This window comes from Streptomyces nogalater (genome assembly GCF_039532885.1).
Lineage (GTDB): Bacteria > Actinomycetota > Actinomycetes > Streptomycetales > Streptomycetaceae > Streptomyces > Streptomyces nogalater.
Window position 1 is genome coordinate 1 of sequence record NZ_BAAASM010000050.1, and the last position, 99735, is coordinate 99735.

Below are 99735 nucleotides of genomic sequence, written 5' to 3' on the forward strand. Positions count from 1 at the left end.
GGGTGATGCCGTTGATCTCCATCGGCCCGGAGATGATCTTCCCGACCGTCTGCCGCGGATTCAGCGAGGCGTAGGGGTCCTGGAAGATCATCTGGATCTCGGAGCGGATCGGCGCCAGCGCCTTGCGGCCCGCGTGCGTGATGTCCTGGCCGCGGTAGGTGATCGTGCCGCCGGTCGGCTCCAGCAGGCGGGTGATCAGCCGGCCGGTGGTCGACTTGCCGCAGCCGGACTCGCCGACCAGGCCCAGGCTCTCGCCCTCGGCGACCTGGAAGTCCAGTCCGTCGACGGCCTGCACGGCACCGACGGTCCGCTTGATGGGGAAGCCGCCCTTGATGGGGAAGTGCTTGGTCAGACCGCTGACGTCCAGGAGCGGTTGTGCGTTGCTCATGATGGTGAATCCCGTCTCGTGTACGTCAGTGCCGGGAGGCGGTGAAGTCGGCGAAGAGGTCCCCCCGCTGCTCGGCGGGGAGATGGCAGGCTGATCCCCTGCCGTCCACCACCTCCAGCGGCGGTCGTTGCGTGGAGCACAGCCCGCCCGGGACCTTCTCCGCGAAGGTGCATCGCGGGTGGAAGCGGCAGCCGGACGGCGGGTTGAGCAGGGAGGGCGGCGAGCCGGGGATCGGCGTCAGCGGTACGTCGACCGACCCTTCGAGGCTCGGCATGGAACCGAGCAGGCCGAGGGTGTAGGGGTGCTGAGGGCTGCTCAGCACCTCCTTCTTGGTGCCCCGTTCCACGCACCGGCCGCCGTACATCACGAGTACGTCGTCCGCGATGTCGGCGATGACACCGAGGTCGTGGGTGATGAAGATGATGGCCGTGCCGAACTCCTGCTGGAGCTCCTTGAGCAGGTCCAGGATCTGGGCCTGGACCGTCACGTCGAGGGCCGTGGTCGGCTCGTCGGCGATCAGGAGCTCGGGGTCGCACACCAGCGCCATGGCGATCATCGCGCGCTGGCGCATACCACCGGAGAACTGGTGCGGGTAGTCGTCCACGCGCACGTCCGGCTGGGGGATGCCGACCCGCTTCAGCATCTCGATCGCCCGCGCCCTGGCCTCCTTCTTGGAGGCGCCGGTGTGCTTGCGGTACGTCTCACCGATCTGCGTGCCGATCGTGTGGAACGGCGACAGCGAGGCCAGCGCGTCCTGGAAGATCATGGCCATCTTGTTGCCGCGCAGCCGCTCCAGCTCCTTCTCGGTGGCGGTGAGCAGCTCCTTGCCGTCCAGCAGGATCTGGCCGTCGATCGCGGTGCGGTGGCGGTCGTGGAGGCCCAGGATCGTCAGGTTGGTGACGGACTTGCCGGAGCCCGACTCGCCCACGATGCCGAGCGTCTGCCCCTTGGCGAGGTCGAAGCTGAGCCCGTCGACGGCCTTGACGATGCCGTCCTCGGTGGAGAAGTGGACCTGCAGGTCCTTGACGGAGAGGAACGGCTGCTGATCGGTGCTCGTCACGGGGACGCTCCTGAGGGGGTGATGCGAGAGAGATCGCCGGGTGGGGCGGGGTCGGAACGGGGCGGGGCGGGTCAGGCGAGCCGGATCCGCGGGTCGATCAAGGCATAGACGGCATCCACGACGATGTTGAAGAACACGATCGCACCGGCCGCCAGCAGAGTCACACCGAGCAGCATCGGCAGATCGCTCTGGTCGACGGACTTCACCGCGAGCCGGCCGATGCCCTGGAGGCTGAAGGTCGACTCGGTGATGATGGCGCCTCCGATCAGCGTGCCCAGATCGATGCCGAAGACCGTGACGATCGGGCCCATCGCACCACGCCAGGCGAACCGGAAGAACACGTTCGCCCGGGACAGGCCCTTGGCCCGCGCCGTGCGGACGTAGTCCTCGCTGAGTTGCTCGACCAGCTGGGAGCGGGTCATGCGGGTGTAGTTGGCGGTGAAGATGATCGCGAGCACCAGCCAGGGCAGCAGGAGTCCGGAGAACCAGGCGGCCGGGTTCTCGGTCAGCGGGGTGTACTGCGGCTGGTCCAGCCATCCGAGCTGCGCGACGAAGAAGAACATCGCGATGTACCCGACGAAGTAGACCTGGAGGGAGGAGCCGAGCAGCGAGGCGGAGCTGGCGAACTTGTCCAGGAACTTGCCCTGCTTCAGGGCCGCGAGCATGCCCGCGCCGATGCCGAGGATCAGGAAGACGACAGCCGCGCCGAAGGCGAGCGAGAGGGTGGTGGGCAGCCGGTCCATGATCGTGTCGAAGACGGGCTCGCGGTTGGCGAAGGAGTACCCGAGGCAGGGTGCGTCGCAGTAGTCGAAGCCGGGGTAGTCGCGGCCGGCGAAGATGCCCACGAGCCAATGCCAGTACTGCACCGGGATCGGCTTGTCGATGCCCAGGTTCTTCCTGATCTGCTCAAGGTTCTCAGGCGTGCAGTTCTTGCCGCAGGACATCATGGCGGGGTCACGCGGCACGGCGTAGAAGAGCCAGAAGGTGATGGCGCTGATGATCAGCAGAATGACCAGCGCGCCGATGACTCGGCGGACAAGGAAGCGGAGCATGAGGCGTGACTTTCCGGACGGGGCGCCGTCGCCGGGAGGGAAGTAGAGGGGGTGGGCCGCTGGGGGCGGCCATGCGGGATGGCCGCCCCCAGCAGATCGCGCGGGCTTACTTCTTGGCGTAGAGCTTGCAGAGCGCGACGCAGGTGTTGGCGCCGTCCCACATGACGTTGCCGACCTTGGAGCCGTACAGGTAGTTACGGATCTTGTGGTAGTCCGGGACGGCCGCGGCCAGTTCCATGATCATCTTGTCGATGTTGCCCCAGGCCTTGTTGGCCTCTTCGACGTCCGGGATCTTGGAAGCCGCCTCGATCGCCTTGTTGACGCTCGGGTCGTTCAGCTGCGCGTAGTTGTTGCGGCCGTCGCCGATGTTCTTGCCGCTCCAGCACGGGTAGAAGACCGAGTAGCCGTTCGGCCAGTCGGGGCTCCAGCCGGCGCCGAACAGGTCGAAGTCGTTGTCGATCTTGCCGATCTGGGTGTAGAAGGTCGACTTGTCGACCTGCTTGTTGACGACCTCGAAGCCGGCCGCCTCCAGGGCGTTCTTGACGGCGACGGCGACCTTCACCTGGGTGTCGGACTGCTGGTAGGCGATGACCAGCTTCTGGCCGAGCTTGCCGGCCTCCTTCAGCAGGGCCTTGGCCTTCTCGGGGTTGCCGCCCGGCGTCTTCTGCGCGTCGTACAGGTCGAACTTGCTGTAGCCGGGGGTCACCGGGGCGAGGATGGTGCTGGCGACCTCGGTGGTCGCCTTGCCGCCGTTGATGGTCTGGATCTGCTGGTGCGGCCAGGCCCAGTTGATGGCCTGACGGACCTTCACGTCCTTGATGCGGGTGGTGTTGATCGGCCAGTAGTAGGTGACCGTGTCGACCGCGGTGAGGACGCGCTGCTTCAGCTCCGGCTTGGTGAGGACCTGGGCGATGCGCTCGGGGGCGATCTCGTTGAAGATCGGCACCGCGTACTGGTCGTTGCCCTGGTCCGCGATCCAGCGGTCGGTCGACGCGACCAGCTCGTAGCCCATCTGGAAGACGTACCGGTCCGGGTAGGCGTTGCGGATCGAGTCGGTCTTCGGGTCCCAGTGCTCGTTGCGCACGAAGGTGATCGACTTGCCGATCTTGCGGTCGCCGATCTTGTACGGGCCGCAGGAGAACGGACGCTTGTCGTACTTCTCCTTGGTGTCGTGCTTCTTCGGCACCAGGGAGTAACCACGCATCGCGAGCGTGTAGTTGAAGTCGGCGCGGGCCTCGGACAGACGGAAGGTGATGGTCTTGCCGTCGACCTCGATGGAGGAGAGGCTCTTGCCCTCGTACGGGCCCTTGTACTTGTCGCCGCCCTCAAGCCACGTCTGCACGTAGCGGGGGCCCTCGGTGATGAACGGGGCGAAGAGGCGCTCGAAGGTGTGGCGGACGTCCTCCATGGTGACGTCGGAGCCGTCCTCCCACTTCAGGCCGTCCTTGAGCGTGAAGGACCAGGTCTTGCCGCCGTCCTTCATGGTGCCGGCGTCGGTCGCGGCGTCGCCGACCAGGACGGCGCCGCCCTTGTCGTCCAGCTTGTAGCCGGTCAGGGCGCGCATGATCGGCACGGTGATGGCGGCCTCGGTCGAGTTGTAGATCTGACCGGGGTCCATGTGGTCCATGTCGAACTGCTGGAGCGAGTAGATCGTCCCGCCCGTGACCGCACCCTTGACCTCGGGAGCCGGACCGGTCGAGTCGGCCTTGGAGCCGACCGGGATGGACGTCGTCTTCGAGCCGCTGACCTTGGGGGCGTCGTTCTGCCCGGAGCCGCCCTCGTTGCCGCTGCTGCAGGCGCTCAGCACCGAGGTCGTCGCCGCGGCGACGCCGGTGGCGATGAGGAAGTTTCTACGGGAGAAGGACATGACTTCCTGCCTTGGAAAGTGGGAGAGATGAGAGGTATTCCGGCACCCTGGCGCCGTTGCCGTGCTTGTGAACTACCGGAGTCAGCGCTTGGACTTGGGGTCGAGTGCGTCACGCACCGAGTCACCGAGGAGGTTGAACGCGAGCACGAAGAGCACCATGGACAGGCCCGGGAAGAGCATGAAGGTGATGTCCTCGGTGTAGAACATGGCGCCGCGCTGGATCATGACGCCCCAGTCCGGGGTCGGGTCGATCATGCCGACACCGAGGAAGGCGAGACCCGCCTCAGCGGTGACGAACGCCGGGAGCATCAGCGTGCCCTGGATGATGATCGGCGTCCACAGGTTCGGCAGCAGTTCCTTGAAGACGATACGCCGCGGCGAGGCACCGGTGACCTTGGCGGCCTCGACGAACTCCCGTTCGCGCAGGCCGAGTACCTGGCCGCGCAGCAGTCGGGCGATGGAGGCCCAGCCGAAGGTCGCGAGGACGATGATCAGGCCGGTGGCCCGCAGCCAGGTCGGGATGTCCTCGTCAGGGGCGATGAAGAGCCCGTACACCACCGGCATGAACGCGATGAAGAACAGGGTGGACGGGAACGACAGGAGGATGTCGATGATCCGGCCGACGAGGTAGTCCGTCCTGCCGCCGAGGTAACCGGCGGTGACGCCGATGACCACGCCGAGGAACACGGTGAGCAGGGTGGCGGCGAGGGCGATGCCCAGGGAGGTGCGGATCGCGTAGAGCAGGAAGGTGAAGACGTCACGTCCGAGCTGCGGCTCGACGCCGAACCAGAACTCGGAGCTCATGCCGCCGTTGGGGCCGGAGGGGTACGAGAAGGCGTTGAGCAGACTCGGGTCCTGGCTCGCGTAGGTGGTGTACGGGTCCTTGCCGTACACCTTCGCGATCAGCGGTGCGGCTATCGCGACCACGAAGAAGAAGATCACGACGTACGCGGAGATGACGCCCGTCTTGTCGCGCTTGAAGCGCTTCCAGGCGAGTCGGCCCGGGGAGCGGCCTTCGCTGCCCTTCGGACCGTCCGCAGTGGTCGACTTCGCCACGGTCTCGTCGGTCACCTCAAGCGGGGCAGCCGCGGATGGAGTTGGAGGGGTCATGGTGCTCCTGGCCCAAGGGAGGGTCTGATGACTCCGCAGGGCGCTCCCCTACGGGCTACGCCGGACTTTTTCAACGCAATTCATTCAAGGTCAATAAATTCTCGGCGCCCTTGGTTTTCTCTTTACCTTCTTTACTCTTCCTTGACCGTTCCGTAGCTACGCGGGTAGCGCGCTGTAATCAATCCGTGCTTCACATCGGACTAACTGCGCGAAACGGGCAAGGAGTTCGATATGCGGACGGTGGAGTGTCGACATGCGTACATCACCCCGTCCCAATCCAACGTTTCGGCATCGTTACGCGTCGATCTCTTGCGCTCGATGGTCAAGATCATCGGTGGTCCGGTCCGGTGTGCCTGCAATCGGATGACGCATCCCCCTAAAGGCCGTGTTTTCGGGCAGTGTGCCGGTGCCGTGCGCGGTATGTGTCCCTCGACCCGTACGCGATCCAGGCTCACGAGGAGGCACGCCATGCGGCGCAGCACGCACGCCCGATGGGCCGCCGGCGCGGTGGTGGTCCTGGCGCTCGCCGCCCCGGGCTGCGCCGGTCCGGGCGCCGGCAACGGCGGCGCGGTGCTCAGCTCCTCCTGGGGCGACCCGCAGAACCCGCTGGAGCCGGCCAACACCAACGAGGTCCAGGGCGGCAAGGTCCTCGACATGATCTTCCGGGGCCTGAAGCGGTACGACCCGAAAACGGGCAAGGCCCGTAACTGGCTGGCCCGGTCCATCGAGACCCGGGACTCGCGCACCTTCACCGTCCGGCTGAAGAACGGCTGGAAATTCTCCAACGGCGAGAAGGTGACCGCCCGCTCCTTCGTGGACGCCTGGAACTACGGGGCGAGCCTCAGCAACAACCAGAAGAACGCCTACTTCTTCGGCTATATCGAGGGTTACGACAAGGTCCACCCCGGCAACGGCCGGCAGCGCGCCGACACGCTGAGCGGGCTGAAGGTGGTGGACGACCACACCTTCACCGTCCGGCTCGGCCAGAAGTTCTCCGGCTTCCCCGACACCCTCGGCTACGCCGCCTTCGCCCCGCTGCCCCGCGCCTTCTTCACCGACCACGCGGCCTGGGTGCGCAAGCCGGTCGGCAACGGCCCGTACACCATCGAGTCCTATACCAAGGGCGCGCAGATGTACCTGAAGAAGTGGGACGGCTACCCCGGCCCGGACAAGGCGCACAACGACGGTGTGACCCTGCTCGTCTACACCGACGGCAACACCGCCTACACCGACCTCCTGGCCGGCAACCTCGACCTCGCCGACGACATCCCCGCCGCCCAGCTGAAGAACGTCGGGAGCGACCTGGGCGAGCGCTACCTCAACACCCCCGCGGGCATCATCCAGACCCTCGCCTTCCCCTACTACGACAAGGACTGGAACCGACCCGGCGCGGAGAAGGTCCGCACCGGGCTGTCCATGGCGATCAACCGCCGGCAGATCACCGACACGCTCTTCCGCGGGACCCGCACCCCGGCCACCGACTGGACCTCCCCGGTGCTCGGCGCGGCCGGCGGCTACAAGAAGGGCCTGTGCGGCAGGGCCTGCGACTACGACCCGGGCCGGGCGCGGAAGCTGATCGAGGAAGGCGGCGGCATCCCCGGCGGCCGGCTCACCCTCACCTACAACGCGGACTCCGGCTCGCACCGGCAGTGGGTCGACGCGGTGTGCAACTCCATCAACAACGCGCTCGGCGACGACCGGGCCTGCGTCGGCAACCCGGTGGGCACCTTCGCCGACTTCCGCGACCAGCTGGGCCGGCACCGGATGACCGGCCCGTTCCGGGCGGGCTGGCAGATGGACTACCCGCTCATCCAGAACTTCCTCCAGCCCCTCTACTACACCGGCGCCTCCTCCAACGACGGCGCCTGGTCCAACAAGGACTTCGACCGGCTGGTGGACCGGGCCAACGCCGAGACCGACCCCGCCCGGGCGGTCGCCCTCTTCCAGCGGGCCGAGGAGGTCGTCCGGGACCACATGGCCGCCATCCCGCTGTGGTACCAGAACGGCAACGCCGGCTACTCCGAGCGGCTGTCCCACGTGGCGCTCAACCCCTTCAGCGTCCCGGTCTACGACGAGATCAGGGTCGGCTGAGCCCATGGGACGCCATGTACTGCGCCGGCTGCTCCAGATGATCCCGGTGTTCGTCGGGGCCACGCTGCTGATCTTCCTGATGGTCAACGTGATGGGCGACCCCGTCGCCGGCCTGTGCGGGGAGCGGGCCTGCGACCCGGCGACCGCCGCCCGGCTGCGCCATGAGTTCGGCCTCGACCAGCCGGTGTGGCGGCAGTACCTCACCTACATGGGGAAGGTCTTCACCGGCGACTTCGGTACGGCCTTCAACGGACAGCCGGTCACCGAGCTGATGGCGACGGCGTTCCCGGTCACCGTCCGGCTCACCGTGGTGGCCGTCCTCTTCGAGGTCGTCGTCGGCGTCACGCTGGGCGTGGTGACCGGGCTGAGGCGCGGCCGGCCCGTGGACACCGGGGTGCTGCTGGCCACCCTGGTCGTCATCTCCGTGCCGACCTTCGTCACCGGCCTGCTGCTGCAACTGCTGCTCGGCATCAAGTGGCAGTGGATCAGGCCCTCGGTGCGCGGCGGCGGCTTCGCGGAGCTGATCGTCCCCGGGCTGGTCCTCGCCTCCGTCTCGCTCGCCTACGTCACCCGGCTGACCCGCACCTCGCTCGCGGAGAACCGGCGCGCCGACTACGTCCGCACCGCCGTCGCCAAGGGCCTGCCCCGCCGCCGGGTCGTCACCCGGCACCTGCTGCGCAACTCGCTCATCCCCGTGGTCACCTTCATCGGCACCGACATCGGCGCGCTGATGGGCGGCGCCATCGTCACCGAGCGGATCTTCAACATCCACGGCGTCGGCTACCAGCTCTACCAGGGCATCCTGCGCCAGAACAGCCAGACCGTCGTCGGCTTCGTGACCGTGCTGGTCCTCGTCTTCCTGCTGGCCAACCTGCTCGTCGACCTGCTGTACGCCGTACTCGATCCGAGGATCCGCCATGCCTGAACAGCCCTACGAACCCCAGGGCGCGATCGCCGGCACCGGCATGGGCGGCGCGATGGACCTCGGCGCGAGCGAGGCCGTCACGCTGGAGGGGACGCCGGGCGGACCACCGGGGCCGACAGGGACCGGCCGGCCCCGCTCGCTGTGGTCCGACGCCTGGCGGGACCTGCGCCGCAACCCCGTCTTCCTGCTGTCGGCCCTGGTCATCTGCTTCCTGGTGCTGATCTCCCTGTGGCCCTCGCTGATCGCCTCCGGCTCACCCCTGAGCTGCGACCTCGCCAGATCCCAGGACGGCCCGGGCCCGGGCGCCCCGTTCGGCTACGACGGCCAGGGCTGCAACGTCTACACCCGCACCGTCCACGGCGCCCGCGCGTCCGTCACGGTCGGCCTGTGCGCCACGCTAGGGGTGGCGCTGCTCGGTTCGGTGCTCGGCGGACTCGCGGGCTACTTCGGCGGGATCTGGGACGCGCTGCTGTCCCGGCTCACCGACATCTTCTTCGCCATCCCGGTCGTCCTCGGCGGCCTGGTCCTGCTCTCCATGGTCACCTCCACCACGGTCTGGCCGGTCGTCGGGTTCATGGTGCTGCTGGGCTGGCCGCAGGTCTCCCGGATCGCGCGCGGCTCGGTCATCACCGTCAAGCACAACGACTACGTCCAGGCCGCCCGCGCCCTCGGCGCCTCCGACACCCGCATCCTGCTCCGGCACATCGCCCCCAACGCGGTGGCCCCCGTCATCGTCGTCGCCACCATCGCGCTCGGCACCTACATCGCCCTGGAGGCGACCCTGTCCTACCTCGGCGTCGGCCTCAGACCGCCCAGCGTCTCCTGGGGCATCGACATCTCCGCCGCCTCCCCCTTCATCCGCAACGCCCCGCACGCCCTGCTGTGGCCCTCGGGCGCCCTGGCCGTGACAGTGCTGGCCTTCATCATGCTCGGCGACGCGGTCCGCGACGCCCTCGACCCGAAGCTGAGGTGATGGTGCCGTGCTGCTCGAAGTGCGGGATCTGCACGTGGAGTTCCGTACCCGGGACGGCGTCGCCCGGGCCGTCAACGGGGTCGGCTACGCGGTGGACGCGGGCGAGACCCTGGCCGTGCTCGGCGAGTCCGGTTCCGGCAAGTCCGTCACCGCGCAGGCCGTGATGGGCATCCTCGACACCCCGCCCGGCCGGATCACCGGCGGGCGCATCCTGTTCCAGGGCCGGGACCTGCTCACCCTCAAGGAGAGGCAGCGGCGCGGGATCCGGGGCGCCGCGATGGCGATGATCTTCCAGGACGCGCTGTCGGCCCTCAACCCGGTGCTCACCGTGGGGGACCAGCTCGGGGAGATGTTCGTCGTGCACCGGGGGATGTCCCGCAAGGACGCCCGGGCCCGGGCGGTGGAGCTGATGGAGCGGGTGCGCATCCCGGCGGCGGCCCAGCGGGTGCGGGACTACCCGCACCAGTTCTCCGGCGGCATGCGCCAGCGCATCATGATCGCCATGGCGCTGGCGCTGCGGCCGGCCCTCGTCATCGCCGACGAACCCACCACCGCCCTGGACGTCACGGTCCAGGCCCAGGTGATGGACCTGCTCGCGGAGCTGCGGCGCGAGTACCGCATGGGGCTGATCCTGATCACCCACGACCTGGGCGTGGTCGCGGACGTCGCCGACCGGATCGCGGTGATGTACGCCGGGCGGATCGTGGAGACCGCGCCCGTGCACGACCTCTACCGGGCCCCGGCCCACCCCTACACCCGCGGACTGCTGGACTCCGTGCCCCGCCTGGACCGCAAGGGCCGGGAGCTGTACGCCATCAAGGGCCTGCCGCCGAACCTCATGCGGGTCCCGCCCGGCTGCTCCTTCCACCCGCGCTGCCCGATGGCCCAGGACGTGTGCCGCACCGACGAGCCCCCGCTGTACGAGGTGCCCGGCGGCCGGGGCAGCGCCTGCCACTTCTGGAGGGAGTGCCTGCGTGGCTGAGCCGATCCTGGAGGTGGCCGGGCTGGTCAAGCACTACCCCCTCACCCGCGGTGTGCTGCTGCGCAGGCAGACCGGCGCGGTGAAGGCGGTCGACGGCGTCGACTTCACGCTCGGCCGGGGCGAGACCCTGGGCCTGGTCGGCGAGTCGGGCTGTGGCAAGTCGACGGTGGCCCGGCTGCTGTGCCATCTGGAGCGCCCGACGGCCGGCACCATCCGGTTCAGAGGGGAGGACGTCACCGGGCTGTCCGGCCGGGCGCTCAAAGCCGTGCGCCGCGCCGTCCAGATGGTCTTCCAGGACCCCTACACCTCGCTCAACCCCCGGATGACGGTCGGGGACATCGTCGGGGAGCCGTTCGAGATCCACCCCGAGGCGGCCCCGAAGGGCGACCGGCGCCGGAGGGTGCGGGAGCTGCTGGACGTGGTCGGCCTGGACCCGGAGTACGCGAGCCGCTATCCCCACCAGTTCTCCGGTGGCCAGCGCCAGCGCATCGGCATCGCCCGGGCGCTGGCGCTGCGCCCCGAGGTCGTCGTCGCCGACGAGCCGGTGTCCGCCCTGGACGTCTCGGTGCAGGCCCAGGTGGTCAACCTGCTGGCCCGGCTCCAGGCGGAGTTCGGCCTCTCGTACGTCTTCATCGCGCACGACCTGTCGGTGGTGCGGCACATCTCGGACCGGGTCGGGGTGATGTACCTGGGCCGGATCGTGGAGAGCGGCCCCGGCGACGCGATCTACGACCATCCGACCCACCCCTACACCCAGGCCCTGCTCTCCGCGGTGCCCGTGCCCGACCCGGCGGCCCGTGACCGGCGCGAGCGGATCATCCTCACCGGGGACGTGCCCTCGCCGACGGCCGTGCCGTCCGGATGCCGGTTCCGCACCCGCTGCTGGAAGGCGCGCGAGCGGTGCGCGCGGGAGGTTCCGGCGCTGGCGGTGCCGGCCGTCTTCCGGGACGCCGCGGGCCCCGAGGCCCACCCGTCGGCCTGTCACTTCGCCGAGGAGAGGCCGGTCGTCCCCGCAGGGGAGCTGCGGGACAACGGGAACGGGCCGGGGTGACATGGTCGCCCCGGCCCGTTTACGGCACCCGCACGGCCGTACGCGGTTCAGGCTGCCGTGTCCGTATATCGGTACCGCTTCCGTCGAGTTGCCTGTGTGTTAACGGACTTCACGGGCGTTTCGCCGGGGGCAGGGAGCGCCTGAGGAAGTCCAGCTGGAGGCGGAGCAGGTTCTCCGCGACCGTCTCCTGCGGGGTCATGTGGGTGACCCCGGACAGCGGCAGCACCTCGTGCGGCCGGCCGGCGGCCAGCAGGGCGGAGGACAGCCGCAGCGAGTGGGCGACCACCACGTTGTCGTCCGCGAGCCCGTGGATCACCAGCATCGGGCGGTGCGGCTCGGCCGGGTCGACCAGGCCCGCGTCGTCGATCACCGAGTTGCGGCGGTAGACCTCCGGCCGCTCGCCCGGGTCGCCGAGGTAGCGCTCCTGGTAGTGGGTGTCGTAGAGCCTCAGGTCGGTGACGGGGGCGCCGACCACCGCCGCGTGGAAGACGTCCGGGCGGCGCAGCACCGCCAGCGCCGCCAGGTAGCCGCCGAAGGACCAGCCCCGGATCGCCACCCGGTCCAGGTCCAGCGGGTACCGCTCGGCGAGCGCGTGCAGCGCGTCGACCTGGTCCTGGAGCACCACGGCCGCCACGTCGTCCCGGATCGCCTTCTCCCAGGCGGGGGAGCGGCCCGGGGTGCCCCGGCCGTCGGCGACGATCACCGCGAAACCCTGGTCGGCGAACCACTGGGAGGTGAGGTGGGCGTTGTGCGCGGCCACCACCCGCTGGCCGTGCGGGCCGCCGTAGGGGTCCAGGAGGACCGGCAGGGGAGTGTCACCGGGGTAGTCCCGAGGCATAAGCACGGCGCATGGGATTCGGCGTGCGCCCCCTTCGGTGAGCGTCACCCGCGGACGCGCGCCCGGATCCTCGGCGTACGACCGGATCGCGGCCGCCGGCTCCCCGTCGCACAGCACCGGGGCCCGGCTGCCCGGCCGGTCCAGGGACGCGGACACCAGGACGGTGACACCCCCGGCGCGCACCGCCGTGTGCACGCCGGGCTCCTCCGACACACGTTCCACACCCAACTCGTTCACTCTGTACACATGAACTTCGCCAATTTCCGGCGCCGGGGCCTCCGGACCGGAAGAGGCGGAAACCAGTACGTCCCGCGAACCGACGTCCAGAACCGCACGAATGTGCAACTGTGCGCTGGTCAGCGGACGTTCGCCGACCGTCAGCACGCGGGCGCCGCCCTCGTCCGCGATGCGGACAAGCCGCCCCGAGGGGCTCCAGCAGGGCACACCGGCGAAAAGTTCCAGCCAATCTGGGTCTTCGTCGGCGTGCACCATCCGGGTGGCCCCGGAATCCGGGTCCACGGCCAGGAACACCTGGCTGCGCTGGTTCCGCGCCTGCACCAGCAGCAGCGGCGCACCCGCCTCTGACCAGTGCACACGTGCCAGATAGGGGTAGCGCGCCCGGTCCCAGACCACCTCCGTGCGGCTGCCGTCCAGCCCGTGGACGAACAGTCGTACGTCCGCGTTCGGGGTGCCCGCCGCCGGATACCGGATGTTGTGTGGCTCACGTTCCGGTCGGGCCGGATCCGCGATCCACCACCGCCGCACCGGCGTGTCGTCCACGCGCGCCACGAGCAGCCGGTCCGAGGACGGAGCCCACCAGAAGCCCCGCGAACGGCTCATCTCCTCGGCCGCGACGAACTCCGCGAGCCCGTAGGAGACCTCCGCCGACTCCGGTTCGGCCAGTGCCCGGTCGCCGTCCCCCTCGGCGCCCACCACCCGCAGCGCGCCCCGGGAGACGTAGGCGATATGCCGCCCGTCCGGCGCCGGACGGGGGTCGATCACCGGACCCGGCACGGGGAGTTCACGGGTCGTCCCGGCGCGCAGCTCCGCTGTGAAAAGCCGCCCTGACAAGGCGAAGGACGCCAACTCCACGGAAGTGTCGGTGGCATAACCGACGATGCCGGCGCCGCCCTCCCGGCCGCGCTCGCGGCGGGCCCGCTCCTCGGCCGACAGCTCTTCCGCGGCGCCCCGGAGCAGCGCCCCGGGGTCGGCCGCCAGGCGCTCGGTGCCGTCCGGAAGGTCCATGACCCACAGGGCGTTGGCCCGGTCGGTGCCCGAGCCGGAACGCAGGAACGCGACGCGCGTGCCGTCGGGTGCCACGGTGAACGAACGCGGCGCGCCGAGCGTGAACCGCTGGGTCCGGGCGTGCCGGCGGGGGAAGGAGTCAGCCTCGGTCGTCATACCCCGACCATATTGGCCATGCGCCCCCTTGTGCGGCTGTGCGCCGAGCGATGCGCGCACACGGATAGTTATGATCACTACCGCTGAGTGGGTATGAACCTGCCGGCGACTGCATGGATTTGCTCAACTGATCTAGAACCCGCGTCCCTGGGATCTTTGGAGGTGAGCCGCCGTGGCACTCTCGATTTCGGCGGTGGTGCTGCTGGCGATCATCGTCTTCCTGCTGATCAAGAAGTCAGGGCTGAAGGGCGGCCATGCGGTCGTCTGCATCCTGCTCGGCTTCTATCTCGCCTCCTCGACCATCGCGCCGACGATCAGAGAGCTGACGACGAACGTCGCCGGCATGATCGGCAGCATCAAGTTCTGACGGCCGGCGTCGCCGGGGGCGGTGCGCGGGACCTCGTAGGGTGGTGCCATGACGGAACTGCCCGCGCGGCGTCTGCTGCTGGTGCACGCGCACCCGGACGACGAGTCGATCAACAACGGCGCGACCATGGCCCGGTACGCGGCCGAGGGCGCGCAGGTGACCCTGGTCACCTGCACCCTGGGCGAGCGTGGCGAGGTCATCCCGCCGGAGCTGCGGCATCTGACGGGTCCCGCGCTGGGCGCACACCGGCGCGGTGAGCTGGGCGCGGCCCTCGCCGCGCTCGGCGTCACCGACGGCCGGCTGCTCGGCGGCGCCGGGCGCTACGGCGACTCCGGGATGACCGGCACCGCCGACAACGACGACCCCGGCTGCTTCTGGCAGGCCGACGTGGACGAGGCCGCCGGCCGCCTCGCCGAGGTGATCGCGGAGGTCCGCCCGCAGGTCCTCGTGACCTACGACGACAACGGCGGCTACGGCCACCCGGACCACATCCAGGCCCACCGCGTCGCCATGCGCGCCGTCGACCTCGCGGCCGAACGCGGCCACCGGATCGCCAAGGTGTACTGGAACCGCGTCCCGCGCTCCGTCGTCGAGGCCGCCTTCGCCCGGCTGCGGGACGAACTGGACACCCTGCCGTTCGACAAGAGCGCGGCCGTGGACGACGTACCCGGCGTGGTCGACGACGCGCGGATCACCACCGCGGTCGACGGCACCGCGTACGCCGCAGCCAAGGCCGCCGCGATGCGCGCCCACGCCACCCAGATCGAGGTGACCGGGCCGTACTTCGCGCTCTCCAACGCCCTCGCCCAGCCGCTTTTCACCACCGAGTACTACGAGCTGGTGCGTGGCACCGGCGAGCCCGGGGAGACCGACCTGTTCGCGGGTGTCGAGGAGGCGTCGTGAGCGGCGGCGGACCGGGCTCGCCGCTCGCCCAGCCGCTGCGCCCGCCCTCCCCGGGCCGGGCCGCCGCCCTCGTCGGCCTGTTCCTGCTCGGCGCGGTCGTGGCCCTGGCCGGCGCCCTGGTGCAGGCCGCCTGGTTCCCCGGCGGGCTGCTGCTCGCCCTCGCCGGCTCCGCCGGGCTCTTCCTCGGCGGCTCCTACGCCACCCGCAGCCGCGGCGGGGCGGTCGCGCCGGCCGCGGGCTGGCTCGTCGCCGTCATCCTGCTCACCACCACCCGCCCGGAAGGCGACTTCCTGTTCGGCGCGGGCGGCGGCTCCTATCTCTTCCTGCTCGGCGGCATGGTCCTGGCTGTGATCTGCGCCACCGTTGGCGCCGGACGGCAACCCGGCGGCGGCCCCGCCCGACTTGGCAAGTGACGTACCACTTCGCCGTGCGGCGCACGTGCGAGTCCCGTGTGGGTTTCCCCAGCGGTCATGGGATGCGAGCCAGACGTGGCCAGTATGGTGGTGCGCGCCGCCGAGCCGCCCGAGCAGTCAGGTCGTAAGGGCGGCGGAGCCAACCGGGAGAACCTGCCTTGAGTCGTGAAACTGACACTCCGTCCTCCGGGCCCAACGGGCGCGGCGGAGCCGCATACCCGTCCGGCACACCGCCGTACGGGACCCCCCTGGCTTCCGACGACGGTATGGGCGCGGGCCGTTCGGGCACGCGGCCGGACGAGAAGAAGACCGAGACCACGCTGACGACCCGGATCCGGATCAACATCCCCGGATCCCGGCCCATCCCGCCGGTCGTGGTGCGCAAGCCCGTCGCGGACGGCGAGGGCGGCGGCGACGAGACGCCCGCCGCCGAGGAGCGGCCCGCGGCGGACCGCGCGCCCGCCGCCGACGGCACCGCCGAGGCCCCGGCCGAGCCGGCCGGTCAGACGGAGGAGAAGACCAGCGACTGGTTCGCCCCCCGCAAGTCCGGTGCCCCGAAGGGCGGTCCGGGTGGCGGCGGCACCAACGGCGCCGGGATCGCGGGCGGTTCCGCCGGCCCGGCTCCCGCCTCCGGCCCGGCGGGCCCCCGTAAGGGTGGTCCGGGCGCGTCCGCCGCGGCCGGTGCCACCGGCGCGCGCCCCGGCAGCCGTCCCGGCGGTGTGGTCGGCGCCATGAGCGCGCCGGGCGGCTCCCGCTCCGGGGGCCGCAAGGGCGCCGCCGCGGGCGGCAAGGGCCTGCCCGGCGCCACCGGTGGCCCCGTCGCCCCGGGCCACGGCGGCGGCACCGGCTCCTTCGACGTGACCGAGGCGCTGACCGCGGGCCGGCCGGGCGGCGGCTCCCGTCCCGGTGCGCCCGGTTCCGGCGAGCCCCGCCGCGACGACCTGCCGTACTTCTCGGAGGACCGCCCGGCCCACGGCGGCCGGGACGGCTACGGCACGGGTGCCGACGGCTACGGCGGCTCGGCGGGCGGTGCCCCCGGGCAGGGCGGCGCCGGCGACTTCACCGGACACGGCGGCCCCGGCGGCCTGAACGGTCGCGGTGCCCCCGGGCAGGGCGGCGCCAGCGGCTTCAACGGGCCCGGCGGCCCCGGCGGCCCCGGCGGAGCGCAGGGCCCGGTCGGCCCCACCAGCGGACCGGTCACCGGCGACGGCACCCTCGTCCCGCCGCCCGCCCCGGGCACGGGCGGCCCCTTCGACGGCCCCTCGGGCACGGGCGGCCCGTTCGACGGTCCCTCGGGCACGGGCGCCGGCTACCCCGGCCAGGGCTCCCCGCAGGGCTCCCCGCGCTCCGGCCAGGGCGGCCCGCGCAGCGCCCTGACCGACCTCGCCGACCTCGACGGGCCCGGCGCCGGCCCCGCCGGACCGGGCACCCGCCCGGCCGGCCGCGGCCCCGGCAGCGGGCTCAGCGACGACACCGCGATCCTCACCCCGCAGAAGCCGGCCCCCGAGCCGGGCACGCCCGGTTACCGTTCGCCGGCCGCCGGCAACGTCTCCGGGCAGACCGTCACCAGCGGCATCCCGGTCGTCCCCGGCGCGGGCGGCGGCACCCCGTCCGGCACGCCCGGCAGCGGCCCGGCGGCATCCGCCGCGCCCGCTCCCAAGCCGGCCCCGGCCCCCGCCGCCAAGGCGGCCAAGCCGAAGAAGAAGGGCCGCAGCAAGCTGATGCTGCTCGGCGCCGCCGTGGTCGTCGTCGCGGGCGGTGCCTACGGCGCCGGGCTGCTGATGAATCACAGCGACGTGCCCAAGGGCACCACCGTGCTCGGCGTCGACATCGGCGGCGGCACCCGCGACGACGCAGTCAAGAAGCTGGACGACGCCTTCGGCAAGCGGGTCGACAAGCCGATGAAGCTCGCCGTCGGCGGCAAGACCGTCACCCTCACCCCGGAGAACGCCGGCCTCCAGTTCGACTACCAGGCCACCGTCAGCGAGGCCGCGACGAGCGACTACAACCCGGTCCACGTCGTCGGCTCCCTCTTCGGACAGAAGCGCGTGGTCGCCCCGGTCATGCCGGTGGACGAGGAGAAGCTGCACGCCGCGCTCCAGCAGGCCGGTGGAGGCTCGGGCGCGGGCGCCGGCGTGGCCACCGACGGCACCATCGAGTTCAAGTCCGGCAAGGCCGTGCCCGTCTACGGCAAGGCGGGCAAGGCCGTCGACGCCGAGCACTCCGCCCAGGCGGTCGAACAGGCCTACCGGACGCTGGTGGAGACGGGCAACGCCACCCCGGTCGCCGTGCCGACCACCACCCGGCAGCCCACGGTCTCCAACGCCGAGGTCGACCGGATGATGAAGGAGTTCGCCGAGCCCGCGATGTCGGGCCGGGTGACGGTCCAGGTGGACCCGGCCCACTCGGTGCCCTTCAGCCCGCAGAACTCGCTGTGGAAGTTCCTCCGGGTGACGGCCGTGGACGGCAAGCTGGTCGACAAGCCCGACCTGGCCGCCCTCAAGGAGCTGTACGGCCAGGCCTTCGACGGGGTGCTCATCACCCGGGGCAACGGCAAGAAGACGGCCGTCACCCCCGAGGACGTCTACGCCGCGCTGCGTCCCGCGCTGATGAGCAGGACCAACCGGGTCGGGATCATCGACACGAACCCGAGCTAGGCACCGCACCGGGAGCGGGGGCGTCCCCACCGGCGGGTCCACCGACGGGTCCACCGACGGGGGTGCCCCCTCGCCGTACCCGTCACCCGATCCGCGTGACATCTGTCATCCGGCGGTCGGGACCCACGGCACTGCCCCCGCCCCACCCCCTGCCGCCAGCATGGACGCCATGACGACGACAGCGGTACCGGCCACCACCACCCCGGTGGTCGGGTTCGACCAGGTGACCAAGACGTACGGGAGCGTGCGGGCCGTGGACGGCCTGTCGCTGCGGCTGTACCCGGGCGAGACCGTCGCCCTCCTCGGCCCGAACGGGGCCGGCAAGTCCACCACCCTCGACCTGCTCCTCGGGCTGACGCGGCCCGACAGCGGCTCGGTCGGCCTGTTCGGCACCGGCCCGCGCGAGGCCATCGTGGCCGGCCGGGTCGGGGCCATGCTGCAGAGCGGCGGGCTGACGGACGGGGTCACCGTCGCCGAACTGGTGAAGCTGGCGTGCTCGCTGCACCCGCGGCCGTACCCGGTCGCCGAGGTGCTGGCGCGCGCGGGCATCGACCGGATCGCCGACCGCAAGGCCGACAAGCTGTCCGGCGGCCAGGCCCAGCGGGTCCGGTTCGCCCTCGCCACCGCCGGCGACAGCGACCTGATCGTCCTGGACGAGCCGACCACCGGCATGGACGTCTCCGCCCGCCAGGCCTTCTGGGCCACCATGCGGGCCCAGGCCGACCAGGGCCGTACGGTGCTGTTCGCCACCCACTACCTCGAAGAGGCCGACGCCATCGCCGACCGGGTCCTGGTGCTGCACCGGGGCCGCCTGCTCGCCGACGGCACCGCCGCCGAGATCAAGGCCAGGGCGGGCGCCCGCCGTATCTCCTTCGACCTGGCCGGAGACATCGACGACAGCGCCCTCGGCGCCCTGCCGGCCGTCACCCGGATCGACGTCTCGGGCCGGACCGTCCGCATCCGGTCCGCCGACGCCGACGCCACCGTCCACGCCCTGTACGGCCTCGGCCTCTACCCCCGCAACCTGGAAGTCGCCGGCCTCGGCCTGGAGCAGGCCTTCGTCGCCCTCACCACCGCCGAGGAGGCGAAGCAGCAGTGAACAGCCTGATCAAGCTGGAACTCGTCCGCGCCCTGCGCAACCGCAAGTTCCTGTTCTTCACCGTGATCTACCCCGCGGCGCTCTTCCTGCTGATCGCGGGCAACGCCGACAGCCACACCGAGGTCGACGGCACGGGGCTGACCCTGCCGACGTACATGATGGTCTCCATGGCCTCCTTCGGCGCGCTGACCGCCACGCTCATGGGCAACAGCGAGCGCATCGCCAAGGAGCGCGAGAACGGGTGGGTACGGCAGCTGCGGCTGACCCCGCTGCCCGGGCGCGGCTACGTCCTCGCCAAGACCGCCGGCGCGGCCGTGGTCAGCCTGCCGTCCATCGTGATCGTGTTCGCGGTCGCCGCCGCGGTGAAGGACGTACGCCTCGACGCCTGGCAGTGGCTCGCCCTGAGCGGCGCCGTCTGGGCCGGCAGCCTGGTCTTCGCCGCGCTCGGCGTCGCCCTCGGCTACGCCGCCACCGGCGACGCCGTCCGCCCGATCACCATGATCGTCTACTTCGGTCTTTCCCTGCTGGGCGGCCTGTGGATGCCCACCACCACCTTCCCGCAGTGGCTCCAGGACATCGCCCGCTGGCTGCCCACCCACGCGTACGCTGCCCTGGGACGGGCCATCGAACAGAGCCAGGCCCCGCACGCCCGGGACATTGCCGTGCTCGTCGTCTCCTTCGTCCTGTTCGCGGGCGGCGCGGCCTGGCTGTACCGGAAGGACACGCTGAAGGCGTGAGCGGCACGACGACGCAGGACCGGGACACCGCGATGCCGCGGCACACCCCCGTGGGCTGGCCGCCCACCAGCCGGCGCGACCTGATGATCAAGTCGCTGTGGATCCTGGTCTGGCTGGTCTTCCTCAGCTCACCGGTCGAGGACCTGGCCGGCGGCGGCCACTCCACCGCCGCCACCGTGGCGGGCTCCTGCGGCCTCGCCGTCTTCGTCGGGGTCTATCTGGCGATGGTCTTCCGCAACATCGGCCGGCCGTTCTCCCGGGGTGTCGTGCTCGGCCTGGGCGGGGTCCTCGGCGTCCTCGCCCCCACCCTGGCCTACACCCTCGGCAGCGCCTGGCTGGGCCTGTTCGTCTACCTGGCGGTCGCCTACGGCGCCACCCTGCCGCTGCGCGCCGCCTACTGGGCCATCCCGGCCTCCGCCCTGGTGATGTACCTGATCGGCATGGGCTCCGCCGAGAAGGAGGCGCGCGGCCTGGTCGTCCTCGTCGTGCTCATCGGGTTCGCGATGACCGGCGTCGGCCAGCTCGTGCGCACCACCATCGAGCTGCGCAAGGCCCGGGCCACCGTCGCCCAGCTCGCCGCCAACGAGGAGCGCCTGCGCCTCGCCCGCGACCTGCACGACCTGCTGGGCCACTCGCTCTCCCTGATCACGCTGAAGAGCGAGCTGGCCGGCCGGATGCTGCCCGGCCACCCCGAGCAGGCGGCCCGGCAGGTCGCCGACATCGAACAGGTCAGCCGGCAGGCCATGGTAGACGTCCGGGAGGCCGTCACCGGCTACCGGCGGCCCCGGCTGGCCGCCGAACTCGCGGGTGCCCAGGTCGCCCTGGCCGCCGCCGAGGTCGTCGCCGAGGTGCCCGCCGACCCCGACCTCACCGACGTCCCCGAGGAGGCCGAGTCCGCCCTCGCCTGGGCGCTGCGCGAGGCCGTCACCAACGTGGTCCGGCACAGCGGCGCCAGCCGCTGCGCGGTACGCCTGCTGCGCCACGAGACCCTGGACGGCCCGGTGCTCGAACTCACCGTCGAGGACAACGGCTCCGGCGGCTCCGGCAAGGGCCCAGGCAACGGTCTGACCGGCCTGACCGAGCGACTGCAGAAGGCCGGCGGCACCCTGCGCGCGGGCCGGATCAAGCGGGGATTCCGGCTGGTCGCCCGCGTCCCGGCGGCCCCTTCGACGGACGTAGGATCCGGGGCATGACGAGCACGATCAAGGTCCTGCTGGCCGAGGACCAGTCGATGGTCCGCGAGGCGCTGGCCGCGCTGCTCGGCCTGGAGGACGACATCGAGGTCGTCGCCCAGGCCGCGCGCGGCGACGAGGTGCTCGACGCCGTGGGCGCGCACGGCGTGGACGTGGCGCTGCTCGACATCGAGATGCCCGGCTGCACCGGCATCGAGGCCGCGGCCCGGGTGCGCCGCGCCTACCCGGGCGTCAAACTGGTCGTGCTCACCACCTTCGGCCGGCCCGGCTATCTGCGCAGCGCCATGGAGGCCGGCGCCGACGCCTTCCTCGTCAAGGACGCCCCCGCCGCCCAGCTCGCCGAGGCGATCCGCAAGGTGCTGGCCGGGGAGCGGGTCATCGACCCCATCCTGGCCGCCGCCGCGCTCGCCGAGGGCGCCAATCCGCTCACCGAGCGCGAACGCGAGGTGCTCCGCGCGGCGGCCGACGGCTCCACCAACGCCGAACTGGCCCAGGCCCTGCACCTGTCGCCGGGCACGGTCCGCAACTACCTGTCGACGGCCATCCAGAAACTGGCGGCCCGCAACCGGGCGGAGGCGGTGCTGATCGCCCGGGAGAAGGGGTGGCTGTGACGGGCTCGCTCAGTTGAGCTTGGCGCGTGCGGTGCCCGCCTCCTGCCGGATCTTGCGCGCCGCCGCCTCGTCCACCACCTCGATCAGGTCGGCGTAGTGCTCCAGTTCCTCGGCGCCCGCCACGAACTGGCCGCGCTGTACCAGCAGTTGCCCGCGCTCATAGCGCAGCCGCGCCGGATGCGAGGGGATGAGCAGTGCTAGTTCCACGGCCCGCAGTCCCACGTCCGACCGCTCCGGCCGGGCCGCCGCCCACGCCCGCATGTTGTTCAGCACCCGCTGCACGACCTCCAGCGGCGGCGCCGGCTCCAGCATCGAGGGGTCCGGCGGCGCGCCCGTGGCGCCCACCACCAGCAGCTCGGCGTCCGTCCCGGTCAGCACCCGCCCGCCCTCGAACGGATCGGCCAGCACCCGGTCCGCCGCCGGACCGAACCCGACCACGAAGTGCCCGGGCAGCGCCACCCCGTACACCGGCGCCCCGGCCCGGCGGGCGACCTCCAGCCACACCACCGACAGCAGGATGGGCAGCCCGCGCCGCCGCCCGAGCACCTCGTGCAGCAGGGAGGACTCCAGCCGCTGGTAGTCGCCGGGCGTGCCGTGGAAGCCGTGGCGGTCGCCGAGCAGCCGGCGCACCGCCTCCGCCCACGCGCGCGGCCCGCCCGGCCGGTACGGCAGCTCGCCCGCCAGCCGGTCCAGCTCCGCCTGCGCGGCGTCGATACCGGCGTCGTCCAGCGAGCCGTCCGTCTCGGCGCCGATCAGCAGACACAGCGCCGACAGGTCCGGCCGCTCCGACCGGACCTCCTCGGCGAACCGCCGCCGCAACTCGGCGGAACGCTCCGGCGAGGGCGGATACGGGGGCGGCAGATACGGGCGGCCCATGGATCCTCAGCCCCTTCCACGACGGCCGGGCGCGGCGGGCGCGGCCGCTCTCTCCGGTGCACGGTCGGGCGCGGCGGGTGTGGCCGTTCCCTCCGGTGCGTGGTCGGGCGCGGCCGGTTCTTCCGGCACGCGGTGGAGTGCGGCCGGTTCTTCCTGCGCGCGGTCCGGGGTGGCGGGCGTGGCCGTGTCCTCCGGTGCGCGGTCGGCTGCGGCTGGGCCCTCCGGCGTGCGGTCGGGTGCGGCGGGTGTGGCCGTTCCCTCCGGTGCGTGGTCGGGCGCGGCCGGTTCTTCCGGCACGCGGCGGGGTGCGGTGGGCGGGGCGTGTTCTTCCGGTGCGTGGTCCGGTGCGGCGGGTGTGGCCGTTTCCTCCGGTGCGCGGCCGGAGACCGTGGGCGTGGTGGGCTCCCCCGGTGCGCGGTCCGGGGCGGCGGGCGTGACTGGTCCCTCCGGGGCGCGGTAGTGGTGGTAGGCGTGGTGCGGCAGGAAGCCGAGGGTGCGGTACAGCGCCCGGGCGCCCTCGTTGTCCACCTCCACCTGGAGCCAGGCCGCCGAGGCGCCCTCCTCCAGGGCGCGCCGGGCCAGCGCGGCCATCACCTCGGTGGCCAGCCCCTCCCGGCGCCGGGCGGGGTCCACCTCGACGGCGGCGAACCCGGCCCACCGACCGTCCACGACACACCGTCCGATCGCCGCCGGCGGCTCGCCGCCCCCGGCACCGGGCACGGCCGCGAACCACACCGACGGCCCGCCGTGCAGCACCCGCAGCGCCACCTCGCCCACCCCCTTGCGCCGGTACCGGGCGAGCCACGCCTCGTCCGCCGTCCGGGACAGGATCACCCCCTCGCCCCCGGCCCGGTCCGCGACCGGCGCCAGCGCCCCGGTCCACACCTCGGCGGTCACCTCCCGCACCCAGCCGCGCCGCTCCAGCTCCGCGCACAGCAGCTCCTGCGTGCCCTCGGCGCCGGTCGCGGTCTGCACACAGGCGGGCAGGCCCCGCTCGCCGTACCAGCGTCGTACGGCGTCCAGGGCCGTATCGAGCCCGATCCCGGGGTCGCCCAGCGGCAGCACACTGTTGGCGCGCCGGGTGAACCCGGCGGCGGCCCGCAGCTCCCAGCCGCCCAGCGGCTCGCTCTCCACCGGCGGCCAGGCGCGCGCGGCGATGCGCGCCAGCTCCGGATACGTGGCGGCGGGACCCCGGCGGCGCGCCGGAGCGGCGGGAATCACCTTGCCCGCGACCAGCGCGGTTTCCGGGATGACGACACATTCGCCGTCTCGCCGTGTGATCATGAGCACGCCACCGTCCCAGGATGTGAGAACACCCACCGTGTCAGTGAACTTCTCCGGTCCGGCACCGGGTTCGCCCAACCGCCGTACAGAGACCCGTTTCCCCACGTCAGCTGGGGTGATTCGGACCTCCAGGCGTCCTGTCGCCGAGATTTCCACCGGTCAGTTCACCCCTCCTGTTCGGATCATGCTCCGGAACGGAGATACTAGGGGCGGGCATCGACGACGCCGCGCTCCCGCGCGCCAGGCGGCGGGCCTGAGGAGGCCCGCCAGCGCCCTATCGAGGAGGAACGACAGCGTGACCTACGTCATCGCGCAGCCTTGTGTCGACGTCAAGGACAAGGCGTGCATCGAGGAGTGCCCGGTCGACTGCATCTACGAGGGCCAGCGGTCCTTGTACATCCACCCGGACGAATGCGTCGACTGTGGTGCCTGTGAGCCGGTCTGCCCGGTCGAGGCGATCTTCTACGAGGACGACGTCCCGGAGGAGTGGAAGGACTACTACAAGGCGAATGTCGAGTTCTTCGACGAGCTGGGCTCGCCGGGCGGCGCCAGCAAGCTGGGGCTGATCGAGCGCGACCACCCCTTCGTCGCCGAGCTGCCGAAGCAGGGCTGACCGCCCGCCTGAGCGCCAAGCGGCCGCAACCGCGCCGCCTCGGTCCCGTACGGCCCGATCACCCGATCAACGCCGCACGGGACCGAGGCGTTTGCCGCACCGCATGAAAGTGAGCCACTGATCGTGTCCGCAGTCTCCGACCGGCTCCCGGTCTTCCCGTGGGACAAGCTGGAGCCGTACAAGAAGACGGCCGCCGCCCACCCGGACGGCATCGTCGACCTCTCGGTGGGCACCCCGGTCGACCCGGTGCCCGAGCTGATCCGGAAGGCACTGGTCGACGCGGCCGACTCGCCGGGCTACCCGACCGTCTGGGGCACCCCCGCCCTGCGCGACGCGATCACGGGCTGGCTGGAGCGCCGGCTGGGCGCCCGCGGGATCACCCACCGGCACGTGCTGCCGGTCGTCGGCTCCAAGGAACTGGTGGCCTGGCTGCCGACCCAGCTCGGCCTCGGCCCCGGCGACAAGGTCGCCTACCCGCGCCTGGCCTACCCCACCTACGAGGTCGGCGCCCGCCTCGCCCGCGCCGAGTACGAGGTCTACGACGACCCGCGCGAGCTGGACCCCACGAACCTGCGGCTGCTCTGGCTGAACTCCCCGTCCAACCCGACGGGCCGGGTCCTCACCCGGCGGGAGCTGACGGACATCGTCGCCTGGGCCCGCGCCCACGACGTCCTGGTCTTCTCCGACGAGTGCTACCTGGAACTGGGCTGGGAGGCCGACCCGGTCTCGGTCCTGCACCCGGACGTCAACGGCGGCTCCTACGACGGCATCGTCGCCGTGCACTCGCTGTCCAAGCGGTCCAACCTGGCGGGCTACCGCGCGGCCTTCGTCGCCGGCGACCCGGAGGTCCTCGGCCCGCTGCTGCAGATCCGCAAGCACGGCGGCATGATGACCTCCGCGCCGACGCAGGCCGCCGTGGTGGCCGCGCTCGGCGACGACACCCACGTGCGGGAACAGCGCGAGCGCTACGCGGCCCGCCGCGAGGCCCTGCGCTCGGCCCTCCTCGCCCACGGCTTCCGCATCGAACACAGCGAGGCGAGCCTCTACCTCTGGGCCACCCGCGACGAGTCCTGCTGGACCACGGTCGCCGACCTGGCCGACCGGGGCATCCTGGTGGCCCCGGGCGACTTCTACGGCGAGGCGGGCGCCCGCCACGTACGGGTGGCCTTCACGGCGACGGACGAACGGGTCCAGGCGGCGGTCTCCCGCCTGGCCCCCTGACCCCCTGACCGACCCCGCCGAGGGCCGGGCGGGTACGACGGCGAACGGGGCCCAGGGAAGACCCTGGACCCCGTTCACCGGCGAAGGCGGCCTCAGCCGAGCGGCAGGCCCTGGGTCGGCAGGGACCCGGTGGGCAGCCCGCCCTTGGTGACCGCGTCCGTCGGCAGGCCCCCCTTCGTCGCGCCGGCCGCGGCGTCCCCGAGGGCACCCCCCGCGGCCCCGGCCACGTCGCCCGCGGCCTTCTGCGCCACCGGAGCCGTCCGCTTCACGGCGCTGCCGCCGGTCTTGCCCGCGGCCGGCACCGCCTGCTCGACCGCCTTGCCGCCCGTGTGGCCCGCGACCGAGGTCACCTGCTGCGCGGCGCTGTCGACGCTGTCACCGGCGTGCGCGCCGTCCAGCGCGGTCAGCCCGCTCAGGTTGGGGGCGACGTCGGGCAGGTTCGTGGCCGCACCGGCGGAGCCGGCCGCACCGACCCCGGCGGCCGCTCCCGCTGCGACGAGCAGCGCGGCACGGGCGATCCGGCGGGTCAGAGGGAGGGACATGATGCTCCATTCGACGGGAGAGAACGGTGTCTGCGTCCGAGCCCGTCTCCGGCTCGGACGCCGTGACTACCGCTCGAAGCCCGCGAAGGTTGCGGACGCCCCGGGTAAAGAATGGATAACGCATCGCATTATCGGGTGTGGATAAAAACGGGCAAAGAACGTTCGTGCGTATGCCTCGCAGAAACCTTCCGGCCCCTGCGTTCCCAAGGGTTTCCGCGCCCGGAGGGTCCCCCGTGCCGACCGCCCCGTCACTCCGGCGGAGCACAACCCGCGGGAGTGACCGGCCGCACTGCTGTGCGGCCTGCCGCCTGACCTCCTGCGCGGCCTGTTATGCGGCCTGCCGCGCGACCTACCGCGCGGCCACGATCCGGACGGCCCCGGCGGACCGCTCCGCCCCTGCGGCCCCCTCGGAGGCGACGGGACGCCACTCGTCGGAGTCGCTGCCCACGGTCCACTCCCGGCCCGCGTACGTCACCCGCTCGATGCGCAGCGCCGAGGAGTTGGCGACCGCCCAGTGCGCCAGCTGCCAGCCCCGCTGCCGCTCGTCGCGCCCGGTGGCGTCCGCCTTCGCCCCCTCGGGCACCGGAACCGTCACCGTCCGCCCGCGCGCGGTCGCGGTCACGCTCGGCGACGGGGACGGCGACGGCACGGGCGTCCCGCCCACCACCGCGCCGGTCTCCTGGAGCGCGTCCCGCCCGAAGTCCCGTACCAGCGCGGCCCGTACCGCGTCCGGACCGGTCTGTGGCGCCGTGTGCTGCGGGCGCCCGTCACAGGTCAGCGTGGCCGCCGCCCGCCCGGTCAGCGCCGCCGCCAGCAGCGCGGCGTCCGACTCGTGCTTGGCGTACGCCTCCGGGTAGCCGCTGCGCTGCACCCGCTGCGCGGCCACCGTCAGCGGCAGGTCCGTGTAGTGCGGCACCTTGGCCAGGTGCGCGTAGAAGATGCCCGCCGCGTACGTCGGGTCCATGATCTGCCGCTCGCTGCCCCAGCCCTGCGAGGGGCGCTGCTGGAACAGGCCCAGCGAATCCCGGTCGCCGTGCCGGATGTTGCGCAGCCCCGACTCCTGGATGGCGGTGGCCAGCGCGATCGTCACCGCGCGCTCCGGCAACCCGCGCCCGGTGCCCACGGCCGCGATCGTGGCCGCGTTCTCCGCCTGCTCGGGCGTGAACTCGTAGGCGGCCCCGTCACCGGAGGCCGAGACCACCGCGCAGCCGCGCGCTCCGCCGCCTCCGGTGACGTACTGCACCACGAGGTACGCGGCGACACCGCACAGGACCAACAGGGCCGCGGTGAAACGGAAACGGCGACCACGGCGCTTGGGAGAGGTGGGGGACGGCTCTGGCACGCGTACAAGGTACTGGAGCCCGGCCGGAGCCCCTCGTGGGGTCCGTGCCGTCGGCCCGGCGGTGTTCCGGCAGGTGGCGCGCTAGGGTCGAGGCCATGCCCGACACCTCCCTTGACCTCACGCTGGACGCCGCCACGCTCACCGCGCGGCTCGTGGACTTCCCGTCGGTCAGCGGCACCGAGAAGCCGCTCGCGGACGCGATCGAGACGGCCCTGCGCGCCCTGCCGCACCTGACCGTGCACCGGTACGGCAACAACGTGATCGCCCGGACGGACCTGGGCCGCGCCGAGCGCGTCATCCTGGCCGGCCACATCGACACCGTCCCGATCGCGGACAACGTGCCCTCGCGCCTCGACGACGGCGTGCTGTGGGGCTGCGGCACCTGCGACATGAAGTCGGGCGTGGCGGTGCAGCTGCGCATCGCGGCCACGGTCCCCGCCCCCAACCGCGACCTGACCTTCGTGTTCTACGACAACGAGGAGGTCGAGGCCGAACGCAACGGCCTCAGGCATGTCGCGGCGGCCCATCCCGAGTGGCTGGAGGGCGACTTCGCGGTCCTGCTGGAGCCCTCCGACGGCGAGGTGGAGGGCGGCTGCCAGGGCACGCTGCGGGTGCTGCTGAAGACCACGGGCGAGCGGGCGCACTCGGCGCGCGGCTGGATGGGCTCCAACGCCATCCACGCGGCGGCCCCCATCCTGGCCCGCCTGGCGTCCTACGAGCCGCGCCGGCCGGTCATCGACGGGCTGGAGTACCGCGAGGGCCTGAACGCCGTGCGCATCGGCGGGGGAGTGGCGGGGAACGTCATCCCCGACGAGTGCGTGGTGACGGTCAACTTCCGCTACGCCCCCGACCGCACCGAGGAGGAGGCGATCGCGCACGTCCACGAGGTGTTCGCGGACTGCGGGGTCACGGAGTTCGTCGTCGACGACCACAGCGGGGGCGCGCTGCCGGGTCTGTCCCACCCGGCCGCCGCGGCCTTCATCGAGGCGGTGGGCGGCACCCCGCGGCCCAAGTACGGCTGGACGGACGTGTCCCGGTTCTCCGCGCTCGGCATCCCCGCGGTCAACTACGGCCCCGGCAACCCGCACTTGGCGCACAAGCGGGACGAGCGGGTGGAGACCGCGAAGATCCTGGCGGGCGAGGAGCGGCTGCGGAACTGGCTCACCGCGTAAGGGCGCGCGGACGCCGGCGCCCGCCGGACACGCCGGGGTCCCCCCTCCGTAACCCGTATGGATCTAGGCTGAGCAGGAACTACCGGCAAGCGGAGGGAGCGGACATGCCTACCGGCAACCCCGAGGGGAAGAAGCAGCCGCCGGAGGAGCAGCGGCTCGGACCGGTCCTCCGACGGCGGGGCCAGGTCACCGCCAGTACGACCGACCAGCGGCTGCTGGACGAGCGCGCTCCCACCGACTGGGTGCACACCGACCCCTGGCGGGTGCTGCGCATCCAGTCGGAGTTCATCGAGGGCTTCGGCACGCTGGCCGAACTCCCGCCCGCGATCAGTGTGTTCGGCTCGGCGCGGACACCGGTGGACTCGCCCGAGTACGACGCGGGGGTGCGGCTCGGCCGGGGGCTGGTGGAGGCCGGCTTCGCGGTCATCACCGGCGGCGGCCCGGGCGCGATGGAAGCGGCCAACAAGGGGGCGTGCGAGGCGGGCGGCATCTCGGTGGGCCTCGGCATCGAGCTGCCCTTCGAGCAGGGGCTCAACCCCTACGTCGACATCGGCCTGAACTTCCGCTACTTCTTCGTCCGCAAGATGATGTTCGTGAAGTACGCGCAGGGGTTCGTGGTCCTCCCCGGCGGCCTCGGCACCCTGGACGAGCTCTTCGAGGCCCTCACCCTCGTCCAGACCCAGAAGGTCACCCGCTTCCCCATCGTCCTCTTCGGCAGCGAGTACTGGGGCGGCCTGGTGTCCTGGCTGAGAGACACCCTGGTCGCCCAGGGCAAGGCGGCGGAGAAGGACCTGCTCCTGTTCCACGTCACGGACGAGGTGGAGGAAGCGGTGGCCCTGGTGTCGAAGGAGGCGGGCCGGTAGGGGAAGGCGTTCGGCCACCGAACGGACAAGGGTCCGGGCACGGCGGCCGCGCCCGCGGGTGACCGGCGCCTAGGCCAGGCCTCGCCGGGCCACCGTGGGTGCGCGGTGGCCGGCGATGGCGGTCACCATGTCGAGCACCTGCCGGGTCTCGGCCACCTCGTGCACCCGGTACACCTGCGCCCCGAGCCAGGCGGACACGGCCGTCGTGGCCAGCGTGCCGATCAGCCGCTCCTTCACCGGCCGGTCCAGGCTCTCGCCCACGAAGTCCTTGTTGGACAGCGACACCAGCACCGGCCACCCCGTGGCCACCATCTCGTCCAGCCGCCGCGTCGCCTCCAGGCTGTGCCGGGTGTTCTTCCCGAAGTCGTGCCCGGGGTCGATCAGCACCGACTCCCGCGGCACCCCCAGCGACACCGCCCGCTCGGCCAGCCCGAGGGTCACGTTCAGGATGTCGGCCATGACGTCGTCGTACGTCACCCGGTGCGGCCGGGTCCGCGGCTGCGCCCCGCCCGCGTGCGTGCACACCAGCCCCACCCCGTACCGCGCCGCGACCTGCGCGAGCCCGGGGTCCACCCCGCCCCACGCGTCGTTCAGCAGATCCGCGCCCGCCTCGCAGACGGCCTCGCCGACCTCGGCCCGCCAGGTGTCCACGCTGATGATCACATCGGGGAACCGGCGCCGTACCTCCGCGACGAAGCCCACCGTCCGGCGCGCCTCCTCCTCGGCCGAGACCTCCTCGCCGGGCCCGGCCTTGACCCCGCCGATGTCCACGATCGCGGCGCCCTCGGCCACCGCCTGCTCCACCCGCGCCAGGGCCGGTTCGTCGCGGAACGTGGCTCCTCGGTCGTAGAAGGAATCCGGCGTCCGGTTCACGATCGCCATGATCACCGGCTCGTGCGGCCCGAATTCCCGCTTGCCCAGCCTGAGCATCCGCCCTGCCCTCTCCTAGTACGTCCCGCTGTACCGCCGCCTGTGACCCTAACTGTCGGACCCGCATGGCACGATCGGAGCCTGACAGATACTGCTGCCGGCACAGCGTCCGGTACGAGCGTGGGGACCCTGGCGATGGTGATGTTCTTGTTCCTGGTCGTCGCGCTGGCCATCGTGGTCGCTGCGGTGACGCTGGCCGTGGTCGGCGGCGGGGAGAGCGCCCCGCTGCCGGAGGCGGCGCCCGAGCGGCTCCAGGACCCGCTGCCCCCGGACCGCCCGGTGGACCGCGCGGACGTGGAGACCCTGCGCTTCCCGGTCGCGCCGCGCGGCTACCGCATGGCCGACGTGGACGACGCGCTCGGCCGGCTCGCCGCCGAACTGGGCGAGCGGGACGCCCGGATCGCCGACCTGGAGTCCGCGCTGGCCGGCGCCCGGGCCACCGCGCACGAACAGCGGGCCGACCAGGGACAGCCCGTCGACCACGGACAGCCCGTCGACCACGGGCAGCAGGCCGAGCACGGACAGACGGACCCGGGCGCGGGCCGGGAGGAGCAGCGATGACCGGCAGAGCCGCCGTCGCCGGGCCGGACGGCGCCCTGCGCTGCCCCTGGGCCCTGTCCACCGACGACTACGTGGCGTACCACGACGAGGAGTGGGGCCGCCCGGTCCACGGCGACGACGCCCTCTTCGAACGGCTCAGCCTGGAGGCCTTCCAGTCGGGCCTGTCCTGGATCACGATCCTGCGCCGCCGTCCGGGCTTCCGCGCCGCCTTCGCCGGCTTCCGCATCGAGAAGGTCGCCGCGTTCACCGACACCGACCGCGAGCGCCTGCTGGCCGACCCGGGCATCATCCGCAACCGCGCCAAGATCGACGCCACGCTCGCCAACGCGCGCCTGCTCGCCGACTGGGCCGAGGGCGAGCTGGACGAGCTGATCTGGTCCCACGCCCCGGACCGGGCGGACCGGCCGGTCCCGAAGACCCTGGACGACGTGCCGGCGGTGACCCCCGAGTCCACGGCCCTGTCCAAGGCCCTGAAGAAGCGGGGCGTGAGATTCGTCGGCCCGACCACGGCGTACGCCCTGATGCAGGCGTGCGGCCTGGTCGACGACCACCTGGAGGCCTGCGTGGCCCGCGGCACCCCGTAGGAAGACGCATCCGCCGCCCCGCGGCGCGCTACCGCCCCAGGTACTTCGGCTTCTCCTTGTTCACGAACGCCTGCACGGCGATGGCGTGGTCCTCGGACCGCCCGGCCCGGGTCTGGAGCTCGTCCTCCTTCTCCAGCGTCTCGGCCAGGGAGTGCGTCAGCCCGTAGGCCACCGCCTCCTTGATCGCCGCGTACGCCACCGTCGGCCCCTCGGCCAGCGCCCGCGCCACCTTCCCGGCCTCGGCGCGCAGCTCGGCGGCCGGTACGACCCGGTTGGCGATCCCCAGCTCCAGGGCGTCCTGGGCGCTGATGCTGCGCGGGAAGAGCAGCAGGTCGGCGGCGCGGCCCGGGCCGACCACCCGGGGCAGCGTCCAGGAGATGCCGGAGTCGGCGGTCAGGGCGACGCCCGCGAAGGAGGTGTTGAACGCGGCGGTGTCGGCCACCAGCCGGTAGTCCGCGGCGAGCGCGAAGCCGAACCCGGCCCCGGCCGCGACGCCGTTCACCGCCGCCACCACCGGCTTCGGCGCCCCGGCCAGGGCCCGCACGATCGGGTTGTAGTGCTCCCTGACCGTGCTCATCGTCTGCCCGGTGCCGCTCTTACGGTCACCGGCCAGCAGCCCGATGTGCTCCTTGAGGTCCTGGCCCACGCAGAAGGCCCGGTCCCCGGCGGCGGTCAGCAGGATCGCCCGTACGGCCGTGTCCCCGGCCGCCGATTCCGCCGCCTCCCGCAGGGCAACCTTCGTCGCGATGTTCAGCGCGTTCATCGCCTCCGGGCGGTTCAGCGTGATCGTCGCGAGTCCGTCGCTGACCTCGTAGAGCACGGTGTCGGCCATGGCGTGTCCCCTCCGGATAGCCGCTGGTGACGTACCGCTCGGTACGTCCATGTCTGAGGACAGCATGGCGGAGATCACCGGCCGGCGGCCGGAGTGGACGTGTGACCTGCGTCAAAGAAAACCGGGACGGAAGCGGCCGGAGGAGCCCTGCGGGGTGGCGCAGTATCGCAGGCACATCGCCGAATTGAGTGGTTTTGCTCGCGCGCGTTGCCCAAGCGATGCCGACCGATGTTGGTCATCGGGTCCTGCGATGCGGGATAATGGCCAGGAAGCAATGTGTTCGATGCCGGTGTCGCGTGTCCGTTTCGGATGGCGGGTGCCCCCTTCCGGGGGTACCGGCAGACGATGAGCTGGTTTCAGGAAGGGGAACGAGCATGGCGGCCATGAAGCCGCGGACGGGTGATGGCCCGCTCGAGGTGACCAAGGAGGGGCGGGGCATCGTCATGCGCGTTCCGCTCGAAGGCGGCGGTCGACTCGTCGTCGAGCTGACCCCTGACGAGGCCGAGGCGCTTGGCGACGCCCTCAAGAAGGTCGTCGTCTGACGTCCCGATTCTGTCCTCGCGGCTGCCCCGGCATCGTAAACGGTGCCGGGGCAGCCGCGTTTCCGGGGCCCGCCGGCACCGCCCGCAGGACCCGCACCGCAAGCACCCCACGCCCCTTGGGCACGTCACACACCGCCGTCACCGCTTGACGGCGCACAGCAGTCCGTCGCCCACCGGCAGCAGCGACGACACCAGCTCCTGGCTCTCCCGCACGGTGCGCAACAGCTCCCGCAGCCTCAGCACCTCGGCGGGCTGGGGCCCCGAGTCGACCGTACGGCCGTCCGCGAAGACCCCCTCGAAGACCACCAGGCCGCCCGGCCGCAGCAGACGCAACGATTCGGCGAGATAGTCCGGGTACTCCAGCCGGTCCCCGTCGCAGAACACGAGGTCGTAGCCGGCGTCGGCGAGGCGCGGCAGGACCTCCAGGGCGCGGCCGGGGATGAACCGGGCCCGGTTGCTGGCGAAGCCGCAGCCGCGGAGGGCCTGCCGGGCGAACTGCTGGTGGTCCGGCTCCGAGTCCACCGTCGTGAGCACCCCGTCCGGCCGCATCCCGTGCAGCAGATGGATGCCGGACACCCCGCAGCCGGTGCCGATCTCCGCCACCGCCTTCGCGTCCACGGAGGCGGCGAGCAGTCGCAGCGCGGCGCCCGCGCTGGGCGACACCGAGCGCAGCCCAGCCTCGCGGGCCCGTTCGCGGGCCCAGCGCAGCGCTTCGTCCTCGGCGACAAAGGCGTCGGCGAACGCCCAGCTCGTCTGCCGGTTGGCGGTAATGACCCTCTCCTGTCCCCGTGGTTGCCTGGGCGTGACTGTATCCGTTGGCGGCGGGAACCCGCAGATGAGCCCGTGCGTTTACAGGGATGAGACGGTGGCCGGCGACGCGACGGGGGGCGAGCGGTGGGGCAGGTTGCCGAGCAACTGCTGACGCAGCCGGATGAGCCGGATCAGCATGTATCAAATTCTCGTAAAACCGCTTATCCGGAGCTAACGGGCGAGGTGGCTATGGTAGGGGCTCCACTGGACACCACCAGAGCCGACAGGGGAGGTGCGGCTGCGCCCGGGGACCGGGGTGGAGTGCTGCGGCGCTTCCTCGGGTCGGCGGGCAGGCCGAAATCCGTGACCGACACCGCTGCTGACAGTCACGCCGCCGGGACCGCCGCAGGCGAGACCCCGACCGCGACCTTCACCACCGACGCGGACGGGCAGGCGTGGACTCCGCCCACGTGGGACGAGATCGTCAGCACGCACAGCGGCCGGGTCTACCGACTGGCCTACCGCCTGACGGGCAACCAGCACGACGCCGAGGACCTCACCCAGGAGGTCTTCGTCCGCGTCTTCCGCTCCCTGTCGACGTACTCGCCGGGCACCTTCGAGGGCTGGCTGCACCGCATCACCACCAACCTCTTCCTGGACATGGTCCGGCGCAAGCAGCGCATCCGCTTCGACGCCCTCGGCGAGGACGCGGCCGAGCGCCTGGCCAGCCGCGAGCCCACCCCGCAGCAGCTGTTCAACGACGCGCACTTCGACGCCGACGTCCAGCAGGCCCTGGACACCCTGGCACCCGAGTTCCGCGCCGCCGTCGTCCTGTGCGACATCGAGGGACTGTCGTACGAGGAGATCGCCGCCACCCTCGGCGTGAAGCTCGGCACGGTCCGCTCCCGTATCCACCGCGGCCGGTCCCAGCTCCGCAAGGCCCTGGCGCACCGCTCCCCGGAGGCCCGCGCGGCCGAGCGGCGCTCCTTCCTGGCCCGGGTCCCCGCTCTGGGGGGAGGGGGCGCGACCGCGTGAGTGGATCTCGGTCGAAACCTGCCGAGGAGGCACACCTCGCAGAGCAGCACCTGGGAGACCGGCTCTCCGCCCTGGTGGACGGGGAACTCGGTCATGAGACGCGTGAGCGGGTCCTCGCGCACCTGGCCACCTGCGCCCGGTGCAAGGCCGAGGCGGACGCCCAGCGCGCGCTGAAGAACGTCTTCGCGGAGGCCGCCCCGCCCCCGCCCTCGGCGAGCCTCCTGGCCCGCCTCCAGGGCCTTCCCGGGGGCAGCCCGGACGGCGGTGGCACACCGTCACCCGGGGCCGGGCTCGGTACCTCCGGCGGCCTCGGGCCCTTCGCGGCGCGCCGCGGCGACCGCCTCCCGTTCGGGTACGTCCCGGCCCGCCCGCCCGGCCTGCTTCCGGCGGGCGCGGACGGCGCCGACGGACCGCGGGACGGCGGCTTCCGCATCCACCACCCCGTCGGCCGCCCGGACGACGCCCGCCCCGCCTCGCGCGGCCGGCGGTTCGCGTTCGCCGCCGCCGGCGCGGTGTCACTGGCCGCGCTGGCCCTCGGCGGCGTGACCACCGCCTTCCCCGGCGACCCGGCCACGGACGCCCGCGGCGGCTCCGGCGTCATCCCGGTGCGCTCGGCGGGCTCCGGCACGGGCGGCGGCGCGGCCACGCAGGACAACCAGCGCCGGCGCCCCATGGGGCCGCTGCTCGCCCAGGGCGGCGCGCTGCTCGGCTCGGCCCCGGTGGCGCCGACCACGCTGTCCGCGCCGTTGCTGCCCGGGGTTCCCGCGCCGGCCTCCGGGCCCGCCCGGAGCGAGGCGGTCCGCGCGCTGACCGCGCCGGTGTTCGCCGGTGCGGCCGCCGTCTCCCCGCTGATACGCCCGCTGGACGAGACCATGGCCCTTCCGCGCACCGACTGGCCCGCGCCTCCCGGAGCCACCGGCTCCGGCCCGCTGTCCGCCCCCGTCCCCGACACCACCCCCACGTCCTCCACGCCCTGACCGTCACTGCGCCACGGCCCGCGAACCTGGTGAACCTGGTTCAATCCTGGGAGGCCGTGCCCGGGGCGCCGACCCGGGGCGGCAGCCGATGTCCCGTGACCGCGCCGACGCGCGGTCACGGCCCAGCCGTGGGGAGAGCATGAACGAGGGGAACGGCGTGCCGCCGGCGGACGGACCACGGGGAACGACGGGGGTGACACCGACGGCCCCCGCCGACCCGGCCCCGCCGCAAACCCCGTCCCCCGAAGGCGACTTCGAACTGGCCAAGCCGACGCCGGCCCTACAGTCCGCCGACACCACAGGAGAGGCCGGGGGAGAGGCGGAGCGGCGGAGCGGGGGAGTGGCCGGGGCGACCGTCACGGGCCCTGCGCGGCCGGTGACGGCGATAAGCGGACCCGACGCGACGGCGGGCTCCGCCGGGCGGGCCGAGGCGACGTCCCCCGAGCCGGGCGCCGAGCCCACGGTTTCCGCCGTACCGGCCGCACCCGCCGTACCGACCGTGTCTGCCGGGGGCTCCGGGGCTCCGGTCGGGGAGGCCACCGCACCGGACGCCGGTGAGCGGGCCGGGTCCGAGGGGGTCGCCGGCGAGTGGACTGGGGCCGAGGGGGACTCGTACGAGCGGGCCGGGGCTGAACGGGCCGAAGCCGAGGGCGTTGGAGCCGATGGCGCAGGAGCCGAGGGCGTCGGGGCCGAGCGGATCAGGCCCCTGCACGATCCCGACCCCTACAGCACCCCGCCGTACGGCGAACCCGGCCCCTGGGCGCCCGCGCCGCCGGTGCAGCATCCGGCGGTCACCCCGGCACACGGCACGGCCATACGTACGCCCCCGGCCCCGCCGACGCCCACCATGGCGACCCCGGCCCCCGCCCTTCAGGACACGCCCGCGCCTGTGCAGCCCTCGCCCCGGCCGCAGTCGCCCGCCCCCGCCATGGCGCCCGCGCCGCACATCCCGGGACCCGCCACGGCGCCCGTGCCCGCGCAGGCGCCCGCATCCCAGGCGGCGGTCCCCGCCACGGCGCTCCCACCCTCCGTACCCCAAGGCGTCCCCGCGCCCCAGGTGCCCGGCCCCGCCATGGCGCCCGCGCCGCACATCCCGGGACCCGCCACGGCGCCCGTGCCCGCGCAGGCGCCCGCACCCCAGGCGGCGGTCCCCGCCACGGCGCCTTCGTCCCCTGTAGCCCAGGGCGCGCCCCCGCCGCAGACGCCTGTGCCCGTCACAGCGCCCGCACCCCAGGCGGCCGCCCCCGCCACGGCGCCCCCACCCCCCGTGCCCCCCACCCCCCAGGACCTCGGCCCCTGGAGTCGTTACGACCCGTGGGCAGCCGGGGTGGGCCGGGGGCAGGGGGCTCTGCAGCAGACCGGTGGCAAGGTGTTGACGCGGGCGCAGCGCAGGCGGCGGGCCTGGCGGTGGGTCGTCGGGTGGTCCCTCGTCGTCGCCGTCGTCTCCGGTGGCATCGGCGGAGTCGTCGGCGCCCACGTCGAACGCGAGCGACTCGACGGCGTACGGCTGCCGCAGGCCGGAAGCGGGCCGGCCGGCCGCGCGCCGGACAGCGTGGCCGGGATCGCCGCCCGCGCCCTGCCCGGCGTGGTCACCCTGCACGTCCGGGGCGCCGGCGAGGCGGGTACCGGCACCGGCTTCGTCCTCGACGCCCAGGGGCACATTCTCACCAACAACCACGTGGTCGAGCCCGCCGGACCGGACGGCGAGATATCCGTGACGTTCAGCGGCGGCGACACCGTGCGGGCCGAGGTCGTCGGCCGCGACGGCGGCTACGACCTCGCCGTCGTCCAGGTGCACGGCGTCCACGGACTCACCCCGCTGTCCCTCGGCGACTCCGACGACGTCCGGGTGGGCGACCCCGTCGTGGCCATCGGCGCCCCCTTCGGCCTCGCCGACACGGTCACCTCCGGCATCATCAGCGCCAAGCAGCGGCCCGTCACGGCCGGCGGCGAGAAGAGCGACGGAAGCGACCTCAGCTACGTCGACGCGCTCCAGACCGACGCCCCTATCAACCCGGGCAACTCCGGCGGCCCGCTGCTCGACTCGCGGGCCCGGGTCATCGGCGTCAACTCCGCCATCCGCTCGGCCGGCGGCGGCTCCGGCGCCGACGGCGACCAGGCCGGTTCCATCGGCCTCGGCTTCGCCATACCCGTCAACCAGGCCAAGCGGGTCGCCGAGGAACTGATCGACCACGGCCACGCCACCCACCCCGTGATCGGCGTCACACTCGACATGGGCTACACCGGTGACGGCGCCCGCGTCGGCGGCGAGGGCGCGAGCGGCGGCCCCGCCGTCGCCCCGGGCGGACCGGGCGACCGGGCGGGCCTGAAGGCGGGCGACGTCATCACCGGGGCCGACGGCGAGCGCGTGCACACCGGTCGGGAGCTGATCGTCAGGATCCGCGCCCACCGGCCCGGCGACCGGCTGCGCCTGACGGTCGAACACGGCGGTACGGAGCGGGAGGTGTCACTCGTGCTGGGCGCGTCCGAGCAGAACTGACAGAAGTCTCACCTCGGGACGGTACCGGTCGGACGGGATGGCCGGGTACCGTTGAGCGACCGAGGACATCGCAAGGAGCGTCAGGTGTTCAATGACATAGGGCCACTGGAGCTGGTGACCATCATCGTGCTCGCCGTGCTCGTCTTCGGTCCGGACAAGCTCCCCAAGGTCATCCAGGACGTCATGCGCACGATCCGGAAGATCCGCGAGTTCTCGGAGAGCGCCAAGCAGGACATCCGCGACGAACTGGGCCCGGAGTTCAAGGACTTCGAGTTCGAGGATCTCAACCCCAAGACCTTCATCCGCAAGCAGCTGGACAACGAAGAGCTGGGCCTGAAGGAGATCCGCAACGGCTTCGACCTGAAGAAGGAGATGGCCGAGGTCACGGACGCCGTCCACAGCCGCGACGGCGAGGCGCCGTCCCCGCCTCCCTCGTCCTCCGGCGGGCGCGTCGACATGACCAAGAAGCCCGAGGGCCCCGGCGACGACCGCCCGCCGTTCGACGCGGACGCCACCTGAGCCACGTTCTCTCCTCCCGACACGCAGGCGGGCGTACGCCGCACACGTGACGCGTTTCATAGCGCGCTCCCGTCGCACACGGCGTGAACAGGCCGTTCGCGCGACCCACGCATCCAGCGCCTGCCCTGCCGTTCTCACCGGTGTGGATATGCTGCCGAGTTGTTGTGCGGACCCGACGCGTACGCCCGAAGGGGGGCGGTCCGGCCGGTCCGACGAGAGCGAGGAGGCGTCCGGGCAGATGGAGACGACGAGTCGGGTGGGCGCGCAGGCGCCGGCCGCGGAGGGCGGACAACAGCTCCCCTCCGCCCGGCGTACGGTCGACGGTTACCTGCGGGCGCCCTTCCCCTGGTACGGGCTCGACGAGGCGTTCACCGGACCGCGCTGGCTGATGCAGGTCGGCACGACGGCCGACGGTGCCGTGGAGCACGGCTCGATCGGGCACGGCGACGAGCCCTCGCTGCGGGGCGAGACCGGTTCCGGTGAACCGCGGGAGAAGTTCGCGGTGGTGGTGACCGTCGCCGCGCAGCCGTCCCGGCGCAGCGCCGACGGCACGGGGATGCTGGAGGCGACGTCGGTGTCCTCGGCGGCGTGGCTGGCCGGGGTGGGGCTGCTGTCGTTCACCTGGCCCGGGCAGATGGACCACAGCCTGCGGGACGACTGGCTGGAGCAGCAGACGGAGACGGCGTGGGCTCTGGCCGACGACCTGGACGGGCCGGAGTGGTCCCGGCTCTCCCTGCCGGTGGACGGGGTCGCCGCGTCGTTCCACTACCGGGAGACCGAGTTCGGGTGGGTGCTCGCCGGTACGACCGGGGCGGGCGTCCATCTGGGGGCGTACGGGCGGGGGATGAGCGCGTACGGTCTCGGGCTCGCCGTGGTGAAGGACGTGGCCGCCTACGCGTGACCGAGGGGCACCGGGTGGTTCCGGCGCCCCCTCGCCGTAGGGCCTTGTGCGGTGCGGACCGGCTCAGAACTTGTTCTTCGGCGTGAGCCCCAGCGACAGGCCCGACAGACCCCGCTGCCTGCCGCCGAGCTTGCCGGCGATCGCGCGCAGGGCCGAGCCCGCCGGTGAGCCGGGGTCGGTGAGGACCACCGGCTTGCCCTCGTCGCCGCCCTCGCGGAGGCGGACGTCGATGGGGATGCTGCCGAGGACCGGGACCGTCGTCCCCGTGGTGCGGGTGAGGCCGTCGGCGACCAGCTGGCCGCCGCCCGTGCCGAAGACGTCGACCATCTCGCCGCAGTGCGGGCAGGGCAGGCCGGACATGTTCTCGACCACGCCGACGATCTTCTGGTGGGTCTGTACGGCGATGGAACCGGCGCGCTCGGCGACCTCGGCCGCCGCCTGCTGCGGGGTCGTGACGACCAGGATCTCGGCATTCGGCACCAGCTGGGCCACGGAGATCGCGATGTCACCCGTGCCGGGCGGCAGGTCCAGCAGCAGGACGTCCAGGTCGCCCCAGTAGACGTCGGCGAGGAACTGCTGGAGGGCGCGGTGCAGCATCGGGCCGCGCCAGACGACCGGGGCGTTGCCCGGCGTGAACATGCCGATGGAGATGACCTTCACGCCGTTCGCGGACGGCGGCATGATCATGTTCTCGACCTGGGTGGGCCGGCCGTCGGCACCCAGCATGCGCGGCACGCTGTGCCCGTAGATGTCGGCGTCCACGACACCGACCTTCAGGCCGTCGGCCGCCATCGCCGCCGCCAGGTTCACCGTCACCGAGGACTTGCCGACCCCGCCCTTGCCGGAGGCGACGGCGTAGACCCGGGTGAGGTTGCCCGGCTTGGCGAAGGGGACCTCGCGCTCGGCCTGGCCGCCGCGCAGCGCCGCCGCCAGCTCCTTGCGCTGCTCGTCGCTCATCACGTCCAGGGTGACGTCGACCCGGGTGACGCCCTCGACCCGCGAGACCGCCTCGGTGACGCGTTGCGTGATGGTGTCCCGCATCGGGCAGCCGGACACCGTCAGATACACGGTGACCGCGACCGCTCCGTCCGCGCCGATCTCCACGGACTTGACCATCCCGAGTTCGGTGATCGGGCGGTTGATCTCGGGGTCGTTCACCGTCGCCAGTGCCTCGCGCACCGCGTCTTCCGTAGCCATAAGGACGATGGTACGGCCCGCCGAGGGGCCTGAGGGATGCCCTTCAGCGGTCGTCTGTGTCACGTCCCGGCGGGCGTTCCGTCCGTTCCGCCGGGAATACGACATGGCCCGCGTGCCCGTCGTGCCGGCGGTGCTCCTCCAGCTCCTTCAGCAGGTCCTGGAGCTCGGAGCGGATCCAGTCGCGGGTGGCCACCTCGCCCAGTCCGGTGCGCAGCGCGGCCACCTCCCGGGTCAGGTACTCGGTGTCGGCGATGGACCGCTCGTTCTGCTTGCGGTCCTGCTCCAGGTTGACCCGGTCGCGGTCGTCCTGCCTGTTCTGCGCGAGCAGGATCAGCGGGGCGGCGTACGACGCCTGGAGGGACAGCATCAGGGTGAGGAAGATGAACGGGTACTCGTCGAACCGCAGATGGCGGGGCGCGGCGACGTTCCACAGCACCCAGACGATGATGACGACCGTCATCCAGACGATGAACCGCCCCGTGCCGAGGAACCGGGCGATCTTCTCCGACAGCCGGCCGAAGGCCTCCGGGTCCCACTCCGGCAGGAACCGGCGCCGGGGCGGGCGCGGCTGGTCCAGCCGGGGCACCCGGGGCCGGCCGGCGGCCGTGGCGCCCGCCGGATGCCGCTCACGGGACACGGTCTCGCGCTCAGGAACCATGCGGGGGCGCCTCCTCTCCCTCGTCCAGGTGGAACTCCGTCTCCCGCCAGTCGTCGGGCAGCATGTGGTCCAGTACGTCGTCCACGGTCACCGCGCCGAGCAGCGACCCCGACTCGTCCACCACGGGCGCCGCCACCATGTCGTAGGCGGCGAAGAACCCGGCGACGACCGGCAGCGCCGCGTCCGGGTCCAGCGGCTGCAGATCGTGGTCGACCAGCGAGCTGACCAGGGTGTACGGCGGGTCGCGCAGCAGCCGCTGGAAGTGCACGGTGCCCAGGTACTTGCCGGTCGGGGTCTCGTCGGGCGGGCGGCAGACGTAGACCTGCGCGGCGAGGGCGGGGGAGAGGTCGGGGTTGCGGACCCGGGCGAGGGCGTCGGCGACGGTGGCGTCCGGGCGCAGCACGATCGGCTCGGTGGTCATCAGACCGCCGGCCGTGTGCTCCTCGTACGCCATCAGCCGGCGCATGTCGGCCGCGTCGGCGGGCTGCATCAGGCTCAGCAGCCGCTCCTTGTCCTCCTCGGGCAGCTCGCCCAGCAGGTCGGCCGCGTCGTCCGGGTCCATCGCCTCCAGCACGTCCGCCGCGCGCTCCTCCTTCAGCTTGCCGAGGATCTCGATCTGGTCGTCCTCCGGCAGCTCTTCGAGGACGTCGGCGAGCCGGTCGTCGTCCAGGGCGGCGGCCACCTCCGCGCGCCGCTTGGGGGACAGGTGGTGCAGGACGTTGGCGAGGTCGGCGGGGCGCAGCTGCTCGAAGGTGGCGAGCAGGCTCTCGGCGCCCTGCCCGTGCTCTTCCAGGGAGAACCCGGTGACGGCCGACCACTCGGCGGTGAGCGTCTCGCCCTTCGCCCGCCGGAAGGCGCCGCCCTTCCTCCCCTTGCGCAGGAAGACCCGGTCGACCTCCCAGTCCCGGCGGGCGGGCAGCTGCTGCACGGATACGTCGAGGACGGTGACCTCCTCGCCGGTCTCCACCAGCGTCACCCGCCGGTCCAGCAGCTCGCCGAAGACCAGCCGCTCGGTGGGCCGCTGCTCGAAGCGCCGGACGTTGACCACGCCGGTGGTGATGACCTGGCCCGACTCGATGCCGGTCACCCGGGTCATGGGCAGGAAGATACGGCGCCGGGTGGACAGCTCCACGACCAGCCCGAGGACCCGCGGGGGCCGTCGCCCGACACGCAGCATGACGACGATGTCGCGGACGCGGCCCACCTGGTCGCCGGTCGGATCGAAGACGGGGACCCCGGCGAGGTGCGAGACGAAGATCCGGGGGGCGCCGGCTGCCATGACTGTGCTTCCTTTGCGTGAGGGTCGTGGGAATTGCTCTGATATGCCCGCACGGGTGCGCTTCAGGCTAGCCCGTCCTGATCCGCCACGCCCTGGTGGGCGGTCCGGACGGACCGGCTCCGCCGGGTGGGCGGAGCCCCGGTACCCTGCCGTACGCCGCTCAGGAACCGTCAGAAAGGCAGCTCCCTTGGTGACTGCGATTGCCCGGGGCCGTACCCGCCGCACCGCTTGGGTGACCACGGCCTGCGCACTGGCTGTGACGGGAGCGCTGGCGCTGTCGGGGTGCGGCGGCGAGGACGATCCCGACGCCGGTACCAACGGGATCGGCAAGCTGCCCCCGGACCGGATCCAGGCCAGGACGCGGGCCGCGGCGGACGCGGCGAGCGCGGTACGGCTGTCCGGGACCGTGGTCACCAGCGGCCGTACATACCGGCTGGACATGCGGCTCAAGGCCGACGGCGGCACCGGGTCGGTGACCGCGCAGGGGACGACGTTCAAGCTGCTGCGGGTCGGCGAGGACCTGTACCTCAAGGCCGGCGCGGACTTCTGGAACCACGCCGACGGCGGCGACGGCGCCTCCGGCAAGCTGGACGGCAAGTATGTGAAGGTTCCGCAGCGGGACCCGGCGTACAAGAAGTTCAGCGGCTTCACGGACAAGGGCGTCCTCCTCGACGGTCTGCTGACGTTGCACGGCACGCTGGCGACGGACGGCCGGCACGCCGACGCGTCGGGTACCCGCACGATCCGCATCACCGGCGACCACGGTTCCGGCGGCACGCTGGACGTGTCCCTGCAGGGCACGCCGTATCCGCTGCGTCTGGTCCGCGCCGGCCGGGCGGGGACGCTCCGCTTCTCCGACTGGGGCAGGAACTTCACCGTCGAGGAACCGGCGAAGTCGGAGACGGTGGACTACGGCAGACAGCTGCCGGCGTCGTAGCGGACCGTCCCGGACCGCCCTCGGCTCCTCACTTCTTCTTCCCGCGCTTCATCAGCAGCTTCGGCAGGCCCGCCGGTACCGCCGCGCGCGTGGTCACCGGCGTCGGCACCGGGCGCTCCGCCAGGCTGCCGTCCGGCAGCGGGGCCACCGGACCCGCCGGCACCAGGCGCAGCACCCGGCACTCGCGGGCCCAGCGGGCCGGCATCTCCTCGCCGTCGGGGGCGTTCAGCCGCTTGCCCTTCAGCTCGGCCACCGTCGCCTGCCACTCCTCGGAAGCGGACGGCAGTTCGCGGACGGTGACCGGGAACGTCACCAGACGGCCGCCCTTGTCCTTGCTGCGCACGCTGACCTCGGCGGTGCCCCCGTCGTCGAGCCCCGCCAGCGGCTGCTCGTCCGGCCCGTCGCCGACCACGCACACCGCGCCCTCGTGCCACACGTGCCACAGCGCCCGCGCGGCCGGGGCGCCGGCGCCCCTGACCCAGATGAGGCCGGACTTCTTCGCGGCCTCCTCGATGAGGGCCCGGTCGAGCAGCTCGCTTGTCATGGACCCCAGCCTAACCAGGCCTAACCGGCCCGCTCACAGCCAGCCGTTGCGCTTCAGCGTGCGGTGGATCCCCAGACAGATCGCGGCGGTGATGCCCATGATCACCGGGTAGCCGTACCGCCAGTGCAGCTCGGGCATGTGCTCGAAGTTCATGCCGTACACCCCGCACACCATCGTCGGTACGGCGATGATGGCCGCCCACGCGGTGATCTTGCGCATGTCCTCGTTCTGCGCGACGGACGCCTGGGCGAGATTGGCCTGGAGGATGGAGTTGAGCAGTTCGTCGAAGCCCATGACCTGCTCCTGGACCCGGGCCAGGTGGTCGGCCACATCCCGGAAGTACTTCTGGATGTCCGGGTCGATCAGCCGCATCGGCCGCTCGCTCAGCAGCTGCATGGGCCGCAGCAGCGGCGCCACCGCGCGCTTGAACTCCAGTACCTCGCGCTTGAGTTGGTAGATCCGCGCGGAGTCCACACCGCGCGAGACCCCGCCCTTGCGGCCGGGCGAGAAGACCTCGGTCTCCACCTCGTCGATGTCGTCCTGCACCGCGTGGGCGACCGCGATATAGCCGTCCACCACATGGTCGGCGATGGCGTGCAGCACGGCCGATGGGCCCTTGGCCAGCAGTTCCGGGTCGTCCTGGAGGCGGTGGCGCAGGCCGCGCAGCGAACCCTGGCCGCCGTGCCGGACGGTGATGAAGAAGTCCCGCCCGGTGAAGCACATGACCTCGCCGGTCTCCACGACCTCGCTGTTGGCGGTCAGCTGGTCGTGCTCGACGTAGTGGATGGTCTTGAAGACCGTGAACAACGAGTCGTCGTAGCGCTCCAGCTTGGGCCGCTGGTGTGCCTGCACGGCGTCCTCCACGGCCAGCGGGTGCAGCCCGAACTCGCTCGCGATGCCGGAGAATTCCTCCTCGGTCGGCTCGTGCAGGCCGATCCAGACGAACCCGCCGTCACGGCGCACCTGCCGCATCGCCTCCTGCGGGCTCAGCGGCCCCGCGCTCGGCACGCGGGCGCCGTCGCGGTAGACGGCGCAGTCGACGACGGCCGAGGGCGTCGCGGGGTCGCGCGTGGTGTCGTACGACGTCCCGGCATCCTTGCGCAGCGAGACGCGGGACGAGGGGCGGACCACGGCTCGCAGGTCGCGGATCATCGACATGGGCAGGCTCCTTCGCGGGCGGGCGGCGAAAGCGCGCGGAGCGACGGGTGGAACTACCCGGAATGGGGACGTCCTGGCTGTGCGTGGGTGGCACGTCCACAAAGCGGGGAGCACCGCGCCGTCGCGGTGGCGGCTTCACTGCCGATGCAGAACTGATTCAGATCAGACAGATCAGGCAAAGCGAAACGAGGTGCTCTTCCGAACGACGACGCGCAAAGGAAGACGGCGGCCAGCCGGTAACTGCGTCAGCGGCCGGAAGAGCGAGTGGTACTGCACGGTCGACTTCGATCCATGGCAGCCCCACCTCCTCCGGCCGGTCCCTCGTAAGGGAGTCTCAACGGTGTCGGGACTTGACAGCGACGCTTGCACGTGTCGCCCCGAACCACCGGCTCAGAGTACCAGCCGCCGATACTGTCAAGGCGCCGCTTTGCCCGCTACTGACGAGTTCTATGCTCGCCGCATGGCTGATGTTCTTCCTCTGGTCGAGGCCCGGTTGACCACCGCGCTGGGCGAGCCGGACGCGCGCGCCGCCGTCACCTTCCTCGGCACGGACCGCATCGAGGTGCTCCGCTTCCACGAGGGGGACGTCGTCCGGTACGCCACCCTGGGGATGTCCCGGCAGCCCATGACGGACCCCACGGCGGTGCTCGCGGATCCGGTGAAGGGGCCCCGCGCCGAACTGGTGCTGTCCGTCCGCGCGGGCCTGGCCGACACCGACAAGCTGCTCCGCCCGCTCGCCGTCCTGGCCGCGAGCCCGCAGGTGGAGGGCCTGGTGGTGGCCCCCGGTGCCTCCCTGGACGTGGGCGGGCCGCTGTGGCCCGGCGCCCCCTTCACCTCGGTCCTGGTGGGCGAGCCCGGGGGGCTGGTCGAGGACCTGGAACTGGACGCCCCGATGGACCCCGTGCGGTTCCTGCCGCTGCTGCCGATGACCCCGAACGAGGCCGCCTGGAAGCGGGTGCACGGCGCCCAGGCCCTCCAGGAGCGCTGGCTGGCGAACGGGACGGACCTGAGGGACCCGGTCCGCAAGTCCGTCCCGCTGGACTGACCCGGCACCGCCCGCCGGAGTGATCGATCTCACCAACACAAGGCCGGATCCGGTCAGTTGGCGAAGACTCCGACGCCGTCCTCGGTGGCGTGCCGCGGCTCCAGTTCCTCCGCCTCGTGGACCAGGGCCCGGCGCCGGACGAGGACCACGAGCGCGCCCAGCAGCGCCGTGACGGCCGCGACCACGAACGGGATGTGGATGTCGGTCCACTCCTCGATCTTGGGGGCGAAGTAGGGCGCCGCGGCGGCGGCGAACCAGCGCACGAAGTTGTAGCCCGCGCTCGCCACCGGGCGCGGGGCGTCCGACACGCCGAGGGCCAGCTCGGTGTAGACGGTGTTGTTCACGCCGATGAAAGCGCCGGACAGGATCGTGCAGACGATGGCCGCGGTGTGGTTGCCGTAGCCGAGCACGAACACGTCCGCCGCGAGCAGCACCAGCGAGCCGCCGAGCACCTTCAGCGAGCCGAACCGCTCCTGCATACGCGGGGCCACGATCACCGAGAAGACGGCGAGCAGCAGGCCCCAGGCGAAGAACACCGCGCCCGACCGGTACGGCGTCATGTCCAGCACGAACGGCGTGAAGGCCAGCACGGTGAAGAACGTGTAGTTGTAGAAGAACGCGGAGACCGCCGCCGAGGCCAGACCGCCGTGGCCGAGCGCCCTGAGCGGGTCCAGGACCGAGGTCTTGCGGGCGGGCCTCGGCTGCTCCTTCAGGAACGCCGTGATGCACAGGAAGCCGACCGCCATCAGCGTGGCCGTGCCGAAGAAGGGGTAGCGCCAGCTGGCGTTGCCGAGGACCGCGCCGAGCAGCGGGCCGCAGGCCATGCCGAGGCCGAGCGCGGACTCGTAGAGCAGGATCGCCGCCGCGCTGCCGCCGGCCGCCGCGCCGACGATGACCGCGAGGGCGGTGGAGACGAACAGCGCGTTGCCGAGGCCCCAGCCGGCCCGGTAGCCCACGAGCTGGCCGACCGAGCCGGAGGTGCCGGCCAGGCCGGCGAACACGACCACGAACGCGAGGCCGAGCAGCAGTGTCCTCTTCCCGCCGATCCGGCTGGAGACGAAGCCGGCCAGCAGCATCGCGACGGCCGTGATCAGGAAGTACGAGGTGAAGAGCAGGGACACCTGGCTTGCGGTGGCGTCGAGGCCCTGGGCGATCGACGGCAGGATCGGGTCGACGAGGCCGATGCCCATGAAGGCGACGACGGAGGCGCCGGCCGTGGCCCAGACCGCCTTGGGCTGCCGCAGGATGCCGCCGGCTCCCGCGTCTAGGGGGTCCATGTGCTTCTCCCATCCTCACTAGGTAGTTGGGTTATACACATAGTAAGTTAGCTCACCTAATTAATGCAAGATGCATCTATCGTGGCGGGTCGGGTATATGGTCGGCTCTTCCGTCCGGACGGGTGATCATCCTTGACGTGGACGGTCGGGGGTAGGACCGTGGAGCCCTATGAGGGGCGAACCCAGTTGCCCGAGATGCGGTGGCCGGGTCAGGGCTCCCGGACTCTTCGCCGATGCGTGGCAGTGCGATGTGCACGGCACGGTGTATCCGCTGCAGCCCGTGATCCCGCCCAGCGTCGAGGCGCTCAACGTCGTCGTGCATCGCACCCAGGTGCCGGTGTGGATGCCGTGGCCGCTGCCGGTCGGATGGCTGTTCACCGGGGTGGCGTACGCCGGGGACGACCGCAGCGGCGGCCGCGCGACCGCGGTGGCCTGCTCGGGCCCCGGACCGCTCGGCGGCCCCGGCGAGCTGATCCTGATCGCCGAGGAACTGGGCGTCGGCCTGGGCGCGCGCTACGCCGGCATCGACGGCCCGGACCCGGGCTCGTACATGAACGTGGAGAAGCCGCCGCAGACCAAGGTGCTGGCCGCCGGCCGCCCGACCCCGCTCTGGCACGTCTACCGCACCCCCGACGACCGTGCCGTCTTCGCCGGGGAGGCGCTCGGCATGTGGCTCTGGGCGGTGATCTGGCCCGAGCAGTCCGGACTGCTGATGTACGACGAACTGGTGCTGACGGATCTGCGGGACGCGGGGGCGGAGATAGATCTGGTGCCGTGCGGAGCGTTGTCGCCGCGCTTGCTTCGGCCGTAGCGCCTGCCGGGGTGCCGGGTGCCGGGTGCCGGGTGCCGTGCCGTCGGCGGCTGCGGGTTCGCCGTGGCTTGTCCCGCGGTTCCCCGCGCCCCTTTCGGGGCCTCTTCGGTAAAGGTCGCTGCGTGGGTTCGGGTGTGACAGGCGGGGTGGGAAACACCGGTATCCTTAGGTGCCCGTGTCCCTTCCGCCCGTCTGTCTGGAGTTGTCGTGCGTATCGATCTGCACTGCCACTCCACGGCCTCCGACGGTACGGACACCCCGGCCGAGCTGGTGCGGAACGCCGCCGCGGCCGGACTGGACGTCGTCGCGCTGACCGATCACGACACCACCCGGGGCTACGGCGAGGCCATCGCCGCGCTGCCCGCGGGGCTGACCCTGGTCACCGGGGCCGAGCTGTCCTGCCGGGTCGACGGCATCTCGATGCACATGCTGGCCTACCTCTTCGACCCCGAGGACCCCGCCCTGCTCGCCGAGCGCGAGCTGGTCCGGGACGACCGGGTGCCGCGGGCCAAGGGCATGGTCGCCAAGCTGAACGCGCTGGGCGTGCCGGTCACCTGGGAACAGGTCGAGCGGATCGCCGCCGGCGGCTCCGTCGGGCGCCCGCACGTCGCCACCGCGCTGGTGGAGCTGGGGGTCGTGCCGACGGTGGGCGACGCCTTCACCGAGGAGTGGCTGGCCGACGGCGGGCGGGCCTTCGTGGAGAAGCACGAGACCGACCCCTTCGAGGCGATCCGGCTGGTCAAGGCCGCGGGAGGGGTCTGTATGTTCGCCCACCCGGCCGCGTCCAAGCGGGGCCGCACCGTGCCGGACTCCCGGATCGCGGAGATGGCCGAAGCCGGACTGGACGGCATCGAGGTCGACCACATGGACCACGACCTCGACGCCCGCGCCCGGCTGCGCGGCCTGGCGAAGGAGCTGGGTCTGCTGGTCACGGGCTCCTCGGACTACCACGGCAGCCGCAAGACCGTGGCGCTGGGCGCGTACACGACCGACCCCGAGGTGTACGGGGAGATCACCCGGCGGGCGACCGGCGCGTTCCCGGTGCCGGGCACCGGCGGAGCCTGAGGCCCTCCGGGGCCGGTCCGCCGTACGCACCTGATGTTCCGCCGTACGGGCCTGCTGCCGCCCGTACTTCCTCTTCCCGCAAGGCCTGTACTTCCCTCATGTTCGACATCGCCGTCTTCGGCTCTCTGTTCCTGACCCTTTTTGTCATCATGGATCCCCCTGGGATCACCCCGATCTTCCTCGCCCTGACCGCCGGACGGCCGGCCAAGGTGCAGAAGCGGATGGCCTTCCAGGCCGTCTGCGTGGCGGGCGGGGTCATCGCCGTCTTCGGCGTCCTGGGTCACCAGATCCTGAACTACCTGCACGTCTCCGTGCCCGCGCTGATGATCGCGGGTGGCCTGCTGCTCCTGCTGATCGCGCTGGACCTGCTCACCGGCAAGACCGACGAGCCGAAGCAGACCAAGGACGTCAACGTGGCCCTGGTGCCGCTGGGCATGCCGCTGCTGGCGGGGCCCGGCGCGATCGTGTCCGTGATCCTCGCCGTGCAGAAGGCCCACAGCGTGACCACGCAGATCTCGGTGTGGTCCGCGATCCTGGCGATCCATGTCGTGCTGTGGCTGGTGATGCGCTACTCGCTGCTGATCATCCGGGTCATCAAGGACGGCGGCGTCGTCCTGGTGACGCGGCTCGCGGGCATGATGCTCTCCGCGATCGCCGTCCAGCAGATCATCAACGGTGTCACTCAGGTGATCCGGGGGAGCTGACCCTGGTCGGCTCGGCTCCCCCGGAAAGCTTGAGTGGCAGACGCCCGCGCGCGGGCTACGAGGCCTGGGTCTCGGCCGGGCGGATCCACAGGCGCTGCCCGATGGCGGCGGCCTGCTGAACGATCCGGTTGACGGAGGCGGCGTCCACGACGGTACTGTCCACGGCGGTGCCGTCGACCTCGTCGAGTCGCATGATTTCGAAGCGCATGGGCTTCTCCCTTCGTCTGGTCATCCTCCTGCGGAGAACTACTGGTGTGACTACCGGTGCTCCCGGTGTCGGTACCTAGTCAACGCTCCGTTTGTTACAAACATTCCCTACGCTAAAGAAATTTTTCGAACGGCTAATAACTGACCGGTAAGTGGCGTGGAACGGACCGACCGGGACCGGTTGTGTTCGCACTGTGACCACCGGGACAATGAAGGCGATGAACGACGACCTGGCCGCCGCCCTCGGGGCCCGCATCGACCGCACGAGCGAGCTGCTGGAACGCATGCTCGCCGAGGTGGCGAAGACCCCCTCGACCCACGCGATCTTCGTGGACGCCGGCTATCTGTACGCCGCCGCAGGCCGGCTGGTCGCCGGAACCGAGGACCGCCGCGCCTTCGACCTGGACGCCGAGGGCCTGATCGACGCGTTGATCGACCGCGCCCGCGTGATCTTCGCGGACAGCCGGCTGCTGCGCGTCTACTGGTACGACGGCGCCCGGCGCCGCATCCACACCGCCGAACAGCAGGTCATCGCCGAGCTGCCCGACGTCAAGGTCCGCCTCGGCAACCTCAACGCCAACAACCAGCAAAAGGGCGTCGACTCGCTGATCCGCACGGACCTGGAGTCACTGGCGAGGCACCGCGCGATCAGCGACGCGGCCCTCCTCGGCGGCGACGAGGACCTGGTCTCGGCGGTCGAGGCCGCCCAGGGCTACGGCGCCCGCGTCCACCTCTGGGGCATCGAGGCACCCGAGGGCCGCAACCAGGCCGAACCGCTGCTCTGGGAGGTCGACAGCCAGCGCACCTTCGACCTCGACTTCTTCAAGCCGTACGTCTCCCGGCGTACGGCCGCCGCGTACGACGCCACCGGCACCGCCCGCCCCACCCGCGACGACGTCCGCTTCGTCGGCGCCCGGATCGCCGCCAAGTGGCTCGCCTCCCGGGGCCGGGAAGCCCTCGTGGAGCTGTTCCCCGGCCACCCCTACCTGCCCGGTTCCGTCGACCAGGACCTGCTGGTCGAGGCCGAGGAACTGCTCCAGTACTCCCTGCGCGGCCAGGCGGAGCTGCGCCGCGCGCTCAGGGACGGGTTCTGGGACCACCTGCGCACGCAGTACTAGCTAGGCCGGGTTCCCCAGGGCACCGGCGCTGTCGTCCCAGAAGTCGGCGAGCGCCCGCGCCGTCTCCAGGGGCCGGTCGGTGTTGGGGGAGTGCTCGGCGCCCTTGACGACCGTGCGCCGGGCTCCGAGCCGTACGGCCATGTCGTCCAGGAGCGGCAGCGGCCAGGTGTCGTCCCGCGCGCCCGACAGCACATGGAACGGCAGCGGCACGGCCGCCAGTTCGGCGACCCGGTCCGGCTCCCTGCACAACTGGCGCCCGGTGGCGAGCAGTTGGGCGGGCTTGGTGCCCAGCCAGCGGCGCCGCAGATCGGTCCGGTCGGCCAGTTTGGCGTCGAGCGCCGGCGTCTCGGTCTCCTCCGGCGGCTCCATCGCCTGGAGCGCCTCCCACACCTCCGCCATGCTCAGTACCGCCAGCGCGTCCCGGAGCAGTTTCACACGCTGCTGCTGGGGCGTCGAGATCTGCGCCGGGCCCGAGGCCATCAGGGTGAGCGACAGGAAGGGCGAGCGGTCGAGCAGCACGGCTGCGCGCGCGATCTGGCCGCCGAGGGAGTGGCCCAGCAGATGCACCGGGCCGCCGATCGCCTCCGCCTGCGCGAGGACGTCCCGCGCCAGTTCGCCCTGCGCGTAGGCCGACTCGTCCGTCACCGGGCCGTCCGACTCGAACTGGCCCCGCCCGTCGACGGCGACGGTCCGGTAGCCGCGCTCACCGAGCGGCACGTGCAGCGGATTGAAGTCCTCCTTGCTCCCGGTGAACCCCGGCAGCAGCAGTGCGACCCCCCTGGGCTCCACACCGGCGGCCACCGGCGCGTCGACCACGGCGAACTCCCCGCGCGCCGTCCGAAGGGCGTAGGCGCGGGCACCGGGGGGCGGGACAAAGGTGGAGGGCCTGCTCATGGGGAGAGGCTATCGGGGGGAGAGGCGCTCGGGAGGGGGCGGGGAGGGGGTGATGGGTGGCCTCGGATGCTGGGGTGCTGGGGTGCGGGGGGAGCGGGGTGTGTGTGGTGTATGGGGTGTGGGGGCTCCGGCTCGGGCGGAGACGCCGATGGCCGGGTCCACTGTCGTGAACCCGGCCATCGGACCGGAACTGATGCCCTGCCGTCGCCGCGCGTGCGGCGCCGGCTCAGGCCTCGGGCGCCTCCGCGGCGGCCGTGGCCTTGCGGGTCCGGCGCGGCTTGGGCGTCGTCGTACCGGCGCCGCTCTCACCGGCCGTCTCGGCAGCGGACTCCGCCGCCTTCCGGGTCCGGCGCCGCGGCTTGACCTCCGGCTCCTCGGTGGACTGCGCCGGAATCTCCGGAGCAGCCCCCTCGGCGGCCGTGGTCTTACGGGCCCGCCGCGCCTTCGGAGCGGCGACCGCTTCCCCGTCACCGGCGGCTTCGGCGGCGGCAGCCGTCTTGCGCGTCCGGCGCGGCTTGGCCTCGGCCTCGGCCTCGGGGGCCTCGGGCGTGGCTGCGGCGGTCTTCCGGGTCCGGCGCGGCTTGGCCTCCGCCTCGGCCCCGGCGGTCTCCGGCGCGGTCGCGGCGGTCTTGCGGGTGCGCTTGGGCTTGGCCTCCGCCTCGGCCTCGGGGGCTTCGGCGGCGGCAGCCGTCTTGCGCGTACGGCGCGGCTTGGCCTCGGCCTCGGCCTCGGGGGCCTCCACGGCAGCCGCGGTCTTGCGCGTACGGCGCGGCTTGGCCTCGGCTTCGGCCTCGGGGGCCTCCACGGCGGCAGCCGTCTTGCGCGTACGGCGCGGCTTGGCCTCGGCCTCGGCGGCTTCCGGCGCGGTCGCGGCGGTCTTGCGGGTGCGCTTGGGCTTGGCCTCCGCCTCGGCGGCCTCCGGTGCCGTGGCAGCGGCCTTCCGCGTCCGGCGCGGCTTGGCCTCCGCCTCGGCCTCGGGGGCCTCCACGGCAGCCGCGGTCTTGCGGGTGCGGCGCGGCTTGGCCTCCGTGCCCTCGGCGGTGTCCGCGGGGGCTTCGGCGGCGGCAGCCGTCTTGCGCGTACGGCGCGGCTTGGCCTCGGCCTCGGGGGCCTCCACGGCGGCAGCCGTCTTGCGGGTGCGGCGCGGCTTGGCCTCGGCCTCCGCCTCGGCGGCTTCCGGTGCCGCGGCAGCCGTCTTCCGCGTCCGGCGCGGCTTGGGCTCCTTCGCGGCGTCGGCCGTGTCCACGGCCGCTTCCGCCTCGGGGGCCGGCTCGGCCGTCTTCCGCGTACGGCGGCGCGGCTTGGCCTCCGTCGCCGGCGCGGCCTCGGGCGCGGACTCCGCCACCGGGGTGGCCGTCACCGCAGGCTCGGTCACTCGCTCGGGCGCGGGCTCCGTCACCGGGGCCGTAGCCTCCGGGGCCTCCGTCGTCGCCGAAGCCTCACTCGTCACCGGCTCGGTCGCCGACGACTTGCGCGTGCGGCGGCGGCGCGGCTTCTCCGGCGCCTCCTCCACGGCGGCGGGAGCCTCCACCAGGGCCACCGGCTCGACGGCGGGCGCCGTCTCGGTCGCCGTGGCGGCCGCAGCGGCCGTCACCGGCTGCGGGGCCGCTCCGCCGCGCGTACGGCGCCGGCGGCGCGGGGTACGGGTGGCGGCCTGGGCCTCCTCCGTCCCGGCGGCCTCGGTGGCCGGCGCGGTCACGGCGGGGGCCGCGTCCACCGGCGCTCCGCCGCGCGTACGGCGGCGCCGGCGCGGCGTACGGGCCGGACGCTCACGCTCGGCCGACGCCGAGCGGTCGGACGACTGGGCCCGGTCGCTCCGGTCGCTCCGGTCGTCCCGGCCACCGCGGCCACGGCCGCGCGCGCCCCGGCCGCCGGTCTCGCCCAGGTCCTCCAGCTCCTCCGCGTCCAGACCGGCACGGGTCCGCTCGGAGCGCGGCAGGATGCCCTTGGTGCCCTCGGGGATGCCCAGGTCGGTGAAGAGGTGCGGAGAACTGGAGTACGTCTCCACCGGGTCGTGGAAGTCCAGCTCCAGCGCCTTGTTGATCAGCTGCCAGCGCGGGATGTCGTCCCAGTCGACGAACGTGATCGCCGTACCCTTGGCGCCCGCCCGGCCGGTACGGCCGACGCGGTGCAGGTAGGTCTTCTCGTCCTCGGGGGACTGGTAGTTGATGACGTGGGTGACGCCCTCGACGTCGATGCCGCGCGCGGCGACGTCGGTGCAGACGAGGACGTCGACCTTGCCGTTGCGGAAGGCGCGCAGCGCCTGCTCGCGGGCGCCCTGGCCGAGGTCGCCGTGGACCGCGCCGGAGGCGAAACCGCGCCGCTGGAGCTGTTCGGCGATGTCGGCGGCCGTCCGCTTGGTACGGCAGAAGATCATCGCCAGGCCGCGGCCCTCGGCCTGCAGGATGCGGGCGACCATCTCCGGCTTGTCCATGTTGTGCGCGCGGTACACGAACTGCTTGATGTTCGCGACCGTGGCGCCCTCGTCGTCCGGCGCGGTGGCGCGGATGTGCGTGGGCCGGGACATGTAACGGCGCGCGAGGCCGATGACCGCGCCCGGCATGGTCGCCGAGAACAGCATGGTCTGGCGCTTGGCCGGCAGCATGTCGATGATCTTCTCGACGTCGGGCAGGAAGCCCAGGTCGAGCATCTCGTCGGCCTCGTCGAGGACCAGGCACTTGACGTGCTTCAGGTCCAGCTTCTTCTGGCCCGCGAGGTCCAGCAGCCGGCCCGGGGTGCCGACGATCACGTCGACGCCCTTCTTCAGGGCCTCGACCTGAGGTTCGTACGCCCGGCCGCCGTAGATCGCGAGCACGCGGACGTTGCGGGCCTTGCCCGCCGTCAGCAGGTCGTTGGTGACCTGGGTGCACAGCTCGCGCGTGGGGACCACGACGAGGGCCTGCGGGGCGTCGGTGAGGGCTTCGGGGGTGGCGCGCCCGGCCTCGACGTCGGCGGGGACGGTGACGCGCTCAAGGAGCGGAAGGCCGAAGCCCAGCGTCTTTCCGGTGCCGGTCTTGGCCTGGCCGATGACGTCCGTGCCGGACAGGGCTACGGGGAGCGTCATCTCCTGGATGGGGAAGGGGTTGATGATGCCGACGGCTTCCAGGGCCTCGGCGGTCTCGGGGAGGATCCCGAGTTCTCGAAACGTCGTAGTCAGGGTGCTGCCTCTTCTGTGTGCGCGGTGCGAGGCGAGCGCGGGGGTCATGTGCTGACCGTGCCGGGGGACGTCGGCCGCCGTACGGACGAACCACTCGGGCAAGCCGTAAGACACGGGACCTCTGCCGACGCTCTAGCGCTCGTACCACTGAGGGTCTCTCCCGTTGTCGTACGGTCTGAGCCGTACGGTCGTGGAGAGCTGTCGGGTCGGAGCCGATCGGGCCACCGACCGGGCATCCTCATGCGTGCGGCCTGTCGGGACACGTCGAACACCGTCGACGCACTCAGCAGGCGCATTACCACCATACCCCGGATCGACGCACATGCGATGGCCGATTCGGTCACGTAGTGGTGGTCACAGTGATCGGCCGGGGATCCGGGGTGATCGGCCGGGGACTTGAGCGTGCCGCCGAGCGGGCTATTGTGCGCCTCATGACTAGCTCTGACAAGCCTGAGAACGCGTCCGCCGAACCTTCCGGCCCCACCGGTGTCGCCGCCCAGGACTGGGCGCAGGCGTCCGCCGACCCGCAGTACCGCGCCGCCGTCGTGGACCTGCTCGGCGCGCTCGCCTACGGAGAGCTGGCGGCGTTCGAGCGGCTCGCGGAGGACGCCAAGCTGGCGCCCACCCTCGCGGACAAGGCGGAGCTGGCGAAGATGGCCTCGGCCGAGTTCCACCACTTCGAGCGGCTGCGGGACCGGCTGACCGGGATCGGCGAGGAGCCGACGGCCGCCATGGACCCGTTCGTGGCCGCGCTCGACGGCTTCCACCGGCAGACCGCGCCCTCGGACTGGCTGGAGGGACTGGTCAAGGCGTACGTCGGCGACTCGATCGCCAGCGACTTCTACCGGGAGGTCGCCGCACGCCTCGACTCCGACACGCGGGAGCTGGTGCTCGCCGTGCTGGACGACACCGGGCACGCCGGGTTCGCGGTGGAGAAGGTGCGGGCCGCCATCGACGCCGACCCGCGCGTCGGCGGTCGGCTGGCGCTGTGGGCGCGACGGCTGATGGGCGAGGCGCTGTCGCAGTCGCAGCGGGTGGTCGCCGAGCGGGACGCGCTGTCCACGATGCTCGTGGGGGGCGTGGCCGACGGTTTCGACCTCGCCGAGGTCGGCAGGATGTTCTCCCGGATCACCGAGGCGCACACCAAGCGGATGGCCGCGCTGGGCCTCGCGGCCTGAACTCGGGTACGGCCCCGGCCCGCGGTCCGGGCACCGGCCTTCCGGGTCCCTTGTGCCGGTGCTGATCGTCGGCTATGCCGGTGCCGATCGTCGGCGCAGGCGGCCCGCCGGGCGCAGCAGCAGGGACAGCGACGCCACCGAGATGACCGCGGCACCCAGCAGGCTGAGCAGAGCGGTGCCGGGTCCCAGGGCGGTCCGGGTGACGAAGTCGCCGAAGAGGGCTCCGGCCACGCCCGTCGAGAACACCAGGGGGCGGGCCGGCAGCCGGTGGGCGAGGCGGAGCGCCCCCGCCCAGGCGAGGATCAGACCGAGCACGGCGGAGCCGAGTGCTTCGAAGATCATGTCGGGGGTCCCTCCCACGGCCGGTCCGGCTCGACGGTTGTAGCCCGTCATACCCGTGACCTGCGGATTGCAATCCTTGGCTGTGGAGAAGTCGTGCTCCGTATGTGTGTACGGACGCGTGTACGCAGGTGTGTGCGAACCATGCGGAAGGGCCCGGCGGCACACGGCCGCCGGGCCCTTTCGACGACTTCGGCGCGGAGCGCGAAGCTTTCCGCTCAGAGCGCGCCGAAACCCACCTTGCGCACGGTCGGCTCGCCGATCTCCACGTACGCCAGCCGGTCCGTCGGCACCAGGACCTTGCGGCCCTTCTCGTCCTGGAGGCTGAGCAGCCCCGTCTTGCCGGCCAGCGCCTCGGCCACGATGCCCTCGACTTCCTCGACGCTCTGACCGCTCTCCAGAACGATCTCGCGGGGCGCGTGCTGCACGCCGATCTTGACCTCCACGGCTATGTCCCTCCGACGGTCAGTGATGTGCGCGATCAACCGCGCCGTACCCAGCACACATTAGCCCGGTGAGGGGATCCGCACGCCGCGGGAGGGAACGCCAGGAGCGAACACCGGGCGGGAACAAACCGGGGCCGCTCCCGGAACGGCCGACAGCGGCCCCGCAAGGCGCGTCCGTCAGTGGTGCTCGGTGCCGTGCAGCGGGAAGCCGGCGATGCCCCGCCAGGCCAGCGAGGCCAGCAGCTGCACCGCCTGATCGCGCGGGACGCTGCGGTCGCTGTGCAGCCAGGAGCGGGCGACCACCTGGGCGAGCCCGCCGAGGCCGGAGGCGAGCAGCATCGACTCCGCACGGGACAGGCCGGTGTCCTCCGCGATCACGTCGCAGATCGCCTCGGCGCACTCGTTGGTGACCTTGTCCACACGCTCGCGCACCGCGGGCTCGTTGGTCAGGTCGGACTCGAAGACCAGCCGGAAGGCCCCGCCGTCGTCCTCCACATAGGCGAAGTAGGCGTCCATCGTCGCCCGGACGCGCTGCTTGTTGTCGGTGGTCGACGCCAGCGCGCTGCGCACGGCCTGGATCAGCGACTCGCAGTGCTGGTCCAGCAGCGCGAGATAGAGGTCGAGCTTGCCGGGGAAGTGCTGGTAGAGCACCGGCTTGCTCACCCCGGCCCGCTCGGCGATGTCGTCCATCGCCGCCGCGTGGTACCCCTGCGCGACGAATACCTCCTGAGCGGCGCCCAACAGCTGGTTCCGCCGGGCTCGGCGCGGCAGACGGGTGCCGCGCGGGCGTGCCGCCTCAGTTTGCTCGATGGCTGTCACGCCGCCTCCCAAAGTCGTCCACATGCGGTCTCGGCCGCGCGGCCATCGTACTTTTCGGTAACAGTGGTGTGCGCGGTGCGAGCGCAGAATTTCACGTACCGGACGACGGCGAAAGCCGTGCGGCGTCCCGAGGCGGTCGGCCGGGGTCCCGCGAAGTCAGCGGTAGTCGTCCTCGTCGAGCGCGACGACGCGTGCCTGCTCCATGAGATCGGCCTCGTTCCCCCGCTCCGGGTCCAGACCCGTCAGGGGGTCGTCGCGATCCGGCGCGATGTCCGTGTGCTGCTCGGCGGCGTCCACCTCGGGCGCCTCGACGCCGAACTCCGTGGCCGCCGCGGCCTCCAGCTCCTCGATGTCCTCGATCGCGTCGGGCTCTGTGGGGTCATAGGCCATGGTGGGCTCCCTTCCTACGAACGTCCCTGGAGACAGCAGGGGCCACACGCGGGTGCCCTCTGTACGAGCCTAGGAGACTGCTGACCCGGACGCCATGCCATCAGGCCCGTCCGCTGTCCGGTTCTCCATCCGGTTACGTTTCACTCTGTGATGGCGAACACATGAATCCGGACGTGATCACCTCGTAACATTGCCGCATGTCTTCGACCGAGTCGCCGTCCGTGCCGGCCGCCAGTGTTCTTCCCCGAGTGGCGCCCGTCCGGGTCGGTGAGGGCGAGCGACTGCGGTCCGTGGGGCTGCCCGGTGTCACGCTGACGGTCCGTTCCCGGCAGCCCGCGCGCGAGGGCCTGCCGCCCGCGCTCTACGTCCACGGACTCGGCGGTTCCTCGCAGAACTGGTCGCCGCTGATGGCCGAGCTGGCCGACGTCGTGGACAGCGAGGCGGTGGACCTGCCGGGCTTCGGCGACTCCCCGCCCCCGGACGACGGCGACTACTCCGTCACCGGGCACGCGCGCGCGGTCATCCGCTATCTCGACGCGGCCGGCCGCGGCCCGGCCCACCTCTTCGGCAACTCGCTCGGCGGCGCGGTCGCCACGCGCGTGGCCGCCGTGCGCCCCGACCTCGTCCGCACGCTCACGCTCGTCTCGCCCGCCCTGCCGGAACTGCGCATCCAGCGCACGGCGGTGCCGACCGGGCTGCTCGGTGTGCCCGGGATCGCCGCCCTGTTCACCCGCCTCACCAAGGAGTGGACCCCCGAGCAGCGGGTGCGCGGGGTGATGGGGCTGTGCTACGGCGACCCCGGGAAGGTGACGCCGGAGGCGTTCCGGCAGGCCGTGGAGGAGCTGGAGCGGCGGCTGCGGCTGCCGTACTTCTGGGACGCGATGGCCCGTTCGGCGCGCGGCATCGTCAACGCGTACACGCTCGGCGGACAGCACGGGCTGTGGCGCCAGGCCGAACGGGTGCTGGCCCCCACCCTGCTGATCTACGGCGGCCGGGACCGGCTCGTCGGCTTCCGCATGGCCCGCAAGGCCGCCGGTGCCTTCCGCCACTCCCGGCTGGTGACCCTGCCGGACGCCGGGCACGTGGCGATGATGGAGTACCCCGACGTGGTCGCCGGGGCGTTCCGGGAACTGCTCGCGCAGCCGGCCGACGCCGGCGGCACCGCCCCGGACGCGAGGAGCTGAGGGCCAGGGTGGGACGCCACAGCCGCCGCGGACCGGCCCCCAGGACCGAGACGACGGACATAACACCGGAACGCACCGGCAGACACGGCAACCGCGCCGACGGCCGGCAGCACACGATGCCCGGGGCACCGGTCGGCGACTCGCCCGGGCCGGGCACTCCTGGGCTGCCCGACGGCACTCCGGCCGTACGGAGGCTCGCGGAGGGAGCCGCCCGGGTCCAGGGCGCGCCTGGGCCGTCCGGCGACGGCTCCGCGCAGGGCCTGCCGGGGGTTTCCGGCGCTGCCTGGGCACCCGACGGACCCCGGCGGCCCGACGGCGCTCCCGCGCGGGGCACGTCCGGAGCCCCTGTCGGCGCCACCGCGCACGGCGCGCCCGGGTCCCCTGCCGGTACCCCTGCGCACGGCACGTCCGGGGGCCATTCCGGTGGTCCCGCGCATGGCGCGCCCGGGTTCTCCGACGGTGCGCCCGCGTACGGCATGGCGGACGGCCACGGTGCCGCTCCCGCGCATGGCACGGCCGATGGCCACGATGCCGCTTCCGCGCACGGCGCGCACGGCGCGTCCGGGGCTGTCGACGGCACTCGCGCGCGCGGTGTGCCGAGTCGTCCCGAGGGTGGTACCGAAGGTGGTTCCGCGCGGGGCGGGCACCCTGAGCAGCGGGAAGCCGGGGGCGGCTGGGGCGAGTTCGGCGGTAAGGCCGGGGCCGGTGGGCCCGGTGTGGTGCTGCCGCGGCAGCGGCAGGCGGGGTCGGCCGGTGCGCGGCGCGGCTCCGGGCCGGGTCCCCGTCAGGAGTACCTCGAAGCCTTCGACGGCGCCGGCGCCGTCGAAGGACCGGGCACCGGTCCGCGCGGTGCCGGGCCCCGGAGCCCCGGCGGCTCCGGTACCGGCACCGGCCCCGCCCCTCGTACGACCGGGCAGCCGGCCGAGCCGCCGCAGGCGTCCGGCACCGGTGTGCCCGCGCCGCGTGGCGGTGGCAAGGGGCGGGCCTTCACCGGCATCGCGGCGGCCGCCGTCACCACCGTGCTCGCGGTGATGGTCGCCGGCCAGGTGACCAAGGCGCGGGACGACGGCGACGTACGGTCGCGGTCCGCCACCGGCCACGCGCACGACACCCGGACCACCGGCGAGTCGGCGCCGTCCGCCGTGCCGAGCGCGGCGCCCCTGACGTACGACCAGAAGATGAGCCGTACGTATCCGCTCGGCGCGACGCTGAGCGGGTCCGGAAAGTTCGACGCCGTGCCCGGCTTCGACAAGGCGCCCGGTACCGGGCAGAAGTACCGCTACCGCGTCGATGTCGAGCAGGGGCTGGGGCTGGACGGCGCCCTGTTCGCCGAGGCCGTGCAGAAGACACTCAACGACCCGCGCAGCTGGGCCCACGGCGGTGCGCGCACCTTCGAGCGCGTCTCCTCCGGCTCGCCCGACTTCGTGATCACGCTGGCCAGCCCCGGCACCACCGCCAAGTGGTGCGCCAAGTCGGGTCTGGACACGACCGAGGACAACGTTTCCTGCGACTCGGCCGCGACCGAACGCGTCATGATCAATGCGTATCGGTGGGCTCAAGGAAGCCCGACGTACGGTGAACGGATCCATGCGTACCGGCAGATGTTGATCAACCATGAGGTCGGTCATCGGCTCGGCCACGGACACGTCACCTGCGAGAAGAACGGCGAACTGGCGCCGGTGATGCAGCAGCAGACCAAGTTCCTGGACCACGACGGGATCCACTGCCGGGCCAACCCCTGGCCGTATCCGGGGAGTTGACAGGCGCTGCTCATGTCACATTGACATAAGCCCGTATGGTCACTCATATTTCTGCGCATGTGGTCTAGTCATGCCGCCCCCGCGAGCGCCGCCATCGAGCTGGCGCTCTTCGGCGTGACCGCACTCTGCGTGGCCGACATCCACTGTCGCTGACGCCGCCTCCCCGGCGTTAGCGTCGCGACTGTTCACCCCTTTTCTCCGTGACCGTGTCACGGATTTTCCGACGACCCGACGCCGGGACCGACGTCTGTCCGCAGTCGTCTCACTCCTCGTCTACATGTCTCACCTGTCGAGAAACCTCGACTCGCCCGTCGAGCGACACGTTGATCAACCATCGATAACCCTCGATCAACCCTCGATCCACTCGACTCGTTCCGACTCGTCATCCCGAGAGGTCGTCATTCCGATGCGTCAACCCTCCGTCAGAGCGCGCCGCCTGGCAGCGGCATCCGTCAGCCTGGTCGTGGCAGCGGGCGTCGCCGCCTGCGGCCCGGAGGACAGCGATGCCAAGGGCTCCGGTGGCGACTCCACGCCCCGCAAGGGCGGCACGCTCACGATCCTGAACTCCCAGCCGCAGAGCGACTTCGACCCCGCGCGCCTGTACACCTCCGGCGGCGGAAACGTCCCCTCGCTGGTCTTCCGCACCCTCACCACGCGCAACCGCGAGAACGGCGAGGCCGGCGCCGAGGTCGTACCGGACCTCGCCACCGACACGGGCCGCCCCAACAAGGACGCGACCGTGTGGACGTACACCTTGAAGAAGGGCCTCAAGTACGAGGACGGCACGCCGATCACCTCGGCCGACATCAAGTACGGCATCGAGCGCTCCTTCGCCCCCGAACTCTCCGGCGGCGCCCCCTATCTGCGGGACTGGCTGGCCGGTGCCGCCGACTACCAGGGGCCGTACAAGGACAAGAAGGGCCTGTCGGCGATCGAGACGCCGGACGAGCGGACCATCGTCTTCCATCTGAACAAGCCCGAGGGCGAGTTCCCGTACCTCGCCACCCAGACGCAGTTCACCCCGGTGCCCAAGGACAAGGACACCGGCACCAAGTACGAGTCGCACCCGGTCTCCTCCGGCCCGTACAAGGTCGTCAAGAACGAGAACGACGGCGAGCACCTCGTTCTGGAGCGCAACCCGAACTGGTCGCCGGCGACCGACGCCGAGCGCAAGGCGTACCCGGACACCGTCGACGTGCGCTCCGGGCTCGACTCCTCGGTGATCAACCAGCGGCTGTCCGCGTCCCAGGGAGCGGACGCGGCAGCCGTCACCACGGACACCAACCTCGGCCCCGCCGAACTCGCCAAGGTGAGCGGTGACAAGGAGCTGGCCGCCCGCGTGGGCACCGGTCGCTTCGGTTACACCAACTACCTCGCGTTCAATCCGAAGGTGAAGCCGTTCGACAACCCCAAGGTGCGCCAGGCGATCGCCCACGCCATCGACCGCTCCTCCGTGGTCAACGCGGCCGGCGGCAGCGCCCTCGCGGAGCCCGCCACCACCTTCCTGCCGAACCAGAAGTCCTTCGGCTACACGCCGTACGACCCGTTCCCGGCCGGCGCCTCCGGCGATCCGGCGAAGGCCAGGGAGCTGCTGGCGCAGGCCGGTCACAAGAACGGGCTCACCATCACGCTGACCCACTCCAACAGCAAGGACTTCGAGACCAGCCCGGAGATCGCCACCGCCGTCCAGGACGCGCTCAAGAAAGCCGGCATCACGGTCAGGCTCCAGGGCCTGGAGGACAACGACTACAAGGACAAGATCCACAATGTGAAGTCCGAGCCGGGTCTCTTCCTCGCCCACTGGGGCGCGGACTGGCCGTCCGGCGGTCCTTTCCTCGCCCCCATCTTCGACGGCCGGCAGGTCGTCAACGATGGAGCGAACTTCAACACGGGCCTGCTCAACGACAAGTCGGTCAATGACGAGATTGACGCGATCAACAAGTTGACCGACCTTGACGCCGCCGCCCGGCGCTGGGGTGCACTGGACAAGAAGATCGGCGAGAAGGCCCTCGTCGTGCCGCTGTTCCACCCGGTCTACAAGCGTCTGTACGGCAAGGACGTCAAGAACATCGTCATCAGCGACTGGACCGGTGTCCTGGACGTCTCCCAGGTCGCGGTGAAGTAGCGCCGTGAGCGAGGCACTTGTCGCCGTCGGGACCGCCGGGACGGACACCACCGTCCCGGCGGTCTCGGGGGCCCGCCAGTTCTGGCGCCGGCTGCGGGCGCAGCGCGCCGCTCTCGTCGCCGCCGTCGTGGTCGCCCTGCTCGTCCTGGTCGCGCTCGCCGCGCCGCTGCTCACCGCCCTGGAGGGCCAGGACCCCACCACCTACCACCCCGACCTGATCGACTCCGCCCGCGGAGGCGTGCCCATCGGCTCCTTCGGCGGCGCGAGCGCCGACCACTGGCTGGGTGTCGAACCGCAGACCGGACGGGACATGTTCGCCCGGCTGGTCTACGGCGCGCGGGTCTCCCTGGGCGTGGCGCTGGGCGCCATGGTGGTCCAGGTCCTCCTCGGTGTCGCGATGGGCGTGGCCGCCGGGCTGGGCAACCGCTGGGTCGACCTGGTCCTGAGCCGGATCACCGACATCTTCGTGTCGATGCCGCTGATGATCATGGCGCTGGCCCTGCTGGCCGTCGTACCCGACGGCTTCCCCCGGCCGGTCCTGGTCGCGCTGATCCTCGCCCTGGTCGCCGGATGGTCCACGATGGCGAAGATGGTGCGCGCGCAGACGCTCGCCCTGAAGAGCCTCGACTACGTCTCCGCCTCCCGGCTCAGCGGATGGAGCAGCCGGCGGACCGCCGTACGCGAACTCCTCCCGGGCCTCGCCGCGCCGGTCATCACCTACGCCGCGCTGCTGGTCCCGGGGAACATCAGCGCCGAGGCGGCCCTGTCCTTCCTCGGCGTCGGCGTCAAGCCGCCCACCCCGTCCTGGGGCCAGATGCTCACCAGCGCCGACGTCTGGTACGAGGCGGCCCCGCAGTACCTGCTGCTGCCCGCCCTCGCCCTGTTCGTGACCGTGTTCGCGATGACCGTCCTCGGCGACGGCGTCCGCGTCGCCCTCGACCCGCGCGCCGCCTCCCGGCTGCGCGTCGGCACCGGCCGCAAACGGGAGGCCCGCGCCGAGACGGCCGTACCCGTACCGGCCACCGCGCCGCGGTCCGTGCCGGAGAAGGAGGAGGGGGCGTGAACGGCTTCCCCGGTTTCGTCCTGCGCCGGCTCGCCGGCGCCGTGGTCACCCTGTTCGTGCTCTCGGTGATCATCTACGTGGTCTTCTACGTCACCCCCGGCAACGTCGCCCAGATCACCTGCGGCCCGCGCTGCTCCCCGGCCCAGGTCCACCAGGTGGCCCTGCAACTCCACCTCGACGACCCGCTGTACGTGCGCTACTGGCACTTCCTCCAAGGTGTCTTCGCAGGCCAGGACTACTCCACGGGCACCTCCGTGGAGCACTGCGCGGCGCCCTGCCTGGGCCAGTCGTACCAGACCGGCCGGGAGGTCACCGACATCGTCCTGGCCAAGCTGCCGGTGAGCTTCTCGCTGGTGTCCGGCGCGATGGTGATCTGGCTGCTGCTCGGCGTCGGCACGGGCGTGCTGTCCGCCTGGCGGCGCGGCCGGCTCTCCGAGCGCGTGCTGACCGCGGTCACCCTCGCGGGCGTCGCCACCCCCGTCTTCGTCATCGGGCTGGTCCTGATGATCGTCGTCTGCGGCGAGCTGCGGCTGCTGCCCTTCCCGCAGTACGTGGACTTCACCGACGATCCCGAACAGTGGGCGTGGAACCTGCTGCTGCCCTGGCTGTCCCTCGCCCTCATCGAGGCGGCCGGCTTCGCCCGGCTGACCCGGGCGACGATGCTGGAGACGCTGGCCGAGGACCACATCCGCACCTTCCGCGCCTACGGCGTCGGCGAACGCGCGGTGATCGCCCGGCACGCGCTGCGCGGCGCGGCGGCCTCCGTCATCGCGCTCAACGCGGTCACCGTCGGCTCGGCCATCGGCGGCGCCGTCCTGACCGAGACCCTGTTCGGCCTGCCCGGCATCGGCCAGGAACTGGTACGCGCGGTCAAGGTCGTCGATCTGCCGGTGGTCGTCGGCATGGTCCTGGTGACCGGCTTCTTCGTGGTCCTCGCCAACGCCGTCGCGGACATCCTGTACGCGATGGCCGACCGACGGGTGGTGCTCGCATGAGCCTGGTGGAAGTGACGGACCTGACCGTCGAGTTCGGGGCCCTGCGCGCCGTCGACGGGCTCTCCTTCAGCCTGGCGGAGGGCGCCGCCCTCGCCCTGGTCGGTGAGTCCGGCTCCGGCAAGTCCACGGTCGCGGGCGCCCTGCTGGGCCTGCACCGGGGCACCGGCGCCCGCGTCGGCGGCTCGGTCCGGGTGGCCGGCACCGACGTCCAGGCGGCCGGTGACGAGGAGCTGCGCCGGCTGCGCGGCGCCAAGGCGGCCATGGTCTTCCAGGACCCGCTGTCCTCACTCGACCCGTACTACGCGATCGGCGACCAGATCGCCGAGGTGTACCGCGTCCACGCGCGCGTCACGCGCCGCGCCGCACGCGCGCGTGCCGTCGACGTACTGGACCGGGTCGGGATTCCGGACGCGGCACGGCGGGCCCGCTTTCGGCCGCACGAGTTCAGCGGCGGCATGCGCCAGCGCGCCCTCATCGCCATGGCCCTGGCCGGCGAGCCGGACCTGCTGATCGCCGACGAGCCGACGACCGCCCTCGACGTCACCGTCCAGGCCCAGATCCTCGATCTGCTGCACGCCCTGCGCGCGGAGACCGGGATGGGCCTGCTGCTCGTCACCCACGACGTCGGCGTGGCCGCCGAGAGCGTGGACGACATCCTCGTCATGCGGCACGGCAGAGCCGTCGAGCGCGGCCCGGTCGGCGCCGTCCTCGCCGCGCCCGCGGAGCCGTACACCTGCGAACTGCTCGACGCCGTCCCGCGCGTGGACGCCCGCCGGACCGGTTCCCCGGCCACCGGCGAGGTCGTGCTGGAGGCCACCGGGGTGCGGCGCGAGTTCGGGCGCGGCAGGCGGGTGTTCGCGGCCGTGGACGACGTCTCGGTGACCGTCCGGCGCGGGGAGACCCTCGGCGTGGTCGGCGAGAGCGGCAGCGGCAAGACGACGCTCGGCCGCATGCTGGTCGGGCTGCTGGAGCCGACCGCCGGCGAGATCCGCTACGAGGGGCGCCGGCACACCGGGGTGAACCCGGCCGTCCAGATGGTCTTCCAGGACCCCGCCTCCTCCCTCAACCCCCGCCGGAGCGTCGGCGAGTCCATCGCCGACCCGCTCCGCGCCCGGGGCGAACGCGACGAGGAGCGCATCCGCGGGCGGGTGTCGGAGCTGCTGGAGCGCGTGGGGCTCGAACGGGCGCACTACGACCGCTACCCGCACGAGTTCAGCGGCGGTCAGCGCCAGCGCGTCGGCATCGCGCGGGCGCTCGCCGCCGAGCCGCGCGCCCTCGTCTGCGACGAGCCGGTCTCCGCGCTCGACGTCACCACCCAGGCCCAGGTGGTCGCCCTGCTGGGCGAACTCCAGCGGGAACTCGGCCTGGCGCTGGTCTTCATCGCACACGACCTCGCCGTGGTCCGCCAGGTCAGCGACCGGGTCGCGGTGATGCGGCGCGGCCGGCTCGTCGAGTACGGGCCCGCCGACGAGGTCTACGACAGCCCGCGCGAGCCGTACACCAGGCAGCTCCTGGCCGCCGTACCCGCGCTGGACCCGGAACTGGCGGCCCGGCGGCGCGCCGCCCGGCACGAACCGGCGGCGGCCTAGGACCCGCCGTCATACCCCTGCCCGCCCCGGACGCCGTAACGTCTCGCGCTCGCGCGTTCACCGTGTGACGTATTAGCGCGGGCGAACGCGACCCGCACGCGAAAGTTACGACCGTTCACCCCTTTTGGTGGTGCGACGGACAACCGTCCGTCGCACCCCCGCCTCGTCCCCTTACGTTCATCCCGCTGCGAGCCGCCGGCCCGACGGCGGCTCCCGAGACGGGAGACCGGGGGTGCACACGTGCGCATGGGGCTGCTTACCGAGGGTGGCTATCCGTATGTGAGCGGTGACGCCGGGCTCTGGTGCGACCGGCTGGTGCGCGGGCTTGAGCAGCACGAGTTCGACGTCTACGCGCTCGGCCACGGCCCGCGCCAGGAGGCCGGGAACCGCCGTGTCCCACTGCCGCCACAGGTCCGCCGGGTGCGTACGGCGCCGCCGTGGACGGCCGAGGAGCCCGCCTACGGCCGGCGCGCCCGCCGACGCTTCGCCGAGTGCTACGAGGAACTGGCCGGGGCGGTGTGCGCGGGCGCCGGGACCGCCGGGAACGTGCCCGGGACGGAGGCGCCGGTCGCGGCCGGAAACCTGGCGGACCGTTTCGGCAGTGCGCTGTACGGGCTCGCCGAACTCGCCCGCGACAAGGGCGGACTGGGCGGCGCCCTGCGCTCGGACATCGCCGTACGCGCCCTGGAGCGAGCCTGCCGCGCCCCCCGGGCGCTGTGCACGGCGCATGAGGCGCGGGTATCCGACCTGCTCACCATCGCCGCCCACCTCGAACGCGCCCTGCGCCCTCTCTCGCTCGACTGGTACGACGACGACGCCCTCGGCGCGGCCGACCTCTGCCACGCCACCACGGGCGGCCCGCCCGCCCTCTGCGGGCTGCTCGCCCGGCACTTCCACGGTGTGCCGCTGCTCGTCACCGAGTACGTCGTGCACCTGCGCACGCACTACCTGACGTCCGGCCCGCACACCGCCGCCCCCGCCGTACGCGCCGTGCTCGCCGCCTTCCACGGCCGGCTCACGGCCGAGGTGTACCGCGCGGCCGCACTCCTCACCGCGGGCGACGCGCACGCGCGCCGCTGGCAGGAACGGTGCGGTGCCGACCGGGCCCGGATCCGCACGGTGTACCCCGGCACGGCGCCCGAACCGTACGCGGAGGCCGGCGAGTCGACGCCGTGGACCGACCCGGACACGCTGGTCTGGGCCGGTCCGGTGCACCCGGCCAAGGACCTGGAGACCCTGCTGCACGCCTTCGCCGAGGTCCGCCGGGAGGAGCCCAAGACACGCCTGCGCGTCGTGGGGGCGCCGTCCGGCACCGAGGGCGCGGCCTATCTCGGTCACTGCCGGGAACTGGCCGCGCGGCTGTTCCCCGGCGGGACGGAGGGCGACCGTCCGGTCTCCTTCGAGGAGACGGGGGCGCCGGACGCGTACGCCGCCGGAGCGGTCGTCGTCCACTCCGGCGGGGCGGACGGTTTCCCGGCCGGCCTGGTGGAGGCCATGCTCAGCGGCCGGGCCACGGTGTCGGCGGACGTGGGCGCGGTCGCGGAGGTCATCGGCGGCACGGGACTGGTCGTACCGCCGTACGACCCCAGGGCACTCGCGGAGGCGTGCGTGGTGCTGCTGCGCGACCCCGAGCGCCGTGCGCGCCTGGGTGCCGCCGCGCGCGCCAGGGCGCTCGAACTGTTCACCGCGGAGCGGAACATCGCGGCGTTTCACGGCATCTACCTGGAGATCGTCTCGCGCTGCCCGGTCCGCCGGGCCGCTCCGGACGAGCCCCGTCCCTTCGCGGCCCCCGCCGAGTCCCTCGGCGCGGGCCACTGGACCGGTCCCGCGGACCGCGTTCTGCCCCGCGGTGTCCCCGCCTGGGCGGCGGACACCACCCGGCCGTCGGTGGAGGAGGCACGATGAGACACCCGGAGCGCCGGACGCCCGGCAGCGCAGCGGATTCGGGCCGGACCGCAGAGCCCACCGCCGAGCCCCGGGAGGGGCGCGGCGAGCCGGGCGGGCCGGCCGCCGGAACGGTGGACGACCCCGGCGACGGCGCCCTGGCCCGGAGAGACCCGGCCGGTTCGGACCACCCGGCGATGCCGAGCGGCGCGGACCCGTGGGACGCCCGGTCGGGGCAGTGGGTGCCGACGGGTCGGGTGTCGGGACGGGACGGCGTGTCGGGGGAGCCGTCGGGGGCGGGCCGGTTGCCGGGGGAGCCCTCGGGGGAGGAGCGGTTGTCGGCCGGCCCCTTGTCTGCGGGTGCGCAGGGCTTCGGGCGCGCCTTCGACCCGTTGGCAGGTCCGGCCGGCCGGGGGGCTGGGAGCGGTCCCGCACCGTCTGCCGGCTTCGGCGGGCAGTCGCGGGACCGGGGTGTTCCGTACGGGTCCGGAGACCCGGTGAAAGCCCTGCTGCACCGGCACCGGGGGCTGTGCGAGCGGGCCGTGGACCCGTTGGAGATCGCCGTGGGGCTGGAGGCGTACGGCATCACCGACCGGACCGCCGCCCACTACCGCCACCGTGACGTCTTCTCGCTCGCCGAGGAACTGCACGCGCGCGTGCCGCGCGACACCGAGCGGCCCTCGGACGCGGGGGCCCAGCCCCCGCCGGTGCCCCGGGTCCGAGCCGGCTGGCTCCTGCTCACCCTCCTGCCCGGTGCGCTCGGCGCGGTCACGGTGACCGGACTGCGCCTCGCCCAGGGGACCCCGCGCCTGCTGGTGTCAGTCGGCGGCCTCCTCGCCGTAGCCCTCGCCACACGCGCGGCACTGCGCCACGGCCCGCTCGCCGGACCGCCGGGCACGCGCGCGTGGCGTACCGCGCCCGGTACCCGCGCGGGGCGCACCCCGCCCCACACTCACGCGGGGCGCACCACCGTCGGCACGCGCGCGTGGACGCTCTGGCTGCTCGGGTACGCCCTCCTCGGTGACGGTCTCCTCCACGCCGTCCTGTCGGGCGGCCCCGACGCCCCGCCCACCGGCGCCCCGGACGGCCCCTGGCCCACGGCCACCGCACCCGCCCTGGCCCTCCTGCTGGCCTGCGCCCCCGCGGCCTGGTGCGCGCACCTCCTCGCCGCCGGCGCCCACCGCGGGCTCGCCGGCAGCCGGACCCTGAGGCAGTTCACGGCCGCCGTCACACCCCTGCTGCTCGGCGCGTACGCCCTGTTCCTGACCGCGCTCGCCGTCCTGCTCGCGCTGTGCGGCACCGCCCTGCACCAGCCCGCGGCCTACCCGCAGGCCCTCACCCTGGGTGCCCTGCTGCTGCCCGCCCGCCTGCTCACCACGCGCCACCACCGGCGCGCCCCCGCGCGTGCGCTGGGCGCCGTCGCGCTGGTGGAGGCGCTGGCCCTGGCGTTGCCGGTGGCCGCCCGGCTGCCCGGCTGTGCCTTCCTGGCGGTGCCGGTCCAGACCCTCGTAGACGCCTGGGGCGAGACCGCCGTACCGGCCCTCGCCTGCGGTACCGCGGCCCTGGCCCTGCTGTGGCACGCCGGCCGCACCCTCACCCGGGCCTCGGCCCACGCTCCCACGGGAGCACCCCGGTGAATGCCCCGCCCGCCGCCGGCCCGACCCACTCGCCGCAGGCATCCGCAGCATCCCTCTGCGGGCATGCGCACCATCCCTCTGAAGGAGAACACCAGATGACCACCTCCCGACCCGGAGCGTCCGGAGCCACCGGAACCGCCGGAGCGTCCGGAGCAGCCGCACGAGCCGTCGAAACGGCCGGTACCACCGGCGCGCACACCCCGGGAGCCGCCCGATGAGGGTCCTGCTGATCGGAGCCAACGGATTCATCGGCCGCTTCGTCGCCGACCGCCTGCTCGCCGACCCGGCCGTCCAGCTCACCGCGCTCGGCCGCGGCGACGACGCCGACGTCCGCTTCGACCTCGCCACCGGCAGCCCGGGCGCACTCACCCGCTTCCTGGACGCGGTCCACCCCGGGGTCGTCATCAACTGCGCCGGCGCGACCCGCGGCGGCGCCCGCGAACTCACCCGGCACAACACCGTCGCCGTGGCCACGGTCTGCGAGGCGCTGCGCCGCAGCGGCTGCGGTGCCCGCCTGGTGCAGATCGGCTGCGGTTCCGAGTACGGCCCCAGCCAGCCCGGCTCCTCCACGCCCGAGGACGCCGTACCGCGCCCCGGCGGCCCCTACGGCGTCAGCAAGCTCGCCGCGACCGAACTGGTCCTCGGCTCCGGCCTGGACGCGGTCGTCCTGCGGGTCTTCTCGCCGGCCGGCCCCGGCACCCCGGCCGGCTCCCCGCTGGGCCGGCTCGCCGAGGCCATGCGCCGCGCCATGCAGTCCGGCGACGGCGAACTCAAGCTCGGCGGCCTCGGCGTCCAGCGCGACTTCGTCGACGTACGCGATGTGGCCCGGGCCGTGCACGCCGCCTCGCTGTCGGCCGCGCAAGGTGTCATCAACATCGGCTCCGGCCGCGCCGTCCGCCTCAGGGACGCCGCCGCCGTGCTCGCGCGCGTGGCCGGATACGGCGGCGCCCTCCACGAACTGGACACCCCGCCCGGGCCGCTGCGCACCGCCCTCGGGCATCCCCGCGCCGACGCCGACCACACGCCCCCGGTGGCCTATCCCTACCCGGACGGCTGCGGCAGCTGGCAGCAGGCCGACGTACGCACCGCCCGCGACCGCCTCGGCTGGCGGCCCCGCATCAATCTCGAAGAGTCCCTGGCCGACATCTGGATGGAGGCGGCCTGCCGCATCTGACCAGTGCCGGCGCCCGGACGGACCGGCCCCCCGGGGACGATGCCCGGCTGCTGGGACGACTTCGTCTCGCGCCTCGGAACGGGTGTCTCGGAATGAAGAAGGGCGTGGCAGTGTTACGAGGAGAACAACTGTAGTGATTGACCGACCAACGGAGTCCCCGTGTCGCTGCCACCCCTGGTCGAGCCGGCTTCCGAGCTCACCGTAGACGAGGTTCGCAGGTACTCCCGCCACCTGATCATCCCCGATGTGGGCATGGACGGGCAGAAGCGGCTGAAGAACGCCAAGGTGCTCTGTGTGGGCGCCGGCGGCCTGGGCTCGCCGGCGCTGATGTACCTGGCCGCCGCGGGCGTGGGCACCCTCGGCATCGTGGAGTTCGACGAGGTCGACGAGTCGAACCTGCAGCGCCAGATCATCCACAGCCAGTCCGACATCGGCCGCTCCAAGGCCGAGTCGGCCCGTGACACCGTCAAGGGCATCAACCCGTACGTGAACGTGATCCTTCACGAGGAGCGGCTCGAAGCCGACAACGTGATGGACATCTTCAGCCAGTACGACCTGATCATCGACGGCACCGACAACTTCGCGACCCGCTACCTGGTCAACGACGCGTGTGTGCTGCTGAACAAGCCGTACGTCTGGGGCTCGATCTACCGCTTCGACGGCCAGGCGTCCGTCTTCTGGTCCGAGCACGGCCCCTGCTACCGCTGCCTGTACCCGGAGCCGCCGCCCCCCGGCATGGTCCCCTCCTGCGCCGAGGGCGGCGTGCTGGGCGTGCTGTGCGCGTCGGTCGGCTCCATCCAGGTCAACGAGGCCATCAAGCTCCTCGCCGGCATCGGTGATCCGCTGGTCGGCCGCCTGATGATCTACGACGCCCTGGAGATGCAGTACCGCCAGGTCAAGGTCCGCAAGGACCCCAACTGCGCGGTCTGCGGCGAGAACCCGACCGTCACCGAGCTGATCGACTACGAGGCCTTCTGCGGCGTCGTCTCCGAGGAGGCCCAGGCGGCGGCGATCGACTCCACGATCACTCCCAAGCAGCTCAAGGAGTGGATCGACGACGGCGAGAACATCCAGATCATCGACGTCCGCGAGCCGAACGAGTTCGAGATCGTCTCCATCCCGGGCGCCACGCTGATCCCGAAGAACGAGTTCCTGATGGGCACCGCCCTGGAGAACCTCCCGCAGGACAAGAAGATCGTCCTGAACTGCAAGACGGGTGTCCGCAGTGCGGAAGTCCTCGCGGTCCTGAAGTCCGCCGGCTTCGCCGACGCGGTCCACGTCGGCGGCGGAGTCATCGGCTGGGTCAACCAGATCGAACCCCACAAGCCGGTCTACTGACCAACGGTCCCGCCGACCGGCGGGTCTGAAGAAGCCCACGGCTCTGAACTGCCCAGCTGCCGTGGGCTTCTGTCGTGGTGGGTCGGCGTCGGGCGCCCTCGCACGGCCCGGAGACGGCCCGGCCCGGACCATGCGGGGCCTGATGAAGACGGCGCCGGTCCGCGGGCCGGCCGGCGCGGGACGGGCTGGAGGACGCGGCAGCCGGTTCGTTATGGGCAGACCTTGCCGTCCCTCGGTATCGATCCCTCCAGCAGGTAGGTGTTCACCGTCGTGTCGACGCAGTCGCTGCCGCCGGCGTACGCCCCGTGGCCCTCTCCCTTCCAGGTGAGCTGGATGCCGACTCCTCGGCCCAGTTCGGCGGCCATCTCGCGGGTGCCTTCGTAGGGGGTGGCCGGGTCGCCGGTGTTGCCGATCAGCAGGATCGGGGACGCGCCCGGAGCGCCGACCTCCGGGGTGTCGTACTGGCCGGGCACCGGCCAGTTGTGGCACCAGCCCGCCGTGTCCCAGCCGAGGTGGTCCCCGAACACCGGGGAGATCCGCTTGAACCGGTCCAGTCGGCGCTTGGTCTCGGTGAGTGTCGGCCGCTGCTTGTCGTCCAGGCACGAGATGACCCGCTGGGAGTGGGACGTGGTGCCGTAGCGCCCGGAGGCGTCCCGCTCGTTGTACTCGTCGGCGAGCGCCAGCAGCGGTGAACCGTCGCCCTGCCGCGCCGACTTGAGCGCGCTGGTCAGTCTGGGCCAGCTCGGCTCGCTGTACAGCGGGAGGATGATGCCGGTGGTCGCGAGGGTCTGGGTCAGCTTCCGCCCGGACGAGGCCGGCAGTGGTTCGGTGTCGAGCCGTCTCAGCAGGCCGGCTATCTCCCGCGAGCCCCGAACCGGGTCCTGGCCGGTGGACTTCAGGTAGTCGTCGAGGGCCCGCTGGAAGCCACGGGCCTGGTTCTCGGCATGGCCCACCATGTCCGCGGCCGGGTCGGCTACCGCGTCCAGCACCACCCGGCCCACCCGCTTGGGGAACAGGTGGGCGTAGACACCGCCGAGTTCGGTGCCGTAGGACATGCCGAAGTAGTGCAGCCTGTCGTCGCCGAGGACCTGGCGGATCAGGTCCATGTCGCGCGCCGTGTCGGTGGTGGATACATGGGCCAGCAGCGGGCCGGCGGCCTTCTGGCAGCCCTTGCCGAAGTCGGCGGCATCCCGGAAGTACGCCTGCTCCTCGGCCGGGGTGTCCGGCGTGGCGTCCACGGTCTCGGCGGCCCGTATCTTCCGGTCGTCGCGGCAGCGTATGCCCGAGCTCGCGCCCACGCCGCGCGGGTCCCAGCTCACCAGGTCGTAGCGCTCGTGGAGCTCGGAGACGGCGGGGGCGAAGTACGGCATCGTCGACACGCCCGAGCCACCGGGGCCGCCGAAGTTGAACAGCAGCGAGCCGATGCGGTCGCCGCCGGTCGCCCGGGAGCGGATGAGGGAGACGCCGATCGTCTTGCCGTCCGGCTCGGCCCAGTCCAGTGGCGCCTTGAGCGTCGCGCACCGCCAGGCGCCGCCCGGTGCGGGAGTGCTCCCGGTGGTCTCGCACCGGTGCCAGTCGAGCCGCTGGGAGGTGAGCGAGGCGGGAAGGGCCGTGGCGGACGGCTCGGCCGGGGAGCCCACCACCGACGGGGGAGCGGAGCCGGGCGCCTTCCCCTCGTCGTCCTTTCCGTCCCCGCCGGACGAGCCGCCGCAGCCGGCCAGCAGCAGCCCTGCCGCCACCGCGGCCGTCCACCGTGGAAATCGCATCGTGCGCACCCCCGTACCAGGCCCGTCGCGTCGTGCCGCGCCGGTCGTTCAGGCCATGGTAGGTGTCTTCGCCCCAGTTCGTGACGGCCTGTGGATAACCTTCTGAGCTGCGGTTTCTCGCCGTCTTTGGGGGTGTGTCAGGAGCAGACCAGGCCGGCTTTCGGCACCTTGCCGTCCAGCAGGTAGCCGTTCACCGCGCGCTGTACGCACGCGTTCTTGCTGTCGTACGCCCCGTGCCCCTGGCCCTTGTACGTCAGCTCGACGCCGACCCCCTTGCCGAGCGCGCCCACCATCTTCTTCGCGCCCTCGTACGGGGTGGCCGGGTCGCCGGTGTTGCCGATGACGAGGATGGGTGCCGACCCCGGCGCGCTCACGTCGGGATGGTCGGCGGCGCCGGGCACCGCCCAGTCCGTACAGCTGACCATGCCCCAGGCCAGGTAGTCCCCGAACAGCGGGGACGCGGCACGGAACCGGGGAAGCCGCCGCTGGACGTAGTCCACGGTGTACCGCGCTTTGTCGTCGGAGCAGTTGATGGCGGCGTTCGCCGCGGTCAGATTGCTGTACTCCCCGTTCTCGCTGCGGCCGTTCATCGAGTCGGACAGCAGCATCAGGATCTTGCCGTCGCCGTCGTAGGCCTCCTCCAGGCCCTCGGTCAGGAACTCCCAGAAGTCCTTCGAGTACAGGGACTGCGCGATGCCGTTGGTGGCGGCGGTCTGGGTCAGCTCGCGCGGGGTGATGCCCGGGATGGGCTTCTTCTCCAGGCCGGCGAGGAGTTTCGCGATGCGCTCCTTCACCTCCTGCGGGGTGTCGCCGATCGGGCATTCCGTGGTCTTGGAGGTGCAGTCCTCCGCGAAGTTGTCCAGTGCGAGCTGGAAGCCCTTCGCCTGGCCCAGCGCGCCCTGTTCGGCGTTCTGTGTGGGGTCCACGACGGCGTCGAAGACGGCCCGGCCGACGTTCTTCGGGAACAGGTGGGCGTAGACGCCGCCGAGTTCGGTGCCGTAGGAGATGCCGAAGTAGTGCAGTTTCCGGTCGCCGAGGACCTGGCGCATCAGGTCCATGTCGCGTGCCGCGTCGGTGGTGCGCACATGCGGCAGGATCTTCCGGGAGTTCTTCTCGCAGGCCGCGTTGAACTGCCGGGTGCGCCGCAGCAGCTCGGCGCGTTCGGCGCCGTCGTCCGGGGTGGCGTCCTGCTGGAAGAACTCGTCCAGCCGGGCGTCGCTCTCGCACTTCACGGGCGCGCTGCGGCCGACCCCGCGCGGGTCGAAGCTGACCAGGTCGTAGCGGGTGCCCAGGGTGGTGTAGTCCGGGCCGAAGGCGGGCAGCGTGGTGACGCCGCTGCCGCCGGGGCCGCCGAAGTTGAACACCAGCGAGCCGATCCGGCGGTCCGCGGGGCCGGCGGCCCGGGCGCGGATCAGGGCGATGCCGATCGTGTCACCCTCGGGGTCGGCCCAGTCCAGCGGCGCCTTCATGGTGGCGCACTGCCACTCGGTGCCGTTCGGCAGCGGCGAGGGGGCGCTGCCGCCGCCCTCCTCCTCGGACGGGGCCGGGCAGTCCTTCCAGTCCAGCCGCTGGTGGGTGAGGTCCCCGTCCTCGGAGCTGCCGCCGCAGCCGGTCAGCACAGCGAAGAGCAGCACAGCCGAGGCGGTCAGCGCGGTGGCGCGCAGCCGGGAGGGGTTCGCCATGCTCCCCATCGTGGGCGTGCGTACGCCGGCTCGCGCGGGGCGCGGGCCATCCGGGCTACATCACCGGAAGATCAGAGGGCTCCCTTGCGGGTGAGGTGGTTGAAGGCCAGCCAGCCCGGCAGTACGGGAAGCCACAGGGTCAGCAGCCGGAACAGCAGGACGGCCGGGGCGGCGACCTCCTTGGGCAGGCCTACGGCGATCAGGCCGACCGTCAGGGTCGCCTCGACCGCGCCCACGCCGCCGGGGGTGGGCGCGGCGGAACCGAGCGCGTTGCCGGCGAGGAAGACGACGGCGACGCTGGCGATGCTCAGCGATACCGAGCCGTCGCCGAAGGCCCGGATGGAGGCGTCCAGGCACATCACGAAGCAGGCGGTCAGCAGCAGCATGCCGCCGATGCCGGTGATGAGCTTCTGGGGCCGCTGGAGCACGTCGAGCATGCGCGGTACGACACCGGCGAACAGCGACCTCACGCGCGTGACGACGAATTTCCGCAGGAACGGCACCGAGGTGACCACGAGGACCAGGACGGCCACGGTCAGCAGGCCCGCGATGACCGTGCGGGACGGCGACAGCGACGGCGTCTTCTCGGTGCCGGTCAGATAACCGAAGGCCAGCAGCATCAGGATGTGGCAGCCGAGCCCGAACAGCTGCGAGGCGCCGACACTGGCCACCGCGAGCCCCGGGCGCACGCCGGCGCGCTGGAGGAACCGCGTGTTGAGGGCCACCCCGCCGACCGCGGCCGGTGCCACGATCTTCACGAACGATCCGGCGACCTGCGCCGCCACCGTCCGCGGGAACGGCACCCGCTCCGGTACGAATCCCAGCAGCGCCATGGCCGCGGCGACGTAGCTGAGCGCCGAGAACAGCACCGCGGCGGCCACCCAGCCCCACTGGGCCTGCGCGAACAGCGTGCCGAACTCGATGTGGGTCAGCTGCGTCAGCAGGTAGTACGCGCCGAACGCGCCGGCGATGAAGCTGATCAGCGTGCGCGGCCGGACCCGCTCCAGGCGGGCCGGTTCCACGGGTGCCTGGGGCCTGATCCGCAGCACCTGGTGCCGGATCTGGGTGAGCAGATCCTCCTCGCGGGCCTCTTCCAGGGCCTCGTCGATGGCGCGCTTCTCCGCCCGCTGCTCGGCGCGGACGGCCTTCTTGTCGGGCTTCCCGGCGGCCGCCTCGGCCGTCTCGGGCGCCTCCTCCAGGCGGGCCGACTTGGCCTGCCGGGAGGCTTCGAGTACCGCCTCGCGCTCGCGCTGGGCCCGCTCCCGGGCCAGCCGGCGCAGCGTCGCGCGTGTGGAGCGCGTCAGCGCGATCGGCTGGAGCATCGGCAGGCAGTCGGCGACCGCGTCCGGCCCGAGCACGCCGACCGCCGAGGCCACGGCGCGCTCGGCGCCGACCCGCAGGCCGAGCGTGGTGACCAGCTGGGCGATGTCCATGCGCAGCAGCAGTTCCCCGGCCGCGATCTCGCCGCCGCGCAGCTCGGTGAGGATCACCCTGCCGGAACGATCCACCAGAATCGCGTCGCCGGCCAGTCTGCGGTGCGCGATGCGCCGGGACTGCAGCGCCCGCACCTGGTGCCAGGTGTTGCGCAGCAGCTCGTCGGTGATCTCCTCGTCGGCCAGCGAGTCCAGGGTGCGGCCCCCGGTGTGCTCGTAGACGAGCATCACGGCGTCCGGGCCGAGCTCGGAGGTGGCGATCAGCTTCGGCGCGTTGGCGCCCGCCGCGATCGCCGCGTACGCCAGCAGCGCCTCCTGCTCCAGCGCCTGGCGCAGCGACTGGAGGCTGGAGCGGGTGGCGAAGCCGCGCAGGGTCAGATTGCGCCACGCGCGGTAGAAGAACCCCTGCGCCTGCTGTTCCCGGTCGACGACCGTGACGTCCAGCGGCGGGCCGTCCTCCAGGGCGACGAAATAGCGCCGCCCCCGGTCGCCGCTCTCGGATTCCGAGGTGTCCTCCCGGGAGGCGCTGACGGGGCGGAAGCCGACGTGCCTGAGGCCCGCCATCAGGGTCTGGCCGGTGGGGCGGACATTGGGGGAGCCGACCGCGTACAGGGTGCCGTAGGCGACGGACCAGCCGATCAGCACCGTGAGGATGATCGAGAAGGGGGTGGTGTAGCCGGTGACCAGCATCGAGAACGCGTCGAGCAGCAGCACGATCCACAGCACCGCGCGCCATCTGGGCCTGCGGGACATGCCGACGGCCGACATATAGGCGATCACGGGCGCCAGATAACCGTGCACCGGGTCGGTCAGGGCGTGGATGTCGCCCGGCGAGGGCTGGGTGAGCGCCTCCTGGATCGAGTCCGGGGCGGCTCGGGCGACCCACAGATCGGTGGCGAGCGTCACTCCGTGGGCGAGGACGGCGGCGAGGACGCCGTCGGCGATGCGCAGCCCGTCCCGTTTGATCAGCCGTTCGATGGCGAAGGCGACCGGGACCAGCAGGATCGCGATGCTGGACGCCAGCCCCGCGATCTTGATCAGCAGGTCCGGGGCCTGCCCGGTGCCCTTGTTGATGTCCTGTTCGAGACCCGAGGTGGTGCCGTGCGCGAACGCGGCGATCGCGAGGAGCACCACGATGGCCAGGATGCCCACCAGGAGCCGCATGAGATCGGACGGGCGGTGCACGCGCGCGGGGAGCAGCGGTTCGTCGACCGCCACCCGCTCGGCGTGGGGGTCGTCGTCGTACGGCAGGTGGTCCGGGGGTGCGCTCCCGGCGCCGGGCGCCTTCTCGGGGGCCGCGCCGCCGTCACGCGCGCGCGTGACGGAGTTCTCACCGGCTGCGGACGCGTCCTCACGCGCGCGCGTGCCGTCGTCCTCGCGCGAGGCGTCGTCGCGGGTGCCGTCGGCCTGGGGCGCGCTTCCGCTCCCCCGCGCGCTGTCGTTCTCACCCGCGCTGTGGTGCTCGGGCGGGCCGGTGTCCCCGGCCGCGTTGTCGTCCTCGCGTACGGCGTCGTCCTCGCGTCCGGCGTCCTTCCGGCGTACGGCTTCGTCCTCGCGCGGACCGGTGTCCTCCGGTCGTGCGCCGGTGCCGGCCTCGCCCGCGCGGGCGGTGTCCGGGTGCGCGGAGGCGTCAGGGGTGCCCGCCGCTCTGTCGGGGTGCGCGCCCTGCTCGTTCATGGTCTCTTCTTGGTCTCGTATCACCAGTCACCGCCCGCACGATGGTGGCATGCCCCACCGGCACACCGGGGCATCAGGGTGCGGATGCGCGGGCGCACAGTCTGCCCGAAGCGCCGCCCCGGGGCGAGAGCGCCGGTCGTCCCGCACCCGGCCGGGATGCCGGCGCGGTGCGGCAGGATGGGGTGGATGAGCGAGCAGAGCCCCCCTTGCGAAGACGCCCGCGAGGAGCACCCGGACGCGCTGCCGGAGTACGCCGAGCGGGTCCTGGAGGTCGCCGAGCGGATCCCGCCGGGCCGGGTGATGACCTACGGCGACGTCGCCGAGTGGCTGGAGGAGGGCGGCGCACGCCAGGTCGGCCGGGTGATGGCCCTCTACGGGGGCGTCGTGCCGTGGTGGCGGGTCGTACGCGCCGACGGCGTGCTGCTGCCCGGACACGAGCTGCGCGCCCTGGCGCACTACCGCGCGGAGGGCACCCCGCTGAAGCAGGCGGGCAGGACGGCACAGGGGCATCTGCCGCGGCTCGACATGCGACGGGCCCGCTGGGACGGCGGCGCGGACGCGGAGGGTCACACCTGACAGCTTCCGCCATCGGATGCCCCCGGGGCAGACCCTTGGCCCATTCGGGTGACATCGGGGACGTCTGTGGCATGCCGTACGTTCGTGAGGGGTGGGACACGCGTGGCCCGAGCGCCCCACGGGATGAACCGGAAGCTCTGCTTCCGCCCGGAGCGGCGGCGTAGCGTCGGCGGCACGTGTCCCCCTCACCCCACGGTCACCGCCTCGCGCGCGTGACCGCCCGCCCGCCAGCACAACCACCAGGACCGGCCGATCACGTGAGCTCCTCTTCGTCCACCAGGCGCCTGTCGCACCCCTCGGTGCGCCAGGGGAGGCGTGGCGCCTACCGACTGGTCCGTACCCCGCCCCCCGTCGCGGACCCCCCTCGTCTGGACGCGGCGCAGCGCGCCGTGGTTGACCACCGGAGCGGACCGCTGCTCGTCCTGGCCGGCCCCGGCACCGGCAAGACCACCACCCTCGTGGAGTCCGTGGCCGCCCGGATCGCCCGGGGCGGCGACCCCGCGCGGATCCTGGTGCTCACGTTCAGCCGCAAGGCCGCCGCCGACCTGCGCGACCGCATGGCCCTGCGCATGGGCGCCGCCCGCGCGCCCAGGGCGACCACGTTCCACTCCTACTGCTACGCCCTGGTCCGCGCCCACCAGGACAGCGACCGGTTCACCACGCCGCTGCGCCTGCTGTCCGGCCCCGAACAGGACGTCACCGTCCGCGAGCTGCTCGCCGGCCAGCCGGAACTGGAACGGCTCGGCCTCACCCACGTGCGCTGGCCGGACGAACTGCGCGCCTGCCTGACCACGCGGGGCTTCGCCGACGAGGTCCGCGCCGTCCTCGCCCGCACCCGCGAGCTGGGCCTCGGCCCGGAGGCCCTGGAGGCCTTCGCGGGCCGCCTCGGCCGCCCCGACTGGCGGGCCGCCGCCGCGTTCCTCGCCGAGTACCTCGACACCCTGGACCTCCAGGGTGTGATCGACTACGCGGAACTGGTCCACCGCGCGGTCCTGCTCGCCCGGAGCCCGGAGACCGCCGCCCGGCTCGCGGCCCAGTACGACGCCGTGTACGTCGACGAGTACCAGGACACCGACCCCGCCCAGGTCCGGCTCCTGCACGCCCTGGCCGGCCAGGGGCGCACCCTGGTCGCGTTCGGCGACCCCGACCAGTCGATCTACGCCTTCCGGGGCGCCGACGTGAACGGCATCCTCGACTTCCCGGCCGCCTTCCCGTGCGCGGACGGCCGTCCCGCCCCCGTCGAGGTGCTGCGCACCTCCCGCCGCTCCGGCGCCGCCCTGCTGGCCGCGACCCGCCTGATCACCCGGCGCATGCCGCTGACCCGGCTGCCCGCGGACACGGTCCGCGCCCACCGTGACCCGGCTCCCGTACGTCAGGGCGGCCGGGTCGAGGTGCACACGTACCCGACGGCCGGCGCCGAGCTGGACAACATCGCCGACATCCTGCGCCGCGCGCACCTGGAGGACGGTGTCGCCTGGAGCGACATGGCCGTCCTGGTCCGTGCCGGCTCCCGCAGCCTGCCGCACCTCCGCCGCGCCCTCACCGCGGCCGGTGTCCCCGTGGACATCGACGGTGACGATCTGCCGCTGCGGCACGAGCCGGCGGTGGCACCGCTGCTCACGGCCCTGCGCGCGGTCGCCACGGCGGAGGCACGGCAGCGGTCGGCGGGGCCGCCCGGCGGCATGGAGGAGGACGGTCGTACGGGGGAAGGCGGACGTACGGACGACGGCACGCCGCCGGCTGGGGAAGGCGTGCGTACGGGGGCGGGCGCGTCCCGCACCGGGGAGACCGGGGCTGCTGGGGAAGCCGGGCCTGCCGAGGGTGTCGGGCCTGCCGAAGGGGCCGGCCGTGCCAAGGAGACCGGGACCGAGCGCGTCGAGGAGGCTGAGCGAGTCGAGGAGACCGGGCCGGCCGTCGAGGAAGCCGAAGGAAGCGCATCGGCGGCCGAAGGCACCGGGGAGCGGATCACCGGGGCCGCCGAACCGGCCCCGGACACCCCCTGGCTCGACACCGAGACCGCCCTCACCCTGCTCACCTCCCCGCTCGGCGGCATGGACGCGGCCGATCTGCGCCGCCTCGGACGGGCCCTGCGCGAGGAGGAACGCGCTGCCGGGAACCCGCTGCCGTCCCCCTCCGACGAACTGCTCACGCGGGCGCTCGCCGAGCCCGAGCGCCTGGCCGTGCACGACCCGGCGTACGCGCGCGGGGCGCAGCGACTCGGCGCGCTGCTGCGCAAGGTCCGTGAGCGCCTCGCGGGCGGCGGCACCGCCGAGGAGGCGCTGTGGGACCTGTGGGACGGCACCCCGTGGCCGGGGCGCCTGGAGCGGGCCGCCCGGCGCGGCGGCGCGGCCGGCCGGAACGCCGACCGGGACCTGGACGCCGTGTGCGCGCTGTTCGCCACCGCCGCGCGCGCGGAGGAGCGCACCGGCGGCCGGGGCGCCCTGAACTTCCTGGCGGAGATCGAGGCCGAGGACATCGCCGCCGACACGCTCACGCGCCGCGCGATACGACCCGACGCCGTCCGCGTGATGACCGCGCACCGCTCCAAGGGCCTGGAGTGGCGGCTGGTCGTCGTCGCCGGCGTCCAGGAGGGCCTGTGGCCGGACCTGCGGCGCCGCGGCTCGCTGCTGGAGGCCGACCGCATCGGCCGCGACGGCCTCGCCGAGCCGCTGCCCCCGGGCGCGCTGCTCGCCGAGGAACGCCGGCTGTTCTACGTCGCCGCCACGCGCGCGCGGGACCGCCTCGTCGTCACCGCCGTGAAGGCCCCGGCCGACGACGGCGACCAGCCGTCCCGGTTCCTGACCGAGCTGGGCGTCGAGCCCAAGGACGTCACCGCACGCCCCCGCCGCCCGCTGTCCGTCGCCGCGCTCGTCGCCGAGCTGCGCGCCACCACGGTCGACCCGCGCGCGTCGGCCGCGCTGCGCGAGGCCGCCGCCCGCCGACTGGCCCGGCTCGCCGCGCTCGCCGACGAGGACGGCCGCCCGCTGGTGCCGTCCGCGCACCCCTACCGCTGGTGGGGCATGTACGAGCCGACCGAGAGCAAGGTGCCGCTGCGCCACCGCGACGAGCCCGTGGTGCTCTCCGGCAGCGCGCTCGACCAGCTCGCCAACACCTGCGCGCTCCAGTGGTTCCTCGGCCGCGAGGTGAAGGCCGACGCCCCCGCCACCACCGCGCAGGGCTTCGGCAACGTCATGCACGTCCTCGCCGACGAGGTCGCCTCCGGCCGCACCCCCGCCGACCTCGACGTCCTCATGGAGCGCCTGGACTCGGTGTGGAACGCGCTCGCCTTCGACGCCCCCTGGAAGTCGCGGCAGGAGAAGGACAACGCGCGCGTGGCGCTCGAACGCTTCCTGAACTGGCATGTGCTGGACCGGACCGGCCGCACCCCGGTGGCCAGCGAGCAGGACTTCGACGTCACGCTGGAAGCGGGCGACTACCAGGTCCGCATCCGCGGCCAGATGGACCGCGTGGAGAAGGACGCCGCGGGCCGGGCCTACGTCGTCGACTTCAAGACCGGCAAGCAGGCGCCCACCGCGCGCGAGGTGGAGCGCCACCCCCAGCTGGCCGTCTACCAGCTCGCCATCCGGGAAGGGGCCGTCGACACGGCTTTCGACGGCGTCCGCCCCGAACCGGGCGGCGCCGAACTGGTCCACCTCCGCCAGGGCGCCGCCAAGCGCGACGGAGGCGACAGCCTGCCCAAGGTCCAGACACAGGAGCCGGTGGCGCAGGAGTGGGTCGGCGAGCTGCTGGCCACCGCCGCCGGCAAGGTCCTCGACGAGCGGTTCACCCCCAGCGCCGGCCAGCACTGCACGCACTGCGCCTTCCGCGCCTCGTGCAGCGTGCGGCCGGAGGGCCGGCACGTCGTCCAGTGAGCGCCCTCGGCAGGCGTGACGCACCTCACCACCCGCGGCAGACGTGACGCACCCCACCACCGCGCTGACCTGCGCTCCTTCCGTCCCGGGCGGCCGGTCCACGCCCGATTGTCAGTGCCCGCCGCTAGCCTCTTTCGACATGTCCGCCCCTCTCACCGATCCCGAGCAGCTCAAGGAGCTCCTCGGCATCCCGTTCACCCCGGAGCAGACGGCCTGCATCACCGCGCCGCCCGCCCCGCAGGTGATCGTGGCCGGCGCAGGGTCGGGCAAGACCACCGTGATGGCGGCCCGCGTGGTCTGGCTGGTCGGCACCGGACAGGTCGCCCCCGAACAGGTCCTCGGCCTGACCTTCACCAACAAGGCCGCCGGCGAGCTGGCCGAACGCGTCCGCAAGGCGCTGATCAAGGCCGGGGTCACCGACGCCGACTCCGTGGACCCGGACAACCCCCCGGGTGAGCCGGTCATCTCGACGTACCACGCCTTCGCCGGCCGCCTGCTCACCGACCACGGCCTGCGCATCGGCCTGGAACCCGGTTCCCGGCTGCTCGCCGACGCCACCCGCTACCAGCTCGCGGCACGCGTCCTGCGCGAGGCCCCGGGACCGTACCCGGCGCTGACCCGCTCCTTCGCCGACCTGGTCAGCGACCTGCTCGCCCTCGACTCCGAACTCGCCGAACACCTCGTCGGCCCCGAGGAGCTGCGCGCCTGGGACGCCGGTCTGCTGCGCACCCTGGAAGGCGCCAAGCTCACCAACGCCGACCTGCGCAAGGTGCCGGAGACGGCCGCGGCCCGCCGGGAACTCGCCGATCTCGTCCAGCGCTACCGAGACGAGAAACGACGGCGGGACCTGCTCGACTTCGGCGACCAGATCGCCCTGTCGGCCCGCCTCGCCCGCATCCCCGAGGTGGGCCGCCTGCTGCGCGAGGAGTTCCGCGTGGTCCTCCTGGACGAATACCAGGACACCTCCGTGGCCCAGCGCGTCCTTCTGGCCGGTCTGTTCGGCGGCGGCAGCGGCCACCCGGTGACCGCCGTCGGCGACCCCTGCCAGGCCATCTACGGCTGGCGCGGCGCCTCCGTCGCCAACCTGGACGACTTCCCCGACCACTTCCCGGGCGCCGACGGCCGGCCCGCCGCCCGGCAGGCGCTCAGCGAGAACCGCCGCAGCGGCGGGCGCCTGCTCGACCTCGCCAACGGTCTCGCCGCACCCCTGCGCGCGATGCACGCGGGCGTGGAGGCCCTCCGCCCGGCACCGGGCGCCGAGTACGACGGCACGGTCCGCTGCGCCCTGCTGCCCACCCACGCCGAGGAGATCGACTGGATCGCCGACTCCCTCGCCCACCTGGTGCGCACCGGCACCCCACCCGGCGAGATCGCCGTCCTGTGCCGGACCGCGACCGACTTCGCCGAGATCCAGGGTGCCCTCGTCGCCCGGGACGTCCCCGTCGAGGTGGTCGGCCTGTCCGGGCTGCTGCACCTGCCCGAGATCGCCGACCTCGTCGCCGTCTGCGAGGTCCTGCAGGACCCCGGCGCCAACGCCGCCCTGGTGCGTCTGCTGACCGGACCGCGCTGGCGCATCGGTCCGCGCGACCTCGCCCTGCTGGGCCGCCGGGCCCGCCTCCTGGTCGCCCACGCGCGCGTGGACCCCACCGACGACCCCGACCGCCGGCTGGCGGCGGCCGTCGAGGGCGTCGACCCGGCCGAGGTGATATCGCTCGCCGACGCCCTGGACACCTTCCTGGAAACGCCGGCGGAGGGCGACGGGAGCGACGACCGGCTGCCGTTCTCGGCGGACGCGCGCGTGCGCTTCGCCCGCCTCGCCGCCGAGCTGCGCGACCTGCGCCGCTCGCTGTCCGACCCGCTGATGGACGTGCTGCACCGCGTCCTCGCCGTCACCGGCCTCGAAGTGGAGCTGTCGGCGTCCCCGCACGCGCTGGCCGCCCGCCGCCGCGAGACCCTGTCCAACTTCCTGGACATCGCCGCGTCCTTCGCCGCGGGCGACGGCGAGGCCACCCTGCTGGCCTTCCTCGGCTTCCTGCGTACCGCCGCCCAGTACGAGAAGGGGCTCGACAACGCCCTGCCCGGCGGCGAGAACACCGTCAAGGTGCTCACCGCGCACAAGTCCAAGGGCCTGGAGTGGGACGTCGTCGCCGTGCCCGGACTCGTCACCGGCACCTTCCCCAGCGCCCAGGGCCGTGAGAAGTGGACCGCCCAGGCCAAGGTGCTGCCGCACGCCCTGCGCGGCGACACCGACACCCTGCCCGACGTCGACAACTGGGACGCGCGCGGCATGAAGGCCTTCCACGAGGCCATGAAGGACCACCAGCACACCGAGGAGCTGCGCCTCGGCTACGTCACCTTCACCCGCCCGCGCTCGCTCCTGCTCGGCTCCGGCCACTGGTGGGGTCCCAGCCAGAAGAAGAAGCGGGGCCCCTCCGACTTCCTGAACGCCCTGTACGACCACTGTGCCGCCGGGTACGGCGAGATCGAGGTGTGGGCGGAGGAGCCCGCCGAGGACGCGGAGAACCCGGCCCTGCGCACGGCCGACGCCGACCAGGTGTGGCCGCTCCCGCTGGACGCGGACGCGCTGTCCCGCCGCCGCGCCGCCGCCGAGACCGTCCTCGCCCACCTGGACGCCCTCGCCGCCCGTCCCGAGGGACCCGGCCCGGCCCTGCACGACCCCGCCGGCGACGAACACCCGGACTGGCCCGCACCACCGGACGACGACCCGTACGACGACTTGTACGGCGAGGACCCGCACGACGCCCCGTACGGCGAGGAGCCGTACGAAGACCCCTACGGCGACCCGTACGACGAAGCCCCGCATGACGGCGCCCCGTACGAGGACACCCCACACGAGGACATCCCACACGAGACGGACCTGCCGCCTTACGTCCAGGAACCCGAGGGCGAGGAGGAACCCGGCGACGGGACGCGCGAGCCACTCCCGGCAGGCACCCCCACCGGCACCCCCGCCCCCGCCCCGGACAACCCCGTCGGTCTGGTCCCGCACCAGGCGTCCGCCCCGCAGGACGGCCCCCGGTCCGCCGAGCCCCGGTCCGCCGAGCCGCGGTCCGGCACCCGACCCGGCACCGGCCTCACCCCGGAGGAGGCCCGCACCGTGGCCTCCTGGGACCGTGACCTGGACGCGCTCACCGGAGAGCTGCTGCGCGCCCGGCAGGCCGTCACCGAGGTCCCGCTGCCCGTCACGCTCACCGCGTCCCAGCTGTTGCGGCTCGCCGAGGACCCGGACGGACTCGCACAGGAACTCGCGCGCCCCATGCCGCGCCCCCCGCAACCGGCGGCGCGCCGGGGCACCCGGTTCCACGCCTGGGTCGAGGCCCGCTTCGAGGAGCTGACCCTGCCCTTGCTGGAGCCGGACGAGCTGCCCGGCGACGACGCGGAGATAGCCGACGAACACGACCTCGAAGCCCTGAAGGAGGCCTTCGAACGCACCGAGTACGCCCGGCGCACGCCCTACCGGGTGGAGGCCCCTTTCCAGATCACCCTCGCCGGCCGGGTCATCCGGGGCCGCATCGACGCCGTCTACAGAAACGGCGACGGCGACGAGGCGACGTACGAGATCCTCGACTGGAAGACCGGCCGCACCCGCACCGCCGACCCGCTCCAGCTCGCCGTGTACCGCCTCGGCTGGGCCGAGCAGCAGGGCATCCCGCCCGAGTCGGTCACGGCCGCCTTCCTGTACGTGCGCACCGGAGAGGTCGTACGCCCCGAGGGCCTGCCGGACCGGACCGCGCTGGAGCGGCTGCTCACGGGTGAGACGGAGAGCACACGGGAGGCGACCTGAGTGTGACCAACCGCCCGCCGAGGTTGTCGGTGCGGGCCGATAGGCTCGGAGCATGAGCCAGACCCCGGACAGCGCCGTCCGCACGTACATCGAGCAGCACCGCGCCGCCTTCCTCGACGACCTCGCCGCATGGCTGCGCATCCCCTCCGTGTCGGCCCAACCCGACCACGCACCCGACGTACGGCGCAGCGCCGACTGGCTCGCCGCCAAGCTCAGGGACATCGGCTTCCCCACCACGGAGGTCTGGCAGACCCCGGGCGCCCCCGCCGTCTTCGCCGAGTGGCCCTCGGACGACCCGCAGGCCCCCACGGTCCTGGTCTACGGCCACCACGACGTCCAGCCCGCCGCCCGCGAGGACGGCTGGGACAGCGACCCCTTCGAGCCGGTCGTGCGCGACGGCCGCCTCTACGCGCGCGGGGCGGCCGACGACAAGGGCCAGGTGTTCTTCCACACACTCGGCGTCCGTGCCCACCTCGCCGCCACCGGCCGCACCACGCCGGCCGTCAACCTCAAGCTGCTGATCGAGGGCGAGGAGGAGTCCGGCTCCCCGCACTTCCGGGCGCTGGTGGAGGAGCGGGCCGGCCGGCTCGCCGCCGACGCCGTGATCGTCTCCGACACCGGCATGTGGGCCGAGGACACCCCGACCGTGTGCACCGGCATGCGCGGTCTGGCCGAGTGCGAGATCCGGTTGTACGGACCGGACCAGGACATCCACTCCGGCTCCTTCGGCGGTGCCGTGCCCAACCCGGCCACCGCCGCCGCCCGCCTGGTCGCCGCCCTGCACGACGAGCACGGGCGCGTGGCGGTACCCGGCTTCTACGACGGCGTCGTGGAGCTGACCGACCGCGAGCGCGAGCTGTTCGCCGAGCTGCCCTTCGACGAGGAGAGCTGGCTGCGCACGGCCAAGTCGTACGCCGCCCACGGCGAGGCCGGGTACACCACCCTGGAGCGCGTCTGGGCCCGGCCCACCGCCGAGGTCAACGGCATCGGCGGCGGCTACCAGGGCCCCGGCAGCAAGACGATCATCCCGTCCACGGCCATGGTGAAGCTGTCCTTCCGGCTGGTCGCCGGCCAGGACCGCGACCACATAGAGAAGGCCGTGCGCGCGTGGGCCGCCGAGCGGGTGCCCGCCGGGATCCGGTGCGAGACCGTCTTCGGCTCGGCCACGCGCCCGTGTCTGACCCCGCTCGACCATCCCGCACTGCGGTCCGTGGTCCGCGCCATGGGCCGCGCCTTCGAGAAGCCCGTCCGGTTCACCCGCGAGGGCGGTTCGGGACCCGCCGCCGACCTCCAGGAGGTCCTCGGCGCGCCGGTGCTCTTCCTGGGCATCTCCGTCCCGTCCGACGGCTGGCACGCCCCGAACGAGAAGGTCGAGCTGGACCTCCTCCTCAAGGGTGTCGAGACCAGCGCCTACCTGTGGGACGACCTGGCCCGTAACTGGCGCACCGCACCCTGACCTGCCGGCGCCGTACGGAAGGGCATCGCGCGCGGGGCACACTGGAAGGACCGCCCTGCCCGCCCCGCCCGCGCCCGACCCGGTGCCCTCCCGCCCACGTCCCGCCGAACCGCCCGCCGCAAACCGCTGTACTGGGGGAGTTGGAAGCACACGTGACCACCTGGACCGACCACACAGCCGACCGACCCATCTCACTGACCGCCCCGAGCGGCATCGACCGCGCCGCCCACCACCGGCTGGACGAGGCCTGGCTCGCGGCGGCGTGGAGCCACCCCACGACCCGCTGTTTCGTGGTCTCCGGCGGTCAGGTGCTCATCGACGAGACGGCGGACGGCCGGACCGAACTCGTCATGACGCCGTCCTTCGAGGCGCCGCTCACCGAGGCACACCGCTACTTCCTCGGCATCGACGAGGAGGGCGTCAGCTACTTCGCGCTCCAGAAGGACTCGCTGCCCGGGCGGATCGACCAGTCCGCGCGTCCGGCGGGGCTGCGGGAGGCCGGGCTGCTGCTGTCGCCGCGCGACGCCGGGCTCATGGTGCACGCCGTCGGCCTGGAGAACTGGCAGCGTACCCACCGCTTCTGCTCCCGTTGCGGTGAGCGCACGGTGATCGCGGCGGCCGGCCACATCCGCCGTTGCCCGGCCTGCGGCGCGGAGCACTACCCGCGTACCGACCCGGCCGTGATCATGGCGGTGACGGACGAGGAGGACCGCATCCTGCTCGGCCGGCAGGTCCACTGGCCCGAGGGCCGCTTCTCCACGCTCGCCGGGTTCGTGGAGCCGGGCGAGTCCATCGAGCAGGCGGTGCGCCGCGAGGTGTGCGAGGAGGTCGGCGTCACCGTCGGTCCGGTCGAGTACGTCGCCAGCCAGCCCTGGCCCTTCCCGTCCAGCCTGATGCTGGGCTTCATGGCCCGCGCCACGTCCACCGAGATCGACGTCGACGGCGACGAGATCCACGAGGCCCGCTGGTTCTCCCGTGAGGAACTGCACGCGGCCTTCGAGTCCGGCGAGGTGCTGCCGCCCTACGGCATCTCCATCGCCGCCCGGCTGATCGAGATGTGGTACGGCAAGCCCCTGCCGACCCGCGGTTTCGTGTGACATGTGAAGGGCGGCCCCGGGACATCCGGGGCCGCCCTTCACATCGGTCGCGGCGCGAGCCGCGGCGCGTCACGCGGCGAGCTTCTGCTTCACCTGGGCCAGCGACGGGTTCGTCAGCGTGGTGCCGTCCGCGAAGAGCACGGTGGGAACCGTCTGGTTGCCGCCGTTCGCCTTCTCCACGAAAGCGGCGGACTCGGGGTCCTGCTCGATGTTGATCTCGCTGTACGCGATGCCCTCCCGGTCCAGCTGGCTCTTCAGCCGCCGGCAGTAGCCACACCACGTCGTGCTGTACATCGTCACAGTGCCCTGCATGTCTCTCGCTCTCCTCGCACGGCTCGGAAAATCCCGTCGTGGAGGAGAACACGGGCGAGCGGAACCTCATTCCCGGGCGGGGTGATGGCGTGCCGTCTGCCGCGTGCCGTGTGATGCCTGCCGCATCAGTACGACGATCAGCCTGTAATCAGTACGACTGCGAGCCCCCGCCTGTGGACAACTCGCACAGCCGTCCCGGGCGACCTGGCAGCATGGCGGTGTGACAGCAGCAACGCATTCCACCCTCTTCCCGCGGGTACCGGAGTCGCCCGACGCGGTGCTCGAAGGGCTCGACCCCGAGCAGCGCGAGGTGGCCACCGCCCTGCACGGTCCGGTGTGCGTGCTGGCCGGGGCGGGCACGGGCAAGACCCGGGCGATCACCCACCGCATCGCCTACGGGGTGCGCGCCGGCATCCTGCAGCCGTCCAGCGTGCTCGCGGTCACCTTCACCAACCGCGCCGCCGGAGAGATGCGCGGGCGGCTGCGCCAGCTCGGCGCCCAGGGCGTCCAGGCCCGCACCTTCCACTCCGCAGCCCTGCGCCAGCTCCAGTACTTCTGGCCGAAAGCGATCGGTGGCTCCATGCCCCGGCTGGTGGACCGCAAGATCCAGCTGGTGGCCGACGCCGCCGCGTCCCTGGGCACCCGCCTGGACCGCAACGAGCTGCGGGACGTGACCTCGGAGATCGAATGGTGCAAGGTCACCCAGACCGTCCCCGCCGACTATCCGTACGCGGCTGCGAAGGCCGGCCGCGAGTCCCCCCGCGACCCGGCCGAGATCTCCCACCTCTACGCCGCCTACGAGGACCTCAAGCGCGACCGCGCGGTGATCGACTTCGAGGACGTCCTGCTGCTGACCGTCGCCGTCCTCCAGGACCGGCACGACATCGCCGAACAGGTCCGCGCGCAGTACCAGCACTTCGTCGTGGACGAGTACCAGGACGTCAGCCCTCTCCAGCAGCGGCTGCTGGACCTGTGGCTCGGCGACCGGGACGACCTGTGCGTGGTCGGCGACGCCAGTCAGACGATCTATTCGTTCACGGGAGCAACCCCCGACCATCTGCTCGACTTCCGTGTCCGGCACCCCGGGGCCACCGTCGTGAAGCTGGTCCGGGACTACCGCTCGACCCCCCAGGTGGTGCGCCTCGCCAACGGCCTGCTCGCCCAGGCGAAGGGCCGCGCCGCCGGGCACCGGCTGGAACTCGTCTCCCAGCGCCCCCCGGGCCCCGATCCCGTCTACACCGAGTACACCGACGAGCCCGCCGAGGCCGAGGGCGCCGCCCGGCGCATCCGCGAGCTGATCGACGCCGGCGTCCCCGCCGCCGAGATCGCCGTGCTGTTCCGCACGAACTCCCAGTCCGAGACCTACGAACAGGCGCTCGCCGACGCCGGGGTCCCCTACCAGCTGCGCGGAGCCGAACGCTTCTTCGACCGGCCCGAGGTCCGCAAGGCCGGCGTCGCCCTGCGCGGCGCGGCCCGCTTCGGCGGCAACGACTCCCTGCTGGACGACGCCGTGGACCTGCCCTCGCAGGTGCGGGCGGTGCTGTCCGGAGAGGGCGGCTGGACCACCGAGCCGCCGGCCGGCTCCGGCGCCGTCCGGGAGCGCTGGGAATCCCTGGCCGCCCTGGTCGGTCTGGCCCACGACCTCGCCGCCGCCCGGCCCACGGCCACCCTCGCCGACTTCGTGGCCGAACTGGACGAGCGGGCGAACGCCCAGCACGCCCCGACCGTCCAGGGCGTCACCCTCGCCTCCCTGCACGCCGCCAAGGGCCTGGAGTGGGACGTCGTCTTCCTGGTCGGAGTCGCCGAGGGCATGATGCCCATCACCTACGCCCGCACGGACGAGCAGATCGAGGAGGAGCGCCGGCTGCTCTACGTCGGCGTCACCCGCGCGCGGGAACGCCTCCATGTCTCCTGGGCCCTGTCCCGCTCGCCCGGCGGACGCCCGGGCCGCAGACCGAGCCGTTTCCTGGACGGCCTGCGGCCCGGCACCACCCCCACCGTCGGACACACCGGCTCCGGCACGGGCGGCGGAGTCGAACGCGGCTTCACCGCGGGTGCCGTCGCCGCCCCCCGGCGCACCCAGCGCACCCCCGCCCGCTGCCGGGTCTGCGGCCGCACGCTTACCGACGCGGGCGAGATGAAGCTGATGCGCTGCGCCGACTGCCCCTCCGACATGGACGAAGGGCTCTACGAGCGGCTGCGCGAGTGGCGGGCGGTCCAGGCCGAGCGCAGCGGCCAGCCGGACTTCTGCGTCTTCACGGATCGCACGCTCATGGCCATCGCGGAAGCGTGCCCGGAGACCTCCGCCGAACTCGCCCGCATCCCTGGTGTCCTCAGCCGCAAGCTGCGCAGCTACGGCGCCGATGTTCTGGCCATCTGCGCAGGTCAAGAGCCTGGTGAAGCCGACGGGGACGACTGATGGGAACTCGTCGGAAAAATAGTTTGCGCATGCCCCGGCAATCCCCATAGGTTCTAGGCACGGAAGCAGCGGCCTTCTCGAAGGCCCCGGTTCCGTGTTGTACTTGCATATCCGAGCGGACTGGTTCACTCCAGTCCCTGAGACGCCGAGAGGAGGCGAGTCCAGTGATCAGCATCAACTTCAGCACCATCAGCGCGGCCAAACTGACCGATCGCTCGACCGTCTCCACGTGCATGCTCGGCGCCTCGAACCAGGGCACCGGTCTGTCCGGCATCTCCGCCGTGCGTCCGGCGTCCTCCCCTGCCCTCGCGGGTCTTCCCATCCGTGAGCGCGATGAGCGACCGAGCAAGGCACTGGAAGCGGTAGAGGCACAGGCGCACGCCTATGCCTTTGCGGCGGCCGGTGCCGGATTCCGGAAGCAGACGACGCAGCACCACCACCTGATGTGGGCCTTCCGTGGGCCAGAACCCTGGAGTGATCCAGCCTGATCGCCGATCAGGCCGGCGCCTTCAGGGCCGCGGAACCCCATCCGGGATCCGCGGCCCTTCTGTTTGTCCCGAACGGGACGGCGGAGCGAAGGGGCCTCGGGACAAGAAAAGAACCCGGTACCCAGCCGACACCCGGTCAACCGGCCGGACCGAACAGACGAGGAAGACCAATCGTGCAACTCGAAGCGCACGCCCCGTCCGTACCGCCTTCGCAAACGATCCCCCCGCCCGGCCTCACGGAGGACTCCACCTTGACCCCCCTCACCGCGCTCACCGCGCTCGACGACGCCATCGAGAACCTCGGCGTAGCCGTCCCCTGCCGCTCCTACGACCCGGAGGTCTTCTTCGCCGAGTCGCCCGCGGACGTGGAGTACGCCAAGTCCCTGTGCCGCACCTGCCCGCTGATGGAGGCGTGCCTCGCCGGGGCCAAGGAGCGGCGCGAGCCCTGGGGCGTCTGGGGTGGCGAGCTGTTCGTCCAGGGTGTCGTCGTCGCCCGGAAGCGGCCGCGTGGCCGCCCGCGTAAGAACCCGGTCACCGCATGAACACCGCAGGAACGATCGACCGCCCCCTCACGCACGACCCCAAGAAGCAGGCCCCGATGAAGCCGTCCACCAGCGAGCCCGCCGGCTCCGCGACCCCAGACTCCACCATTACCGGCGCGACCGAAGCGCGCCAGAACAGGAACCGTGAGATGCAACTCATGCAAGAAGCCCTGGCCCGTGCGCATATGCACGACCGGCTTCATGACGCCGCACGGGAACGCCGGGCCATGCGCCTGGCGGTCGCCCAGCGGATGCAGCGCCGAGCCGAGCGCGCCTCGCTGCGCGCGCGCCGCGCGCTCGCCATGGCCGTCATGCAGTGATGAACACCTGAGCAGCGGTGGCCTCCCGGACCCGGGAGGCGAAGCTCCCCGCGGGGGCCGGTCCGGCCGAACGGACCGGCCCCCGCGGCGCGTTGCGCCCCGACGGCAAGCCCCGTTCCCGACCCCCGGGGCGCGCCGGATCACGCCCCCGCCGCGGGCTCCTCCTCGTCCGGGCCGGCCCCGGCCGCGTCGGTCACGAAGCCCGGCAGCCATTCCTCCAGCTCGTCCCGCAGCCGCACCGTGGCACCCAGCTGGCACAGGACCCCGATGGTGCTGAGGGTCACCCGGTGTATCAGCAGATAGGCCGGGGGCAGATTGAGCCGCTTGCCTAGCTGGTAGGCGGGGGAGCGGGGGTCGCCGATGCGGGCGGCCTGGCTGCGCATCCAGGAACGAGTGAAGGTGAACGCGTCCACCCGGGCCGGTTCGATGATCGGCAGCAGATAGTCCAGGACCGCGTCCGGGTCCAGCTCGATGGTCTCCTTCACGAACCCCTCCGCGCAGAGCAGTTCGTAGACCGTCTCCGCCTCCCCGTCCAGGGTCATCCGCAGGGAGACGCCGATCGGGGTCGGCAGGCCGCCGGGGAGCCGGTCGACCGTACCGAAGTCCAGGACGCCGAGGCGCCAGTCGTCCTCCCCGCCCGGACCGCCGGGCAGCAGCCGGAAGTTGCCCGGATGCGGATCGGCGTGCAGCAGACCGGTGCGCGCCGGGCCCGAGAAGAGGAAGCGGGCCAGGAGCTGACCGGCCCGGTCGCGCTGCTCCTCGGTGCCGTCCGCGATGATCTCCGACAACGGGATGCCGTCGATCCACTCGGTCACCAGGACCTGCTCGCACTGGTGCACCACCGCCGGGACGACCACGTCCGGATCGCCGGCGAACTCCTCCGCGTGCGCGGCCTGCGCCGCGGCCTCCAGGCCGTAGTCCAGCTCCTCGGAGACCCGGTCCCGCAGCTCCGCGATCAGCGGCTTGATGTCCATGCCCGGGATGAGCGGACCCAATAGCCGGGCGAAGCGGCTCAGTTGACCGAGATCGGAAAGGAGCGCCTCACCGGCGCCCGGGTACTGCACCTTGACCGCCACCTCGCGGCCGTCGTGCCACACCGCACGGTGCACCTGGCCGATCGAGGCCGCGGCGGCCGGCTTGTCCTCGAACTCCTCGAACAGCTCCCGCCAGTCCGCTCCCAGCCGCTCCCGGAGCACCGCGTGCACCGTGCGGGTCGGCATGGGCGGGGCCGCCTCCTGGAGCTTGGTCAGGGCCGCCCGGTAGGGGCCGGCGACCTCCTCCGGCAGCGCCGACTCGAAGACGGACAGGGCCTGCCCGAACTTCATGGCGCCGCCCTTCAGCTCGCCGAGCACCTTGAACAGCTGCTCCGCCGTGCGCTGTTGCAGCTCGCGGCCGACCAGCTCCGCGGACTCGCCCACGATCCGCTTGCCCAGCCCCCAGGTCGCCCGGCCGGCGAAGCCGAGCGGGAGCGCGGCGAGCTTGGCGGTACGGGTGACCGCCTTCCGGGGAAGATCAGACATGCGCCCTCCAGGTCCCAGTCGGCCGTGCCGCGCCTGCTTGGCGTTGTCGCTCCGTCGACGGCCGTTGCACCGCCATTGTCTCGCGCTGCTCGCCGTCGGTTGAGGACCGCTCCCGTTTACTTCTCCTCGCCGCCCCGCAGCCGCACTCCGGATGCGGCCGGACCGGGTGGGCGCGCCAGTCAAGGGCGGGCAGACAGACCTCCCAGCGGGTGCCCGCGCCGGCCGGTGACCGCCCGTCGAGGAAGGCCAGGGCATGGGCCGCGGCGAGACCGGCCACCGTCGTGGCCAGGGCCAGATCGCAGGCCCCGACCCGGCGGGCCCGGCCGGAACGCCACTGGGTGACCAGCCGGGGCCAGGCCGGGTCCCGGTCCCGGCGGTCCAGGTCCAGACAGCCGGCACAGCCCGACTCGCCGGGCAGGACCAGCGGCCCGACGACGCCCGTGCCCTCCACCACACCGGCGTAAAGATGGGGCGTGCCGGAGGCCAGGAGCGGTTCGGCGGCGCCCGGGTCCGGGGCGTGCACGGCGATGTCCTCCCGGGGCGCGAGGATCACCAGGGAGAAGCCCGGGTCCCCGGCACCCGACCCCGGGCGGTGGGCATGGCGCGGCGGGCGGTCCGGTGCGGCACGGCGGACGGCGGCCCGCGCCGCCGCGTCCCGGCGGTCGCCGAGCGACTCGGCGGTCAGCCCGCCCGGCGCCAGGTCCCACGGCTCCACGCGGCCCACGTCGTGCACGTCCACCTCGCCCACGCCGGCGCCCGCCAGCACCGTTGCCAGCAGGGTGCCGACCCGGCCCGCGCCCCGCACCCGCACCCGTAGCGCGCGCCGGGCGGCGAGCCGGGCCGGTGCGCCGCCCGGCTCGGGTGTCACGAGGGACAGCGAGGCCAGGTCGGGACGCAGCCGGTCGAGGACGTCCGTCTTCGCCCGCAGCGCGTCCGCGGCCGGGCCGCCGCCACGGGCGTCGTCGACGAGACCCGCCCGGGCCAGCCGGGCCACCAGGGTGTCGACCCGGGCGGCCGGCACGCCCGCCCGGCGGCCCTCCGCGCGCAGCGAGGCCAGTCCGCGGGTGCCGTCGAGCAGCTTCAGCAAGCCCTCCGTCGCCGGGTCCACCGGGCCCAGCGTCACCGCGTGCGCCGGGGTCATCCCGAACTGCACGGTGCCGCGGTCGCGCCAGCCGCGCCGCAGCGCGGGCTTCACCATCGGATGCATGCCAGACCCCCGTACCCATCGAAAAGACCCAGACCCGTAGAGAAGGTCCATAGCGGAAAAGAACGGACAAGAATGGAAGGGAAGCGCAGATCACGCCTTCGCCGTCGGAACCAGCCGAACCGCCGACGCCTGCCAGCATGCCCGGAACGGCCGCCGGGCGTCGAAAGTTATCCACAGGTGGACGGGTTTGTCGTATGAATCAAGGGGCGTGCCATCAGGCGACAGCGGGCTGAACATGGGCAAACCGGATCGGCGGAGCGATCGTACGAATCAAACACATGGTGGGGGATCGGCGGCGAACCCTCCCGGAGCCGGGACTTTGCCCTCGGCCACCGGGTAACGTCGGGGCGTGCCCGCCGACCCCCTGTACCGCGCCGGTGAACCACAGCGCAGCACGACGAGCCAGCCGCCCGGCGGCTCGGGGGCGAGCGCGATCGAGGTCCGCAGGAGCGCCCGGCGCCGTCGCACGGTCTCCGCGTACCGCGAGGGCGATCGCACCGTCGTACTGATCCCCGCCCGGATGTCCAAGACGGAGGAGCAGCGCTGGGTGACCGTCATGCTCGACAAACTCGCCGCCCAGGAGAGCAGGAAGACGCTGGGCGACGCCGAGCTGGCCGAGCGCGCCGAGCGGCTGTCGGCCCAGTACTTCGACGGCCGGGCCCGGCCCGCCTCCGTGCGCTGGGTCACCAACCAGAACACCCGCTGGGGTTCGTGCACCCCCGCCGAGGGCAGCATCCGGCTCTCGCACCGCCTCCAGGGGATGCCGGAGTACGTCGTGGACTACGTGCTCTGCCACGAGCTGGCGCATCTGCTGGTCCCCGGGCACGGCCCCGACTTCTGGCGGCTGCTGGAGGCCTATCCGCGGACCGAGCGGGCCCGCGGCTACCTCGAAGGGGTCGTCGCCGCCGCACGGCTGCCGCATGTGCCGGGGGCGCGCGGCGAGCGGGACGCCTGACGCCCTGTCCGCCCACGTTCCTGCCGGGTCCGCGGCCGGGTGCGATTGTGTACCGGCTCTGTAGCGACCAGGAACCGGCTCTGTACCGACCAGGACCCTTCGGCGCCGCTGTCGGTCCTTGCCGTTAGCCTGACGCGACGCACTCACATTCGGGATGGGGGACGGTCGTAACGCATGGCCAGGGAATTCCAACGCGGCCACAAGGCCAGGATCAGTGACCTCACGCTGGGCACGGATCTGTACGTAGGCGTGCAGATCTCGGCTCCCGGTCTGACCTTCGACATCAGCTGCTTCGGCCTGGACGCCGACGAACGACTCTCGGACGACCGGTACTTCATCTTCTTCAACCAGCCGAAGTCGCCCGAGGAGTCGATCCAGCTGCTGGGCGCGCAGGCGGGCGACACCGAGTCCTTCCGGGTCACGCTCGACCGGATCCCCTCCCAGGTCCGCAAGCTGTCCTTCACGGCGACCGTCGACGGCGCCGGCCAGATGTCGCAGATAGGCCCCGGCTACCTGCGCATCGTGGCGGGCGGCGAGGAGGTCGCGCGGTACTCCTTCGACGGCTCGGAGTTCTCCACCGAGCGGGCCGTGATGCTCGGTGACTTCTACTTCAAGGACGGATGGCGGTTCGCCGCGGTCGGACAGGGCTTCGACGGCGGCCTGGAGGCGCTGCTGAAGAACTTCGGCGGCGAGGTGCTGGAGGAGGAGGCCCCCGCCGCCCCGCAGCAGCCGCAGCCCGGTGCCGCCCCCGGTTTCGCCCCGCCCGCCGGGGCCGCACCGCCCGCGTTCGCCGCCCCGGCCGCCGCACCGCCAGCCGCCCCGCCCGCGTTCGCCGCACCGCCCGCCCCGGACAGCACACCGGCCGCGGCACCCG

85 protein-coding genes and 1 pseudogene are annotated in these 99735 nt (G+C 72.7%); 54 read left to right on the forward strand and 32 right to left on the reverse strand.

The annotated features are described in order from the left end of the window. The 5 genes from ABD350_RS28550 to ABD350_RS28570 form a co-directional block, all read right to left on the reverse strand. Nucleotides 1-388, reverse strand: a 388-nt coding sequence (locus tag ABD350_RS28550; RefSeq protein WP_344351522.1) for an ATP-binding cassette domain-containing protein, incomplete at its 3' end; no start/stop codon positions are given. A gap of 25 nt (nucleotides 389-413) precedes the next feature. Continuing rightward, the gene (locus tag ABD350_RS28555; protein WP_344351523.1) at nucleotides 414-1448 is read right to left on the reverse strand and encodes an ABC transporter ATP-binding protein; all 1035 of its coding nucleotides are present in this window, start codon (nucleotides 1446-1448) and stop codon (nucleotides 414-416) included. Nucleotides 1449-1519: 71 nt separating this feature from the next. Beyond that, complete coding sequence (locus ABD350_RS28560) at nucleotides 1520-2500, reverse strand: ABC transporter permease (RefSeq protein WP_344351524.1); 981 nt, start codon at nucleotides 2498-2500, stop codon at nucleotides 1520-1522. Nucleotides 2501-2606: 106 nt separating this feature from the next. Next, nucleotides 2607-4367: an ABC transporter substrate-binding protein gene (locus ABD350_RS28565; protein ID WP_344351525.1), complete on the reverse strand. Its 1761-nt coding sequence runs from the start codon at nucleotides 4365-4367 to the stop codon at nucleotides 2607-2609. An 81-nt stretch (nucleotides 4368-4448) separates the two neighbouring features. Then, on the reverse strand, nucleotides 4449-5477 hold the full coding sequence (locus ABD350_RS28570) for an ABC transporter permease (RefSeq protein WP_382466973.1): 1029 nt from the start codon (nucleotides 5475-5477) through the stop codon (nucleotides 4449-4451). Nucleotides 5478-5945: 468 nt separating this feature from the next. Between ABD350_RS28570 and ABD350_RS28575 the strand changes: the two genes are divergently transcribed. The 5 genes from ABD350_RS28575 to ABD350_RS28595 are packed head-to-tail and all read left to right on the forward strand — an operon-like array spanning nucleotide 5946 to nucleotide 11499. Continuing rightward, complete coding sequence (locus ABD350_RS28575) at nucleotides 5946-7568, forward strand: peptide ABC transporter substrate-binding protein (RefSeq protein WP_344351527.1); 1623 nt, start codon at nucleotides 5946-5948, stop codon at nucleotides 7566-7568. Between the two features lie 4 nt (nucleotides 7569-7572). Further along, nucleotides 7573-8493: an ABC transporter permease gene (locus ABD350_RS28580; protein WP_344351528.1), complete on the forward strand. Its 921-nt coding sequence runs from the start codon at nucleotides 7573-7575 to the stop codon at nucleotides 8491-8493. Beyond that, nucleotides 8486-9466 (forward strand): ABC transporter permease, encoded by a 981-nt coding sequence (locus ABD350_RS28585; protein WP_344351529.1) that lies wholly within the window; start codon nucleotides 8486-8488, stop codon nucleotides 9464-9466. Before ABD350_RS28580 ends, ABD350_RS28585 begins: the two co-directional genes overlap by 8 nt. 7 nt (nucleotides 9467-9473) lie before the next feature. Further along, a complete protein-coding gene (locus tag ABD350_RS28590; protein WP_344351530.1) occupies nucleotides 9474-10448 on the forward strand; it encodes an ABC transporter ATP-binding protein in 975 nt (324 codons plus the stop codon). After that, the gene (locus tag ABD350_RS28595; RefSeq protein WP_344351531.1) at nucleotides 10441-11499 is read left to right on the forward strand and encodes an ABC transporter ATP-binding protein; all 1059 of its coding nucleotides are present in this window, start codon (nucleotides 10441-10443) and stop codon (nucleotides 11497-11499) included. Before ABD350_RS28590 ends, ABD350_RS28595 begins: the two co-directional genes overlap by 8 nt. A gap of 109 nt (nucleotides 11500-11608) precedes the next feature. Here the strand turns inward: ABD350_RS28595 and ABD350_RS28600 are convergent, their stop codons facing one another. Continuing rightward, nucleotides 11609-13738 carry a S9 family peptidase gene (locus ABD350_RS28600; RefSeq protein WP_344351532.1) on the reverse strand — a complete coding sequence of 710 codons (2130 nt, stop codon included), beginning with the start codon at nucleotides 13736-13738 and terminating at the stop codon, nucleotides 11609-11611. Between the two features lie 172 nt (nucleotides 13739-13910). Between ABD350_RS28600 and ABD350_RS28605 the strand changes: the two genes are divergently transcribed. From ABD350_RS28605 to ABD350_RS28640, 8 genes are all read left to right on the forward strand, one after another. Further along, on the forward strand, nucleotides 13911-14105 hold the full coding sequence (locus ABD350_RS28605) for a hypothetical protein (RefSeq protein ID WP_030614868.1): 195 nt from the start codon (nucleotides 13911-13913) through the stop codon (nucleotides 14103-14105). Between the two features lie 48 nt (nucleotides 14106-14153). Next, a complete protein-coding gene (gene mshB, locus ABD350_RS28610; RefSeq protein WP_344351533.1) occupies nucleotides 14154-15008 on the forward strand; it encodes an N-acetyl-1-D-myo-inositol-2-amino-2-deoxy-alpha-D-glucopyranoside deacetylase in 855 nt (284 codons plus the stop codon). Beyond that, on the forward strand, nucleotides 15005-15421 hold the full coding sequence (locus ABD350_RS28615; RefSeq protein WP_344351534.1) for a DUF6113 family protein: 417 nt from the start codon (nucleotides 15005-15007) through the stop codon (nucleotides 15419-15421). Before mshB ends, ABD350_RS28615 begins: the two co-directional genes overlap by 4 nt. Before the next feature lie 158 nt (nucleotides 15422-15579). Next, the gene (locus tag ABD350_RS28620) at nucleotides 15580-18078 is read left to right on the forward strand and encodes a hypothetical protein (RefSeq protein ID WP_344351535.1); all 2499 of its coding nucleotides are present in this window, start codon (nucleotides 15580-15582) and stop codon (nucleotides 18076-18078) included. Nucleotides 18079-18247: 169 nt separating this feature from the next. Then, entirely contained in the window at nucleotides 18248-19177 is a 930-nt protein-coding gene (locus ABD350_RS28625) for an ABC transporter ATP-binding protein (RefSeq protein ID WP_344351537.1), read from the forward strand. Then, nucleotides 19174-19914: an ABC transporter permease gene (locus ABD350_RS28630; protein ID WP_344351539.1), complete on the forward strand. Its 741-nt coding sequence runs from the start codon at nucleotides 19174-19176 to the stop codon at nucleotides 19912-19914. Before ABD350_RS28625 ends, ABD350_RS28630 begins: the two co-directional genes overlap by 4 nt. 32 nt (nucleotides 19915-19946) lie before the next feature. Next, complete coding sequence (locus ABD350_RS28635; protein WP_344351623.1) at nucleotides 19947-21107, forward strand: sensor histidine kinase; 1161 nt, start codon at nucleotides 19947-19949, stop codon at nucleotides 21105-21107. Beyond that, nucleotides 21104-21718, forward strand: coding sequence for a response regulator (locus ABD350_RS28640; protein WP_344351541.1), 615 nt, complete (start codon nucleotides 21104-21106; stop codon nucleotides 21716-21718). Before ABD350_RS28635 ends, ABD350_RS28640 begins: the two co-directional genes overlap by 4 nt. Before the next feature lie 9 nt (nucleotides 21719-21727). Here ABD350_RS28640 and ABD350_RS28645 read toward each other — a convergent pair whose 3' ends face one another. Together ABD350_RS28645 and ABD350_RS28650 are read right to left on the reverse strand one after the other, a co-directional pair. Beyond that, a complete protein-coding gene (locus ABD350_RS28645) occupies nucleotides 21728-22594 on the reverse strand; it encodes a transglutaminase family protein (RefSeq protein WP_344351542.1) in 867 nt (288 codons plus the stop codon). Between the two features lie 447 nt (nucleotides 22595-23041). Continuing rightward, a pseudogene (locus ABD350_RS28650) lies at nucleotides 23042-24034 on the reverse strand (GNAT family N-acetyltransferase); the annotation flags it as partial. A gap of 139 nt (nucleotides 24035-24173) precedes the next feature. Here ABD350_RS28650 and fdxA point away from each other — a divergent pair. Together fdxA and ABD350_RS28660 are read left to right on the forward strand one after the other, a co-directional pair. Beyond that, complete coding sequence (gene fdxA, locus ABD350_RS28655; protein WP_030614838.1) at nucleotides 24174-24491, forward strand: ferredoxin; 318 nt, start codon at nucleotides 24174-24176, stop codon at nucleotides 24489-24491. 123 nt (nucleotides 24492-24614) lie between these two features. After that, the gene (locus ABD350_RS28660; protein WP_344351544.1) at nucleotides 24615-25712 is read left to right on the forward strand and encodes a bifunctional succinyldiaminopimelate transaminase/glutamate-prephenate aminotransferase; all 1098 of its coding nucleotides are present in this window, start codon (nucleotides 24615-24617) and stop codon (nucleotides 25710-25712) included. A gap of 92 nt (nucleotides 25713-25804) precedes the next feature. Here the strand turns inward: ABD350_RS28660 and ABD350_RS28665 are convergent, their stop codons facing one another. Both ABD350_RS28665 and ABD350_RS28670 read right to left on the reverse strand, forming a co-directional pair. Beyond that, a complete protein-coding gene (locus ABD350_RS28665; RefSeq protein WP_344351546.1) occupies nucleotides 25805-26254 on the reverse strand; it encodes an ATP-binding protein in 450 nt (149 codons plus the stop codon). Between the two features lie 349 nt (nucleotides 26255-26603). Further along, nucleotides 26604-27596: a VldE C-terminal domain-containing protein gene (locus ABD350_RS28670; protein WP_344351547.1), complete on the reverse strand. Its 993-nt coding sequence runs from the start codon at nucleotides 27594-27596 to the stop codon at nucleotides 26604-26606. A 95-nt stretch (nucleotides 27597-27691) separates the two neighbouring features. Here ABD350_RS28670 and dapE point away from each other — a divergent pair, with 95 nt between their 5' ends. After that, nucleotides 27692-28768 (forward strand): succinyl-diaminopimelate desuccinylase, encoded by a 1077-nt coding sequence (gene dapE, locus ABD350_RS28675; protein ID WP_344351549.1) that lies wholly within the window; start codon nucleotides 27692-27694, stop codon nucleotides 28766-28768. A gap of 104 nt (nucleotides 28769-28872) precedes the next feature. After that, the gene (locus ABD350_RS28680) at nucleotides 28873-29631 is read left to right on the forward strand and encodes an LOG family protein (protein WP_344351550.1); all 759 of its coding nucleotides are present in this window, start codon (nucleotides 28873-28875) and stop codon (nucleotides 29629-29631) included. 69 nt (nucleotides 29632-29700) lie between these two features. Here the strand turns inward: ABD350_RS28680 and folP are convergent, their stop codons facing one another. Then, the gene (gene folP, locus ABD350_RS28685; RefSeq protein WP_344351551.1) at nucleotides 29701-30561 is read right to left on the reverse strand and encodes a dihydropteroate synthase; all 861 of its coding nucleotides are present in this window, start codon (nucleotides 30559-30561) and stop codon (nucleotides 29701-29703) included. Between the two features lie 135 nt (nucleotides 30562-30696). Between folP and ABD350_RS28690 the strand changes: the two genes are divergently transcribed. Beyond that, a complete protein-coding gene (locus tag ABD350_RS28690) occupies nucleotides 30697-31122 on the forward strand; it encodes a DivIVA domain-containing protein (protein WP_344351552.1) in 426 nt (141 codons plus the stop codon). Continuing rightward, on the forward strand, nucleotides 31119-31706 hold the full coding sequence (locus ABD350_RS28695) for a DNA-3-methyladenine glycosylase I (RefSeq protein WP_344351553.1): 588 nt from the start codon (nucleotides 31119-31121) through the stop codon (nucleotides 31704-31706). Before ABD350_RS28690 ends, ABD350_RS28695 begins: the two co-directional genes overlap by 4 nt. A 28-nt stretch (nucleotides 31707-31734) precedes the next feature. On the opposite strand, the gene chcB is transcribed toward ABD350_RS28695, so the two are convergent. Then, nucleotides 31735-32538, reverse strand: a complete 804-nt coding sequence (chcB, locus tag ABD350_RS28700; RefSeq protein ID WP_344351554.1) for a 2-cyclohexenylcarbonyl CoA isomerase — start codon at nucleotides 32536-32538, stop codon at nucleotides 31735-31737. A 374-nt stretch (nucleotides 32539-32912) separates the two neighbouring features. Between chcB and ABD350_RS28705 the strand changes: the two genes are divergently transcribed. Further along, nucleotides 32913-33080, forward strand: a complete 168-nt coding sequence (locus ABD350_RS28705; RefSeq protein WP_018544333.1) for a DUF3117 domain-containing protein — start codon at nucleotides 32913-32915, stop codon at nucleotides 33078-33080. Nucleotides 33081-33218: 138 nt separating this feature from the next. Here the strand turns inward: ABD350_RS28705 and ABD350_RS28710 are convergent, their stop codons facing one another. Continuing rightward, entirely contained in the window at nucleotides 33219-33917 is a 699-nt protein-coding gene (locus ABD350_RS28710; RefSeq protein ID WP_344351625.1) for an O-methyltransferase, read from the reverse strand. 234 nt (nucleotides 33918-34151) lie between these two features. Between ABD350_RS28710 and sigE the strand changes: the two genes are divergently transcribed. The 5 genes from sigE (at nucleotide 34152) to ABD350_RS28735 (ending at nucleotide 39762) form a co-directional block, all read left to right on the forward strand. After that, nucleotides 34152-34865 (forward strand): RNA polymerase sigma factor SigE, encoded by a 714-nt coding sequence (gene sigE / locus ABD350_RS28715; protein WP_189751208.1) that lies wholly within the window; start codon nucleotides 34152-34154, stop codon nucleotides 34863-34865. Further along, nucleotides 34862-35842, forward strand: a complete 981-nt coding sequence (locus tag ABD350_RS28720) for a zf-HC2 domain-containing protein (RefSeq protein WP_344351555.1) — start codon at nucleotides 34862-34864, stop codon at nucleotides 35840-35842. The genes sigE and ABD350_RS28720 overlap by 4 nt, the downstream gene beginning before the upstream one ends. Nucleotides 35843-36689: 847 nt before the next feature. Beyond that, the gene (locus tag ABD350_RS28725; protein ID WP_344351627.1) at nucleotides 36690-38342 is read left to right on the forward strand and encodes a trypsin-like peptidase domain-containing protein; all 1653 of its coding nucleotides are present in this window, start codon (nucleotides 36690-36692) and stop codon (nucleotides 38340-38342) included. A gap of 84 nt (nucleotides 38343-38426) precedes the next feature. After that, nucleotides 38427-38861: a sec-independent translocase gene (locus tag ABD350_RS28730; RefSeq protein WP_344351556.1), complete on the forward strand. Its 435-nt coding sequence runs from the start codon at nucleotides 38427-38429 to the stop codon at nucleotides 38859-38861. Between the two features lie 238 nt (nucleotides 38862-39099). Next, nucleotides 39100-39762 (forward strand): hypothetical protein, encoded by a 663-nt coding sequence (locus ABD350_RS28735; protein WP_344351557.1) that lies wholly within the window; start codon nucleotides 39100-39102, stop codon nucleotides 39760-39762. 63 nt (nucleotides 39763-39825) lie between these two features. Here ABD350_RS28735 and ABD350_RS28740 read toward each other — a convergent pair whose 3' ends face one another. From ABD350_RS28740 to ABD350_RS28750, 3 genes are read right to left on the reverse strand one after another with little or no spacing between them, the layout of a single operon-like run. Further along, complete coding sequence (locus ABD350_RS28740) at nucleotides 39826-40959, reverse strand: Mrp/NBP35 family ATP-binding protein (RefSeq protein ID WP_030787938.1); 1134 nt, start codon at nucleotides 40957-40959, stop codon at nucleotides 39826-39828. A gap of 43 nt (nucleotides 40960-41002) precedes the next feature. Beyond that, complete coding sequence (locus tag ABD350_RS28745; protein ID WP_344351559.1) at nucleotides 41003-41617, reverse strand: DUF1003 domain-containing protein; 615 nt, start codon at nucleotides 41615-41617, stop codon at nucleotides 41003-41005. After that, the gene (locus ABD350_RS28750) at nucleotides 41607-42896 is read right to left on the reverse strand and encodes a magnesium transporter MgtE N-terminal domain-containing protein (RefSeq protein ID WP_344351561.1); all 1290 of its coding nucleotides are present in this window, start codon (nucleotides 42894-42896) and stop codon (nucleotides 41607-41609) included. Before ABD350_RS28750 ends, ABD350_RS28745 begins: the two co-directional genes overlap by 11 nt. Nucleotides 42897-43086: 190 nt before the next feature. Between ABD350_RS28750 and ABD350_RS28755 the strand changes: the two genes are divergently transcribed. After that, nucleotides 43087-43833 carry a hypothetical protein gene (locus tag ABD350_RS28755; RefSeq protein ID WP_344351629.1) on the forward strand — a complete coding sequence of 249 codons (747 nt, stop codon included), beginning with the start codon at nucleotides 43087-43089 and terminating at the stop codon, nucleotides 43831-43833. A 28-nt stretch (nucleotides 43834-43861) separates the two neighbouring features. On the opposite strand, the gene ABD350_RS28760 is transcribed toward ABD350_RS28755, so the two are convergent. Further along, nucleotides 43862-44377, reverse strand: a complete 516-nt coding sequence (locus ABD350_RS28760; protein WP_344351563.1) for a hypothetical protein — start codon at nucleotides 44375-44377, stop codon at nucleotides 43862-43864. 33 nt (nucleotides 44378-44410) lie between these two features. Continuing rightward, complete coding sequence (locus ABD350_RS28765; RefSeq protein ID WP_344351565.1) at nucleotides 44411-45535, reverse strand: magnesium and cobalt transport protein CorA; 1125 nt, start codon at nucleotides 45533-45535, stop codon at nucleotides 44411-44413. A 460-nt stretch (nucleotides 45536-45995) separates the two neighbouring features. On the opposite strand from ABD350_RS28765, the gene ABD350_RS28770 reads away from it, so the two are divergent. Beyond that, nucleotides 45996-46580, forward strand: a complete 585-nt coding sequence (locus ABD350_RS28770; protein ID WP_344351567.1) for a suppressor of fused domain protein — start codon at nucleotides 45996-45998, stop codon at nucleotides 46578-46580. A gap of 53 nt (nucleotides 46581-46633) precedes the next feature. Here the strand turns inward: ABD350_RS28770 and ABD350_RS28775 are convergent, their stop codons facing one another. Further along, nucleotides 46634-47857, reverse strand: coding sequence for an MFS transporter (locus ABD350_RS28775; RefSeq protein ID WP_344351569.1), 1224 nt, complete (start codon nucleotides 47855-47857; stop codon nucleotides 46634-46636). Nucleotides 47858-48026: 169 nt separating this feature from the next. Here ABD350_RS28775 and ABD350_RS28780 point away from each other — a divergent pair, with 169 nt between their 5' ends. The 3 genes from ABD350_RS28780 to ABD350_RS28790 all read left to right on the forward strand — a co-directional run bounded on the left by ABD350_RS28780 (nucleotide 48027) and on the right by ABD350_RS28790 (nucleotide 50437). Beyond that, complete coding sequence (locus tag ABD350_RS28780) at nucleotides 48027-48668, forward strand: DUF6758 family protein (protein WP_030614772.1); 642 nt, start codon at nucleotides 48027-48029, stop codon at nucleotides 48666-48668. Between the two features lie 207 nt (nucleotides 48669-48875). Then, the gene (locus tag ABD350_RS28785) at nucleotides 48876-49733 is read left to right on the forward strand and encodes a PHP domain-containing protein (protein ID WP_344351571.1); all 858 of its coding nucleotides are present in this window, start codon (nucleotides 48876-48878) and stop codon (nucleotides 49731-49733) included. Nucleotides 49734-49831: 98 nt separating this feature from the next. Next, complete coding sequence (locus ABD350_RS28790) at nucleotides 49832-50437, forward strand: MarC family protein (protein ID WP_189997359.1); 606 nt, start codon at nucleotides 49832-49834, stop codon at nucleotides 50435-50437. A gap of 55 nt (nucleotides 50438-50492) precedes the next feature. On the opposite strand, the gene ABD350_RS28795 is transcribed toward ABD350_RS28790, so the two are convergent. Continuing rightward, complete coding sequence (locus ABD350_RS28795) at nucleotides 50493-50645, reverse strand: hypothetical protein (protein ID WP_167345759.1); 153 nt, start codon at nucleotides 50643-50645, stop codon at nucleotides 50493-50495. A gap of 208 nt (nucleotides 50646-50853) precedes the next feature. On the opposite strand from ABD350_RS28795, the gene ABD350_RS28800 reads away from it, so the two are divergent. Further along, on the forward strand, nucleotides 50854-51762 hold the full coding sequence (locus ABD350_RS28800) for an NYN domain-containing protein (protein WP_344351631.1): 909 nt from the start codon (nucleotides 50854-50856) through the stop codon (nucleotides 51760-51762). On the opposite strand, the gene ABD350_RS28805 is transcribed toward ABD350_RS28800, so the two are convergent. Then, on the reverse strand, nucleotides 51763-52656 hold the full coding sequence (locus ABD350_RS28805; protein ID WP_344351574.1) for an alpha/beta fold hydrolase: 894 nt from the start codon (nucleotides 52654-52656) through the stop codon (nucleotides 51763-51765). A gap of 226 nt (nucleotides 52657-52882) precedes the next feature. Beyond that, a complete protein-coding gene (locus ABD350_RS28810; protein WP_344351633.1) occupies nucleotides 52883-55720 on the reverse strand; it encodes a DEAD/DEAH box helicase in 2838 nt (945 codons plus the stop codon). Nucleotides 55721-56244: 524 nt separating this feature from the next. Between ABD350_RS28810 and ABD350_RS28815 the strand changes: the two genes are divergently transcribed. Then, entirely contained in the window at nucleotides 56245-56991 is a 747-nt protein-coding gene (locus ABD350_RS28815) for a ferritin-like fold-containing protein (RefSeq protein ID WP_344351575.1), read from the forward strand. 72 nt (nucleotides 56992-57063) lie between these two features. Here ABD350_RS28815 and ABD350_RS28820 read toward each other — a convergent pair whose 3' ends face one another. From ABD350_RS28820 to ABD350_RS28835, 4 genes are all read right to left on the reverse strand, one after another. Continuing rightward, the gene (locus ABD350_RS28820) at nucleotides 57064-57333 is read right to left on the reverse strand and encodes a hypothetical protein (protein WP_344351577.1); all 270 of its coding nucleotides are present in this window, start codon (nucleotides 57331-57333) and stop codon (nucleotides 57064-57066) included. Between the two features lie 215 nt (nucleotides 57334-57548). Beyond that, nucleotides 57549-57776 carry a DUF3107 domain-containing protein gene (locus ABD350_RS28825; RefSeq protein WP_030614747.1) on the reverse strand — a complete coding sequence of 76 codons (228 nt, stop codon included), beginning with the start codon at nucleotides 57774-57776 and terminating at the stop codon, nucleotides 57549-57551. 177 nt (nucleotides 57777-57953) lie between these two features. Beyond that, complete coding sequence (locus ABD350_RS28830; protein WP_344351579.1) at nucleotides 57954-58595, reverse strand: TetR/AcrR family transcriptional regulator; 642 nt, start codon at nucleotides 58593-58595, stop codon at nucleotides 57954-57956. Between the two features lie 156 nt (nucleotides 58596-58751). Continuing rightward, complete coding sequence (locus ABD350_RS28835) at nucleotides 58752-58985, reverse strand: hypothetical protein (RefSeq protein WP_344351581.1); 234 nt, start codon at nucleotides 58983-58985, stop codon at nucleotides 58752-58754. Between the two features lie 197 nt (nucleotides 58986-59182). Here ABD350_RS28835 and ABD350_RS28840 point away from each other — a divergent pair, with 197 nt between their 5' ends. The 11 genes from ABD350_RS28840 (at nucleotide 59183) to moeZ (ending at nucleotide 73734) form a co-directional block, all read left to right on the forward strand. Next, entirely contained in the window at nucleotides 59183-60169 is a 987-nt protein-coding gene (locus ABD350_RS28840; protein ID WP_344351583.1) for an alpha/beta fold hydrolase, read from the forward strand. Nucleotides 60170-60885: 716 nt separating this feature from the next. Then, the gene (locus ABD350_RS38060; RefSeq protein WP_382466881.1) at nucleotides 60886-61929 is read left to right on the forward strand and encodes a DUF3152 domain-containing protein; all 1044 of its coding nucleotides are present in this window, start codon (nucleotides 60886-60888) and stop codon (nucleotides 61927-61929) included. A 57-nt stretch (nucleotides 61930-61986) separates the two neighbouring features. After that, the gene (locus tag ABD350_RS28850; RefSeq protein ID WP_344351586.1) at nucleotides 61987-62082 is read left to right on the forward strand and encodes an Ms4533A family Cys-rich leader peptide; all 96 of its coding nucleotides are present in this window, start codon (nucleotides 61987-61989) and stop codon (nucleotides 62080-62082) included. A 253-nt stretch (nucleotides 62083-62335) separates the two neighbouring features. Then, on the forward strand, nucleotides 62336-64054 hold the full coding sequence (locus tag ABD350_RS28855; protein ID WP_344351587.1) for an ABC transporter substrate-binding protein: 1719 nt from the start codon (nucleotides 62336-62338) through the stop codon (nucleotides 64052-64054). Nucleotides 64055-64058: 4 nt separating this feature from the next. Then, on the forward strand, nucleotides 64059-65117 hold the full coding sequence (locus ABD350_RS28860) for an ABC transporter permease (protein ID WP_344351588.1): 1059 nt from the start codon (nucleotides 64059-64061) through the stop codon (nucleotides 65115-65117). Beyond that, complete coding sequence (locus ABD350_RS28865) at nucleotides 65114-66112, forward strand: ABC transporter permease (RefSeq protein WP_344351590.1); 999 nt, start codon at nucleotides 65114-65116, stop codon at nucleotides 66110-66112. The genes ABD350_RS28860 and ABD350_RS28865 overlap by 4 nt, the downstream gene beginning before the upstream one ends. Next, complete coding sequence (locus tag ABD350_RS28870; protein WP_344351591.1) at nucleotides 66109-67701, forward strand: dipeptide ABC transporter ATP-binding protein; 1593 nt, start codon at nucleotides 66109-66111, stop codon at nucleotides 67699-67701. The genes ABD350_RS28865 and ABD350_RS28870 overlap by 4 nt, the downstream gene beginning before the upstream one ends. A gap of 246 nt (nucleotides 67702-67947) precedes the next feature. Then, the gene (locus tag ABD350_RS28875; protein WP_344351592.1) at nucleotides 67948-69606 is read left to right on the forward strand and encodes a DUF3492 domain-containing protein; all 1659 of its coding nucleotides are present in this window, start codon (nucleotides 67948-67950) and stop codon (nucleotides 69604-69606) included. A 476-nt stretch (nucleotides 69607-70082) separates the two neighbouring features. Beyond that, a complete protein-coding gene (locus tag ABD350_RS28880; protein ID WP_382466880.1) occupies nucleotides 70083-71222 on the forward strand; it encodes a hypothetical protein in 1140 nt (379 codons plus the stop codon). A 214-nt stretch (nucleotides 71223-71436) separates the two neighbouring features. Continuing rightward, complete coding sequence (locus ABD350_RS28885) at nucleotides 71437-72396, forward strand: NAD-dependent epimerase/dehydratase family protein (RefSeq protein WP_344351593.1); 960 nt, start codon at nucleotides 71437-71439, stop codon at nucleotides 72394-72396. 159 nt (nucleotides 72397-72555) lie between these two features. After that, nucleotides 72556-73734, forward strand: a complete 1179-nt coding sequence (gene moeZ / locus ABD350_RS28890) for an adenylyltransferase/sulfurtransferase MoeZ (RefSeq protein ID WP_344351594.1) — start codon at nucleotides 72556-72558, stop codon at nucleotides 73732-73734. 209 nt (nucleotides 73735-73943) lie between these two features. On the opposite strand, the gene ABD350_RS28895 is transcribed toward moeZ, so the two are convergent. From ABD350_RS28895 to ABD350_RS28905, 3 genes are all read right to left on the reverse strand, one after another. Beyond that, nucleotides 73944-75500 carry an alpha/beta hydrolase gene (locus ABD350_RS28895; protein WP_344351596.1) on the reverse strand — a complete coding sequence of 519 codons (1557 nt, stop codon included), beginning with the start codon at nucleotides 75498-75500 and terminating at the stop codon, nucleotides 73944-73946. Between the two features lie 137 nt (nucleotides 75501-75637). Next, on the reverse strand, nucleotides 75638-77182 hold the full coding sequence (locus ABD350_RS28900) for an alpha/beta hydrolase (RefSeq protein WP_344351598.1): 1545 nt from the start codon (nucleotides 77180-77182) through the stop codon (nucleotides 75638-75640). A gap of 71 nt (nucleotides 77183-77253) precedes the next feature. Next, on the reverse strand, nucleotides 77254-80292 hold the full coding sequence (locus ABD350_RS28905) for a lysylphosphatidylglycerol synthase transmembrane domain-containing protein (RefSeq protein WP_344351600.1): 3039 nt from the start codon (nucleotides 80290-80292) through the stop codon (nucleotides 77254-77256). 186 nt (nucleotides 80293-80478) lie between these two features. Here ABD350_RS28905 and ABD350_RS28910 point away from each other — a divergent pair, with 186 nt between their 5' ends. The 5 genes from ABD350_RS28910 (at nucleotide 80479) to nudC (ending at nucleotide 91098) form a co-directional block, all read left to right on the forward strand. Next, a complete protein-coding gene (locus tag ABD350_RS28910; RefSeq protein WP_344351601.1) occupies nucleotides 80479-80868 on the forward strand; it encodes an MGMT family protein in 390 nt (129 codons plus the stop codon). Between the two features lie 257 nt (nucleotides 80869-81125). Next, nucleotides 81126-84740, forward strand: a complete 3615-nt coding sequence (locus ABD350_RS28915) for an ATP-dependent helicase (protein WP_425584204.1) — start codon at nucleotides 81126-81128, stop codon at nucleotides 84738-84740. 139 nt (nucleotides 84741-84879) lie between these two features. Beyond that, complete coding sequence (locus ABD350_RS28920; RefSeq protein WP_344351603.1) at nucleotides 84880-88545, forward strand: UvrD-helicase domain-containing protein; 3666 nt, start codon at nucleotides 84880-84882, stop codon at nucleotides 88543-88545. A gap of 52 nt (nucleotides 88546-88597) precedes the next feature. Continuing rightward, complete coding sequence (locus tag ABD350_RS28925; protein WP_344351605.1) at nucleotides 88598-90001, forward strand: dipeptidase; 1404 nt, start codon at nucleotides 88598-88600, stop codon at nucleotides 89999-90001. A 152-nt stretch (nucleotides 90002-90153) separates the two neighbouring features. Next, complete coding sequence (gene nudC / locus ABD350_RS28930; RefSeq protein ID WP_344351607.1) at nucleotides 90154-91098, forward strand: NAD(+) diphosphatase; 945 nt, start codon at nucleotides 90154-90156, stop codon at nucleotides 91096-91098. 69 nt (nucleotides 91099-91167) lie between these two features. Here nudC and ABD350_RS28935 read toward each other — a convergent pair whose 3' ends face one another. Further along, nucleotides 91168-91410 carry a mycoredoxin gene (locus ABD350_RS28935; RefSeq protein ID WP_201827110.1) on the reverse strand — a complete coding sequence of 81 codons (243 nt, stop codon included), beginning with the start codon at nucleotides 91408-91410 and terminating at the stop codon, nucleotides 91168-91170. Nucleotides 91411-91630: 220 nt separating this feature from the next. On the opposite strand from ABD350_RS28935, the gene ABD350_RS28940 reads away from it, so the two are divergent. The 4 genes from ABD350_RS28940 to ABD350_RS28955 all read left to right on the forward strand — a co-directional run bounded on the left by ABD350_RS28940 (nucleotide 91631) and on the right by ABD350_RS28955 (nucleotide 95179). After that, nucleotides 91631-93829 carry an ATP-dependent DNA helicase UvrD2 gene (locus tag ABD350_RS28940; protein WP_344351611.1) on the forward strand — a complete coding sequence of 733 codons (2199 nt, stop codon included), beginning with the start codon at nucleotides 91631-91633 and terminating at the stop codon, nucleotides 93827-93829. Nucleotides 93830-93993: 164 nt separating this feature from the next. Then, on the forward strand, nucleotides 93994-94317 hold the full coding sequence (locus ABD350_RS28945; RefSeq protein WP_344351612.1) for a hypothetical protein: 324 nt from the start codon (nucleotides 93994-93996) through the stop codon (nucleotides 94315-94317). 173 nt (nucleotides 94318-94490) lie between these two features. Beyond that, nucleotides 94491-94859 carry a WhiB family transcriptional regulator gene (locus ABD350_RS28950; protein ID WP_344351614.1) on the forward strand — a complete coding sequence of 123 codons (369 nt, stop codon included), beginning with the start codon at nucleotides 94491-94493 and terminating at the stop codon, nucleotides 94857-94859. After that, nucleotides 94856-95179 carry a hypothetical protein gene (locus ABD350_RS28955; protein ID WP_344351615.1) on the forward strand — a complete coding sequence of 108 codons (324 nt, stop codon included), beginning with the start codon at nucleotides 94856-94858 and terminating at the stop codon, nucleotides 95177-95179. Before ABD350_RS28950 ends, ABD350_RS28955 begins: the two co-directional genes overlap by 4 nt. Nucleotides 95180-95319: 140 nt before the next feature. Here the strand turns inward: ABD350_RS28955 and ABD350_RS28960 are convergent, their stop codons facing one another. Both ABD350_RS28960 and ABD350_RS28965 read right to left on the reverse strand, forming a co-directional pair. Beyond that, entirely contained in the window at nucleotides 95320-96699 is a 1380-nt protein-coding gene (locus ABD350_RS28960) for an ABC1 kinase family protein (protein WP_344351616.1), read from the reverse strand. After that, nucleotides 96692-97906: a TOMM precursor leader peptide-binding protein gene (locus ABD350_RS28965; RefSeq protein WP_344351618.1), complete on the reverse strand. Its 1215-nt coding sequence runs from the start codon at nucleotides 97904-97906 to the stop codon at nucleotides 96692-96694. Before ABD350_RS28965 ends, ABD350_RS28960 begins: the two co-directional genes overlap by 8 nt. Before the next feature lie 349 nt (nucleotides 97907-98255). Between ABD350_RS28965 and ABD350_RS28970 the strand changes: the two genes are divergently transcribed. Further along, entirely contained in the window at nucleotides 98256-98861 is a 606-nt protein-coding gene (locus ABD350_RS28970; RefSeq protein ID WP_344351620.1) for a M48 metallopeptidase family protein, read from the forward strand. Between the two features lie 174 nt (nucleotides 98862-99035). Beyond that, on the forward strand, nucleotides 99036-99735 hold a 700-nt coding region (locus ABD350_RS28975), incomplete at its 3' end, for a TerD family protein (RefSeq protein WP_344351622.1).

Bases quoted from the DNA above. Each gene is read 5' to 3' on its own strand.
- ABD350_RS28740 (WP_030787938.1), bottom strand. From the start codon at position 40,959: ATGGCTACGGAAGACGCGGTGCGCGAGGCACTGGCGACGGTGAACGAC.
- ABD350_RS28805 (WP_344351574.1), bottom strand. From the start codon at position 52,656: ATGAGCAGGCCCTCCACCTTTGTCCCGCCCCCCGGTGCCCGCGCCTAC.
- mshB (WP_344351533.1), top strand. From the start codon at position 14,154: ATGACGGAACTGCCCGCGCGGCGTCTGCTGCTGGTGCACGCGCACCCG.
- ABD350_RS28705 (WP_018544333.1), top strand. From the start codon at position 32,913: ATGGCGGCCATGAAGCCGCGGACGGGTGATGGCCCGCTCGAGGTGACC.
- ABD350_RS28635 (WP_344351623.1), top strand. From the start codon at position 19,947: ATGCCGCGGCACACCCCCGTGGGCTGGCCGCCCACCAGCCGGCGCGAC.
- ABD350_RS28780 (WP_030614772.1), top strand. From the start codon at position 48,027: ATGAGGGGCGAACCCAGTTGCCCGAGATGCGGTGGCCGGGTCAGGGCT.
- ABD350_RS28645 (WP_344351542.1), bottom strand. From the start codon at position 22,594: ATGGGCCGCCCGTATCTGCCGCCCCCGTATCCGCCCTCGCCGGAGCGT.
- folP (WP_344351551.1), bottom strand. From the start codon at position 30,561: ATGCTCAGGCTGGGCAAGCGGGAATTCGGGCCGCACGAGCCGGTGATC.
- ABD350_RS28790 (WP_189997359.1), top strand. From the start codon at position 49,832: ATGTTCGACATCGCCGTCTTCGGCTCTCTGTTCCTGACCCTTTTTGTC.
- ABD350_RS28920 (WP_344351603.1), top strand. From the start codon at position 84,880: ATGTCCGCCCCTCTCACCGATCCCGAGCAGCTCAAGGAGCTCCTCGGC.
- ABD350_RS28800 (WP_344351631.1), top strand. From the start codon at position 50,854: ATGAAGGCGATGAACGACGACCTGGCCGCCGCCCTCGGGGCCCGCATC.
- ABD350_RS28960 (WP_344351616.1), bottom strand. From the start codon at position 96,699: ATGTCTGATCTTCCCCGGAAGGCGGTCACCCGTACCGCCAAGCTCGCC.
- ABD350_RS28885 (WP_344351593.1), top strand. From the start codon at position 71,437: ATGAGGGTCCTGCTGATCGGAGCCAACGGATTCATCGGCCGCTTCGTC.
- ABD350_RS28810 (WP_344351633.1), bottom strand. From the start codon at position 55,720: ATGACGCTCCCCGTAGCCCTGTCCGGCACGGACGTCATCGGCCAGGCC.
- ABD350_RS28900 (WP_344351598.1), bottom strand. From the start codon at position 77,182: ATGGCGAACCCCTCCCGGCTGCGCGCCACCGCGCTGACCGCCTCGGCT.
- ABD350_RS28905 (WP_344351600.1), bottom strand. From the start codon at position 80,292: ATGAACGAGCAGGGCGCGCACCCCGACAGAGCGGCGGGCACCCCTGAC.
- ABD350_RS28875 (WP_344351592.1), top strand. From the start codon at position 67,948: ATGGGGCTGCTTACCGAGGGTGGCTATCCGTATGTGAGCGGTGACGCC.
- ABD350_RS28965 (WP_344351618.1), bottom strand. From the start codon at position 97,906: ATGCATCCGATGGTGAAGCCCGCGCTGCGGCGCGGCTGGCGCGACCGC.
- ABD350_RS28625 (WP_344351537.1), top strand. From the start codon at position 18,248: ATGACGACGACAGCGGTACCGGCCACCACCACCCCGGTGGTCGGGTTC.
- ABD350_RS28820 (WP_344351577.1), bottom strand. From the start codon at position 57,333: ATGATCTTCGAAGCACTCGGCTCCGCCGTGCTCGGTCTGATCCTCGCC.
- dapE (WP_344351549.1), top strand. From the start codon at position 27,692: ATGCCCGACACCTCCCTTGACCTCACGCTGGACGCCGCCACGCTCACC.
- ABD350_RS28840 (WP_344351583.1), top strand. From the start codon at position 59,183: ATGTCTTCGACCGAGTCGCCGTCCGTGCCGGCCGCCAGTGTTCTTCCC.
- ABD350_RS28680 (WP_344351550.1), top strand. From the start codon at position 28,873: ATGCCTACCGGCAACCCCGAGGGGAAGAAGCAGCCGCCGGAGGAGCAG.
- ABD350_RS28850 (WP_344351586.1), top strand. From the start codon at position 61,987: ATGTGGTCTAGTCATGCCGCCCCCGCGAGCGCCGCCATCGAGCTGGCG.
- ABD350_RS28935 (WP_201827110.1), bottom strand. From the start codon at position 91,410: ATGCAGGGCACTGTGACGATGTACAGCACGACGTGGTGTGGCTACTGC.
- ABD350_RS28570 (WP_382466973.1), bottom strand. From the start codon at position 5,477: ATGACCCCTCCAACTCCATCCGCGGCTGCCCCGCTTGAGGTGACCGAC.
- ABD350_RS28575 (WP_344351527.1), top strand. From the start codon at position 5,946: ATGCGGCGCAGCACGCACGCCCGATGGGCCGCCGGCGCGGTGGTGGTC.
- ABD350_RS28750 (WP_344351561.1), bottom strand. From the start codon at position 42,896: ATGGCAGCCGGCGCCCCCCGGATCTTCGTCTCGCACCTCGCCGGGGTC.
- ABD350_RS28665 (WP_344351546.1), bottom strand. From the start codon at position 26,254: ATGTCCCTCCCTCTGACCCGCCGGATCGCCCGTGCCGCGCTGCTCGTC.
- ABD350_RS28690 (WP_344351552.1), top strand. From the start codon at position 30,697: ATGGTGATGTTCTTGTTCCTGGTCGTCGCGCTGGCCATCGTGGTCGCT.
- ABD350_RS28835 (WP_344351581.1), bottom strand. From the start codon at position 58,985: ATGGCCTATGACCCCACAGAGCCCGACGCGATCGAGGACATCGAGGAG.
- chcB (WP_344351554.1), bottom strand. From the start codon at position 32,538: ATGGCCGACACCGTGCTCTACGAGGTCAGCGACGGACTCGCGACGATC.
- ABD350_RS28795 (WP_167345759.1), bottom strand. From the start codon at position 50,645: ATGCGCTTCGAAATCATGCGACTCGACGAGGTCGACGGCACCGCCGTG.
- ABD350_RS28735 (WP_344351557.1), top strand. From the start codon at position 39,100: ATGGAGACGACGAGTCGGGTGGGCGCGCAGGCGCCGGCCGCGGAGGGC.
- ABD350_RS28815 (WP_344351575.1), top strand. From the start codon at position 56,245: ATGACTAGCTCTGACAAGCCTGAGAACGCGTCCGCCGAACCTTCCGGC.
- ABD350_RS28725 (WP_344351627.1), top strand. From the start codon at position 36,690: ATGGCGACCCCGGCCCCCGCCCTTCAGGACACGCCCGCGCCTGTGCAG.
- ABD350_RS28895 (WP_344351596.1), bottom strand. From the start codon at position 75,500: ATGCGATTTCCACGGTGGACGGCCGCGGTGGCGGCAGGGCTGCTGCTG.
- ABD350_RS28770 (WP_344351567.1), top strand. From the start codon at position 45,996: ATGGCTGATGTTCTTCCTCTGGTCGAGGCCCGGTTGACCACCGCGCTG.
- ABD350_RS28585 (WP_344351529.1), top strand. From the start codon at position 8,486: ATGCCTGAACAGCCCTACGAACCCCAGGGCGCGATCGCCGGCACCGGC.
- ABD350_RS28910 (WP_344351601.1), top strand. From the start codon at position 80,479: ATGAGCGAGCAGAGCCCCCCTTGCGAAGACGCCCGCGAGGAGCACCCG.
- ABD350_RS28640 (WP_344351541.1), top strand. From the start codon at position 21,104: ATGACGAGCACGATCAAGGTCCTGCTGGCCGAGGACCAGTCGATGGTC.
- ABD350_RS28870 (WP_344351591.1), top strand. From the start codon at position 66,109: ATGAGCCTGGTGGAAGTGACGGACCTGACCGTCGAGTTCGGGGCCCTG.
- ABD350_RS28925 (WP_344351605.1), top strand. From the start codon at position 88,598: ATGAGCCAGACCCCGGACAGCGCCGTCCGCACGTACATCGAGCAGCAC.
- ABD350_RS28955 (WP_344351615.1), top strand. From the start codon at position 94,856: ATGAACACCGCAGGAACGATCGACCGCCCCCTCACGCACGACCCCAAG.
- ABD350_RS28560 (WP_344351524.1), bottom strand. From the start codon at position 2,500: ATGCTCCGCTTCCTTGTCCGCCGAGTCATCGGCGCGCTGGTCATTCTG.
- ABD350_RS28565 (WP_344351525.1), bottom strand. From the start codon at position 4,367: ATGTCCTTCTCCCGTAGAAACTTCCTCATCGCCACCGGCGTCGCCGCG.
- ABD350_RS28775 (WP_344351569.1), bottom strand. From the start codon at position 47,857: ATGGACCCCCTAGACGCGGGAGCCGGCGGCATCCTGCGGCAGCCCAAG.
- ABD350_RS28745 (WP_344351559.1), bottom strand. From the start codon at position 41,617: ATGGTTCCTGAGCGCGAGACCGTGTCCCGTGAGCGGCATCCGGCGGGC.
- ABD350_RS28765 (WP_344351565.1), bottom strand. From the start codon at position 45,535: ATGTCGATGATCCGCGACCTGCGAGCCGTGGTCCGCCCCTCGTCCCGC.
- ABD350_RS28580 (WP_344351528.1), top strand. From the start codon at position 7,573: ATGGGACGCCATGTACTGCGCCGGCTGCTCCAGATGATCCCGGTGTTC.
- ABD350_RS28760 (WP_344351563.1), bottom strand. From the start codon at position 44,377: ATGACAAGCGAGCTGCTCGACCGGGCCCTCATCGAGGAGGCCGCGAAG.
- ABD350_RS28600 (WP_344351532.1), bottom strand. From the start codon at position 13,738: ATGACGACCGAGGCTGACTCCTTCCCCCGCCGGCACGCCCGGACCCAG.
- ABD350_RS28695 (WP_344351553.1), top strand. From the start codon at position 31,119: ATGACCGGCAGAGCCGCCGTCGCCGGGCCGGACGGCGCCCTGCGCTGC.
- ABD350_RS28855 (WP_344351587.1), top strand. From the start codon at position 62,336: ATGCGTCAACCCTCCGTCAGAGCGCGCCGCCTGGCAGCGGCATCCGTC.